At 38.3% G+C, this 115343-nt stretch carries 105 protein-coding genes and 1 pseudogene (1 of these 106 running past the window's edge); 80 read left to right on the top strand and 26 right to left on the bottom strand.

Features of this window, described 5'->3' with window-relative positions; all coding sequences use genetic code 11:
* Positions 1 to 213 precede the first annotated feature (213 nt).
* The 13 genes from upp (at position 214) to ACTWQM_RS03635 (ending at position 13065) form a co-directional block, all read left to right on the top strand.
* Positions 214 to 843 (top strand): uracil phosphoribosyltransferase, encoded by a 630-nt coding sequence (gene upp, locus ACTWQM_RS03695; protein WP_443256806.1) that lies wholly within the window; start codon positions 214 to 216, stop codon positions 841 to 843.
* An 18-nt stretch (positions 844 to 861) separates the two neighbouring features.
* Positions 862 to 1977, top strand: a complete 1116-nt coding sequence (wecB, locus tag ACTWQM_RS03690) for a non-hydrolyzing UDP-N-acetylglucosamine 2-epimerase (protein ID WP_443256805.1) — start codon at positions 862 to 864, stop codon at positions 1975 to 1977.
* A 759-nt stretch (positions 1978 to 2736) separates the two neighbouring features.
* On the top strand, positions 2737 to 4833 hold the full coding sequence (locus tag ACTWQM_RS03685; protein WP_443256804.1) for a S8 family serine peptidase: 2097 nt from the start codon (positions 2737 to 2739) through the stop codon (positions 4831 to 4833).
* A gap of 415 nt (positions 4834 to 5248) precedes the next feature.
* Positions 5249 to 5617 carry an ATP synthase subunit I gene (locus tag ACTWQM_RS03680; protein ID WP_443256803.1) on the top strand — a complete coding sequence of 123 codons (369 nt, stop codon included), beginning with the start codon at positions 5249 to 5251 and terminating at the stop codon, positions 5615 to 5617.
* Positions 5618 to 5640: 23 nt separating this feature from the next.
* Positions 5641 to 6363 (top strand): F0F1 ATP synthase subunit A, encoded by a 723-nt coding sequence (atpB, locus tag ACTWQM_RS03675; RefSeq protein ID WP_443256802.1) that lies wholly within the window; start codon positions 5641 to 5643, stop codon positions 6361 to 6363.
* Positions 6364 to 6511: 148 nt separating this feature from the next.
* On the top strand, positions 6512 to 6718 hold the full coding sequence (gene atpE / locus ACTWQM_RS03670) for a F0F1 ATP synthase subunit C (RefSeq protein WP_092491454.1): 207 nt from the start codon (positions 6512 to 6514) through the stop codon (positions 6716 to 6718).
* A gap of 126 nt (positions 6719 to 6844) precedes the next feature.
* The gene (gene atpF / locus ACTWQM_RS03665) at positions 6845 to 7369 is read left to right on the top strand and encodes a F0F1 ATP synthase subunit B (protein WP_443256801.1); all 525 of its coding nucleotides are present in this window, start codon (positions 6845 to 6847) and stop codon (positions 7367 to 7369) included.
* On the top strand, positions 7369 to 7911 hold the full coding sequence (locus ACTWQM_RS03660) for a F0F1 ATP synthase subunit delta (protein ID WP_443256800.1): 543 nt from the start codon (positions 7369 to 7371) through the stop codon (positions 7909 to 7911). The genes atpF and ACTWQM_RS03660 overlap by 1 nt, the downstream gene beginning before the upstream one ends.
* 21 nt (positions 7912 to 7932) lie before the next feature.
* The gene (gene atpA, locus ACTWQM_RS03655) at positions 7933 to 9441 is read left to right on the top strand and encodes a F0F1 ATP synthase subunit alpha (protein WP_443256799.1); all 1509 of its coding nucleotides are present in this window, start codon (positions 7933 to 7935) and stop codon (positions 9439 to 9441) included.
* 175 nt (positions 9442 to 9616) lie between these two features.
* Positions 9617 to 10480: an ATP synthase F1 subunit gamma gene (gene atpG / locus ACTWQM_RS03650; RefSeq protein ID WP_443256798.1), complete on the top strand. Its 864-nt coding sequence runs from the start codon at positions 9617 to 9619 to the stop codon at positions 10478 to 10480.
* 39 nt (positions 10481 to 10519) lie between these two features.
* Positions 10520 to 11932 (top strand): F0F1 ATP synthase subunit beta, encoded by a 1413-nt coding sequence (gene atpD / locus ACTWQM_RS03645; protein WP_443256797.1) that lies wholly within the window; start codon positions 10520 to 10522, stop codon positions 11930 to 11932.
* 149 nt (positions 11933 to 12081) lie between these two features.
* Positions 12082 to 12477 carry a F0F1 ATP synthase subunit epsilon gene (locus tag ACTWQM_RS03640; protein ID WP_443256796.1) on the top strand — a complete coding sequence of 132 codons (396 nt, stop codon included), beginning with the start codon at positions 12082 to 12084 and terminating at the stop codon, positions 12475 to 12477.
* A 267-nt stretch (positions 12478 to 12744) separates the two neighbouring features.
* Positions 12745 to 13065, top strand: coding sequence for a hypothetical protein (locus tag ACTWQM_RS03635; protein WP_443256795.1), 321 nt, complete (start codon positions 12745 to 12747; stop codon positions 13063 to 13065).
* A gap of 867 nt (positions 13066 to 13932) precedes the next feature.
* Here the strand turns inward: ACTWQM_RS03635 and ACTWQM_RS03630 are convergent.
* Entirely contained in the window at positions 13933 to 14079 is a 147-nt protein-coding gene (locus tag ACTWQM_RS03630) for a hypothetical protein (RefSeq protein WP_443257097.1), read from the bottom strand.
* Between ACTWQM_RS03630 and ACTWQM_RS03625 the strand changes: the two genes are divergently transcribed.
* The 8 genes from ACTWQM_RS03625 to ACTWQM_RS03590 all read left to right on the top strand — a co-directional run bounded on the left by ACTWQM_RS03625 (position 14024) and on the right by ACTWQM_RS03590 (position 22090).
* Positions 14024 to 14254, top strand: coding sequence for a DUF1146 family protein (locus tag ACTWQM_RS03625; protein WP_443256794.1), 231 nt, complete (start codon positions 14024 to 14026; stop codon positions 14252 to 14254). The two genes, ACTWQM_RS03630 and ACTWQM_RS03625, sit on opposite strands and share 56 nt — an antisense overlap.
* A 135-nt stretch (positions 14255 to 14389) precedes the next feature.
* Complete coding sequence (locus tag ACTWQM_RS03620; protein WP_443256793.1) at positions 14390 to 15109, top strand: YwmB family TATA-box binding protein; 720 nt, start codon at positions 14390 to 14392, stop codon at positions 15107 to 15109.
* Between the two features lie 34 nt (positions 15110 to 15143).
* Positions 15144 to 16472: a UDP-N-acetylglucosamine 1-carboxyvinyltransferase gene (gene murA, locus ACTWQM_RS03615; protein ID WP_443256792.1), complete on the top strand. Its 1329-nt coding sequence runs from the start codon at positions 15144 to 15146 to the stop codon at positions 16470 to 16472.
* Between the two features lie 203 nt (positions 16473 to 16675).
* Positions 16676 to 17500 (top strand): M55 family metallopeptidase, encoded by an 825-nt coding sequence (locus ACTWQM_RS03610; RefSeq protein ID WP_443256791.1) that lies wholly within the window; start codon positions 16676 to 16678, stop codon positions 17498 to 17500.
* A gap of 12 nt (positions 17501 to 17512) precedes the next feature.
* Positions 17513 to 18445: an ABC transporter permease gene (locus tag ACTWQM_RS03605; RefSeq protein ID WP_443256790.1), complete on the top strand. Its 933-nt coding sequence runs from the start codon at positions 17513 to 17515 to the stop codon at positions 18443 to 18445.
* Position 18446: 1 nt separating this feature from the next.
* A complete protein-coding gene (locus ACTWQM_RS03600) occupies positions 18447 to 19400 on the top strand; it encodes an ABC transporter permease (RefSeq protein WP_443256789.1) in 954 nt (317 codons plus the stop codon).
* A 9-nt stretch (positions 19401 to 19409) separates the two neighbouring features.
* Positions 19410 to 20414, top strand: coding sequence for an ABC transporter ATP-binding protein (locus ACTWQM_RS03595; RefSeq protein WP_443256788.1), 1005 nt, complete (start codon positions 19410 to 19412; stop codon positions 20412 to 20414).
* A gap of 23 nt (positions 20415 to 20437) precedes the next feature.
* Positions 20438 to 22090: a peptide ABC transporter substrate-binding protein gene (locus ACTWQM_RS03590; RefSeq protein ID WP_443256787.1), complete on the top strand. Its 1653-nt coding sequence runs from the start codon at positions 20438 to 20440 to the stop codon at positions 22088 to 22090.
* Between the two features lie 281 nt (positions 22091 to 22371).
* Here the strand turns inward: ACTWQM_RS03590 and ACTWQM_RS03585 are convergent, their stop codons facing one another.
* The gene (locus ACTWQM_RS03585) at positions 22372 to 22533 is read right to left on the bottom strand and encodes a hypothetical protein (protein WP_443256786.1); all 162 of its coding nucleotides are present in this window, start codon (positions 22531 to 22533) and stop codon (positions 22372 to 22374) included.
* A 100-nt stretch (positions 22534 to 22633) separates the two neighbouring features.
* On the opposite strand from ACTWQM_RS03585, the gene ACTWQM_RS03580 reads away from it, so the two are divergent.
* The 9 genes from ACTWQM_RS03580 (at position 22634) to spoIIID (ending at position 31311) form a co-directional block, all read left to right on the top strand.
* A complete protein-coding gene (locus ACTWQM_RS03580; protein WP_443256785.1) occupies positions 22634 to 23554 on the top strand; it encodes a S66 peptidase family protein in 921 nt (306 codons plus the stop codon).
* A gap of 21 nt (positions 23555 to 23575) precedes the next feature.
* Positions 23576 to 24670: a mandelate racemase/muconate lactonizing enzyme family protein gene (locus tag ACTWQM_RS03575; RefSeq protein ID WP_443256784.1), complete on the top strand. Its 1095-nt coding sequence runs from the start codon at positions 23576 to 23578 to the stop codon at positions 24668 to 24670.
* A 34-nt stretch (positions 24671 to 24704) separates the two neighbouring features.
* The gene (locus ACTWQM_RS03570; protein WP_443256783.1) at positions 24705 to 25646 is read left to right on the top strand and encodes a C40 family peptidase; all 942 of its coding nucleotides are present in this window, start codon (positions 24705 to 24707) and stop codon (positions 25644 to 25646) included.
* Positions 25647 to 25648: 2 nt separating this feature from the next.
* Positions 25649 to 26665 carry an ABC transporter ATP-binding protein gene (locus tag ACTWQM_RS03565; RefSeq protein WP_443256782.1) on the top strand — a complete coding sequence of 339 codons (1017 nt, stop codon included), beginning with the start codon at positions 25649 to 25651 and terminating at the stop codon, positions 26663 to 26665.
* A gap of 127 nt (positions 26666 to 26792) precedes the next feature.
* On the top strand, positions 26793 to 27923 hold the full coding sequence (gene spoIID, locus ACTWQM_RS03560) for a stage II sporulation protein D (protein ID WP_443256781.1): 1131 nt from the start codon (positions 26793 to 26795) through the stop codon (positions 27921 to 27923).
* 319 nt (positions 27924 to 28242) lie between these two features.
* On the top strand, positions 28243 to 29115 hold the full coding sequence (locus ACTWQM_RS03555; RefSeq protein WP_443256780.1) for a peptidoglycan DD-metalloendopeptidase family protein: 873 nt from the start codon (positions 28243 to 28245) through the stop codon (positions 29113 to 29115).
* A 258-nt stretch (positions 29116 to 29373) separates the two neighbouring features.
* Positions 29374 to 30411: an AimR family lysis-lysogeny pheromone receptor gene (locus ACTWQM_RS03550; protein ID WP_443256779.1), complete on the top strand. Its 1038-nt coding sequence runs from the start codon at positions 29374 to 29376 to the stop codon at positions 30409 to 30411.
* A gap of 72 nt (positions 30412 to 30483) precedes the next feature.
* Positions 30484 to 30612: a hypothetical protein gene (locus ACTWQM_RS03545; protein ID WP_443256778.1), complete on the top strand. Its 129-nt coding sequence runs from the start codon at positions 30484 to 30486 to the stop codon at positions 30610 to 30612.
* Positions 30613 to 31026: 414 nt separating this feature from the next.
* A complete protein-coding gene (gene spoIIID / locus ACTWQM_RS03540) occupies positions 31027 to 31311 on the top strand; it encodes a sporulation transcriptional regulator SpoIIID (protein ID WP_443256777.1) in 285 nt (94 codons plus the stop codon).
* A 494-nt stretch (positions 31312 to 31805) separates the two neighbouring features.
* On the opposite strand, the gene ACTWQM_RS03535 is transcribed toward spoIIID, so the two are convergent.
* Entirely contained in the window at positions 31806 to 32903 is a 1098-nt protein-coding gene (locus ACTWQM_RS03535; protein WP_443256776.1) for a nuclease-related domain-containing protein, read from the bottom strand.
* Between the two features lie 505 nt (positions 32904 to 33408).
* Here ACTWQM_RS03535 and ACTWQM_RS03530 point away from each other — a divergent pair.
* The 6 genes from ACTWQM_RS03530 (at position 33409) to ACTWQM_RS03505 (ending at position 38060) form a co-directional block, all read left to right on the top strand.
* A complete protein-coding gene (locus ACTWQM_RS03530; protein ID WP_443256775.1) occupies positions 33409 to 34410 on the top strand; it encodes a rod shape-determining protein in 1002 nt (333 codons plus the stop codon).
* Positions 34411 to 34467: 57 nt separating this feature from the next.
* The gene (locus ACTWQM_RS03525; protein ID WP_443256774.1) at positions 34468 to 35271 is read left to right on the top strand and encodes a flagellar hook-basal body protein; all 804 of its coding nucleotides are present in this window, start codon (positions 34468 to 34470) and stop codon (positions 35269 to 35271) included.
* A 10-nt stretch (positions 35272 to 35281) separates the two neighbouring features.
* A complete protein-coding gene (locus ACTWQM_RS03520) occupies positions 35282 to 36112 on the top strand; it encodes a flagellar hook-basal body protein (protein ID WP_443256773.1) in 831 nt (276 codons plus the stop codon).
* A gap of 30 nt (positions 36113 to 36142) precedes the next feature.
* Positions 36143 to 36496: a DNA-directed RNA polymerase subunit beta gene (locus ACTWQM_RS03515; RefSeq protein ID WP_443256772.1), complete on the top strand. Its 354-nt coding sequence runs from the start codon at positions 36143 to 36145 to the stop codon at positions 36494 to 36496.
* 84 nt (positions 36497 to 36580) lie between these two features.
* The gene (gene fabZ, locus ACTWQM_RS03510) at positions 36581 to 37000 is read left to right on the top strand and encodes a 3-hydroxyacyl-ACP dehydratase FabZ (RefSeq protein WP_443256771.1); all 420 of its coding nucleotides are present in this window, start codon (positions 36581 to 36583) and stop codon (positions 36998 to 37000) included.
* 736 nt (positions 37001 to 37736) lie between these two features.
* A complete protein-coding gene (locus tag ACTWQM_RS03505; RefSeq protein WP_443256770.1) occupies positions 37737 to 38060 on the top strand; it encodes a hypothetical protein in 324 nt (107 codons plus the stop codon).
* 50 nt (positions 38061 to 38110) lie between these two features.
* Here ACTWQM_RS03505 and ACTWQM_RS03500 read toward each other — a convergent pair whose 3' ends face one another.
* The 11 genes from ACTWQM_RS03500 to ACTWQM_RS03450 all read right to left on the bottom strand — a co-directional run bounded on the left by ACTWQM_RS03500 (position 38111) and on the right by ACTWQM_RS03450 (position 42913).
* The gene (locus ACTWQM_RS03500; protein WP_443256769.1) at positions 38111 to 38590 is read right to left on the bottom strand and encodes a YtxH domain-containing protein; all 480 of its coding nucleotides are present in this window, start codon (positions 38588 to 38590) and stop codon (positions 38111 to 38113) included.
* 23 nt (positions 38591 to 38613) lie between these two features.
* Positions 38614 to 38904: a gas vesicle protein gene (locus ACTWQM_RS03495; protein WP_443256768.1), complete on the bottom strand. Its 291-nt coding sequence runs from the start codon at positions 38902 to 38904 to the stop codon at positions 38614 to 38616.
* A gap of 12 nt (positions 38905 to 38916) precedes the next feature.
* Positions 38917 to 39207, bottom strand: coding sequence for a gas vesicle protein K (locus tag ACTWQM_RS03490; RefSeq protein ID WP_443256767.1), 291 nt, complete (start codon positions 39205 to 39207; stop codon positions 38917 to 38919).
* Positions 39194 to 39439: a gas vesicle protein gene (locus ACTWQM_RS03485; protein ID WP_443256766.1), complete on the bottom strand. Its 246-nt coding sequence runs from the start codon at positions 39437 to 39439 to the stop codon at positions 39194 to 39196. The genes ACTWQM_RS03490 and ACTWQM_RS03485 overlap by 14 nt, the downstream gene beginning before the upstream one ends.
* On the bottom strand, positions 39436 to 40245 hold the full coding sequence (locus tag ACTWQM_RS03480) for a GvpL/GvpF family gas vesicle protein (RefSeq protein ID WP_443256765.1): 810 nt from the start codon (positions 40243 to 40245) through the stop codon (positions 39436 to 39438). The genes ACTWQM_RS03485 and ACTWQM_RS03480 overlap by 4 nt, the downstream gene beginning before the upstream one ends.
* Complete coding sequence (locus ACTWQM_RS03475) at positions 40238 to 40477, bottom strand: gas vesicle protein GvpG (protein ID WP_443256764.1); 240 nt, start codon at positions 40475 to 40477, stop codon at positions 40238 to 40240. The genes ACTWQM_RS03480 and ACTWQM_RS03475 overlap by 8 nt, the downstream gene beginning before the upstream one ends.
* Positions 40474 to 41229 carry a GvpL/GvpF family gas vesicle protein gene (locus tag ACTWQM_RS03470; protein ID WP_443256763.1) on the bottom strand — a complete coding sequence of 252 codons (756 nt, stop codon included), beginning with the start codon at positions 41227 to 41229 and terminating at the stop codon, positions 40474 to 40476. The genes ACTWQM_RS03475 and ACTWQM_RS03470 overlap by 4 nt, the downstream gene beginning before the upstream one ends.
* Before the next feature lie 50 nt (positions 41230 to 41279).
* On the bottom strand, positions 41280 to 41549 hold the full coding sequence (gene gvpO / locus ACTWQM_RS03465) for a gas vesicle protein GvpO (protein ID WP_443256762.1): 270 nt from the start codon (positions 41547 to 41549) through the stop codon (positions 41280 to 41282).
* A gap of 67 nt (positions 41550 to 41616) precedes the next feature.
* Complete coding sequence (gene gvpJ, locus ACTWQM_RS03460; RefSeq protein ID WP_443256761.1) at positions 41617 to 41883, bottom strand: gas vesicle protein GvpJ; 267 nt, start codon at positions 41881 to 41883, stop codon at positions 41617 to 41619.
* 112 nt (positions 41884 to 41995) lie between these two features.
* A complete protein-coding gene (locus ACTWQM_RS03455) occupies positions 41996 to 42475 on the bottom strand; it encodes a hypothetical protein (protein ID WP_443256760.1) in 480 nt (159 codons plus the stop codon).
* Positions 42476 to 42724: 249 nt separating this feature from the next.
* Positions 42725 to 42913, bottom strand: a complete 189-nt coding sequence (locus tag ACTWQM_RS03450; protein WP_443256759.1) for a YjfB family protein — start codon at positions 42911 to 42913, stop codon at positions 42725 to 42727.
* Positions 42914 to 43030: 117 nt separating this feature from the next.
* Here ACTWQM_RS03450 and ACTWQM_RS03445 point away from each other — a divergent pair, with 117 nt between their 5' ends.
* From ACTWQM_RS03445 to ACTWQM_RS03425, 5 genes are all read left to right on the top strand, one after another.
* A complete protein-coding gene (locus ACTWQM_RS03445; protein WP_443256758.1) occupies positions 43031 to 43531 on the top strand; it encodes a competence protein ComK in 501 nt (166 codons plus the stop codon).
* 464 nt (positions 43532 to 43995) lie between these two features.
* Positions 43996 to 44850, top strand: a complete 855-nt coding sequence (locus ACTWQM_RS03440; protein WP_443256757.1) for a TetR/AcrR family transcriptional regulator — start codon at positions 43996 to 43998, stop codon at positions 44848 to 44850.
* Between the two features lie 24 nt (positions 44851 to 44874).
* Complete coding sequence (locus ACTWQM_RS03435) at positions 44875 to 45735, top strand: efflux RND transporter periplasmic adaptor subunit (RefSeq protein ID WP_443256756.1); 861 nt, start codon at positions 44875 to 44877, stop codon at positions 45733 to 45735.
* A gap of 3 nt (positions 45736 to 45738) precedes the next feature.
* Positions 45739 to 48798 carry an efflux RND transporter permease subunit gene (locus ACTWQM_RS03430; protein WP_443256755.1) on the top strand — a complete coding sequence of 1020 codons (3060 nt, stop codon included), beginning with the start codon at positions 45739 to 45741 and terminating at the stop codon, positions 48796 to 48798.
* A gap of 780 nt (positions 48799 to 49578) precedes the next feature.
* The gene (locus tag ACTWQM_RS03425; RefSeq protein WP_443256754.1) at positions 49579 to 49869 is read left to right on the top strand and encodes a hypothetical protein; all 291 of its coding nucleotides are present in this window, start codon (positions 49579 to 49581) and stop codon (positions 49867 to 49869) included.
* An 11-nt stretch (positions 49870 to 49880) separates the two neighbouring features.
* Here the strand turns inward: ACTWQM_RS03425 and ACTWQM_RS03420 are convergent, their stop codons facing one another.
* The 3 genes from ACTWQM_RS03420 to ACTWQM_RS03410 all read right to left on the bottom strand — a co-directional run bounded on the left by ACTWQM_RS03420 (position 49881) and on the right by ACTWQM_RS03410 (position 51927).
* Positions 49881 to 50318: a threonine/serine exporter family protein gene (locus tag ACTWQM_RS03420; protein ID WP_443257085.1), complete on the bottom strand. Its 438-nt coding sequence runs from the start codon at positions 50316 to 50318 to the stop codon at positions 49881 to 49883.
* A gap of 44 nt (positions 50319 to 50362) precedes the next feature.
* The gene (locus ACTWQM_RS03415) at positions 50363 to 51100 is read right to left on the bottom strand and encodes a threonine/serine exporter family protein (protein ID WP_443257084.1); all 738 of its coding nucleotides are present in this window, start codon (positions 51098 to 51100) and stop codon (positions 50363 to 50365) included.
* A 395-nt stretch (positions 51101 to 51495) separates the two neighbouring features.
* Entirely contained in the window at positions 51496 to 51927 is a 432-nt protein-coding gene (locus ACTWQM_RS03410; protein WP_443256753.1) for a DUF2935 domain-containing protein, read from the bottom strand.
* A 211-nt stretch (positions 51928 to 52138) separates the two neighbouring features.
* Here ACTWQM_RS03410 and ACTWQM_RS03405 point away from each other — a divergent pair, with 211 nt between their 5' ends.
* From ACTWQM_RS03405 to ACTWQM_RS03300, 22 genes are all read left to right on the top strand, one after another.
* A complete protein-coding gene (locus tag ACTWQM_RS03405; RefSeq protein WP_443256752.1) occupies positions 52139 to 52879 on the top strand; it encodes an ABC transporter ATP-binding protein in 741 nt (246 codons plus the stop codon).
* Complete coding sequence (locus ACTWQM_RS03400; RefSeq protein WP_443256751.1) at positions 52857 to 53873, top strand: ABC transporter permease; 1017 nt, start codon at positions 52857 to 52859, stop codon at positions 53871 to 53873. The genes ACTWQM_RS03405 and ACTWQM_RS03400 overlap by 23 nt, the downstream gene beginning before the upstream one ends.
* A gap of 13 nt (positions 53874 to 53886) precedes the next feature.
* Positions 53887 to 54528 carry a TetR/AcrR family transcriptional regulator gene (locus ACTWQM_RS03395; protein ID WP_443256750.1) on the top strand — a complete coding sequence of 214 codons (642 nt, stop codon included), beginning with the start codon at positions 53887 to 53889 and terminating at the stop codon, positions 54526 to 54528.
* 249 nt (positions 54529 to 54777) lie between these two features.
* Complete coding sequence (locus ACTWQM_RS03390; RefSeq protein ID WP_443256749.1) at positions 54778 to 55143, top strand: hypothetical protein; 366 nt, start codon at positions 54778 to 54780, stop codon at positions 55141 to 55143.
* Positions 55144 to 55385: 242 nt separating this feature from the next.
* The gene (locus ACTWQM_RS03385) at positions 55386 to 55712 is read left to right on the top strand and encodes an ArsR/SmtB family transcription factor (RefSeq protein WP_443256748.1); all 327 of its coding nucleotides are present in this window, start codon (positions 55386 to 55388) and stop codon (positions 55710 to 55712) included.
* 73 nt (positions 55713 to 55785) lie between these two features.
* Complete coding sequence (locus ACTWQM_RS03380; RefSeq protein ID WP_443256747.1) at positions 55786 to 56646, top strand: permease; 861 nt, start codon at positions 55786 to 55788, stop codon at positions 56644 to 56646.
* 252 nt (positions 56647 to 56898) lie between these two features.
* Positions 56899 to 57795, top strand: coding sequence for a UTP--glucose-1-phosphate uridylyltransferase GalU (gene galU, locus ACTWQM_RS03375; RefSeq protein ID WP_443256746.1), 897 nt, complete (start codon positions 56899 to 56901; stop codon positions 57793 to 57795).
* A 352-nt stretch (positions 57796 to 58147) separates the two neighbouring features.
* Positions 58148 to 59608, top strand: coding sequence for an APC family permease (locus ACTWQM_RS03370; RefSeq protein ID WP_443256745.1), 1461 nt, complete (start codon positions 58148 to 58150; stop codon positions 59606 to 59608).
* Positions 59609 to 59870: 262 nt separating this feature from the next.
* Positions 59871 to 60950, top strand: coding sequence for an MraY family glycosyltransferase (locus tag ACTWQM_RS03365; RefSeq protein WP_443256744.1), 1080 nt, complete (start codon positions 59871 to 59873; stop codon positions 60948 to 60950).
* A 107-nt stretch (positions 60951 to 61057) separates the two neighbouring features.
* Positions 61058 to 61939 carry a UTP--glucose-1-phosphate uridylyltransferase GalU gene (galU, locus tag ACTWQM_RS03360; RefSeq protein ID WP_443256743.1) on the top strand — a complete coding sequence of 294 codons (882 nt, stop codon included), beginning with the start codon at positions 61058 to 61060 and terminating at the stop codon, positions 61937 to 61939.
* A gap of 15 nt (positions 61940 to 61954) precedes the next feature.
* Positions 61955 to 63265, top strand: coding sequence for a UDP-glucose dehydrogenase family protein (locus ACTWQM_RS03355; protein WP_443256742.1), 1311 nt, complete (start codon positions 61955 to 61957; stop codon positions 63263 to 63265).
* A 119-nt stretch (positions 63266 to 63384) separates the two neighbouring features.
* Positions 63385 to 64419, top strand: a complete 1035-nt coding sequence (locus tag ACTWQM_RS03350) for a glycosyltransferase family 4 protein (RefSeq protein ID WP_443256741.1) — start codon at positions 63385 to 63387, stop codon at positions 64417 to 64419.
* Between the two features lie 535 nt (positions 64420 to 64954).
* On the top strand, positions 64955 to 67195 hold the full coding sequence (locus ACTWQM_RS03345; RefSeq protein ID WP_443256740.1) for an N-acetylmuramoyl-L-alanine amidase: 2241 nt from the start codon (positions 64955 to 64957) through the stop codon (positions 67193 to 67195).
* A 36-nt stretch (positions 67196 to 67231) separates the two neighbouring features.
* On the top strand, positions 67232 to 67990 hold the full coding sequence (locus tag ACTWQM_RS03340; protein ID WP_443256739.1) for a hypothetical protein: 759 nt from the start codon (positions 67232 to 67234) through the stop codon (positions 67988 to 67990).
* 73 nt (positions 67991 to 68063) lie between these two features.
* Positions 68064 to 70466, top strand: a complete 2403-nt coding sequence (locus ACTWQM_RS03335) for a cell wall-binding repeat-containing protein (RefSeq protein WP_443256738.1) — start codon at positions 68064 to 68066, stop codon at positions 70464 to 70466.
* Between the two features lie 137 nt (positions 70467 to 70603).
* A complete protein-coding gene (gene murJ / locus ACTWQM_RS03330) occupies positions 70604 to 72139 on the top strand; it encodes a murein biosynthesis integral membrane protein MurJ (RefSeq protein WP_443256737.1) in 1536 nt (511 codons plus the stop codon).
* A gap of 660 nt (positions 72140 to 72799) precedes the next feature.
* Positions 72800 to 74152 (top strand): O-antigen ligase family protein, encoded by a 1353-nt coding sequence (locus ACTWQM_RS03325; protein WP_443256736.1) that lies wholly within the window; start codon positions 72800 to 72802, stop codon positions 74150 to 74152.
* Between the two features lie 49 nt (positions 74153 to 74201).
* Positions 74202 to 75323, top strand: coding sequence for a glycosyltransferase (locus ACTWQM_RS03320; protein ID WP_443256735.1), 1122 nt, complete (start codon positions 74202 to 74204; stop codon positions 75321 to 75323).
* Complete coding sequence (gene pssD, locus ACTWQM_RS03315; protein ID WP_443256734.1) at positions 75320 to 75793, top strand: PssD/Cps14F family polysaccharide biosynthesis glycosyltransferase; 474 nt, start codon at positions 75320 to 75322, stop codon at positions 75791 to 75793. The genes ACTWQM_RS03320 and pssD overlap by 4 nt, the downstream gene beginning before the upstream one ends.
* Positions 75790 to 76272, top strand: coding sequence for a PssE/Cps14G family polysaccharide biosynthesis glycosyltransferase (pssE, locus tag ACTWQM_RS03310; protein WP_443256733.1), 483 nt, complete (start codon positions 75790 to 75792; stop codon positions 76270 to 76272). Before pssD ends, pssE begins: the two co-directional genes overlap by 4 nt.
* Before the next feature lie 161 nt (positions 76273 to 76433).
* Positions 76434 to 77255 carry a sulfotransferase domain-containing protein gene (locus ACTWQM_RS03305; RefSeq protein WP_443256732.1) on the top strand — a complete coding sequence of 274 codons (822 nt, stop codon included), beginning with the start codon at positions 76434 to 76436 and terminating at the stop codon, positions 77253 to 77255.
* A 27-nt stretch (positions 77256 to 77282) separates the two neighbouring features.
* A complete protein-coding gene (locus tag ACTWQM_RS03300; protein WP_443256731.1) occupies positions 77283 to 78161 on the top strand; it encodes a PIG-L deacetylase family protein in 879 nt (292 codons plus the stop codon).
* A 166-nt stretch (positions 78162 to 78327) separates the two neighbouring features.
* On the opposite strand, the gene ACTWQM_RS03295 is transcribed toward ACTWQM_RS03300, so the two are convergent.
* The 4 genes from ACTWQM_RS03295 to ACTWQM_RS03280 form a co-directional block, all read right to left on the bottom strand.
* On the bottom strand, positions 78328 to 79368 hold the full coding sequence (locus tag ACTWQM_RS03295) for an LCP family protein (protein WP_443256730.1): 1041 nt from the start codon (positions 79366 to 79368) through the stop codon (positions 78328 to 78330).
* Positions 79369 to 80072: 704 nt separating this feature from the next.
* Complete coding sequence (gene tagD / locus ACTWQM_RS03290; RefSeq protein WP_443256729.1) at positions 80073 to 80462, bottom strand: glycerol-3-phosphate cytidylyltransferase; 390 nt, start codon at positions 80460 to 80462, stop codon at positions 80073 to 80075.
* A gap of 491 nt (positions 80463 to 80953) precedes the next feature.
* Entirely contained in the window at positions 80954 to 82507 is a 1554-nt protein-coding gene (locus tag ACTWQM_RS03285) for an LTA synthase family protein (protein WP_443256728.1), read from the bottom strand.
* The gene (locus ACTWQM_RS03280) at positions 82491 to 82814 is read right to left on the bottom strand and encodes a hypothetical protein (protein ID WP_443256727.1); all 324 of its coding nucleotides are present in this window, start codon (positions 82812 to 82814) and stop codon (positions 82491 to 82493) included. Before ACTWQM_RS03280 ends, ACTWQM_RS03285 begins: the two co-directional genes overlap by 17 nt.
* Before the next feature lie 822 nt (positions 82815 to 83636).
* Here ACTWQM_RS03280 and ACTWQM_RS03275 point away from each other — a divergent pair.
* The 7 genes from ACTWQM_RS03275 (at position 83637) to cysQ (ending at position 91986) form a co-directional block, all read left to right on the top strand.
* Positions 83637 to 84575, top strand: a complete 939-nt coding sequence (locus ACTWQM_RS03275; protein ID WP_443256726.1) for a glycosyltransferase family 2 protein — start codon at positions 83637 to 83639, stop codon at positions 84573 to 84575.
* A gap of 6 nt (positions 84576 to 84581) precedes the next feature.
* Positions 84582 to 84992: a GtrA family protein gene (locus ACTWQM_RS03270; RefSeq protein WP_443256725.1), complete on the top strand. Its 411-nt coding sequence runs from the start codon at positions 84582 to 84584 to the stop codon at positions 84990 to 84992.
* 256 nt (positions 84993 to 85248) lie between these two features.
* Positions 85249 to 86808, top strand: a complete 1560-nt coding sequence (locus tag ACTWQM_RS03265; protein WP_443256724.1) for a hypothetical protein — start codon at positions 85249 to 85251, stop codon at positions 86806 to 86808.
* Between the two features lie 651 nt (positions 86809 to 87459).
* A complete protein-coding gene (sat, locus tag ACTWQM_RS03260; RefSeq protein ID WP_443256723.1) occupies positions 87460 to 88611 on the top strand; it encodes a sulfate adenylyltransferase in 1152 nt (383 codons plus the stop codon).
* Between the two features lie 178 nt (positions 88612 to 88789).
* Positions 88790 to 90568 carry an SLC13 family permease gene (locus tag ACTWQM_RS03255; protein ID WP_443256722.1) on the top strand — a complete coding sequence of 593 codons (1779 nt, stop codon included), beginning with the start codon at positions 88790 to 88792 and terminating at the stop codon, positions 90566 to 90568.
* Between the two features lie 12 nt (positions 90569 to 90580).
* Complete coding sequence (gene cysC / locus ACTWQM_RS03250) at positions 90581 to 91183, top strand: adenylyl-sulfate kinase (protein ID WP_443256721.1); 603 nt, start codon at positions 90581 to 90583, stop codon at positions 91181 to 91183.
* Entirely contained in the window at positions 91183 to 91986 is an 804-nt protein-coding gene (gene cysQ / locus ACTWQM_RS03245) for a 3'(2'),5'-bisphosphate nucleotidase CysQ (RefSeq protein WP_443256720.1), read from the top strand. The genes cysC and cysQ overlap by 1 nt, the downstream gene beginning before the upstream one ends.
* A 48-nt stretch (positions 91987 to 92034) precedes the next feature.
* Here cysQ and ACTWQM_RS03240 read toward each other — a convergent pair.
* Positions 92035 to 92397, bottom strand: a pseudogene (locus tag ACTWQM_RS03240) (adenylyltransferase/cytidyltransferase family protein).
* 285 nt (positions 92398 to 92682) lie between these two features.
* Between ACTWQM_RS03240 and ACTWQM_RS03235 the strand changes: the two are divergent.
* The 3 genes from ACTWQM_RS03235 (at position 92683) to galE (ending at position 100590) form a co-directional block, all read left to right on the top strand.
* Positions 92683 to 97311, top strand: coding sequence for a cell wall-binding repeat-containing protein (locus tag ACTWQM_RS03235; RefSeq protein ID WP_443256719.1), 4629 nt, complete (start codon positions 92683 to 92685; stop codon positions 97309 to 97311).
* A 162-nt stretch (positions 97312 to 97473) separates the two neighbouring features.
* Complete coding sequence (locus ACTWQM_RS03230) at positions 97474 to 99432, top strand: S8 family serine peptidase (RefSeq protein ID WP_443256718.1); 1959 nt, start codon at positions 97474 to 97476, stop codon at positions 99430 to 99432.
* Positions 99433 to 99603: 171 nt separating this feature from the next.
* The gene (galE, locus tag ACTWQM_RS03225; RefSeq protein WP_443256717.1) at positions 99604 to 100590 is read left to right on the top strand and encodes a UDP-glucose 4-epimerase GalE; all 987 of its coding nucleotides are present in this window, start codon (positions 99604 to 99606) and stop codon (positions 100588 to 100590) included.
* Positions 100591 to 100612: 22 nt separating this feature from the next.
* Here galE and ACTWQM_RS03220 read toward each other — a convergent pair whose 3' ends face one another.
* Positions 100613 to 100762, bottom strand: coding sequence for a hypothetical protein (locus tag ACTWQM_RS03220; protein ID WP_443256716.1), 150 nt, complete (start codon positions 100760 to 100762; stop codon positions 100613 to 100615).
* Positions 100763 to 100981: 219 nt separating this feature from the next.
* Here ACTWQM_RS03220 and ACTWQM_RS03215 point away from each other — a divergent pair, with 219 nt between their 5' ends.
* The 3 genes from ACTWQM_RS03215 to ACTWQM_RS03205 all read left to right on the top strand — a co-directional run bounded on the left by ACTWQM_RS03215 (position 100982) and on the right by ACTWQM_RS03205 (position 105482).
* Complete coding sequence (locus ACTWQM_RS03215; RefSeq protein WP_443256715.1) at positions 100982 to 101761, top strand: Cof-type HAD-IIB family hydrolase; 780 nt, start codon at positions 100982 to 100984, stop codon at positions 101759 to 101761.
* Positions 101762 to 102206: 445 nt separating this feature from the next.
* On the top strand, positions 102207 to 103892 hold the full coding sequence (locus ACTWQM_RS03210; protein ID WP_443257083.1) for an alpha-glucuronidase family glycosyl hydrolase: 1686 nt from the start codon (positions 102207 to 102209) through the stop codon (positions 103890 to 103892).
* Complete coding sequence (locus ACTWQM_RS03205) at positions 103893 to 105482, top strand: FAD-dependent oxidoreductase (RefSeq protein ID WP_443256714.1); 1590 nt, start codon at positions 103893 to 103895, stop codon at positions 105480 to 105482.
* Between the two features lie 56 nt (positions 105483 to 105538).
* Here the strand turns inward: ACTWQM_RS03205 and ACTWQM_RS03200 are convergent, their stop codons facing one another.
* The 3 genes from ACTWQM_RS03200 to ACTWQM_RS03190 form a co-directional block, all read right to left on the bottom strand.
* Positions 105539 to 108322 carry an FIMAH domain-containing protein gene (locus ACTWQM_RS03200; RefSeq protein WP_443256713.1) on the bottom strand — a complete coding sequence of 928 codons (2784 nt, stop codon included), beginning with the start codon at positions 108320 to 108322 and terminating at the stop codon, positions 105539 to 105541.
* Between the two features lie 20 nt (positions 108323 to 108342).
* Positions 108343 to 110322, bottom strand: coding sequence for a WD40 repeat domain-containing protein (locus ACTWQM_RS03195; protein WP_443256712.1), 1980 nt, complete (start codon positions 110320 to 110322; stop codon positions 108343 to 108345).
* Between the two features lie 263 nt (positions 110323 to 110585).
* Positions 110586 to 111206 carry a YesL family protein gene (locus ACTWQM_RS03190; RefSeq protein WP_443256711.1) on the bottom strand — a complete coding sequence of 207 codons (621 nt, stop codon included), beginning with the start codon at positions 111204 to 111206 and terminating at the stop codon, positions 110586 to 110588.
* Between the two features lie 385 nt (positions 111207 to 111591).
* Here ACTWQM_RS03190 and ACTWQM_RS03185 point away from each other — a divergent pair, with 385 nt between their 5' ends.
* The 4 genes from ACTWQM_RS03185 to ACTWQM_RS03170 form a co-directional block, all read left to right on the top strand.
* Positions 111592 to 112833, top strand: a complete 1242-nt coding sequence (locus ACTWQM_RS03185; protein WP_443256710.1) for a sugar ABC transporter substrate-binding protein — start codon at positions 111592 to 111594, stop codon at positions 112831 to 112833.
* Positions 112834 to 112992: 159 nt separating this feature from the next.
* A complete protein-coding gene (locus tag ACTWQM_RS03180) occupies positions 112993 to 113934 on the top strand; it encodes a carbohydrate ABC transporter permease (RefSeq protein WP_443256709.1) in 942 nt (313 codons plus the stop codon).
* 33 nt (positions 113935 to 113967) lie between these two features.
* A complete protein-coding gene (locus ACTWQM_RS03175) occupies positions 113968 to 114771 on the top strand; it encodes a carbohydrate ABC transporter permease (protein WP_443256708.1) in 804 nt (267 codons plus the stop codon).
* A 34-nt stretch (positions 114772 to 114805) separates the two neighbouring features.
* Positions 114806 to 115343 carry the 5' portion of a Gfo/Idh/MocA family protein gene (locus ACTWQM_RS03170; protein WP_443256707.1) on the top strand. 368 nt of this gene lie beyond the right edge of the window, so 538 of the gene's 906 nt are visible here — the first part of the coding sequence; the start codon lies at positions 114806 to 114808; the stop codon falls past the right edge of the window.

Below are 115343 nucleotides of genomic sequence, written 5' to 3'. Positions count from 1 at the left end.
CAATTCGCCCAAAGGCTTGCACTCCAGAGTATAAGGGGTTCTAAGAAAGCAAAATACGCTTTCAATAAGAATCCCTTTAACGGATACCAATTTTTCTAACAATATTTTAAAAGTAACTGGTTAAAAAAGTTATTTTAACGGTTCACTTGAAAGCTTGTCCGTTTTTCAGTACAATTTTAAAGATGCAACTATTAATAAGGAGTGATCAGCAAAATGGGAAATGTGCACGTACTGGATCATCCGTTAATTCAACATAAGTTAACGTACATAAGAGAGAAGACTACAGGAACAAAGGAATTTCGTGAGCTTGTTGACGAGGTTGCAATGTTAATGGCATTTGAAATCACAAGAAATTTGCCACTGCAGGAAAAAACAATCAATACACCAGTGATGGAAACACAAACAAAAGTATTAGCTGGTAAAAAAATTGGGCTTATTCCAATCCTTCGTGCCGGCCTTGGAATGGTTGATGGCGTATTGAAGCTGATTCCGGCAGCAAAAGTCGGACATGTTGGTTTATACCGCGATCCGGAAACCCTGAAACCGGTAGAGTATTACATTAAACTGCCATCAGATATTGAAGAGCGTGAATTAATCGTAATTGATCCAATGCTTGCTACCGGCGGATCGGCAAATGATGCAATTCATTCCCTGAAAAAGCGTGGAGCTAAACAAATCCGCCTAATGTGTCTGATTGCTGCACCTGAAGGCGTAGAAGTAATTAAAGAAGAGCATCCGGATGTTGATATTTACCTTGGAGCCCTTGATGAAAAATTAGATGATAAAGGCTATATACGACCGGGCCTTGGTGATGCCGGAGACAGGCTGTTTGGTACAAAATAAGTTTAAGGTGGAAATATAATGAGTAGACGCATTAAAGTCATGACAATATTTGGAACGAGGCCGGAAGCAATCAAAATGGCACCGCTTGTTCTTGAATTGAAAAAACGCCCAGATGAATTTGAGCCAATTGTAGCCGTTACTGCACAGCATCGGGAAATGCTCGACCAGGTGCTGGATATTTTCGGGATAACACCTGATTTCGATTTAAATATTATGAAACAGAAGCAGTCATTGGCACAAATCACAACACGAGCACTAGAGGGTCTGGACGAGGTTATGAAAGATACCAAGCCAGATATTGTACTTGTCCATGGTGACACGACTACAACGTTCGCTGCTTCCCTTGCTGGTTACTACAATCAAATTGCAGTTGGACATGTTGAGGCAGGCTTACGCACCTGGGATAAATATTCACCTTACCCAGAGGAAATGAATCGTCAGCTGACTGGCGTTATGGCAGATTTACATTTTGCACCAACTGATAGATCAATGCAAAACCTATTGGAGGAAAATAAACCGTATGACCGGATTTTTGTTACTGGAAATACAGCAATAGATGCGTTGAAAACAACAGTTGACGAATCCTACTCGAGCCCGATAATAGATGCACTTGGTGATAAGCGGTTAGTTCTTATGACGGCACATCGCCGGGAAAATCTCGGTAATAATATGGAGCAAATGTTCCGCGCTATAAAACGACTTGTTGAAACACATGATGACGTTCAGGTCGTTTATCCGGTCCATTTGAATCCAGTTGTTCAACAAACCGCAAATGATATCTTAGGTGATGACGGTCGTATAAAATTGATTGAGCCACTTGGTGTGGTTGATTTTCATAATTTTGCTGCCAGGTCTCATTTAATTATGACTGATTCAGGCGGGGTCCAGGAAGAAGCGCCATCGCTTGGAGTACCTGTTCTTGTTCTGCGTGATACAACTGAGCGTCCTGAAGGTATAGACGCCGGAACTTTAAAACTCGCAGGAACTGATGAAGATACTATTTTTGATTTGGCTAATGAATTATTGAGTGATGAAGAGGCTCATCTGAAAATGGCTAAGGCCTCCAACCCATATGGTGATGGAGAAGCTTCCCGAAAAATAGCCGACGCGATAGCGGGATATTTTAATAGCTAACAGATAAGAGACTGGGAAAAAGTGTCTAGTCAGAGTATAATCCGAACTATGATTCGAAATTCTTTAATAGAATTCGAATCAGTTCGGATTTTTTGTTGCAGGCATAACTTACTTTCTAACTGCAAAAGTGTAACTATGGCATTCACCAAGAGACTTGGTGAATGCCTAGTTTTATAATGATGCTGATATTCTCTAAAAACTCTCGTCCCTCCGTCCGGGGTCGCTACGGGCGGATGCGCACCTTAGGGCACGACCTCAGCCTCCTCGAGAAGACCACTCTGCGGGGTCTTCGGACACGTGCTGTTCCCGCTGGAGTCACCGCCCTCCGCTCACCCGGACTAGTGTAGCTGTTACACAATTATTCTATAGCGATTCCTATTTCAGTCAACAGCGTAGTGTATTTCCGGAGCGATATAATACCACTCAAACTTTTGAAAAGATACTTCGCAGTACATAGCAGCTCCGTATTAGACCCACCATTAAAGATGAGCGTGCGTTCCAAATATCCTATCCTCTTATTACTCGTCTTTTAAGTGGTAAATTCAAGTCATGTCTCAGCCTCATTTCCGTAAGCAGGTAAGAACCTATTTTTCCTACTGGCTTACACAAGAAAAACCTAACATCCCATGCATGAATCCTCCACTTTTTCCCCATAATAAATGGATAGCTTCCACTTACAAAAGGAGACCATCCGCCATGCGTTTTTTCCTAACTATACTCTTAATTTCCATAACCATATTGCCTGCATCCAACTACGCAATGGACGATAAAACCGCATCCGTCATCATTGAAGTTGAAGGTGATCCATCTGAACATAAAAAATACCTGGAAGTGTATCATCCCTACATAAAAGTTATTGAAACATATGAGACACTTTTCAATGGAATAGCACTTCAGGCGACTCCCAAGAGACTGGAAAAAATGGAGTCGCTTGAATTTATTAAAGCAATTCATCCCGTTACTACATATCAAACACAATACGAGCCGCTAAAAGAGAATGCGGAAAATGCAGTTATTCCTGCCTCTCTTAATGACACTAAATATACGGGAGAAGGTGTACAGGTTGCCGTAGTTGACACAGGGATTGACTATGAGCACCCTGATCTTGCGTCAAATTATGTGGCCGGTTTTGACCTGGTAGATCTTGACGATGATCCGATGGAAACAATTCAATCACAAGGAATGCCAACGCTTCATGGTACACATGTCGCAGGAATAATTGCAGCAAATGGTGAACTAAAAGGTGTTGCTCCACAAGCCGATTTATATGCGTATCGTGCTCTTGGTCCAGGTGGTCGCGGAACATCTGTACAAGTGATTGCTGCCTTGGAACAGGCGGTGGATGATGGAGCAGATATCATTAATCTCTCCCTGGGAAATACAGTGAATGGTCCTGACTTTCCAACAAGTGTCGCTGTGAACCGTGCCGTTGAACTTGGTGTCGCTGTCGTTATTGCTAATGGAAATAACGGTCCGGGCAACTGGACAGTGGGATCACCAGCGACCGCGAAAAATGCGTTGTCTGTTGGAGCGTCAGCTAATCCGCAAACAGTACCATATTTATATGAAACATTGGAAGATAAAAAAATTAAACTATCGCAAATGGCAGGGTCAATACCATGGAATTTTACAACAGACTATCAGATCGCGCCACTGACCAGTAAAGATGTCAAAGGTAAAATAGCTGTTACCCAGCGCGGTAAAATCCCTTTTTACAAAAAGGCAAAAATGGCGGAGGATGCTGGAGCAATTGCCGTGCTTATTTCCAATAATGAGACTGGAATATTTCAGGGATCGGTTCAGAATGTGGAGAAACCAGTCCAGATCCCTGTGGCAGCCATATCGAAACAAGATGGCGAATGGCTGGAAAAATACACGACGAACAAAACAGTATATATGGAGACACAGTATGAAAAGACCAAGCAGGCTATCGCTGATTTTAGCTCGCGGGGTCCTGTTACCGTTAACTGGGATTTGAAGCCAGAAGTAATTGCACCTGGCACTAATATTTTAAGCACCGTTCCTGGGGGGTACCAGGAGCTGCAGGGAACAAGTATGGCGGCACCGCACGTAACAGGTGCGATGGCGCTCCTTAAAGAAGCACATCCAGACTGGACAATTGAGCAGCTTACCGGTGCGTTGAAAACCACCGCAAGCAGAATTAATATAAATCAATCACTGCCTTTTGATCCAAACGTTCAGGGAATGGGTAAAATTCAACCGCAGAAAGCAATCCATACACCAACTATCATCCATAACCCACTGCTTTCATTCGAAAAAGTTAAGGATTACAAAGAAACAAAAACTATTGAACTCACCATCGAAAATAACTCGAAGCAGGCGCAAGCTTATGCATTTACTATACCCAAGCAGCAAAAAGGACTTAGCTGGAAGCTGCCACAGACATTTACAATTCCTAAAGGTGAAACGAAGAAGGTTCCCGTTGAGCTGAGTATTAACAGTACATTATTAAAAAAAGGACTGCATCAGGGATGGCTAACATTAACGCAGGATGATGAAAACTATCATTTACCATATTTGTTTGTTAATGGAACGGCCGATTACCCTAAAGCGATGGGATTTGATTTTTCATTAAAGCCATTTTCAGATGATCAATTTGTCTATCAGCTTTACATAACAGATCCTGCAAAAAGAGTCGATGTAAAGTTATACAATCCCGAAACCCTGATTTTTGACCGATTATTCCTGCAAAAGGATGACGTCAGTGTCGGTATGAATGAAGGCTATTTGAAGGAATCAGATTTAGGAAAGCCCGGAAAATACCTGGCAGTTATTACAGTTCATTTAGAGAATGGGGGGCTTGAAAGTTATCAAACCGTGATCTATATTCAATAATCAAATTCGACAGAAAACTGTTCACAGAATCGTCATTAAATTGAGGGGTGATTTCATTTATAATAGTGGGTAAGAAACAGTTATGGGATTCGCCTGTATTTCGTAAAAACACCGCCCTAAAATTGGCAACGGCACAGGCAGTTTTTCCCTGTCATTCTAATTGACAATGGAGTAAGGCTAATGTACACTAATCAAGTGTGGAATGATAAGGTTTACACTATGCTGAAGTAATTATGTTTTTTTATAGAATCATGCTACATAAGTGTACCAAATTTATTCTGCATCAGCAGTGATGTATCTCACTTATTTTGACTAGTAAGAATTTTTAGGTGAGGTATATTTCGACAAGCTTTTTTTAAAGGGCTTGACTACGAACAATCTATTTTACGCGAAATCACAGGAGAAGAGTCTAATCATGTCGAATTATCAAAATATGGCCACTCGACAACGTAAGTGGATGTTCTACCTTCTCGCAATATTGGTACTTGGAGCAGGGTTTACCCAATACCAGAGTATCTTCCTCGGACTTCTTTTAGGAAGCATTGTAAGTTTTTATAATTTATGGCTTTTACAAAGGAAAACAAACGACTTTGCAGAGTCTGTAGAAAAGAACCAATCCGCAAGAGGGCTCGGTACTGTGTCGCGACTGGCAGCAGTAGCATTAGCCGTTATTATCGCACTTCGCTTTGAAGAACATTTTCATATTATTGCTGTTTTAATTGGATTAATGACATCCTATCTCGTCATTATAATAGATTTTGTTATGTTCAAATCTAAAGAGTAGTGCATGGAAGAGGGGTGAAGAAAGTGGATCATGAAGCACCATTAGCATTAGATGTATTTGGAATATCATGGCTTGATTTTAATTTATCCAACGTATTGATGATGGCAATCGCCTCACTTATTGTGTTCATTCTATGTGTGCTTGGTTCCAGAAAGCTTCAAATGAAGCCAACTGGTGCACAGAACTTTATGGAATGGGTCATTGATTTTGTTAAAGGAATGATTAATGACACGATGGATTGGAAAACAGGTAAGGTATTCTTGCCTCTTGGCCTGACACTCATCACATACATCCTAGTAAGTAACTTAATGGGTGTTGTGACGATGGCTACATTTGGTCATGACTTATGGTGGAAATCACCAACATCTGACCCTGGTATCACACTGACGCTGTCAACAATGGTCATCGTTTTAACCCATTACTATGGGATTAAAGTGCGAGGGGTAAAAGAGTACGGAAAAGATTATGTACGTCCATTCCCTGTGTTCCTACCAATAAAGATCATTGAAGAATTCGCCAACACACTAACATTAGGCCTTCGTCTATTTGGTAACATTTATGCTGGGGAAGTTCTGCTTGGGTTATTAGCAGCTACGACATCAGCAGGTATTTGGGGATTCCTTGGCGGAGCAATTCCAATGTTGGCATGGCAAGGGTTTAGCTTGTTCATCGGCACAATCCAGGCATTTATTTTCACAATGCTGACAATGGTTTATATGTCGCATAAAGTGTCAAGCGACCACTAAGCAATATTAAATTAGTTAATTCCCCTGTTTTGGCAGAACATATCTGCTTGAACAGGAAATTATTAGTTACACTTGTGCAGGAAGAAAGGATTTATACTTTCTGATCTGCAAAAAAAATTTTATAACAATTTTGAGGAGGATTTATATTATGAGTGCTTTAGCAGCAGCAGTAGCAGTAGGTTTAGCGGCATTAGGTGCCGGTGTAGGTAACGGTTTGATCGTAAGTCGTACGGTTGAGGGAATTGCACGTCAGCCAGAACTTAAAAGTCAACTTCAAACAACAATGTTTATTGGTGTAGGTTTGGTTGAGGCAATGCCGATCATCGCGGTAGTAATCGCGCTAATGGTAATGTAATTTAACGATAAATTAATTTAAGGGCGAAGCGTGTTCATTTTAAGATTACCTTCGCCGTTGTTTTCAATTCAGTACTAACAAGAACTATTTTAATGCCCAATAAGTAACGTGAAAGGAGTGAATTTTGTGCAAGCATTCACTGGGTTTACTACTATTTATGCATCACTTGGTGGCCTTCAGGTTGGGGATATGCTGACACAACTGTTCTTCTTTATCGTATTGCTTATACTATTACGTAAATTTGCATGGGGCCCGTTAATGGGAGTAATGCAAGAACGTGAAGAATATGTAGCAAATGAAATAGAAGCAGCAGAAAAAAGCCGTGCTGAGGCTGAAAAGTCATCACAAGAGGCTGCAGCTCAACTGAAGCAAACAAAACAAGAAGCACAGAAAATCATTGAAGATGCAAAAAGTGCTGGTGTGAAGCAAGAGAAGGATATTGTAGAGTCTGCACGCAACGAAGCAGATCGTATCAAGAAATCAGCTCAGGAAGAAATTGAGAATGAAAAAGAAAAAGCACTTCAAGCACTTCAGGATAAGGTGGCTTCATTATCTGTTCTTATAGCAAGTAAAGTTATTGAAAAAGAAATAAGTGAACAAGATCAAGAGAAATTGATCAACGAATATATTAAAGAGGCAGGAGAAGAGTAATGAGTGAAGCAGTAGTTGCCAAACGTTATGCAGACGCTCTTTTTCAGCTCGGAAATGAACAAGGGAAAGTAGAACAGCTAGTAGAAGAATTTCATGTTCTAAAAGAAGTATTTGAAACGAATAGTAAACTTTTAACATTCCTGAAGCATCCACGTGTTAATAATGCGGAGAAGAAACAATTTATCGATGAAGTGTTTCATGATTTCTCAAATAATGTCGTTCATACCTTAAAGATTCTTGCAGAACGTCATCGCATTGAGATCGTACCAGACATTATTGGCCATTTTATCCACTTGGTAAACGATGCAAAAGGAATTGCAGAAGCTACAGTATATTCTGTTCGTGAACTAACTGATGCTGAAAAACAGGAGCTTGAGAACACATTTGCCAAACGATTTAACAAACAAGCAATCAAGCTGAATAATATTGTTGATCCATCTATTATAGGCGGCATTAAGCTACGCATTGGTAACACCATATATGATGGAACAGTCAGTGGAAAACTAAAGCGTATCGAACGGAGTATTGTAACTGCAAATTAAAGAAGATAGGGGTGAAATGGTATGAGCATCAAAGCTGAAGAAATCAGTAGTCTGATTAAACAGCAAATTGAGAGTTTTGACTCGGAAATTGAAGTAAGTGATGTCGGAACGGTTATAGAAGTCGGAGACGGTATCGCTCGTGCTCATGGTCTTGACGATGTCATGGCTGGTGAGCTTGTTGAATTTTCAAACGGTGTAATGGGTATGTCGCAAAACCTTGAAGAAAGTAATGTTGGTATCGTTATTTTAGGCCCATATACAGATATCAAAGAAGGCGATGTAGTACGCCGAACAGGCAGAATCATGCAAGTACCAGTTGGTGAGGAGTTACTTGGACGCGTAGTTAACCCTCTTGGCCAAACAATTGATGGAAAAGGTCCAGCTGAAACAACTAAATCACGTCCGATTGAATCTGCGGCACCAGGTGTTATGGATCGTAAATCAGTTGATGAACCACTGCAAACAGGTATTAAAGCAATTGACGCGCTTGTACCAATTGGCCGTGGGCAACGTGAGCTTATTATTGGGGACCGTCAAACAGGTAAAACAACTGTAGCGGTTGATACGATTATAAACCAAAAAGATCAGGATATGATCTGTATTTATGTTGCAATCGGTCAAAAAGAATCAACTGTCAGAGGTACTGTTGAAACATTCCGTCGCCACGGTGCATTGGATAACACAATTGTAGTAACTGCAGGTGCATCAGACCCTGCGCCATTACTATACTTAGCTCCATATACAGGTGTATCGATGGGCGAAGAATTTATGTATAACGGTAAGCATGTACTGGTTGTTTATGATGACTTATCAAAACAGGCAGCAGCATATCGTGAACTTTCATTATTACTACGTCGCCCGCCAGGCCGTGAAGCATTCCCAGGGGATGTTTTCTACTTACATTCACGCCTGTTGGAACGTGCTGCGAAGTTAAATGATGACAAAGGCGGCGGTTCGTTAACTGCACTGCCATTTGTTGAAACACAAGCAGGCGATATTGGTGCATATATCCCAACAAACGTAATTTCCATTACCGACGGACAGATTTTCTTACAATCTGACTTGTTCTTCTCTGGTGTTCGGCCAGCGATTAACGCAGGTTTATCTGTATCCCGTGTTGGTGGTTCCGCACAAATTAAAGCAATGAAAAAAGTAGCAGGTACGTTACGTCTTGACCTTGCATCATTCCGTGAGCTGGAAGCATTCGCACAGTTTGGCTCTGATCTTGATAAGGCAACAAAAGCTAAACTGGATCGTGGAGCACGTACAGTTGAAGTACTTAAACAGGGGTTAAATAAGCCAATAGCTGTTGAAAAACAGGTAATGATTATTTATGCACTTACAAAAGGCTTCCTGGATGATATTCCTACAGATGATATCACACGTTTTGAAAGTGAATTCCATCTATGGTTAGACGAAAATAGCAAAGAATTGCTTGCATCTATCCGTGACACTGGGAAATTACCAGAAGCAGATCAAATGAATGATGCAGTTGAGTCATTTAAAAAGACATTCTTACCTAGTGAGTAATCGATATAATGTAATTGCCCAGAATTAAAAGGAAGTTCGGCTAAAAACGTTACAACATGTGACAAAGTCGAACTAACCTGCATCCTTGAAAAAGGAAACCCCTTTTTCTGCGTGCGATGTAACGCAGGAAGTTTTACGTATCCTGCAGGCCATAATGAAAGGGTGGTGAAAAAGCTTGGCATCACTTAGAGATATTAAAAATCGTATAAGTTCCACAACAAAGATGAAGCAGATTACCAAGGCTATGGAGATGGTCTCCGCTTCCAAATTAAACAAAGCAGAACAGAATACTAAAAATTTCGTTCCGTATAGTGAAAAAATAGAGGAAGTAGTCGGCAGTATTGCAAATGGAAGCACGGATGCACAACATCCAATGCTGCAGAAACGCGATGTTAAAAAGACAGGTTATGTTGTGATTACATCTGACCGCGGTTTGGCTGGCGCCTATAACAGCAGCGTTTTGCGTAATGTGTTCCGCACTATAAAGGAACGTCATAATTCTTCGGATGAGTATACTGTAATTGCAATTGGACGTATTGGATATGAGTTTTTCAAGAAACGTAATATGCCGATTGCCAAAAGTATAATCGGTGTGGCAGATCAGCCTGATTTTGCTGATATTAAAGAACTTGCATCTGAAACAGTGCAAATGTTTACAGACGAAGAAATTGATGAATTAAACATCTATTATAACCATTATGTAAGTGTGATTTCTCAGGAAGTTACCTCGAAAAAAATACTGCCTATAACAGATATTGAAGGTAAAGCAGGTACAAGTGGCAGCCAGTATGAATATGAACCGGATCAGGAGCAGATTCTTAAGGTTCTTTTACCACAATACGCTGAAAGCTTAATTTACGGTGCATTGTTAGACGGTAAAGCAAGTGAACATGCAGCACGGAGAACTGCAATGAGCAGTGCATCTGATAATGCAGAAGATATTATTGATGACTTATCATTGTCATATAACCGTGCACGCCAGGCAGCTATCACACAAGAAATTACCGAGATTATTGGTGGAGTTGCAGCACTAGAATAGCTTCTTGACCAGTTCGAAAGTAAGATAGGAGGGAAACCGATGAACAAAGGACATGTTACACAGATCATGGGACCTGTTGTTGACGTTAAATTTGGCGACAACCAGCTTCCGGATATTTATAACGCATTAGTTGTCCGTTCTGAAGCAACAGATGAAGGTGGAGTAGATATCGACCTTACATTGGAAGTTGCACTTCATCAAGGCGATAATACTGTCCGTACCATTGCAATGGGATCGACTGACGGTGTTAAGCGTGGTATGGCAGTGGAAGACCAAGGTAGTGCTATCACAGCACCAGTTGGTGAAGTTACTTTAGGACGGGTATTTAATGTTCTAGGAGAAAAAATTGACCTTGATGAACCACTCGCAGAAGATACACGCCGTGATCCAATTCACAGGCAGGCACCTGAATTTGAAAACTTAGCTACAGAAACTGAGATTTTAGAAACAGGTATTAAAGTGGTTGACTTGTTAGCACCATATATTAAAGGTGGTAAAATCGGGTTGTTCGGTGGTGCCGGTGTGGGTAAAACCGTTCTTATTCAGGAGTTAATCAACAACATCGCTCAAGAGCACGGTGGTATTTCAGTATTCGCCGGTGTTGGTGAGCGTACACGTGAAGGTAATGACCTTTACTATGAAATGAAAGATTCAGGCGTTATTGCCAAAACAGCAATGGTATTCGGTCAGATGAACGAGCCACCTGGTGCACGTATGCGTGTTGCTTTAACAGGCTTGACAATGGCTGAATATTTCCGTGATGAAAAACAACAGGACGTGTTGTTATTTATCGATAATATTTATCGTTTTACCCAAGCAGGTTCAGAGGTGTCAGCACTTCTAGGACGCATGCCATCAGCAGTTGGTTACCAGCCAACACTTGCAACAGAGATGGGACAGCTGCAAGAGCGTATTACATCAACAGATAAAGGTTCTGTTACATCAATTCAGGCAATTTATGTACCTGCCGATGACTACACAGACCCAGCACCAGCAACAACTTTCGCTCACTTGGATGCAACAACCAACTTGGATCGTAAACTATCCGAGCAAGGTATTTACCCAGCAGTGGATCCATTAGCATCAACTTCACGCGCATTAGACCCTGAAGTTGTAGGTAATGACCACTATGAGGTAGCTCGTGAAGTACAACAAACAATCCAAAAGTATAAAGAATTGCAGGATATCATCGCAATACTTGGTATGGATGAATTATCTGACGAAGATAAGCAAACTGTAGCACGCGCACGTCGTATTCAGTTCTTCTTATCCCAAAACTTCCACGTAGCTGAGCAGTTTACTGGCCAAAAAGGTTCTTATGTACCAGTTAGCGAAACAGTTAAAGGGTTCAGAGAAATCCTTGACGGAAAATTCGACGACTATCCAGAAGATGCATTCCGCCTAGTTGGACGCATCGAAGACGTTGTTGAAAAAGCAAAAGACATGGAATAAGGAAAGCGAAGACTACTTTACAGCGAGTATGAGGACAAGTAAAGTCTTGCTATTCGCTGGAGACGTAGCTAGACAATAACGAAGACAAAATAGCGGATGGGAAGTAATAATTCGCATCCAGCTATTCACTTGTCTGAGGAGGGGTTACATTGAAAACACTAACTGTGAGTGTTGTTACTCCTGATGGTCCAGTATTGGAAGATAGTTTCGATATGGTTAGCTGTAAAGCAGAAAATGGGGAACTCGGTATATTACCAGGGCACATCCCTATGGTTGCTCCTCTAACAATTAGCGGTGTACGATTGAAGCGCGAAAGTGATACGGAGCGATTAGCTGTGAATGGTGGATTTTTGGAGGTAAGACCAGATAAGGTAACAATTCTTGCTCAATCTGCAGAAAAACCTTCTGAAATCAATGTTGATCGTGCCGAAGAAGCAAAGGCACGAGCTGAAAAACGCCTCCAGTCTAAACAAGACGATGTCGACTTCCAACGGGCAGAATTAGCACTCAAACGAGCAATGAATCGACTGGATATCGGTCGGTAATAAATGATAAAAAATCTCTTGTAACGATGTTATGAGGGATTTTTTAGTTATCTATTTAATTGGCAGCCACCACTAGCAGTTCAGTTAGATGTATATCAACCTGCGATACGATATATCAACCGGAATTGCAGGATATCAACCTGGAATATGATATATCGGCCAGAATTGCAGAATATCAACCCAGAATAAGATATATCAACCGGAATTGCAGGATATCGACCTGCGATATGATATATCAACCGGAATTGCAGGATATCAACCTGCGATATGATATATCAACCGGAATTGCAGGATATCAACCTGGAATATGATATATCGGCCAGAATTGCAGAATATCAACCCAGAATAAGATATATCAACCGGAATTGCAGGATATCAACCTGGAATACGATATATCAACCGGAATTGCAGAATATCGACCTGCGATATGATATATCAACCGGAATTGCAGGATATCGACCCGGAATAAGATATATCAACCAGAATTGCAGAATATCAACCCGGGATAAGTTATATCAACCGGAATTGCAGGATATCGACCTGCGATATGATATATCAACCGAAATTGCAGAATATCAACCTGGATAAGATATATCAACCGAAATTGCAGAATATCAACCTGGAATAAGATATATCAACCAGAATTGCAGAATATCGACCTGCGATAAGATATATCAACCGGAATTGCAGGATATCGACCCGGAATAAGATATATCAACCAGAATTGCAGAATATCAACCCGGAATAAGATATATCAACCGGAATTGCAGGATATCAACCTGGGATAAGTTATATCAACCGGAATTGCAGGATATCAACCTGGAATAAGATATATCAACCGGAATTGCAGGATATCAACCTGGAATACGATATATCAACCGGAATTGCAGAATATCAACCTGGGATAAGTTATATCAACCGAAATTGCAGAATATCAACCTGGAATACGATATATCAACCAGAATTGTAGAATATCGACCTGCGATATGATATATCAACCGAAATTGCAGGATATCAACCTGGAATAAGATATATCAACCAGAATTGCAGAATATCGACCTGCGATAAGATATATCAACCTAAAATTGCAGGATATCAACCTGGAATACGATATATCAACCAGAATTGCAGGATATCAACCCGGAATAAGATATATCAACCAGAATTGCAGAATATCAACCCAGAATAAGATATATCAACCGAAATTGCAGGATATCAACCCTGGATAAGATATATCAACCGAAATTGCAGAATATCGACCCGGAATAAGATATATCAACCGGAATTGCAGGATATCAACCCACAAACAAATTAAAACCTTGAACTCTCGGAAAGTAAACACCCGATCACAAGACTCCATTTAAAAGTTACTCATTTCCCCGTAATATTTTGTCGATATTTCCCGGGAAATGCAACAAATCTTCACAATTTGATACACGCTGCTCAGACAGTCAATTAATTGACAACAGACGCCATACATGGCAAAGTAACAAGTAGCGTAACAAGCATTAGAGCAGTAAAATCATTAAAAGCAAGGTGTGAAAATATGTCTTCAATTGGTCTAACGGCATTAATAAGTATGATATCGCATTTAATTTTCATATATATAACTTGGAGAGTCGTTACAACTGTTAATTTCGATCCATTAATTAGGAAGGGTCGTGAAACGGAAGCTAGAGTTTTGATCATGTTTATTACCATAGTAATCGGGGCCGGAGTAAGCAGGTTCTTCTTGGAATTCCTGCAATGGTCTCAGGATCTGATGTTTCTTTTTTAAAGCAGCACTAACTAATACAAATCAATAAATCTATTATAATGAAAATCATGTCGATAAAATACTAGATTTTCAAGGTATTTTAAGTAATCTCCCTGTTCATACTATTTATATAGTTTTGCAAGGGGGATTTTTTTTATGAGAAATATTGTACTTATGTCAATTATATTATTACTGATAACAACAGGTGCTGCTGCTAGTCCAAAGCAACAGGAAGAAATGACAGCACTGGCAGCCATGTTGGCTGATAGCAAGATGGAAGTTGGGGATTGGGAAGTAACCATAAAAGAACAGATGAGCAAGGATAAAGTAAAAATGATATTAGAAAAGCTTGAAGAGAAAAATAGTCATAAGGACACTGGCGAAGAGGATGAAAACAGTATAAAATATTCTTTTGGGTACATTCACAAAAACGCAAAAATTACCGAAACCTATAATATTGTCATTCCGAAAGACGATATGTATCAGGCACAGTTTATTGTAGTTATCGAAGGAAAAGCTTGGAATGAATCTATCAAAAGAGATTATTTAAATATAGTGGAAACGATACAAAATGATTTTTTTAGTGAAGATTCTACAAAATTCGCTTGTCTTACAACTACTTTTAGTGGTAAACTCGGAAGTGTTTATTTTATTAAACAAATGAAAGAGAAGTTGCATTTACAGAGTATAACGGAACAAACTGATTCAGTAGAAGATTCAATGTTAAAGAAAGTTGTCTACGGATATACACCATTATGGGATCAAAAAATTACTATAATGGATAAGCCTATGAACTTACAATTCGCGTTTAAAGAGAATGAGAATGGGAAAACAAAACTAACGATAGGAACACCTATCCTGATTACTGAATATTAATATAGTGAAAACGGAACATAAGGAGATTTGGAATATGGAAAAAATCATAGTAAGAGGCGGGAATCAACTAAATGGCACTGTTAAAGTGGAAGGTGCCAAAAATGCAGTGTTACCAGTAATTACTGCGAGTATTCTTGCAAGCGAAGGTGAAAGTGTTATCACCGACGTTCCTAACCTAGCTGATGTGTATACGATTAATGAAGTTTTACGAAATATGAATGCTAATGTACATTTTGAAAATAATTCAATTTATGTTGATGCTACAAAACCTTTAAAAACAGAAGCTCCTTTCGAATATGTACGTAAAATGCGTGCATCCGTGCTTGTTCTTGGGCCATTATTGGCTCGTTATGGTCATGCGAAGGTTGCTATGCCGGGTGGGTGTGCAATTGGATCACGTCCTATAGATTTACATTTAAAGGGCTTTGAGGCAATGGGTGCGAATGTACACGTTGGGAACGGATTTGTGGAAGTTGAAACAGAAGGACGTCTTCACGGTGCAAAGATCTATTTGGATATGCCAAGTGTTGGTGCTACAGAAAACATTATCATGGCTGCAGCGCTTGCTGATGGCAAAACCATTATAGAAAATTGTGCGAAAGAACCAGAAATTGTTGATCTAGCTAATTTCCTTAACAAAATGGGCGCAAGAGTTATCGGCGCTGGCACGGAAACAATCCGTATTGAAGGTGTTGAAAAACTTTACGGTACGGAACATGGGATTATTCCTGACCGTGTAGAAGCTGGAACGTTTATGGTCGCAGCAGCTATAACGGGAGGTAATGTGTTAATTGAAAATGCTGAGAGTGAGCATTTACGTTCTGTTATTTCCAAACTGCAGGAGATGGATGTAACGATTCTGGAAGAGGATAGTGGAATTCGTGTGATTGGACCTGACAAGTTAAAGTCTACTGACATTAAGACATTACCACATCCAGGGTTTCCGACTGATATGCAGTCCCAGATGATGTCATTAATGCTTAACGCATATGGAACAAGTGTTATTACGGAGACAGTATTTGAAAACCGTTTTATGCATGTGGAGGAATTCCGACGCATGAATGCTAAAATGAAAATTGAAGGCCGCAGTGTTATTATTGAGGGGCCATCTGATCTGCAGGGTGCAGAAGTTGCTGCATCTGATTTACGTGCGGCTGCAGCACTAATATTGGCAGGACTATGCGCAGAAGGCTTCACACGTGTAACAGAATTAAAGCATCTTGATCGTGGCTATGTTGATTTTGCTGGTAAATTAGCTGCATTAGGTGCAGATATTGAACGTGTTGATGAAAATGGCGATGTAGTTAACCCCTTTGTACAAGTAGATGAACAAAATGAATCGATTATCGCTGAGCTTTCTTAAGCAAGTGAATTAATAGAATATGAGATTTAAAGCAGATGTATCGTTAACCGGCATCTGCTTTTTTAGTTGGCGAATTAGGTATATAGACCCAGGAAGACATACTTCGCTATCGCTAAATAAATTCCTGCAAATTCATCATTGTATTTTATCCTTACTATGGTAAAATTGAAAGAAAATTACGAACTCAAAAAGGAGCATACAGCATGAAGTTATACGTTTCTGTAGATATGGAAGGAATTACAGGCCTTCCGGATTATACATATGTGGACTACAAAGAACATAACTATGAGCGCGGGCGTAAAATTATGACAGATGAGACCAATTATGTCGTTGACGCCGCGTACAAATTTGGCTGTGATGACATTTTAATAAATGATAGTCACTCAAAAATGAATAATATTTTAATAGAAGAGCTTCATCCTGATGCATCATTAATTACCGGTGAAGTGAAACCATATTCCATGATGCAGGGATTGGACGAAAGCTATGCTGGAGCAATGTTTATCGGGTACCATGCTCGTGCAGGTCAATATGGTGTGATGTCACATGCCATGGTTCACGCGGTGCGGAATTTTTATATCAATGATAAGCCAATCGGAGAGCTTGGGCTAAATGCCTATCTTGCAGGTCATTATGGCGTGCCGATTTTAATGGTTGCTGGTGATGACCAGGCAGCTAAGGAAGCGGAGGAACTGATTCCAAACATCACAACAGCAGCAGTAAAAGAGACTATCTCCAGGTCATCGGTCAAAAGCCTAACACCTAAAAAGGCTGGAGATTTATTAACAGACAAAGTAAACCAGGCGTTGGATAATCGGCACAATGTAAAGCCGCTGACACCACCTGAAAATCCTGTCTTGGAAATCGAATTTAATAACCATGGTCAGGCTGAGTGGGCAAATCTAATGCCAGGAACGGAAATAGCACCAGAAACGACAATTGTTAAATATCAGGCAAAAGATATTCTGGAAGCGTATCAAGCTATGCTGGTAATGACCGAACTCGCTATGCATACAACTTTTTCATAGGAGTGTAAACAGATGCTACGATATATTTTAAAGCGATTTGCCATAATGGCAGTGACGTTATGGATTATTGTCACGCTGACTTTTGTCCTGATGATAACCATTCCAGGCTCACCATTAAACGAAGAACGGGGAACGAATGAAGTTGTCCAGGAGAACCTGAAAGCCCACTATAATCTGGATGAACCATACTACATACAATACATGCTTTATTTAAAATCAATCGTTACCTTGGATTTTGGTCCATCAATCAAACAGCCTACTGAAACGGTAAATGATCTACTGGGTCGAGGATTCCCTGTATCATTTGAGCTTGGTATGGTGACGATTCTAGTTGCTGTTATTTCCGGGATTCTCTTAGGGATTTTGGCTGCATTACGGCATAACGGAATAATTGATTATCTGGCAATGAGTATTGCAGTTCTTGGTATATCAATTCCTAACTTTGTGCTGGCGACATTATTCATTCAATCATTTGCGGTGTTTTTAGGGATACTGCCAGCTGCGACGTGGGCAAGTCCACGCCATATGATATTGCCTGTTCTTGCATTAGCTACAGGTCCGATGGCAATTATCGCCCGTCTGACACGTTCAACGATGATTGAGGTGCTGACACAGGACTACATTAAAATGGCCCGTGCAAAAGGATTATCGCCATGGAAAATCGTTGTCAAACATGCTTTGAAAAATTCGCTCATGCCTGTTGTGACGATAATGGGGACCTTGCTTGCGGGTATTTTGACAGGAACGTTTGTTATTGAAAAAATCTATGCGATCCCTGGTATGGGAAAATATTTTATCGAAAGTATTAATCAGCGGGACTACCCGGTAATTATGGGGACAACTGTATTTTATAGTGCATTCCTCATTTTCACTCTATTTTTAGTAGATATTGCGTATGGAATACTAGACCCTAGAATCAAAATGCACAAAAAGGGGGGAGAATAATATGAAACTAGCAGATGAGCCAAAAAACTATTCTCCTGCCGACGTACCAGATGACTGGTTTAAGTGGAAGGAAAAAGATCACGGGGCAGCAGAAACTGTTTCCAGGCCATCGCTTTCCTATTGGCAGGATGCCTGGAAACGGCTTCGGAAAAATAAAATCGCGATGGCTGGGCTTATTTTTCTTGTTTTACTAGGAATCATGGCAGTAATCGGACCTATGCTCTCACCATTTTCGGTCCGGGAACAGAATTTGCCGAATCAATTCCAGCCACCAAACGGAACACATTGGTTTGGCACTGACTCACTTGGACGGGATGTATTCACACGGACATGGTATGGGGCAAGAATCTCATTATTTGTCGGGCTGATGGCAGCGCTCATTGACTTTTTTGTCGGGGTAATCTATGGCGGTGTATCTGGCTATAAAGGCGGTAGAACAGATAACATTATGATGCGTATTATCGAAGTATTATATGGCCTTCCATATCTATTAGTAGTTATCTTGCTGCTCGTAGTTTTAGGACCAAGTCTAACGACGATAATCCTTGCATTGACGATAACTGGATGGGTTGGGATGGCCCGAATTGTTCGCGGGCAGGTTTTGCAAATTAAAAACTATGAATTTGTCCTTGCATCGAAATCATTTGGGACAAAGACAAAACGAATCATTCGGAAAAATCTGCTGCCAAATACGATGGGGCCGATTATTGTGCAAATGACATTAACCGTTCCAACCGCAATTTTCGCAGAAGCGTTTCTAAGCTTTTTAGGACTAGGGATTCAAACACCATTTGCAAGCTGGGGTGTCATGGCAAACGACTCTCTAGGGGCAATATTATCCGGTAACTGGTGGACATTATTTTTCCCGGCGTTCTTTATCTCATTTACAATGTTTGCATTTAACGTATTAGGCGACGGGCTTCAGGATGCACTTGATCCGAAGCTGAGGAAGTAGGTGACACAGATGGAAAAAATACTTGAAGTAAACGATCTTCACGTAACGTTCTCTACATATGGAGGAACGGTCAAAGCTGTACGGGGGGTGAATTTTCACTTAAATAAAGGAGAAACACTAGCAATCGTTGGAGAATCAGGCTGTGGAAAAAGTGTTACATCAAATGCAATCATGCGGCTGATACCAGATCCTCCGGGGAAAATTTCGAACGGGACGATAACATTTAATGGTAAAGATTTAACAAATCTACCGGAAAAAGAAATGCGTTCGATTCGCGGCTTTGATATATCGATGATTTTTCAGGACCCTATGACAGCATTGAACCCAACGTTAACAATTGGAACCCAGCTTGTTGAAGGATTACAGCAGCATTATAAGACGTCAGGTACTGATGCCAAAGCAAAAGCAATCGAGATGATGGATTTAGTAGGGATTCCAAACCCTCAAGAACGATTAAAGCAATATCCTCACCAATTCAGCGGTGGCATGCGGCAGCGAATTGTAATTGCGATGGCACTTATTTGTGAACCGGAGCTGCTTATAGCAGACGAGCCGACAACAGCACTTGACGTAACGATCCAGGCACAAATTCTCGAGCTGTTTGATAGAATTCAAAAGAAAATGGGTGTCTCAATTATTCTGATTACCCATGATCTTGGGGTAGTGGCCAAAATTGCAGACCGGATTGCCGTTATGTATGCCGGAAAAATAATTGAAGTTGGCAGCAGGAGAGAAATTTTTTACAACCCAGAACATCCTTACACAAAAGGGCTGTTAAAATCAGTCCCACGTCTTGATTTGCAAGGCGAGAAGTTAATCCCGATTGACGGGACACCACCAGATTTATTCTCACCTCCAAAAGGATGTCCATTTACAGCAAGATGTCCATTTGCGATGGAGGTGTGTGATAAAGTTTACCCGGATCAGACAAAACTCAGCGACTCACACAAAGTGGACTGCTGGCTGCAGGATGAGCGGGCTAAACAGCTTTTAGCAAGTACAGCAACAAAATAAAAAAAAAAGGGGAGTTACAGCTTATGAAGAAGTGGTTTTTATTATTTATTTCTGTATTAACGATCATCACATTAGCGGCTTGTACAACGAGTTCCGGCGGCGATGATTCAGGAAATGAAGGAAATGAAAGTAGTGGAGAAGAAGGTACCAGCGAAGGGGCAGAAAGTGAAGAAAAAGTATTGTACATGAACAATGGAGAAGAACCAACATCATTAAATCCACCGGTCGGTTTTGACTCTGTGTCATGGAATGTCTTGAACAACCTGATGGAAGGCCTGACACGTCTTGGCAAAGATGACAAGCCACAACCAGCAATGGCTGAGGACTGGGAGAAATCCAATGGCGGAAAAACGTACACATTCCACCTGCGTGAAAACGCTAATTGGTCGAATGGAGATCCTGTAACAGCAGAAGATTTTGTTTATGCTTGGAAACAGCTTTTGAATCCTAAAACTGGTTCACCCGCTGCATTCCTGGGCTACTTTATCGAAGGTGGCGAGGCATATAACAGTGGTGAAGGGTCTGCAGAAGATGTCATGGTAAAAGCTGTAGATGAAAAAACATTTGAAGTAACGCTGACAGCACCAACGGGTTTCTTTTTACAAGTAATTTCAAACCCGGCATTCTTCCCGGTAAATGCTGAAGTGGCAAAAGAAAGCCCGGAATGGTATTCAGAAGCAGAAACATTTGTTGCCAACGGACCATTCAAACTGGAATCATGGGCACACGATAGCGAAATGGTTATGGTGAAAAATGATCAGTATTGGGATAAAGAAACAGTAAAATTAGATAAAGTACACTGGGCAATGGTTAACGATACAAATACCGAGTACCAAATGTTTGAAAGCGATGAGCTTGATATGACAAATATTCCACCAGACATGGCAGAAAAGCTGTTGGATGACGACAATGTTGTTATCGAGGATCAAGCTGGACTTTATTTCTATCGCTTTAATGTTACAAAAGAACCATTCCAGAATGCTAAGATCCGTAAAGCATTTGCATTAGCGGTCAACCAGAAGGATATTGTTGATTATGTAACGAAAAATAAAGAAAAAGCGGCAACAGGATTTGTATCACCTGGATTTATAGGACCGAGTGGCCAAGAGTTCCGTGAAGTAAATGGCGATCTAGTAAACTTTGATCCTGAAAAGGCTAAGAAACTACTGGAAGAAGGCATGGCTGAAGAAGGTTATGACAAATTACCACCTGTCACATTAACATACAATACAAGTGAGTCACACAAAGCAATTGCTGCAACATTACAAGATATGTTCACGCAGAACCTAGGTGTTGACGTAACACTTGAGAATACTGAATGGAACGTATTTCTGGAAGATCAAAAAGGATTAAAACACCAGCTTTCACGTAGTTCATTCATATTTGACTACGGCGACCCAGTAAACTTCCTGGAAAGCTTCGTAACCGATTCAACGATGAACCGTACTGGCTGGTCAAACGAGAAATACGACGAGTTGATTTCAAAAGCTAAAACGGAAACAGACGAAGAAAAACGCTGGGAATTAATGTACGAAGCAGAAAAGCTACTGGCCGAAGAAATGCCTATTTTCCCAATTCACTATTATAACCAGGTGTTTATCTATAAAGATGACGTAACTGGAGTTGTCCGTCACCCAGTAGGTTATTTAGAGCTTAAATGGGCGGATAAGAAGTAGATTGTGTCTCGGTAGGTCGATATATTGTGTTCTTGGTTGATATAACTCAATCGCGGTTGATATCCGGTCTTTTTGGTTGATATATCGTGAAATTCGAGCGACAAGCGGTGCAACTCGCGTAACGGGGGCGCAACTCAAGCGACAAGCACCCAAACTCGTGCAAGAAGCATCCCAACTCGAGGGAGAAGCAGCCCAACTCGAGGGAGAAGCAGCCCAACTCAAGCGACAAGCAACGCAACTCGCGCGACAAGCAGTGCAACTCGCGCGACGAGCAGCCCAACTCAAGCGACAAGCAGCCCAACTCGAGCGAGAAGCAGCCCAACTCGAGCGACAAGCAGTGCAACTCGCGCGACAAGCAGTGCAACTCGCGCGACAAGCACCCAAACTCGCGCAAGAAGCATCCCAACTCGAGCGAAAAGCAACGCAACTCGAGCGACAAGCACCCAAACTCGCGCAACAACCTAGTGTTAAGAAGGAACGGCTCATCTCCGGGCCACTCCTTCTTTCCACTTTAAATTTTAACCCAAAGAAAGAGGTATTCTGATGATTCTTCCAGAACGCTTATATAATGGTGATACGATTGGTGTGATTGCACCAGCAAGTCCAACTGATATGGAACGCTTAAAGCGAGCTATTCCTTTTTTTGAAAAAATGGGTCTGCACATCAAACTGGGAAAGCATATTGATGACGTTCACGGGTATTTGGCCGGAACGGATGAACAGCGGTTAGCTGACTTTCACGATATGATTGCTGACAAGAGTGTTAAGGCAATTATTTTTGCGAGAGGCGGATATGGTACAGGGAGAATTGCCAACGCTATTAATTATGAGCTAATCAAACAAAACCCGAAGATCATTTGGGGCTATAGCGACATTACTTATTTACATACAACGATTCGCCAAGCAACAGGCCTTGTGACGTTTCATGGACCAATGCTCGCATCTGATATTGCTGATCCTGATTTTGATGCATTATCTGCAAGTCTGTTCCAGCAATTATTTAAACCTGCGAAATTATTCTACACGAAAGATATCTCCCCACTGCAAGTCCTCGTCCCGGGTGAAGCTACAGGCACGCTGGTAGGGGGGAACCTTTCACTACTGGTTAGTACACTAGGGACAGCAAATGAAATTGATACTAGCGGAAAACTGCTGTTACTCGAAGATATAGGTGAGGAGCCATATCGGGTTGATGCGATGCTGAACCAGTTAAAACTGGCAGGAAAGCTAACGGATACAGCGGGAATTATTGTTGGAGATTTTGCCAAAGCCGAGCCGAAAAAAGAAAAACCCTCGCTCTCATTGGAACAGGTTTTTCATGATTATTTTGCCTACCTTAAATGTCCGGTAATGTCTGGCTTTAAAATTGGCCACTGCCTCCCGCACTTTTCCGTACCACTCGGCACAGCGGCAGTATTGTCAACAGCGAAGAGATCACTCACTGTCGAGGCAGGAGTAAAGTAAGCAACTGGAGGAGTCAAATCTATGAATATACAAAACATCGAAACATATCAAATAGCAATCCCATTGCATACACCGTTTAAGACCGCATTACGAACAGTAACGGTGGCGGAATCAATTATTGTTAAAATAACCTGTGATAACGGGGTCGTTGGCTATGGTGAAGCACCTCCGACACATGTCATAACAGGCGATAGCTTGCCAAGTATTAACTACGCGATTACCAAAATTTTCACATCGTTATTACTCGGTGTATCATTACGGAACCGGGAGCAGGTTTTTGAAAAGCTTAATAAGAGTGCTGTCGGAAACACAAGTGCTAAAGCAGCAGTTGATATGGCGATATATGATTGCATCGCACAACAGGCTCGCATGCCGCTGTCAGAATTTCTTGGTGGTTATTCCAATGCGATTGAAACCGATTATACTGTCAGTGTAAACAGTCCTGATGAAATGGCCGATGATGCACAGCAATATATCCATAATGGGTTTTCCGTACTAAAGGTTAAAGTCGGCAAGGATAAAATTGCAACAGATATTGAACGTATCAAAGCAATTCGAAAACGCATCGGATCGAATGCACTAATCCGCTTAGATGCCAATCAAGGCTGGCATGCAAAAGAAGCCGTTCGTGCGATTCGGAAAATGGAGGACCTCGGCCTTGATGTGGAACTGATAGAACAACCGGTTAAAGCCTATGATATCGAGGGTTTGAAGTACGTAACGGAAAACACAGAAACCCCAATCATGGCTGATGAGAGTATTTTTTCAATCCATGATGCAAAGCGTGTGCTGGAAAACGGAGCTGCCGATTTAATTAACATTAAGCTCATGAAAGCAGGCGGTATTCATCAAGCAGTGCGGATCGCTAAACTTGCTCATATTTATGGTGTTGAATGCATGGTTGGCAGTATGATTGAAACAAAAATCGGAATTACTGCTGCGGCTCACTTTGCTGCAAGCCAACCCAATGTGAACCGGTATGATTTTGATGCGCCATTAATGCTTGCAGAAGACTTAATAGAAGGCGGCATTACTTATAAAGAAAGTGATATTGAACTTGGGAACAGAACAGGTTTAGGAATAGAAAAAGTTAATGATAGATTTATCGTCGAGTAAAACTGTCAATAAGCAGCAAAAAGGGGAGCAAATTATGATTAATCAAACGTTTGATCAATTATGGATAACGGCGGTGCAAGTGGCTACAGTGTGGACGTCACCAATATCTGCACGTACGATAGACACCCCGGGTATCACAAACCCAACTAATATCGATAAGTGGATTGATAGTTTAACATATCAAACAAATGTAGCATTATGTGATGAAAATCGTGTGCAATCGCAATTACTGTATGGTGAGGCAGTTATGATAACCGAAACAAAGGATGACTGGGCACATATTGTTGTACCAACGCAGCCGTCTAAAAAGGATATACGCGGTTATCCGGGCTGGGTTCCGATCAGACAGCTTATCCAAGTAAACAAACAGGACTGGCAAAGCGAAACTACGGCAGCTGTTGTCGATGATAAAGTGTGGCTTGAATCTGAAAACGGCAACAACGTCTTGAAGCTCAGTTTCATGACTACCTTACCTGTAATTGATGAGGGGGCTGACCGGGTTAAGGTTAATACACCGCATGGAGCCGGTTTTTTGCCAAAAAAATCCGTAACTATTTTCTCATCAAATAATGGACTGAAAAAACAGGAAGGCCACAAGCTTGTAAAAGATGGGGAACGCTATGTAGGGCTTGATTACTTTTGGGGTGGCATGAGCTCATTTGGCTATGATTGTTCAGGTTTCGCCTATGCCATGCATAAAGCAAGCGGCTATCAGATTCCGCGCGATGCCGATGACCAGGCAGATGCGGGTGAGAAAGTCCCATATGATCAGCTGTTACCAGGCGATTTATTGTTTTTTGCATATGAAGAAGGAAAAGGCAAGTTGCACCATGTCGGATTTTATTATGGTGATGGTAAAATGCTTCATTCTCCACAAACAGGAAAGGGCATCGAAATTATCGCGCTGCATGGAACCAAATATGAAAAAGAGCTTTGTGCTGCCACACGGTACTGGCAGAAAGCAGAGGAGAAATAACGATGGATGAGAAAATTTTACAAGTAAGTGAGCTGCACAAATATTTTAATATGGGTAAAGGAAAAGTCCTTCAAGCTGTCAATAATGTTACGTTTCACGTTAACAAAGGGGAGACGTTCGGGCTTGTTGGTGAATCCGGCTGCGGGAAATCGACAACTGGACGCACGATTATGGGTCTTTATGAAAAAACGGATGGCGATGTTATTTATAACGGAGAGAATGTTCATGAAATGGATGAAAAGGAACGATTCAAATTCTATCGCAACATGCAAATGATTTTTCAGGATCCATATGCATCACTTAACCCACGCTCAACGGTTAAAGAAGTGATTGCTGAACCGATGGAAGTACATGGCATGTTTAAAAATAAGAGCGAACAGCTTGACCGTGTTTATGAGCTGCTGGAAGAGGTTGGGCTGAACCGGGACCACGCTAACCGTTATCCGCATGAATTCAGCGGCGGCCAGCGTCAGCGGATCGGAATTGCGCGTGCACTGGCACTCAATCCGGATTTCCTGATTGCCGATGAACCAATTTCAGCATTGGATGTTTCTGTTCAGGCACAAGTTGTGAACTTGTTAAAAAGACTGCAGGAAGAAAAAGGGCTGACATTCCTATTCATTGCCCACGATTTATCAATGGTTAAACAAATTTCTGATCGCATCGGGGTTATGTATTTAGGAAATATGGTGGAATTAACAGCGAGTGATGCACTCTATGATAACCCGCTGCATCCATATACACAGGCTTTACTATCGGCTATCCCGATTCCAGACCCGGATATTGAAGACAGCAGGGAGCGGGTTATCCTGGAAGGCGAATTGCCAAGCCCTATTAATCCGCCGAGCGGCTGTGTATTCCGCACACGTTGCCCAATGGCGATGGATATCTGCTCATCAAAAGTACCGCAATGGCGGGAAGTGGAACAAGATCATTATGTCGCATGCCACCTGTATGATGAATCACGCAAAGAAGACCAAAAAAATAGTAGAGTCAACGAAGAGTCTGTGCAGTCATAAATTTGCACAGGCTTTTTTTCAATATCTAGTTCTATTGTTTTCGCTAATTGTATAAATTTAATAGTAGGAATGCTAGAAATGATACCCAATAAGCACAACACTAATCATAATGGTAAGGAGGCCGTCGATGAAAAAAAATAAAAACCTTCCTAAAGCTTGGAAAAAGAAAAAGCAGCGAAAAAGTGAAACATTAAAAATGCAATTACTTCAGAAAAGAAAGAAACCAATAAGCCTCAATAAGACAGCCAAATCGTGGAAAGTTCCAAGCATCTTATTTTTCGCAAGTTTGATCACTATCATTCTAGTCATTCCAACATTAGTAGTTGTTCCGTTTGTTACAAAAGACGGCGAGAAGAATGTACCAGTCGAAAATGAGTCACCTAAGCAAGTTGAAGTCACGATGGGTAACTCACCGTTTTCTGTCGCGGTAGCACGGGCTAGCTCCGATACTGTCGAAAATGTGCCACTTGAGACATATGTTTCGCGTGTCGTAGCTTCCGAGATGCCAGCGAAGTTTGAAATTGAGGCATTAAAAGCACAAGCACTTGCTGCCAGAACGTTTATCGTCAGTCACCTTATGCAGCAAGGCAATTCAAAGGAATCGGATGTCACCGACACCATATACGATCAGGTTTATCATAATGACAAGGAGCTTAGGGAAGAATGGGGAAGTGATTATAGCTGGAAAATAAATAAGATAAAAAAGGCAGTCGCTGAAACCACAGGTGAAATTCTAACCTATAATAATACACCAATCCAAATAGCTTTCTTTTCAACAAGTAACGGGTATACCGAGAATTCTGAAGACTACTGGGAAAATGAAGTTCCCTATTTACGCAGTGTAAAAAGTCCATGGGATAAAAACTCACCAAAATTTCTCGACCAGAAAATATTTAGTATTCAGGAAGTGGAAAAACAACTTGGGCTTGAATTGCCAAATAATAATCAACTAGCAATGGAAATTACCCGGACAGAAAGTAACCGAGTAGCCAAATTTAAATTAGCAGATCAAACCTTCACAGGTCGCAAAGTTCGGGAAAAACTGAAATTAAAATCAAGTGACTTTTCCATTGAGCAAAAGAATGACCATTTAATTTTCACAACAAAAGGGTTCGGACATGGAATCGGCATGAGCCAATACGGTGCAAACGGAATGGCTAAAGAAGGAAAAAACTACAAGGAAATTGTCAAGCACTACTACAAAGGCATAGAAGTTAACCAGCTCGACGAAACAGCACCAACATTAGTAGCAAAATAAGAAGGAAGCTCTGGGATGGAGGAACATCCTGGGGCTTTTTTTGTGAGGGTTGAGATATGGGGTTGAAGATCTCGATATCGTGTTGAAGTTCCCTATATGAAGTTGAACATCACAAAATAAAGTTGAACGCCTCAAAATTACCGCACTGTTCCAAATCAATTAATATACCGAAAACAGTCTATCAATAGCCACTGTGCAGCGAATAAATGCTTAATTTACCCTGAATAACTCAAAAAATACATAAAAACAATAAATTTTTTTCATTTAATGTATATAAATTCCCTTTTCTGCTCAGAATGGTTGTTGAGGTGATGACAATATGAAAGAAGAAAACAATACTCCAAAAAACAAGTGGAGTCGAATTTTTCGCAAGAAGTGGTTTTTTCCAGCAGTGTACTTAACGATTGCTGCGCTTCTTCTGTCGGTGGTGGTTTGGTATCAGAATCTGGACAATCAGATTCAGGAAACTGAGGATGATCAAAGTTCAGAGACATATACACCAGCAGAACATGATGAGGAAGCTCAATCCGTTATGGATCAACAGGAGGTTATTAAGATGCCTGTTGTAAACCAAGATCAAGCAGAAATCGTAACTAATTTCTATGATTACAACGCAGATCAAGAGGCAAAAGAAAATGCATTGGTCATGTTTAACAATCGTTTTTACCAAAGTACGGGCATTGACATTGCATCCGCAGACGGTGAAACATTTGATGTGTTAGCATCGTTAAGCGGTACAGTTACGGAAGTTAGAGAAGATCCACTGCTAGGTAACGTTGTTGCATTATCGCATAAAAATGATGTTGTAACCTATTATGCGAGTCTGCAGGGAGTCAACGTTAAATCCGGAGACAAGGTTCAGCAAGGCGATGTTCTTGGTAATGCTGGAGAAAACATGTTTGGCCAGGAAAGTGGTACACACGTCCATTTTGAAATTAGAAAAGACGGAAAAGAAGTTAATCCAGAATCATTTTTCAATCAACCAGTAAGTGCACTGGATGAAGCTTCAACAGAAGATGAAAGTTCTGAATCAGAAGGAACCGAGGATGTCGGCACTGAATCAGAAGTAACGGAAGAAGAAAGTTCTGAATCAGAAGGAACGGAAGAAAGCACAGACGAGTCAGGCACAGGTGCAGAAGATGTATCAGGCGGCCAAAATAGCCAAAATGCTAATGTTGAAGATGGAAATTAAATGGGTGATACATCCGATTCATCTTCATCAGACGATAACGAATAATCTATTTATCACTACCCTAGTTTAATTACTAGGGTTATTTTTTTGCAATAAGAGTTCCCTGCAATAAATTGCAAAAAATGTCGAACGATTAGGGTTTTTATATAGGAAATGTGTGGTAATATAGTCGTTAGTGAAAGAATTTCTCAGTTAATAAAAAATTTTTGTGAAAATAGGTATTATTTGTCATTTAGAATATAGAAAGGAGCTCCAAGGATGCATTTTTCCAAAGAAAGTTTAATGCCTAATTCTATAATAACAATTGCCAGTGATGAACAGTATGCATTGGAGCAAGTTTTACAAGTTTTAAAGCAAGAGCATGATGAGGTTACTGCAGATAGGCTTGCACGTAATTTTTGCCTGCAAACAACATCCAATGAAATTAGTAAAAAAGGTATGGAATTTTTATATATGAATGGTCATTATGACGATTTACAGAAATTAATTAACAAAAACAAACAATCTGACTGCAAATCTAATCAAAATTGGGCGGCGGTATACCAGGTGACAATTGACCGGAAACTTAAACGGTATTTACCTGGTGAAATAATCAGACAATTAAGTGACATACGAACGGACGAGCCGGAACTACAATGCTTAATGGAATTTATCAAAATCAATATATATCACAGTATGGGTGATTACAGTCAATTTGGTAACTCCGTGGAAAAACAGCAGCATTTATTTGGAAAAATAAAGGATAGGTTCCTATTGTCATTTTTCCAAATCCGTTTAAATCAGAGTCTGTTTATCTTTTACTTAATTCGAAATGAAGTGATTATGGCGCGGAAATATGCTTTTCGGGTTTTAAATAGCACAACGAGTCCAAGTATAAAAGTAAATATACATACCAACCTTGGCTTTTCATATCTATACGACACTTATTTCCAGGGTATGTATCATATGTCAGAGGCGCTGAAAGTAGCCAAAAAAAATGATCTTCAGAGTCGTGTGGAAGCAATTGTACAAAAAAATATTCCTTTTTTATCAGCACATTTCAGGAAGACAGAAGGGGTGACTTCCACAGATAAAAGTGAACAAGCCCATATTGAAATAGCAAAGGGAAATAATGCGAAAGCAGTAGCTATCCTAAGTGAAATTCCAATAGACAGCCCATTTAAATTATACTACCTGGGACTGGCAAAACAGGATAAGAAAATTCTTCTTAAAGCATATAACAGCTTTATCGAAAATCGCAGCGACTATTTTTTTAGCAGAATGCCACTTCGTTCAATCCGTGAAATGGGTGCATAACCGGGCCCAAATTAAATAAGTTTATTCGAAAATAGGGTGTAGCTTTATGTTAGAGATAAAGGGGAGAAAAAAATGAAAAGGTTAGTAGCTATTACAGTTTTTTCTATAATTATAATCTTTAGCAGTGCATTTCATTTTGTTGAATTCGCAGCCGAACCACAGCCATTGTATCACGATCCGGACCTCGGCGACCTTGATTAATTTGTCTGGTTTGACTTTATAGAGAGAAAGCACGGTTAAAAGGCATTTTCGATTGTCAAGCACACCCTATTTTCTTTTTTTATATAGCCCTGAAAAAAATACTTCTTGTCCTTATCTCCAAAAGATGTAAATTTAATCATAATCCTCTTTGTACATTAATAAAATATTACAAACCAAGCAATCAAAAAAGTCTGAGGTGAGAGCTTGTGTAGCTTTCCATCTACCTACCACAGTAAAAACCCACTACATAGCCAAAACATCATATAATATGGGCTTTTTGCCCACGTTCCTAACAAAACCGCAGAAGCAGCTGCACATGAGTATTTGTCAGTAGATAAGTGAGCAGCATGAAAATTGTATCACCTTGTCTCGATTCCACACCTCGGAAATATCCAACTTAGGGAGGCGAACGGTGTGCACGATTACATCAAAGAGAGGACTATCAGGATAGGGAAATATGTCGTGGAGACGAGGAAAACCGTCCGAGTGATAGCAAAAGAATTTGGTGTTTCCAAAAGCACAGTCCATAAAGATCTGACAGAGCGATTACCGGAAATAAATCCAGAGCTATACAACGAAGTAAAAAATATACTCGATTACCACAAATCAATCCGCCATCTCCGCGGAGGTGAAGCAACCCGCAATAAATACAGATTAGATGAAAAAACGGAAGACTCTACGGTTAAACCAGTCGGGTGATACTTACCCCGCAAGCGAGTGAACCTGACGAACGACATCCCTATCCTAAAGGAGGTGGTGGAGCTACAGCAGCAAGAATACACAGCAACAAGTTTTCCACTTCACAAAAGGACAGATCAGAAACACAGCCGAGTTAAGATAATCGGCTGGGTTTTTGGTGTGTGGTGTGTGCGAATAGCGAGGCAGGTATGGACAGGAAGATATATCAACTTCTGTGGGTGGATATCAACTCGAATAAGGATATATCAACTGTAATTAAGGTATATCGACCTGAAGAGAAGGATATCAACCCTCATTAGGATATATCAACTGCAAAAGCAGGTTATCGACCATAACAGGTAAATATCAACTTTGATGGCGAGATATCAACTGTAATTAAGGTATATCGACCTGAAGAGAAGGATATCAATCCTCATTAGGATATATCAACTGCAAAAGCAGGTTATCGACCATAACAGGTAAATATCAACCTTGATGGCGAGATATCCGCATTTTTACAGTTTATCAAAAGTAAGGGTGCTCAATATTGCTTTTGGTAGGTAAGAAACTTGAGGGAAATTTCCCAATCCAGGGGAAATATATTTTCTTCCTTTGTTTCCCCCAGAGTGCTCTAAGTTCATTCCATTTAATATTAAATACGCCGTCCTTGGCGAACTTACCTGAAGAAGATCACGGCACTGTTTATTTGTAATAGTATCGCCATGTAATAAAAAATGGTCAAGAATAACTCGTTCATGCGCGTTGTAACTAATTGCATTACAGTTCTGGCAGGACCATTTCCCGGGTAGCCGCGTCATGGGAGAGTAGTTACACTGTTCGCAGGGTATTCCTTTAATTAATTGCTGATCATCTATATTGTAATAATCCAGTATGTTTGTACGAAGGGGTTGATCTTCCTGTAGGAGAGTTTTGCTGAGTTTTCGTATGGCCGCAGTCGTCAAAACATCTTTCGTGTGCGTTTCACGTAGCCTGTTCAAATGCTGGTGCAAACTTTCGGTGTGAATAATCTTGTGATAAACTTCTGGGTCCTGATGGATGTTTTCAATAATGGTTGAGGGATATGCGATGACAACAAGTGTCTCTATTGGCACATTATAAATCCCATGTTTCTCCAGCCATTGCTGTAGGTGTGTCTTTTGGGCCTCAGCCTGTAAAATAGGATCTTTGAAGGCATTCACTTCTCCCTTAACCTGCTGTGTCATTTGATTTTGTTTAGAATCATACTTTAAATTGCCTTTATAATTTTTAACTTCAAGAATATAAATGAGTTTTTTTGTCAGTATGAGTGTGTCGATTTGAAAATAAAAAGGGGGATTTGGTAATCGGATACCTTGAAAAATGAAGAAATCTTTTTGCGGGTAGGTGGAGAGCTTGTAGTCCACATTCTTTTCACCATCGAAGCCTGCTTTATCCTTCTTATAAGCAGAAATAATACTATTGTTTCTCGCGTATTTTTCATGAAAACGTCTGAATAATGCTTCGTAAATTAGAAGATCATATATTTTTATTCTGTATTTCATAGTAGTCAGTGAAACCACTCCCTTTCTTGTATTAATAGTAAGTATTCTACAAACTTTAACAATATCCTTCATGAAGTTGTGTCAATTTTGTGAACAATCATTTGTAGAGAGGACTATAATTGGTTATATCAACCGGGAAACCGATATATCAACCTCAGCTCCGGTATATCAACTGGAAAACGAATATATCGACCTCAATCCTGGTTTATCGACCGGGAAACCGATATATCAACCTCAGCTCCTGTATATCAACTGGAAAACGAATATATCGACTTCAATCCTGGTTTATCGACCGGGAAACCGATATATCAACCTCAGCTCCGGTATATCAACTGGAAAACGAATATATAGACCTCAATCCTGGTTTATCGACCGGAAACCGATATATCAGCCCATAAAATCCCCACACCACAAAACATATCTCTTACCCTAACCATCCTATATCAAAACAATTTTCATTACCTTTTTTTCAAAATTTGCAGTTATATGTGGAGTTTTGTGGTAAAATATAAAATTAGTAGCATTGTGTTCTCTTACAGATGTGTGAAAGTAATTGTAGCAGGGAGGATCTAAATTAATGTTTTCTAGGGACATCGGAATCGACCTTGGAACTGCCAATGTGTTGATACATGTAAAAGGTAAAGGAATTGTTTTGGACGAACCATCTGTTGTCGCGATGGATCGTAATACAGGCCGTGTGCTTGAAGTAGGTGAAGCGGCGCGCCGTATGGTTGGGCGTACACCAGGAAATATTGAGGCCATTCGTCCATTAAAAGATGGCGTTATTGCTGACTTTGATGTTACAGAAGCTATGCTAAAGCATTTTATAAATAAAATTAATGTTAGAGGTTTTCTTTCTAAGCCGAGAATGCTAATTTGCTGCCCGACAAATATTACAAAAGTGGAGCAAAAAGCAATTAAAGAAGCGGCTGAGAAATCTGGCGGTAAACGCGTTTATCTTGAGGAAGAGCCGAAAGTTGCAGCGATTGGAGCTGGCATGGAGATCTTCCAGCCGAGCGGAAATATGGTCGTTGATATTGGTGGAGGAACTACAGACGTAGCGGTACTGTCAATGGGTGATATTGTCACAGCTGAGTCAATTAAAATGGCTGGGGATAAGTTTGACACGGAAATTCTTCAATACATAAAAAAAGAATATAAACTGTTAATTGGTGAACGTACGGCAGAAGATATAAAAATTAATGTAGCTACTGTTTTCAAAGGTAGCCGCCATGAGCAGCTGGACATTCGCGGACGTGATATGGTGTCAGGTTTACCACGCACAATTACAGTCTATTCGGATGAAATTGAAGAAGCATTACGTGAGCCTGTCTCACTGATTACGCAAGGTGCTAAACTGGTACTTGAGCGCACACCTCCAGAATTATCAGCGGATATCATCGATCGCGGCGTGATTCTGACAGGTGGCGGAGCGTTAGTCCACGGCATCGATCAGCTGTTGGCCGAAGAACTGAAGGTTCCTGTTTTTATGTCGGAAGAGCCAATGAATTGTGTCGCAAAAGGTACAGGCATTATGTTAGAGAACATCGATAAAATTGAACGGAAAAAGATTGGTTAATTCAGAACGACACTATAAACTTCTTGATCGAATTACCTTTTAAGGGGGTTGAAAATCTTGCTTAGAGGATTTTATACGGCAGCCAGTGGAATGCTTTCACAGCAACGCGCACAGGAAGCCTTATCAAATAATATTGCCAATGCTAATACACCTGGTTACAAGGCGGATCAGCCGACATTACGTGCATTTCCCGAGATGCTGATGCAGCAAATGGGTGGCAAAACTATCCCGACATCGCGTGGGTTAAATTTGCCTGTCCAGGATCCAATCGGGTCCATGAATACAGGGGTATACGTACAGGAGAATGTCCCTAATTACAAGCAAGGTGCTATTCGGGAAACGGGCATTGGAACAGACTTAGCCCTTGTGAATGGACAGCTTCCAGATGAAACAGGGAGTCTGTTTTTCACGGTACAAAATGAGGCTGGCGAACAGCGTTTTACACGGAATGGTAACTTTACGGTTGATGGGGAAGGCTTTCTCACAACAAATCAAGGCTATTACGTATTAGATCAAGCTGGTAATCCGATTCAGACGAATGGGATGGAATTTGATGTGACTGAGAATGGAACACTTCAAGTTAATGGTCAAACGATTCCACTTGGTATTGCGTACACGCCGAACGCGAATGATTTAGCAAAAGAAGGAAATGGGCTTTTTAATGGTGAAGCAGGTGCAGTACCTGATGGCGCAACATTCAATGTTCAGCAAGGTGCTTTAGAACGCTCTAACGTTAATGCGTTACAGTCAATGACTCGCATGATGGAAACGTATCGGTCGTTTGAAATGAACCAGAAAGTATTGAAGGCTTATGATCAAAGTATGGGGAAAGCAGTTAGCGAAATTGGCCGTTTAGGCTAGGAGGGATAGTATGTCACGTACGATGATTCAAGCGGCAGTAACAATGAATCAGCTGCAAAATAAACTCGATTTGATTGGAAATAACATGGCAAACAGCCAGACAACCGGATATAAAACGCGCCAGGCAGACTTTTCCTCGTTGTTATTTCAGCAAATCAACAACATGACAAACCCTGCTAACGCCGAGGGTCGCTTAACCCCTGATGGAGTGCGAGTTGGCTCAGGGGCCAAGCTTGGCTCGGTCAATATTGATTTGGCTCCAGGGTCTATCACCGAGACGGAACGGGCTTTGGACACTGCATTACTCGGAAAAAATCATTTATACCAAATCCAGGTTACCGAAAATGGCAACACAGAAACGCAGTATACACGAGATGGCTCCTTTTATTTAAGCCCGGTTAATAACAATCAGTCCGTTATGCTGACAACAAAAGATGGCAACCCGGTAATAGGCGAGGATGGACCAATTGTTATTGAAGAAGGATTCGATGCGATTAATATCCAGCCTGATGGGCAAATTACTGTTAAACGAGGGAACCAGACGGAAAATACTGGTAATCTAGCAATTGCTGAAGCAGTTCGACCTAGACTGTTGGAAGCTGCAGGTGAAAATGCATTTCGACTGCCAAATCTGGATGAATTAGGATTCAATTTTAATGAAATCATTCAAGCAGTTGCTCCGAATACAGATGTATTGAAAAGTGGAGCTTTAGAACATTCGAATGTAGATATTTCCAAACAAATGACGGACATGATTTCAACACAACGTTCGTATCAGTTTAATTCCAGAACAATTTCAATGAATGATCAGATGATGGGACTTGTCAACCAACTTCGATAAGTAACAAAAGGATGTAAGGGGAAAGAAACCATGCCAACAAAACTAACGGAGAAACCTGTTGAAAAAAAGATCAGAAGTAAGAAGCAGTCTGCTGATCAGGAGAAAGAATTGACCCAGCAGCGTGAAAATGAGAAATCAACAGACAAATCCACACGTAAAGAGCAGAAGAAGAAACAAAAGATAGAGAAACGACAAAACAAGAAGCCACGTCGCCGTATTTTCCCAATATGGGCGCGGATTATTGTTGTGCTCGTCATAGGTGCAGCAGCATTAGCGGCTGGGCTGATGGTTGGTTATGGGATTATCGGAGAGGGAAATCCTAGCGACGCACTGGAAATGGAAACGTGGCAGCACATTATCGATATTGTGAGTAAAAGAGAGTAAGCATATCCACTCGTACTGGATATGCTTATTTTATTTTCGATTTTTGCTATAATGAAGGCAAAAGAATAAAGGAGCGATACAAAAATGGACATCGAACAAATTAAAGAAACAATTCCACACAGGTACCCGTTTTTACTAGTCGATAAAGTAGTCGAAATTGAAGAGGGAAAGCGTGTCACTGCATTAAAAAATGTAACCGCAAATGAACCATTCTTCCAGGGACACTTCCCAAACTATGCTGTTATGCCAGGTGTGTTAATTGTCGAAGCTCTCGCACAAGCCGGGGCAATTGCAGTACTTGGAATGGAAGAAAATAAAGGCAAAATCGGTTTTCTGGCAGGACTGGATAAATGCCGTTTTAAACGACAGGTCAAACCGGGTGACCAGTTGAAACTGGATGTTGAGATTATTCGAGTAAAAGGCCCGATTGGAAAAGGAAAAGCTGTCGCAACAGTAGACGATGAAGTTGCCTGTGAAGCAGAAATTACCTTTGCTATACAATAATTTAAGGATTCTCCACGTGAAGTATGTGGAGAATTTTTTGTTGTTATAAACTAAGTCATAATATTAGAGTGCTATGACATCGCTCCGGACTTCGCTTTCCGCGGGGCTAACGCTTCAGCCTTCTTGGAAGCAGAAACCGCTATTTGAGGTTGATAACCGGCAAATCAAGTCGATACCGCGAATCTGAAGTTGATAACCCACAATTCAGGTCGATACCGCGCAACTGAAGTTGATAACCCACAATTCAGGTCGATATCGCGCACCTGAGGTTGATACCAGCAATTCAAGTTGATATCGCGCACCTAAGGTTAATAACCCGCAATTTAAGTTGATATCGCGCACCTGAGGTTGATAACCCGCAATTCAAGTCGATATCGCACACCTGAGGTTGATAACCCGTAATTTAAGTCGATATCGCGCACCTGAGGTTGATACCCAGCAATTCAAGTTGATATCGCACACCTGAGGTTGATAACCGGCAAATCAAGTCGATATCGCACACCTGAGGTTGATACCCAACAATTCAAGTCGATATCGCTCATCTGAAGTTGATAACCCGTAATTTAAGTCGATATCGCGCATTTAAGGTTGATATCCCGCAATTTGATACTCCACTACCACGCTTAATATCCCCAATCTAATCCCCATACAACATTTTTTTCATAAAAATTGAGTATCACATTATAGTAAGTGGTTAAACTATAAGCGATATGAACAATTCAAGGAGGGAAACAACATGAAAAGGAAATTACTAATTAAATTCGGTGCACCAGTTTTGGCATTATCTCTAGTTGCTGCTTGTGGAACGGATGAGCAGCAAGATCCAGTTGAGGAAGAAGAGGCTCCATTAAACCAAGAGGAAGATAATGGTGATATGAACCAAGACGAGAATAACCAAGATGGTGGTACCAATGGCGGCACCAATGGTGGTACAGACGGCGGGACTAACGGTGGAACAAATGGTGGCGATGATGCTACCGGCGATGAAACAGATACAGATAACAACAATGGAACAAATGGCAATGAAGATACAATGAATAACGATGAAGAAAATAACTAATTGTTCATGACACCATTAAAAATCCCCTTACTTATGAGGGGATTTTAACTTTACTTAGCTGCAGTCTGTTTTTGGCTTTGAGTTGATGAGTTGCTTTTTTTGGCTGTGCCGGAACTTTTATAATTTCCAGAAGCTGTCTTTTTACTGGATGTGGGCTTTTGTTTAGTAGTTTCACTTTCCTGTTTATTATCTCCTTGGGCATCAGCCATCTTTTCAGAATGAAGTTCACCTGGGTGTTGGCTCGTATATTCATCCTTGGATGACGCAGAGTTGTCATTATTCTTATGGCTGAGTTTCTCCTTTACTTGTTTGGAATTGTTTTTAAAGTCATCAAGCTTAGCTTTGGTTTTATCATTGAATTGTCTCGTTTTTTCTTTTCCAGTTTCTACTTTGTTCGTAATGTCGGTGCGTATTTCCTTTCCTGGTTTTGGTGCAAGCAGCAGACTAGCAGTTGCCCCAACTATAGCTCCGGCAACAGTTCCTGTAACTACCTTTTTTTGTTTTACCATATTTTTAGTTTGTTCTGCCATGATAAATTCCTCCTCTGTGTTTTTTATCCTAAGCGATTTTCTAACTCTTCTAATCGCTTCTGCAACGATTCGTTTTCTTCACGCAGTTTGTCCTGTGATGCTTTGGAATTTAGGTAAGGGTCTGTCTCCCACCAGTCCATTCCAATTTCTTTGGCTTTATCGACTGATGCAACAATTAGCCTTATTTTAATTGATAAGAGTTCGATATCTGCAATGCCGACACGAATATCACCTGCAATAACGACACCTTTATCCAAGACCGTTTCGAGAACATCAACAAGGCTGTTCGATTGTGATGATTGTTCAATAGACATAGTTGCCTCCTGTTAAAGTAAGTTTCCTAATGGTCCGAGGTCTATATTTAAGTCTTCGTCATTCAGCTCAAAAGTTTCCTTTAGCTCGTCCATTTTAGTGTCCAGGTTCATAAGTGCTACACCCAGCTTCTCAATCTCTTCTTCAGTTAATGTGCCACCATCAACCCGGCGCAGTGCCTGTCTTTCTACAAGCTGACGCAGAAGTTCAATTACGGTTAGGACAAGCTGGGAAAGACCTTGTTCTGTATTTTGTAAATCAAGGTTAATTCGACTGTTTCTTTCACCTGCTTTAGTTGATGACACAGCTTAGTTCCTCCTTTTCTGCATCAAATTGTTCTGATGTTAGTCCGTCTCTAGTTGAATGCATCAGACTTTCAATAGAAGAAACAAGTACCTTCAATTCAAGATAAACTAAGTCAATTCCAGCAATTGAGATAATAAGATCACCTTTAATCGCGACACCCTTATCTAAAACAGCATCCAAAATATCAACTAGAGCAACGTCCTTATTTTCGTATTCATTTCGTGCAGTCATCGTGCCCCCTCACTTTTTGGTAACGTAACAAAGTGATACGCTGGCCATGGCCCAGTTGCTTCAAGCATCCAGCCCGATTCCTCCCATTTTCTCCGAAGTTCCTTTATATGATCTAAGAAGCTTTCCACTTTGTTCTGCTGAATAAGATAAACACTATTCCAGGCCATTTCCTCATTTCTCCCTGTTACGCTCTTACTCCAGTTTTTCTTAACTTCACTGGAAACACTAAATGCTTCAAGGCTATCGTGCACTAATGTGTAGAATGATTCTTTTTCCTTTTCAAGTTCTTGGTCAACAAGCTGGCTAAGTTTTCGTTTCTCTAAATATTGTCTCCCTGGGGATAACCCGGCAATTTCTTCCTTCTTCTGATCTACAGTTGGATTATGATCAGCTATACCTTCGCGCAGCTTCTCATTGTTACAATATATTTTAAAATTCCATTCCTCCTTGTCAGTAAGTGTCTCAAGCGATTCGATAAGCCTGTCATGATGTGTTGCAATAGTACTTTCCAGGCTATCCAGACTTTTGTAAATGGTCCCAAATTTCATGGGGATAACGGTGCAGTACTCATATAATTTCATAAGGGATTCATGGTGATGGAATGCTTTTTCATGAAGCCAATCTGCCTGTTCTACCTTTTGTTGCAGTACTTCTTGACCAAATTCCTGTTCACATACATCACATACAACAGCATTTATACTGCCCATAGGGATTGGATAAACATCACGCTCTCCGTCAATTCCTTTAAACTTGGGAGGGTTTTGTTTTGTATTTATAAACCCATATACATAGATTAAATCACTCATACCATTGCTCCATTTCACGCTTTTTTGCTATTTCATATCGGTTCATCAGTTCATTTTCCTGTTTCTTGTACGACTCATCATCAATTTCATCCAATTCATACATCATTTCCAGGTGGACGAGCTTTTTTTGAATATGCTCGAGGTCATAAAGTTCCTTATCAACTTCATCCTGTACCTTTTCTCCAACTTTGACTACAAGATTAAAAGGGGAGGTGAACAATTTATGAATCATGATGGTTCCTCAACTTTTAGTTTTATATTGATAAAATTATATGCAGGCCATGGTCCGGTATATTTAAAATCAACTTTATCGTTCCATGCTTCATACACCTCATTAACTTTCTGGTCAAAAAGTGCCTCATTTTTCCGATCAACTAGATATGCCCCATTTAGAAGCATTTTTTCTCCAATTGGTTCGTTTATTTGCTCCGCCTCGGCAATAGGGGTTAATGCATTATGAATATCATTCTCTACTTCTTTTTGCATATTTTTGAAAAAATCCTGTGCCATTTCCCCAAGCTCAATCCGGTCAAAATATCCTGCAGCTTCTGACTTTTCTCTAACGGTTTTCTGCTTTTTCTGTATGCCGGGTTTCTTGTTAATTTCTGATTCAAGCCACTGTTTCTTCCCGATTACCTTCAGTCCAACTTCGATTTTTCCTCTGATTTTGGGAAATAGAGAAATAAGCTGCGGATATAAATTTTTTAGTAAAGCTACAATATCTTCTCTTGATTTGAAAATGTTACCGAAACTGATTGGAACCACAGAATCGACCTTGCCCATAACATCTGTAATGACTTGCTGGTGCATCATCAGATTCTTCTTCTTTGGGTGGTAAATCTGCATTGGCATGTCAGCAACAACCATCACCGCATCCTGATAGGAAATCGTATAGACCTCCCGTTTCACATCCTCAAACTCAATCGGAGCAAGATCTGGCAAATCACCATTCGGTATACTGCAAAATACATAAACACCATCCATCATATAAACCTCCTCTGTCGGATGCTCTTCCTTGGTTCTTTCTTGTCGAGTTAGCCTGTTTCTTCTTCCAGATCACTGCGATAACGTAAACTAATCCGGGAAAACCCGGTAACTTCCAGGTCCGCATCTAAAAATACTTCATACAGTCCGACCATTTGGTCATTTGCATATTTTTTCATATATTGTTTTTCTTCAATCACTTCGACTAAAGCTCTCCATTCTTCTTCGCTTTCTTCCGTTTGTTTTTTGACGGAAATGATTTTATGAGGAGGAGCGATATAATTGTTAAAGAAGTCTGTAACTTTATCCAGGATCTGCACCCTTAATCACCTCGCTGAAAATGGAATAGGAGTCAGGGTTGTGGCACCCTAGCTCCATGAATTTCGATTAAGCACCTTGCTCAACACTTTCACTGCGGGCAGATAGACGATCCGATAAACCATCCTCTTCAACATCATCGCGCAGTAGTCCTACAGCTTCTGCATAGCGTAACCAAGTGTCCACACTTGCAACAACAACTCGTGCCTCGACTGTTATTAATTCAATACCTACAACGGAGACGCGAGCAAAGGCATCAATTACAATACCCTTGTCCAAAATGCGGTCAACGACATCTGCTAAACCTGAGCTTTCTGTGGATTTTTGAATTGCCATATTAAAACTCCTCTCTGTTGTTTAAGAAATATTGGCAGTTGAGAAAGTACTTTTTACTGCATAGGTAAAACTAAACTTTCGCCAATGAACCTTGCGATATAAGCCAAGTTTTCTAAGAATGATGCTTGATATGCTGTGGGCCTTTAATGTTTGTTGAACTTTTTATATTCGTTGAGCTTTTAATAGAACTTACGCCCTTTATATCATTAGCACCAGGGACCAGCTTTTTAGAGTTACTATTTTTCATATCATTCTGAAATTCTTCTCCTGCCTCTTTTATAGTTGCTAGTTTACTTCGTACTTGAAGCAGTCCTTCTTGCGCCTTTTTTTCCATGTTTTTTGCTTTTGAATGAACCATAGATTGCAGACTATCCTGAAATTTATCCTGCATTTTAGAAGTCAGTTCATCTTTCACTTCAGCTTCAGCTTCATCCTTAAGGTCACTTGGACTATCTGCTGTTTTTATAACCTTTGATAGTTGAGGCAACTCCTTTTTAGCTTTTTTTCGGACCTTAGGGATTGCGAGAGAGGAAGCTGCAACGGCCGTTAAACCTGCGGCAATAGCAGTTCCAGTTGGTTTATCTTGATCCATCAAAAACCTCCTTGTGTCCCTTTGGTGTTTAGATACCCATCTTATAAGCAGTGAAACTGAGTAATATATACTATTGGAATAATTTAACGAAGATATTAAAAAGAAATTAATTAAAAATCCGTTAATGATAGGAATTTCAAATAAAATATGACAAACATTACAAAAATATTATTTTTCATATGAAGGGGGGGATTGAATGTATTCTTGGCAAAAAAAAATCCTCCGCTTATGCAGAGGATTTTCAAAAGGCTATGCTTTTACATCGATCGAGCTTCCGAGAGACGGATGGGGTGCTGAAGCTTGAGGCGTTTGCATCATTTCAATTAATTGCTGGCCCTGTTGCTCCATAAGCCCTTTGGCATTTTTCATGACAGCTAAACTTGCATCAGCTCGTACTTGCTTATTTGACGAAACGACAGACATTGCTGCTATATCCATTACACAAGCCTCCTTACGCTTCTATTATCGACAAAAATCGTACAAATTTGAACATCCAATGGATTATCTTGATAAAACATAGTACAATATGCTTATAACTTACCAGGGGGGAAGTTAATGGGGGATGGCATTTCATCATCAGTATACATAATCACGCAGCAAACAAAAGCAATTTTAAAGCATGATTCTTCGTATTACCGGTCACGAATTTTGGAAACACAGCGCGAATCACACTCCATCCATAGACCGGAGCAAATCATAGACCATACATGTTTACTGTACGGTTCAACACTTGAAGGACGACGAGCGGCAGTCAAAGATATTCTTAAGATTAACAGTAAGGTTCCTGTACCGGTGATTCCAGGCAAAGGTGTTTTCATGCTGCCCACATCGTCAACGAAAAATCAGGATTGTGCGTGGCTCTCCTTTTATCAAATCAAAGGTTATGAACAGCGAGATGGCCAAACATATATCGTGTTTAATGATGGTACAGGCCTATATGTCAACACATCAGAAAAGTCATTTGATCTCCAATTCAAACGGACAAGTCAGGTTATTGCCCAGTTGAATCGTTCGATCTTTTTTGGCAAACGTTCTTTACCATGGAACCTTTATTAAACTTCCGCAATCAGGGAGTTTTTTTCTTGCCAAAAAAACCCTGCATCATGTAATATAGAAAAAGTGACTGACCGGTTAGTTCAGTGGCAACCAAAAGCGGAAGCGCCTGTTCAGCGCCGTATGGAGTGGACTGAGCCGCGTGAGATAAAGGATATACGAAGAGCGAAGCTGCCCCACAGGACGTGGGGTAGTTCGACGTTGCCACAGGATGTGGTGGTTTTAGTCGAACATCCTTTATTTCTTATCGTAGACGCGGAGAGGGAAGTCCACTAGGCGCTAGGCGCTGGCCGGTGAAAACGCCACGTCCTGTGGCGTCACCGGCACTAGTACGTCCTGTACGTCGGAGCTGGACGTGGCTGACTCGGAAGTTCAGTTACTTTACAGCATTTATATTTACCATATTTTAGGTAATTCAATATTGAAACCAAACAGCAACTAAAACGTATAACGAAACAGGTGTTTAAATGAATGAGAAAAAAATGAAGCTCATCGAAGCAGGCATGAAGTTATTTGCTGAGAAGGGCTACCATAACACATCAATTCAGGAAATTGCGTCAGAAGCGGGCATCTCCAAAGGTGCCTTTTACTTATATTTTCAGTCAAAACAGGACTTTGTCACAACAGCTTTTCATTTTTATCATGATGAGATTACCGAGCAAATTAAAAAGGTGAGTGAACAAAATCTCGAGCCCCGCAAAAGCCTAGCAAAACAAATCGAAGTCATCATCGCGTACATATACGAGTACAAGGATTTTCTCACGATGCAGTTTCGTGAAAATATTTCGATTGGCAAAGATACAGACACGTTTATCCGCCAAATGAAGATGCAAAATTTTCACTGGTTGAGGCAGAATATAACCAACATTTACGGCGAAAAAGCCGCTCCATATTTAGTTGATGTTGTTATTCAGCTGGATGGGCTGATGAATGGCTACTTTAAGTGGATTGTTATCGACGACATCGCTATTGACCGGGCGACGATAGGTGCATACCTTGTCAGGCGTATCGACGATATAGTGTATGGACTGCTTGACCGTGATGAGATAGCTATAATCACGGAAAAAAATATCGCCGATTTATATCAGGATGGTGAGCAGCAATTGGCTGACCTCAAAGAAAAAGTCCACAAACTGCAGTTGCCTCAGGAAAAAGGGAAGCAACTGATTGATGTAATTGAGATTATTTTAAAAGAAATAAGAAAAGATGAACCGCAATACATGATGATCCAAGGATTGCTTGTCCATTTTCAACGGATACCGGAATTGGAAAAAGAATGTGAAGCAATTGCTCGTGTTTTAGATATTGATTTGCTTGATTAAATTTATAGAAGAGGAGTTACATCAATGCGTAAAATGCTTGTAAGTATGACAGCAATTGCCTTAATTGGTGTTCTTGCTGCATGTAATCAAAATGAAGAATCAGCCGAAGATAAGAAAGAAACAGTTACGCCAGTTGAAACAGTCGAAGTGACAGCTGGTGACATGGTTATTGAAAAATCATTATACGGACGTGCAGCACCGGCAAGTACAACACCAATTATGGTGCAAAATCCTGGAGAAGTTACCGAACTGGAAGTCGAAAATGGTGAAGTGGTTGAAGAGGATGACCTGATTGCAACGATTCAAACAGCAAGAGGAAACCAGAGTATCTATGCTTCCAAGGATGGAGAAATTGCCAATTTAAACGTTGAGGAAGGATCGATGGCATCAAATTCAGAGCCACTCGCAGTAATTGCCGACTTTAACTCTATGAAATTGAACTTTACTGTAACAGCCGAAACATTGGATCTTTTTGAAAAAGAAGACACATTCACCGCATTAATTGACGAGACCGAATACGAGGCAGAAATTACGTCGATTGCCTCAATGCCTGATGATACTGGCCTATATCCAGTAGAAGCAACGATTGAAAATAAAGATGACGCTGTTTTAGCTGGAATGATCACTATCATGAAGGTTCCAGAAAACAGGGTGAAAGATACCGTTATCGTACCAACTTCAGCGATTGTCGATGAAAGTGGCGAAACGTTCGTTTATGTTATAGAAGATGAAAAAGCCACTAAAAAAGCAGTGACCATCAAAGAATCCCAATCCGATGAAACAGCGATTGAGGGTGAGGTGAACGACGGTGCTCAGGTTGTCACGAATGGACAGCTGACACTTACGGACGAAAGCAAAGTCAACGTCGTGAAAGAAGGGGAATAAATCTTGAAACTAGTAAATACATCCGTGAAACGTCCTGTTGGCGTCATTATGATTGTCCTAGCGATAATTGCGCTAGGCGTTGTTTCAGTCCGCAGCTTGACGGTTGATCTTTTTCCGAAAATCGATCTGCCAGTCGCTGTAGTGGCAACAAGTTATGGTGATGCAGCTCCACAGGAAGTAGAAAATTTAATTAGTCGACCGATTGAATCATCCGTAAGTTCTGTGGAAGGAATCCAAACGGTGCAATCACAGTCCCAATCAGGATCATCACTCGTCATAATGATGTTCAATAATGGGGTTGATCTCGATCAGGCCTTGCTCGACGTACGGGAAAAAGTAGATCAGGTCAAAGGAATGCTGCCAGATGGAGCGGGTGATCCGAGCGTCATGCGATTCAGCCCGGATCAGCTACCTGTTATGTGGGTTGGTCTGACTGGCGATGACGCTGCTACCCTAACGCAAATTGCTGAAGATGAAGTTGTGCCATTCTTTGAACGTCAAGGCGGCGTGGCATCCGTAACCGTCGAAGGGGCAAAAGAACGGGAAATTCAGCTCTTACTTGACCAGGCAAAATTACAGCAGTACGGCATATCCGTGCAAATGATCACACAGGCGCTGAATAGTTCCAATCAATCGGCATCAGTCGGCACGGTTGAAAAAGGAAATCAGGATTTGCAACTCCGTGTAACAGGGGAATTTGAGTCAGTTGAAGAAATTAAACAAACATTTGTTCAAACTCCATCTGGAGCAAAAGTCTATATCGATGACGTCGCCAATGTGAAGGACACATATAAAAAATCATCGACAGAAACACTTGTAAACGGTGAACCGTCTGTCGTGCTTTCCGTTATGAAAAAAACAGACGGCAACACGGTAGAGGTCGCAACAAACATTAAAGAAAGTATGGAAGAAATTAAAGGTGAACTCCCTTCCGATGCCAACTTGGGTGTAATTATTGATACATCCGAGTTCATCGAAATGTCGATCAGTTCCGTTGTCAAGAACATCCTGATCGGTGGCGCTATATCAATCTTTATCCTGTTATTATTCTTAAGAAGTGTTCGAGCGACAATTGTTATCGGGCTATCGATACCAATTGCGATTATCTCAACATTTACTTTAATGTATTTCACCGGTGAAACGCTGAACGTTCTAACGCTCGGAGGTCTAGCACTCGGGCTCGGTATGATGGTCGACAGCTCGATCGTTATTTTGGAAAATATCTATTCATACCGGAAAAGAGGATATTCCTTATTTGAGTCAGCAACAAAAGGTGCATCAGAGCTTGCACCAGCCGTTATTGCTTCAACGACAACAACATTAGTCGTATTTTTACCGATTATTTATGTTGAAGGTATCGCATCCGACATGTTCACGCCACTCGCATTAGCAGTATCATTCTCGCTAATCGCATCACTCGTTGTGGCAGTAACATTAGTGCCAATGCTTTCATCAAAATTACTATCGAAGGCGATGGAAGACAATGGACGCCGCTACTGGTTTGATCGCTTCCTGGACCGTGTCAACAATGGCTACCGCAGCGTACTTAGATGGGTACTGAAACACCGTAAGACAACCGTGTTCGGCACCATCATCGCGATTGCAGGAAGCCTGGCGCTGACACCATTAATCGGAGCGGAATTCATTCCATCCTCTGATCAGGGGCAAATGGAAATCCGGGTTGAGGCAGCACCAGGAAGTTCATTGGAGCATACACAAGGAATCGTCGACCAAATCAATGAACAGCTAACTGAATATGATGATGTTATTGAAACGAACTATGTCAGCGTTGGAGGCGGTGGCTTTGGTGCAATGGCTGCAAGCGGAAACCAGGCAACATTTACAATACAGCTGGTACCTTCAACCGACCGAACGAGATCAACAACAGATATCGTTCAGGAAATTGATGAAGACGTACAATCAATTCCAGGTGCCGAAATTACCGTGAACTCTACTGGAAGCGGAATGGGTACAGGAGACCCAATACAAATTCAGTTAAACGGACCTGAACATGAAGTATTACGTGAATTATCCAGTCGTGTAGTTGATGAAATTTCAACGGTCGATGGCGTATACAATCCGACATCAGCAGCCGGAGATGGCGTACCACAAATGACCATCGAAGTTGATGAGGAAAAAGCTGCAGAATATGGTTTGAACCAGCAGCAAATCATAAGCCAAATTCAGCTGCAATTCACCGGCCAAATCGCATCAAAATATCGCGAAGATGGCAATGAAATGAATGTCAAGCTGATGTTCCCAGAGGACGAACGCAGCACGATAAATGATTTGCAGGATATGAAAATACAATCACAATCAGGCACCTCGGTTCCATTGGATTCCGTCGTGGCATTTAAACAAGTGCAAGGTCCTGTAACATTACTGCGAGAAAATCAACAACCGCAAATGAATGTAACAAGCGAAATTGTTGATCGAGATCTTGGCAGCATCACAACAGATGTCAAAGCAGAATTAGAAGCAATCAATCTGCCTGAAGGTTACAGCTATGAAATCGGCGGCCAGGCACAGGATATGGCAAAATCATTCACAGACCTGTCGATAGCACTGATCTTCTCGATATTCCTAGTATACGCGGTCATGGCAGTACAATTTGAAAACTTCCTGTTCCCATTGATTATCATGTTCTCCATGCCAGCAACCGTTGTCGGGGTCATGATAGGATTATTCATAACCGGACTGCCATTAAGCATTCCAGCGTTTATCGGTATAATCATGCTCGCCGGTATCGTAGTTAACAACTCAATTGTGCTCGTTGACTACATTAATATACTGCGGCGAAAAGGAATAGACCGATACGAAGCAATCCTGCAAGCAGGACCAAGCAGATTACGCCCAATCCTGATGACAACCTTAACAACCGTACTGGCAATGGTACCATTAGCACTCGCATTAGGCGAAGGTGCAGAAATGCAGCAGCCACTAGCCGTCACAATCATATTCGGACTCGGGATCTCCAGCATCTTCACACTACTGCTGATCCCAGTCGTCTATACATTGTTCGACGATTTAACCGCAAAAATAGTACGGCGGAAAAGTAAATAAACTTTAGTGCGAGCTCCCTGCCGCGGCGGGGAGTTTTTTTGCGTGTGCGGTTGAGGGGGAGTCGCGCGCAGGGGGGTGAGGTCATGCGATGGTGGGGTGATTCGCGCGGTAGGGAGGTGAACTCGCGCGACAAGGAGGTCAACTCGCGCGATAGAGAGCCAAACTCGCGCGACAGGGAGTCAAACTTGCGCGACAGGGAGTCAAACTCGCGCGACAGGGAGCCAAACTCGCGCGACAGGGGAGCCGACTCGCGCGACAAGGAGTCAGACTCGCGCGAAAGGGGAGCAAACTCGCGCGACAGCCATCAAAACTCGCGCAATAGCATTCGACAAACACCGGAAGTGACAGATGCCCCCCCACAAAATAGGAGGATTTTCTGCTGTGGCAGAAAATCAACATCTTAAAGACCTAAATTTTTCGCACATTTTGTTCGAAAACTGAATAAACGCATGTGAATACTGAATAACAATTAACGAATACTGAATCTGCAGTCACGAAAACTGAATAAACACCAAAATGACCCAAAACAGACTGAATAATCCGCACGAATACTGAATCACCCGCATCCAGCAACCCGCACCCCGCGCAACCCAACAACCAGCCCACCCATAAATAACGAAAGCTTTTCTGCATCTGCAGAAAAGCCTCTACCTGTTAACTACGCCTACGTTGTGTAGCTTAAGATATATAACACAAATAGATAGCAATATACAAAATAAGTGTGTTTGTCCCACGCAATATGCTACTATTGAATGAGATATTTATTTAGGAGGCAACATTATGTCGTTATCTCGTATTATGAAATGGGTAACTGGGGGCTGTGAAGCATTCCTTGGAATTCCATTCATTGGCGGTGCATTTGTACTTAGCTCAGGTTGGGGTGCCTTGTTCGTCATGTTCATCCTGCACCTGGTTACCCTGCTCGTCGCACACAATGAAAAAGGTAGCAAGGCCGGGAGCATTATTGGAATGGTCACATCCGCTGTTGGTGTTATCCCGATAATTGGAATGATCATGCACATCATAACCGCAATCGTTCTATTAATTGATGCAGGTTTTAACAAGAAATAATTCGACAGGTGTTATGCACCTGCCGAATTTATTTTTTTAATCAACTGATTCGCTACTTCTGAAAACATCAATCCGATAGCAATTGCTCCTGCCAGCAGCATGACTTTAGCCGATAGCTGTACTGCGGTAAAATAATCATTTTCCACAAAATGGCGCATCGCATCATATGCAACGCCACCTGGAACAAGCGGAATGATCCCGGATACATTGAAAACAATCACCGGCTTTTTAAATATTTTTGAACTAATCTGACTCAGTACAGCGACAAGCATCGCACCAAAAACAGTTGCTGGCACAACATCCATCTCACCCAGGACAAGAACGTAATATAAAATCCAGCCGAGCATACCAATAAGACCACATTGAATAAGGTCCCTCCGCGGTGCATTAAACAACACCCCAAACCCAGCTGCAGCTATAAAACTAGTTATAAGTTGAGTAACGATCATCACGGTAAAAAACCACCTTTCACTAAACTGGGTAATGGCACCACTTAAAAAGCAAATACAACAGCTACACCAGCACCGATTGCGAATGCTGTTAACATTGCTTCAACGCCTTTGGATAAACCGGCAACCAGGTGTCCTGCTACTAAATCACGAACCGCATTTGTGATAAGCAGCCCAGGCACAAGCGGCATTACCGCCCCGACAATCACTTTATCCAAATTCACACCGAGACCGTTTGCTATAAACAGCATCGCAAAAACCCCAATCAAAAATGAGGCAATAAAATCAGCAACAAATCCGGTTTCGACCAGTCGCTTAAACCACACCATTACTGCATAGCCAACCCCACCTGCAATAAAGGAAGGGATGAAATCTGGCCAGACTCCGCCAAACATGATCGCAAAGCTTCCACTAACAAAAGCTGCAGCGACAATTTGAATCCAATATGGGAATGCGTAGCTGGCTTCATTAGCGTTATTCAGCGACTCTAACGCTTCATTAATGGTGACGTTACCGGCTGCAATATCACGGGAAATACTATTAACTTCCGCAATTTTATGTAAGTCAGTTGACCGGCTGGAAATCCGGATAAAGTTCGTAACATCAGCAAAGTCAGCAGAAAAATTTATACCCGTCGGTGTCGCATAACTCTGCACATTCGCTAAACCATATGCAGACGCAATCCGACTCATGGTATCCTCCACACGATACGTCTCCGCACCACTTTCCAGCATAATTTTCCCCGCAAGCATACACACTTTCGCAATTACCACTCGATCCATCACAGTCAACACCACCTTTATCTTTTTTCATTATAAGGTGTGTAAGGCGTTTTTAAAAGCAAATTTAGCTGAAACGCCGAAGTTCACAACGTAAACGCCGAAGTTCCCATGGAATCTACCGTAGTTCACATTAAGGTTGCTCGAAGTTCACAATCCAATCGCCGATGTTCACAAATGGACCAGTAATCTGCTTCTTTAATTTTAACAACAGAAATAATTCAGTCTTCGTTCTAGTTATTCAGTCTGTTTAGCGGTTTCTGACGATTTATTCAGTCCTGGAGCACAGTTATATCAGTTTTCATCACACTCAACTTCAGTCCCCACACACCATAATTCAGCTTTCACCCGCCAACCACAAAAATGGACACCCCACACAAGGCGCCCATCCAATAAAATTAATTCTGCTGCTCGTATAAAATTGTCTGTGCAATCCCTATAAAGTATTCCGACTCGTCGACGATGTGATCAATAACAACTTTAGCTGTCGGATTGTCCTTTACAGCAGCACTTTCATTCTTCACCTGTCTGCAAAACTGAATAAATGCCACACTCTCCTGCAAACAAAATGTGACCAGGTCCAGTACCTGTTTATATAACGCTGGCGAAATATTATAATTGCTCCGCACTACTGACTCTATGAATCGCTTAACATGCTGATGTGTTGTGTTCAATACCTCTTCCCAACGCCTCAGCGCATCAACGTATTCACTTTCCAAATTCGTGACGAGTTCCCGCATCACAACAGTATGTTCTGATTCCTGCTCCTTCCAGAATTCTGCCTCATCCAAAACCCGAAGTGGCATCTGACTCCCATAATAAAACTGCATCCTCCAGCCTCCCTGATGAAATAAATATATGTCCAATAATATCTATGCTAAAAATAGCCAGTTCATGCTCGTAAAAATTCAGGGCGTGCCTACCACATCCGGTCGATTAATCTTTCCCATCATATCCTTTACAATTGAACATAAATAGCTTATTATAAAAAGTGAGTAATCACTCACATACTAAGCTAACCCAACAAAAGGAGGCTATACCATGTCCGCCTTTATCGAAATGAACAACATCGCTCACAGCTACAACAAGGAAACCGTTTTAAAAGAAATCGACCTATCCATTCCAGAAGGGCAGCTATTTGGACTGCTTGGCCCATCAGGTTCAGGCAAAACAACACTCGTCAAAATTATGATTGGTCTGCTAACCCCTACGAATGGAACAACCCACATCGAAAGTCAGCAAATGCCGTCTCTCAAACAAATGCAGAAGATCGGTTACATGGCCCAGTCAGACGCATTATACAGTGAGCTGACAGCCCGGGAAAACCTGCATTTTTTTGCTAGTATCTATAAAATCCCGAAAAAGCAGCAGAAGGAACGTGTCACAGAAGCTGCAAAAATCGTTAACCTCCAGGATCATCTTGATAAGACACTCGAAAAATATTCAGGCGGCATGAAGCGGCGCATGTCATTAGCTGTAGCCCTCCTGCACAAGCCAAACCTGTTGATTCTGGATGAGCCGACTGTCGGTATTGATCCAGTTCTTCGCGCGTCCATCTGGGAGGAACTACGAAACATGCAAAAGCAGGGTACGACAATCATCATCACTACACACGTGATGGACGAAGCGGAAAAATGTGATAATCTCGCACTGCTACGGGACGGCTATGTTATCGCAAAGGGAAGTCCGCAGCAATTAAAAACAAACAGCAACTCCGCAACCCTGGAAGAGGCTTTCTTACAGTATGGAGGTGTCGCACATGCGCATTCAAGCAATCATTAAGCGAATCATCCACCAGTTTCTCCGCGATAAACGCAGTATCGCCATGATGATGGTTGCACCACTATTGGTCATGACATTGCTGTGGCTTGTGCTTGATATGGAGCAATATGAACCGACAATCGCAATCACAGATGTCCCGGCACAAATGCAGAATGCCCTCAAACAGCAGAATGCAACAATTCTGGAGACAGACGAGAGTCATGGAGAAACCGCACTCCAAAATGAACATGCCGATGCCTATCTGTCCTTTGAAAAAAATCAGGCAGAACTAACAATGGAAGGCAGTAACCCATCAGCAACATCTGCCGTCCAGCGTGTCATTAGTAATGCTGTAAAAGAAATAAATCCAAACGCACCCGAACTGGAAGTTAACTTTCTCCATGGCTCATCTGACCTGAATTTATTTGATCAAACAGGCTCCGTCCTAATCGGATTCTTCGTTTTCTTTTTCGTATTTATTATCGGCGGCGTCTCATTCTTGCGTGAACGGACACAGGGAACACTCGAGCGATTACTGGCAACCCCATTAAAACGCTGGGAAATTGTGATTGGCTACCTGCTCGGATTCGGTGTCTTTATTATCATTCAATCGATTATCGTTACAGCCTTTTCCATCTATGTACTTGGTATTTACATGGCAGGATCATTTATAGCAGTGCTTATCATCGCATTCCTGCTCGCAATCACAGCGTTAAGCCTCGGCACCCTGTTGTCAGCTTATGCCAAAAATGAATTCCAAATGATGCAGTTTATCCCGATCATCATCATCCCCCAGGTATTCTTTTCCGGTGTTTTCCCGACTGAATCAGTTGAATGGATTAATGCCATCGGAAAAATAATGCCATTAACGTATGGGGCAGATGCCTTAAAGGAAATCATGCTGCAAGGTGAGAATTTAGCCGCTGTATTCGGTGATATAAGCGTATTAATCGGCTTTTCAATAACGTTTATTATTCTAAATATAATCGCACTCAAACGCCATCGAACATTATAGGAGGAAACCACGCATGTCAGATATCATGGAAACATTACGTCATCAAGAAAAGATGACCCCAAAACAGATTGAAATCGTCAAAGCTGCCATCGAACTAATTTCTGAAAAAGGCTACTACAACACATCAACAAGTGAAATCGCCAAGCGGGCAGGAGTCGCTGAAGGAACAATCTTTCGCCACTATCGCACAAAAAAAGACCTGCTCGTTACGATCGTGACACCTGTTATAACGAATTTCTCAGCACCCGTTTTTGCAAAAAAATTCGTCAGCCAGGTTTTCCAAAAGGATTATGAACACTTCGAGGACCTGCTCTATGTCTTTATTAAAAATCGCTTTGAATTCGCCCAGTCTAATCTGCCATTAATAAAAATTCTATTGCAGGAACTGGCATTCCACCCGGAAATCCAAATTGCCTACAAAAAAGAATTTGGCGCCAAAGTCATCCCGGCATTTAATCAAGCACTCGATTTCTATAAAGAAAAAGGAGAGCTGCAGGACCTGCCAAATGAGATGATGATCCGTATGATGGTCACAACAATCCTGGGATTCATGATAACCAGATTCATCGTCCAGCCTGATAAAGATTGGGATGATGAAGCAGAAATCAAGCAGACGATCGCGTATATTATGGGTGGGGTGGGGAAGAGAGGATAAGATAAGGAGCATTCTATCAGGAAAAAATAATGGCCATGGAAATTACAGATAGGAATATACAATTACAACCAGATATATATACTCCCGCATAGCAGATAAAAACAGTAATATTCTAACATAAGATGAATATAATAGTTTTAAATCTACTATTTAAATTTGCTTGGAAGATAAGAAAGTATAAATCCTTTCTTACTATGTTCAACTAAGGCTTGGCGAAAAGCCAATTCTAAAGATAGGAGGATAATAAGGTTGAAAAAGAAAATTATTGTATTAACCTTAGGTGCATTGCTATTGGGGAGCGGAGTAACATATGCAGCGGCAACTAATTATTATGCGGACTTATTAGCTGGACAGCAAGGACAAATGGGAGACATCATAGAGCAGGGTTATGAAGAGCGCGTTAACGAAGTAGGAGAGCAAGTCCATCACGATATGGTCACGTATGTTTCAACAGAAAGAGACCGAATTCTAAAAGAAGCACAAGCATATCTTAAAACAAAACTGGACAAGGAACAACAAGACAAAATGAACGAACACTCACAAGCTATCCAAGCTGAATCAGAGCGAATCCTTAACGAGCTGAAATTAAAGGTTGACGAACTTATTGAGAATTAAATATTAAAATCCCTCTTTCTATACTGTGAGAGAGGGTTTTTATTGTATTGATTAATTCGAATCATTATAATACATCTCGGGTTTAAAAACACAATAAATATTGGCAGCTAGGTTCCTGTCACATCCCGACTTTTGTCGAACGCTTAATCAACTTTTTTTGATCCAATCACTTGCATTTACAAAATGATGGTATATAATAACATTAAATCAAAAATATTTGATATAAAGAGGAGCGACTCGAAATGAAAGAGTTAAATGTTCTTAACAATCCAAGCGAGGAAGCATTCACAACATATGCTGCAAAATTTAAAGCACTTTCAGATACAAAACGGCTTCAGATTATCAATCTCCTATGCCATAATGGCTCAACATGCGTTTGTGACCTTGTAGATATGGTTGGAATGCCACAATCAAAACTGTCCTACCATCTCAAGATTTTACTCGACGCAAACTTGATTAAAAAAGAAACAAAAGGTACGTGGGGCTACTATGAGCTGAACGATACCGAAGTTAAAAGCTTATTGTCAGATGAACTTTGCTGTGTATTCGTTCCATCCTGCCGCAGTTAATTTTTTTAATCTATACATCAATTTTTTTTGATTTAATTAATCAAAATTTATTGATTTAGGAGGAATTACCAATATGGAAACATTAAAAAGCTTTCTAGTGATTGCGCTCGAATTAACTGTACTATTCTTTGTCATCTCTTTTATCCTAAGCGCACTTCAGTCCTATATTCCATATAAAAAAATCGAACATTATCTATCCAAAAGCAATCAGTTAATCGGTATCTTAGCTGCATTATTGTTCGCTTTTATTACGCCATTTTGTTCATGCTCAACAATACCGGTTGTGGTAAACATGCTACGAAGAAATATGCCATTCAGGATAGTCGTGATTTTTCTTTTTGCATCACCGGTACTCGACCCAACCATCCTTACATTAATGGGTGTCATTCTCGGATGGAAAGTTGCTTTGATTTACACCGTGGTTACTGCCATTATCTCAGTAATTATCGGCCTAACGTTAAGCAAGCTGAAATTCGAACGTTATGTAAAAAATGTGATGGTGACAGGTTATGAGGAAGAAGCCAAACAATTTAACTGGAGAGGGGCATGGGACGAAACAATCGCACTCATGAAAAGCGTTTACCCATATTTAATCATTGGGGCAGCTATCGGTGCAGCCATTCACGGATTAGTCCCAACTGAATGGATAACCCAATGGCTTGGAAAAGAAACATGGTGGATCGTGCCAATCGCGGCAGTAATAGGAATTCCTTTGTACATCCGATTATCAAGCATGATCCCTATTTCCCATGTATTCATCATGAAGGGAATGGCACTTGGCCCAGTAATGGCAATGATGATCAGCTCAGCTGGTGCTAGCCTGCCGGAACTAATATTACTGAAATCCATTTTCAAAAAACAACTTGTGATCGCATTTGTTGCCTCAGTCATTTCAATGGCTACCATATCAGGATTTATCTTCTACTTGGTTTAATGAAGGGAGGTGAGCTAAAGTGAAGAAGCTTATCGAAAGAATCTTTACAAAGAATAACGATTGCTGTGACGTGAAAATCAGCGAGGTTAAAGAAGAATCTTGTTGTTCGAAGTAGAAAGGGTGGGGGACTTTCAATAAAGCAGAAAGTCCTCCTAGTTATATCATAAGCTATACTTTACTTCCAAGCTAATGCGATCTTCCTAGGTTTAAAAACACAATAAATATGGTAACCTTTACTTGAGGGGGATCTATATGAAAAGTATTAAGAAAGCAATTATACCTGCAGCAGGGTTAGGGACCAGGTTTTTGCCTGCCACAAAGGCAATGCCTAAAGAAATGCTGCCAATTGTCGATAAGCCGACGATAGAATATATAGTTGAAGAAGCAATAGATTCGGGAATTGAAGACATTATCATTGTCACAGGAAAAGGAAAACGAGCTATCGAGGACCACTTTGACAGTGCCTTCGAACTAGAAGAGAGCTTGATGAAAAAGGAAAAATTTGAGTTGCTGGAAAAGATCAGAAAATCGGCAAATGTTGATATACACTACATAAGACAAAAAGAACCAAAAGGACTGGGACATGCAATTTGGTGTGCCAGAAAGTTTATTGGAGATGATCCTTTTGCTGTTTTACTTGGGGATGACATTATCAATAACCAAAATCCTGGCTTAAACCAATTAATAAACGAATATGAGCTGAAGAAATCCTCCGTAATCGGAGTGAAAAACGTCCCAGAAGAAGACACGCATAGATACGGTATTATTGATCCACTGAAAAAGCTAGGTCAGTCCCATCAGGTAAAAAGCTTTGTTGAGAAGCCAAAGCAGGGTACAGCACCATCCAATATGGCGATTATTGGAAGGTATATATTAACTCCAGAGATATTTGATTATTTGGGAAAACAAAATATCGGTGCCGGTGGAGAAATTCAACTAACAGATGCGATACAGGAATTGAATAAAATACAACGCGTCTTTGCCTTAGAAATTGAAGGAGATCGCTATGACGTTGGTGAACAACTAGGGTTTATCCAGACAACGATAGAAATGGCGCTAGAACGCGATGACCTTCGTGAGCCATTAACAAAGTATCTAAATGAATTAAATACGAAAATGAATAAGCAAAAAGTTGAATTGAAAAAATAACTTATCGTATAAATGGAAGATGACACGTCATTTTTCATTTTTTTAGGTAATTATTAAATTCATTAAATGTTAATAAGCTTTGGTGGTATACATATCAACTTAGGAAACAGTAATACTAGCTATATAGATGAAAATCCGAAGTGTTTTGAGAAAAGTAGGGAAGTGACAGGAATCTCACCCCAAATCTCCCCATTTAACCCCAAAATTCCTTACCACAGAAAATAAGGGGAAAATAACGCCAAAATAATATCCCATACCTTGCATATGCTAGTACTAGGAATTTTGCGAAAAAGGTCGAACTTTGGTATAAAAGGGGAGTACTAAAAAAGAGGTTAACTAAAGGAGACGAAGCATGGAAGAACGACAGACGCTGAAAAAATCACTAAAGCCACACTGGGTATGGGCAATTGCCCTAGGCTCATCAATTGGTTGGGGGGCTTTCGTACAGCCGACGAACTGGATGTCCCAGGCGGGTCCATTAGGAGTAATCGCAGGATTCGGTATTGGCGCATTACTAATGATGTTGATCGCCGTGAGCTATGGATTTTTAATAAAAAGTTTCCCGGTTTCAGGTGGGGAATTTGCTTATGCATTTATAAGTTTAGGTCGTACACACGCATTTATCAGCGGGTGGTTTTTAACGCTTGGGTACATATGTATCGTTGCATTAAACGCATCAGCTTTTGCATTAATGTTTAAATTTGTTTTTCCGGAATTAATTGAAAAACTTCATCTTTATCAAATTGCTGGTTGGGATGTTTATGGAATGGAAATCATTATTGCATCCGCAGCATTAGGATTGTTTGGATTCTTAAATGTACGAGGAACCGGCTTAACAGGCCGCATGCAATTTATCTTTTGTTCTATTATGATATTGGGTGTCCTAGCCATTACATTTTTAGTTGGTGGACAGCCTGGGGCAGGATTATCCAATATAACACCAGCATTCCCAACAGGAACAACAGCATTTGCTGCAATTATTTCAATCGTAGCAATTGCACCATGGGCATATGTTGGCTTTGATAACATACCACAGGCAGCAGAAGAGTTTCGCTTTTCATCTAAAAAAGCATTCACATTAATTATCCTGGCAATTTTCTTTGCAGCTGTATTATACAGCTTAATGATCATTGCTACTGCTATGACGGCGCCATGGCAAGGACTTGTTGCTGAAGGACAGCAATGGGGAACAGGAGCAGCAATTCAAGACACAATAGGTACGATGGGACTTGTGATCCTCGTTGTTGCACTGACAATGGGTGTGTTCACAGGCCTAAATGGATTTATAATTTCATCAAGCCGGTTATTATTCGCCATGTCACGCGCAAAAATTTTACCAGAGGCATTTTCAAGACTTCATCCTAAATATAAAACACCATATGTCGGTATTATTTTCACAGTAATTTTATCGATGTTTGCACCATGGTTCGGGCGTCAAGCACTTCTTTGGGTGGTTGATATGTCATCAATCGGTGTAACAATTGCCTACTTCTATACATGTTTTACAGCATTTTCACTGTTCAAATGGTCTAAAGACAAAGACTTTAACGCTAAGAAACATGTTGTAGCACCAATGAAAAAGGTAATTGCAGGCGTGGGGATGTTAGCCAGTCTGACATTCTTGAGCTTACTGCTTATCCCGGCTTCACCAGCCTTCTTAGGAATTGAATCAAGGATAGCATTGATCTCCTGGATTATACTTGGTGCCATTTTCTACCTTGCAAAACGAAAAGAATTTGTTAAAATTCCAAAAGAAGAACTGAACTATTTAATATTGGGTAATAAGAAGATAGAAGCTAAGAATAGAGAATAAATTATAAAACGAGACCTTCACACGTGATTTGAAGGTCTCGTTTTATAATACGTAACAAAATTATTCATCTCCCTCCCCGAAAATAATCCAGTTTACCGAACAATATAGCTGGATGAGTTAAAGTGTGCTAAGCTTTAGCATTATATACCATCTAAAAAACGTGAAAAACATTGATGAAATTTGGAAAATAAATTATCCTATATAGTAATGTATGTTTTAGATGTTAGGCAATTTAAATAATAATGAATAAGTAGGGGAATTTATGTATGATGTTACAGAACTTACTATCGCCTTTATAATATCGCTTGTTTCAACACTTATTTTAGTGTACCCAACAAAATTATTAGCTAAAAAAATTGGCGTAATTGATATTCCGAATTATCGAAAAGTTCATAAGGACCCAACTCCAAGCCTTGGTGGGCTTGCTATCTTCTTGGGAGTGGTTATAGGCTTATTATATATAAGTCCAAACCATGAATACTTTCTTGAAATTAGTTTAGGCGCAATTATTATCATAATTACTGGAATTTTGGATGATAAATATACAATCAGGCCGATATTAAAGTTAACAGGGCAAGTATTGGCAGCAGGAATATTAATAAATGCTGGTTTAATAATTGAAAAAATAACGATCCCATTTTTTGGTGTAATAGAACTTGATTTCTTTAGTATTGCTATAACACTTTTATGGATAGTCGGAATAACAAATGCTATTAATTTAATTGACGGACTTGATGGATTGGCATCAGGTGTATCAACTATTGCTCTAACCAGCATTTTTATTATGGCAATTTTAGATGAACGAACGTTAGTCGTGTATTTATGTGTTGTGTTAATTGGTGGGAACTTAGGATTTTTATTTCATAATTTTCACCCTGCAAAAATCTATATGGGTGATACCGGGTCGATGTTTTTGGGTTATTCAATAGCAGTCATTTCAATACTTGGGCTATTTAAGAATGTAACGCTATTTAGTTTCATTATCCCAATTATAGTTTTAGCGGTACCGATCTTTGACACACTGTTTGCAATGGTAAGAAGAAAGCTTAACGGTCAGAAGGTTATGGCACCAGACAAAAAACACATCCATCACCAGTTGTTATCTGCTGGTTTCAGTCATAGAACAACAGTATTAATAATATATGGCTTTAGTGCAATGTTTGGAGCATTGGCTATTGTATTCTCAAATGCCTCATTAAGTCTTTTGTTATTCATTTCGTTCATAATATGGTTTATGTTGCATATTATAGCTGAATTAGTAGGGGTAGTAGGAGAGGGTAAAAAACCTGTAATAAAAATTTCTAAAAAAATTGTTAATAAATTTAGGGAAAGAAATAATTAGAAATTCATTTTATTTTTTATCAAAGAAATTGGTTATGGTATAATAACAAGGATTTTTCTAAAGAAGAAGGAACTCTATTTAAATCAATACTTGAGAGGAGTTTTCTAATGAATGTCAAGAAGGCAATAATTCCCGCTGCAGGATTAGGCACGCGTTTCTTACCAGCTACAAAAGCACAGCCGAAAGAAATGTTACCAATTGTGGACAAGCCTACAATCCAATACATTGTGGAAGAGGCTGTGCAGTCGGGTATTGAAGATATTATTATAGTATCCGGTAGAGGGAAAAGAGCCATAGAGGATCATTTTGATGTTTCATATGAATTAGAAGAAAAGTTAGCTGAAAAAGGGAAACATGAAATGTTAAATATGGTACGTTCAATTACAGAACTAGCTAACATTCATTATATAAGGCAGAAAGAACCTAAAGGTTTGGGTCATGCGATTTCTTGTGCTAGCAGATTTATTGGGAATGAGCCATTTGCCGTTTTATTAGGTGACGATATTGTTCAGGCTGAACGACCGTGCCTGTCACAGCTTATGGATGTATATAACAAGTATAATTTATCTGTAGTAGGAGTACAGGACGTACCTGATGACCTTGTTTCAAGCTATGGAATTATAGACCCTTTAAACAACGCTGATTTTGGACCAGCCGTTAAAGGCGTGAACACACTTGTAGAAAAGCCTGAAATGGATAAAGCACCATCAAATTTAGCAATAATGGGTCGTTATATTTTGACACCAGCTATATTTAATATTTTAGAAACATTACCTCCTGGTAAAGGTGGGGAAATTCAATTAACAGATGCAATAAAAATTTTGAATGAACAAGAGCAAGTATTGGCTTATAATTTCACTGGGAAGCGGTATGATATTGGTAATAAGCTAGGTTTTATTCAAGCAACTATTGACTTTGCTTTAAACCGAAATGATTTAAATGAAGATGTTCGTAAATATATGAAAGAAGTTTTACAAAGTTCAAAGTAGGTGTGGTGTAAATAAATGAATATAGCTGTAATTGGTACTGGTTATGTAGGCTTAGTTTCCGGTGTATGCTTGGCGGATATTGGAAATGAGGTAACTTGTATAGACATAGACAAAGGGAAAATCGAGGGATTGAAAAATGGTGAACCTCCTATTTATGAAAAAGGTTTGGAAGAATTACTAAACAAAAACATTTCAAATGGAAACCTTAATTTCACGTCAAAATATAATGAAGGTTTGGCAAATAAAAATATCGTTTATATAGCAGTTGGTACTCCACAAGGGGATGACGGGTCTGCTGATTTAAGGTTTGTTGAGGCAGCATGTAAGGATATTGCCAAGAATCTAAGACAAGATGTAATAATTGTTACAAAAAGTACTGTTCCTGTTGGTACAAATGACTATATAGATGCTAAGATAAAAGAATATTTAACACGAGATGTTTCAATTAGTATGGTATCAAACCCTGAATTCCTCCGACAGGGATCTGCTGTTTATGATACATTTAATGGAGATAGAATTATTATTGGTTCACAAGATCAAGGGGCTTTACAAACAATAGAAGCGCTCAATATTCCGTTTAATGTACCCATAGTAAAAACCGATCTAAGAAGTGCAGAAATGATTAAGTATGCTTCTAACGCTTTCTTAGCAACAAAAATAAGCTTTATAAACGAAATAGCCAATCTTTGTGAGAATGTAGGGGCAAATGTAGAAAATGTTTCAAAAGGTATGGGAATGGATACCCGTATTGGAGAGGCTTTTCTTGATGCTGGAATAGGGTATGGTGGATCTTGTTTTCCTAAGGATACAAAAGCAATAGTATCCATGGGCCGTGATTTTGGTACTACAATGTCTATTATAGAAAGTGCAGACCAGGCAAATGTTCATCAGCAGTCTATTATAGTGAACAAAATTAATCAAAGGTTCGATAATGTTCGTGGAAAAAAGATCGCCTTATTAGGTCTCGCATTTAAACCGAACACAGATGACATGAGGGATGCACCTTCTATAAGAGTTTCCCAAAAGTTAATCGACCAAGGTGCCCTTATACAAGCATACGACCCAATTGCCATGGATAATGCACGAAAGGTGTTGCATGAAGGTATTAGCTTTTCAAGCACTTTAGAGGAAGCATTGGATAATGCAGATCTTGCAGTGATTCTAACGGACTGGAAAGAAATTAAAGAATATAGTCTTGAAAAATTTAAACAAGTGTTGAATACTCCAATTATATTTGATGGAAGAAATATTTTTGACCTACAAGAAGTTAAGCAAAGTGGAATTGAATACCACTCAATTGGGAGACCAATTATGAATGGTGAGTAAAACAAAAAATACTATGTAATATAAATATGAAACTTTCTTTAACTTAAATTCGTCTAATAAATGTTGCTAGTTATTAAAAAAGTTAGTTGTGCTTTTAGATTAGATAAGGAGGGGCGTGTATGGAATTAACCGCCTTGGTTTTAAGTTTTATTATCTCTATTCTGTTAACACCATTGGTTGGAAAACTAGCTATTAAAGTTGGTGCAGTTGATCAGCCAAATCAGCGTAAAGTCCATACCAAAGTAATGCCGCGGTTAGGTGGTCTGTCAATATATGTCAGTTTTATGATTTTACTTCTATGGTTTTACCCTGATAGCAATTACGTATGGCCATTAATAATAGGAGGTACTATTATTATGGTGGTTGGCTTATTAGACGACTTATACGAACTTTCAGCAAAAGTAAAGTTTCTAGGTCAAATTATTGCGGCGATTGTTGTTGTAAGTGGGGGAATACAAATTGAATTTATCAATCTACCATTTGATGCACAATTAGAGTTTGGGAATTGGAGTATTCCGTTAACTATTCTTTGGATTGTGGGAATTTCTAATGCGATTAATTTGATAGATGGTCTTGATGGGCTGGCAGCTGGGGTATCTGCAATTGCTTTATTAACAATCTCAGGTTTGGCGATTTCAATGGGTGATACACTTGCTACTTTTGCTGGTCTAATATTATTTGGAAGTACACTTGGCTTTCTTTTATACAACTTTTTCCCAGCGAAGATATTTTTGGGCGATACGGGGTCTTTGTTTTTGGGCTTTATGATCAGTGTACTTGCAATACTAGGATTTAAGAACGTGACCGTATTCTCCGTTATTGCACCTATTATCATCTTGGGGGTACCGATATCTGACACGTTCTTTGCGATGGTGCGAAGGATTATACAAAACAAACCCTTGTCACAGCCAGACAAATTACACCTACATCACTGTTTACTAAATTTAGGATATAGTCACCGGATTTCTGTATTAATAATTTATGCAATGAGTGCATTGTTTGGGATCTCAGCCATTATCTTTACAATGTCAACACTTTGGGTATCTATTACTATTTTAGTGTTTTTAACTTTATTAATAGAACTAACGGTTGAGATTACTGGGATAATTGGAAAAAAGTATCGACCATTATTAAATATGTTTAAAAAAATTTGATGAATAAAAATCGAGTGGTTAATCCTTGGTCTATAGACTGAGGGTTTTTATTTAGTGTTATTTTTCCTTCTCTAACCTTTTATATAAAGACATAATTCTCTCCTTTCCTAATGCTTATTTTGTGTTTATTATTTGAGACCCGTGAGAAATATCAGAGGTATTCCGTATTGTGGGAATATTGCCTGGAGTATCGATCATATTATGGGCCCTGAAATGTAAAAAGGTTGAATTTTAGCATTTGTCGATTGGAAAAGGATTATAGATAGTACGTTTTATGATTTGAATAAAGCTGATTTTTCTATAGAAGTAATCAGAATTAAAATAACTTGCACAAAAACAACAACATGGACAAATTTGGATATTGAAATTAGATATTTATTCTCATAAAGATTCCATAGTTATTAAGTCTTATATTAAAAAGATTGTTGAAACTCTATTGAATCAGAGGTTATATTGTTATATATTAAACTAATATATAGTGGTTTATTCTCCATACAATGATTAAAATTATATTACATAATAAGGGGGAGTATTAGTGAAGAAAGGTTTATTTTTTAGTATTTTTGTAATACTTTTTTCTCTGACAATAAATGTGTCAGTTGAGGCTTCGAATGGAAAAACAGTGGTGATTGATCCAGGGCATGGTGGTAAATTCTCTGGAACAGCAGGATATTCAGGAAATAGTACTGGATACCTTGAAAAACATGCTAATTTAGAAGTTTCATTTAAACTTAGAGATGTTTTAATCCAAAAGGGATTTAAAGTATATATGACACGTGAAAGTGATCGGGACTTTGGGGATTCACAACAAGAGGACTTAGCCAAGAGAATGGAGATTGCAAATGAATACACAGCTGGGAATAGAGATAATTCGGTGTTTATTTCAGTGCACCATAATGCTACCCCAAACGGGCCATATGCAAGTGGATACGAGACCTATTACTTTGATATAGATAAAGGAATTGATTCTAGATGGCCTCCTGACCCTATCCAAAAACAATACTCTCCTGAAAGTAAACGACTGGCTTATACGATCCATAATACAGTTTTGAATAATATGCCTGTCAAGGAAGGGCCAAGAGGGATTGTAGCAAACAATTTATTTGTTACCAGAAATGCTCAAATGGCCTCCACATTAGTTGAATTAGGCTATATGTCAAATCCTGAAGATGAAAGGAGAATTAAAACTGACGCATATCAACAAAAAGGGGCAAATGCTATAGCAAAGGCTGTAGTAGATTACTTTGATGTGTACGAGGTATACGATCATAATGACAATAGATTAAAAGTATATAAATCAAAAGATGAAGCATTAAATTTTGCGAAATCGAGGGAAAATGTTTACGTTTTTGATAAAACTAGGCAGAAGAGAATTTTTGATAACTTCCAATACAGGTTTGGCGTTTATCACACAAGTGTTGATAGTATTAGTAAACTATTTATCACAAAAGATGCAGCTCTTAACTATTCGAAAGATTGGAAGCATACTAGAGTAGTAGATAATGAAAGCGGAGAAATACTATGGTCAAACTATTTAAATAAGAGTTATATAGTAGAGCATCCAGCAAATGGAGTTTTATCAAAGCATTATCAGGTAGCATCTGCCATAGAATATGCTAAAGATTGGAAGCATACTGTAGTTAGAAACGTTAATAATGAGAAAATACTTTGGACTAATTATCGTACGAAAAAATATAAGATTGTTCATACGGACAAAAAGATTGTAAAGGAATTTTATAATAAACAGCCTGCAGTAAATTATGCAAAGACTTGGAAGAATACTAAGGTTATAAATAAAAAAACTGATCAAATGGTATGGGATAATATAGATAGTAACTATAATTATAATTTTAAAGAAAATGTAGTTGCATCTAATCATAGAATTACTACAGCAGTAGAAGTTTCAAAAGAACTCTATCCAGACGGGTTTCCAAACAACCATACCGAAAAAACAGTTATTCTGTCCACCGCCTATAAATATGCAGATGCTTTATCGGCTGCACCTTTAGCGGCCCAACTCGGTAATGCACCAATTCTATTATCTAAAACTGGTCAGATGCGAGATGAGGTCCTTAACGAATTAGAGCGTTTAAATGCAAATAAGGTAATGGTATTAGGCGGTCCGAATGCGATATCAACTGATGTCGAAACTAAGCTGCAGAATAAAGGATACGAAGTAGAAAGAATTGCTGGTACAACTAGGATTGAAACAAACCAGAAAATCAATGAAAGACTTAAAAATGTCAATGGTGTGCTTCTTGCTTCAAGTCGGAGCTTTCCAGATGCACTAGGAGCTGCTCCAATAGCTACAATCAAAAACTGGGCTATTGTCTTGACCAGGTCCAATGCGATGGATAAAAAGAGTTTCCGGTATTTAAATTTTGAAAATGTTGCAATTGTAGGGGGACCAGGTGCTATTTCCAGGGAAGTAGAAGCTAAACTAATTGACCAAAATGGTAAAGATAAGGTGGTTAGACTTGCCGGGACCAATCGCTATGAAACACTTGCAAGTTTACTTAATTATTTTGAGGATGATATTCATTCAAATAAAGTTCTGGTAGCAACCGGTCAGCGTTTTCCTGATGCATTAACTGCATCATCACTATCAGTTAAGTCTGATGCTCCTCTTATTCTAGTAAAAAACAATAAAATAGATCCTAAAATTGCTACGTTTTTAGAAAAGTACGGCAAGGAAAATGTAGTAGAAAACTTCAAGACTATAGGTGGCGTATTAAGTGAAGAAACAATAAATGATCTTTCGGAAAAAGTGAAGTAACCTGTTATCTATAAACGTTATAAAGGGGGGTATTTAATGAGGAGACTACTTTTTTTACTTATAATAATACTAGTTACATCTGCCTGTTCTGATGATGATGGTATAAAAACATCTACAGAGCAGGAAGGTGTGGTTGAGGGTGAGGATGAGAGTCAGGCAGATAGTCAGAATGAGGAGGATTCACAGAAAAAAAGTAACCAAGGGAAGACAACTGAGAACCCCGATTCTAAGAACGATAATAAAGAGAATACAAAAAAAGATAGTACAATAATTCAGGAGGATTTTAGAAATTATCGTCCTGGAGTAGGTGACAAAAAAACGTTTATTCAAAATGATGAATATGAAATAACGCATAATATTATAGCGGGGAATGATAGACTTCTTCAAAGGGTAATAGAATTTGGAGATGTTGTGACTTTACAGATATTAGAATGGTCATCGGAGCATATGTCGGTAGTATTTCAAGAAGAAAACCCAAAAAGTATTTCAGATCAACTAGATACTTTTGAGGCTTATGAATCTCCTAAGACCCTCATTAATATTAACAAATCAGGAAATGGTGAAGGAGAGAGTTGGGAAGTAATTGCGGACAAAGAAACAGTCGAAGTCCCGTATGGAAACTTTGAAAATGTCTTTGTAGTTAAACGAACTAAAGTTTCCGAAAGCTCTAGTAATAAGAACGTTTATAAAGCCTTTTATGCTCCTAATGTTGGTTTGATAAAAGAAACGTATGAAGTTATAGGTGATAATGGATATAAGGTTGTAACTAATTTAGAAAGTATGACCACTAACTAGTTACCAAATAAAGATAAGCAAATTGGAAGAGTACTATCTAAATTATCAAAAAGTAATACCAGGAGGCACTTACATGAAGTATAATAATAGAATTGGATTTTGTGCTGTGTTATTAGGAATATTTGCATTTCTTTCTTTTATTCCTATTCAGAGTGAAGCAGAAGAATCAACATCTTTTTCCTTTAATAACGGTGAAAAACAAATACAATTAACAGATACCAAGAAGGTTAAAGTAAATAATGATACCATTTCTACCATTTCCATAATGGAAAATGGGAAAGAGATCTATAATAAGAAATTAACTTTAATAAAAATATCAAGTATTGAAAAGTTAACAATAAATAGTCAGGAATATGCACTTGTAAACTATCGCTATGCAGGTTCTTCTAATGCTCTCTTTTTTCAAGTACTTAAAATGAATGATAAAGGACTTGAGAAAATCTTTGAGTCCGAGGTTTTTGAACGAGCAAGAATAGATGTTGTAGAGAATGATATTGAAATAAAATATCCAGAATATGATAAGGAGGATGTAAAAACGAACCCATCTAAACTTATTACACAAGTGTACTCTATTAAAAATGATGGAGTTAATATAAGCGATAAGCATATAAAAGAACTGGATAACACAAACACGTCAAATACAAGTAAACAGATGAAAGAATTCTCTACATTTAGTACAGCTAGTACAACATATACGAATCCTTCCAATGCTAAAATTAATAAAATGTTAACGGAAGAAGCTATAGACGCTGGTGTTTCTCCGGAAATAGTTAAAGCAATTGCGTATCAAGAAAGTGGCTGGCAACAATTTTGGAATGACGTCCCAGAATCTATTAAAAAATGTCCTAACTATGATGGTACAAACGTTAAGCTTGGTTATGATTGTAATGGTATAGGAATAATGCAGATTTCAAATAATGGCCACCGTTCAGAAGAAGATTTAAATAATTTGAAAACAGATATAAGATATAACATTCAAGTCGGTATTGAAATTTTAAAAAATAAGTGGAACTATCATAATCATGATTTAATACCAACAATTAATAATAATGATCCAATGGTAATAGAAAATTGGTATTTTGCTATTATGGCTTATAACGGTTTGTTGTCGAGAAATAATCCGTTAGAAAGACCATTCCCGCCGTACGCAGCATATCAGGAAGAGGTCTTACAAAGAATTGGAGATTTAAGTTTAGTAAATATTAATCCATTTCCAACACATAAACTAGATCCTTATGAAGAGGATGGGTTATTAAAATTTAAGACCTCTAATTTTACTGTTGAAGGACCACAGCATTATTCGAGTCAGTCTCTAACTAGTGGTGACACTTCATATGTAACAACCAATAACTTGAATTTAAGACAAACCCCAGGCGGAGATGTGATAGGTGAGCTGAACAAAGGTACACAGGTCACAATTACTGGTTCGTATGTAGGAACTAATTCAAAGGTAAACCAATTTGTGTGGTTCCCGATTAAAACTAGTGCCGGGAAGACTGGCTATGTGGCTTCGAGTTATTTAAGTCCTTCAAATGAGTATATAGACAAATACAGTCTCAGGGGTGAACGGCGTTATGAGACTGGTGTGAGTATATCCAACTATGGATGGCATTGGGAACAGCCGACCTCCGTAGTAATAGGTCGTGGAGATGTTCCAATAGACGCTTTAACTGGAAGTGTACTTGCATCATCCCTAGATTCGCCTTTATTATTAACACAAAGTCATAGATTGACAGAATCCGTAGAACAAGAACTTAATAGAATACAGCCTAGTAAAGTATATATATTAGGCGGAGATAACTCGGCTATCTTACCATCTGTAGAAGAAAAACTTAAAGAAAAATTCGGCGATAACAATGTTATAAGATTAGCCGGGACAGATCGCTATAGAACTGCATTTGAAGTTGCTGAACAAGTTAGTAAGTTAAATGGAAGTAGCGATGAAATTTTTGTAACTACTGGAGATGAGAAATCTTCAGATGCTTTAGCAATAGCCCCTTACGCTGGAGCAAACGATATTCCGATTTTACTCACCAAGACTAATGAGTTAAATCAAAATATAATAAACTATATAAAGGACTATGGTATTAAGAAGGCCACTTTAATAGGAGGACCAGGAGCTATATCATCTTCTGTAAAAAAACATCTGGAAAAACTTGTGGGGACAGTTGAACGTGTCTCTGGTGATTCAAGATTTAAGACAAACGCCGCTATTATAGATAAATTCTATAAGGAAGCACCTATAGATAAATTATTTGTCACTCAAGGTTACGAACTAGCAGATGCTTTATCAGTTTCACCTCTAGCTGCGAAATATAACGAGCCAATAATCTTGACACGTACTGAAAAAATCCCGGCTGAAACAGAAAATTGGATGAAAAACTCAATTACATCAAAACCTGATCTCTATTTCCTAGGTGGACCAAATGCAGTTTCCAATACTGTAAGATCTCATTTTGTAAATTTAGTAAGATAGAAAAATAACCCACATTCTAATACAAGAATGTGGGTTACTTTTTTAAAAAAATACTCGAACATTACTTTAAATAAATGGTATAATACCTAAGTATGTGTTTCTGAAATATATTACTTGGTTTTGAAAGAGGTATAAGATTGAAGTATAATATCGGTTTAGCAAGTATACTGTTTTTAATAGCAACACTATTCTTGAAAATTTCTGGCTTAATACGTGACATGGTAATAGCGTATTATTTTGGGGATAGTTATGTTGCTGACGCTTATTTAGCAGCGTATATTATTCCTAATATGATAATACTGTTTTTTACAACCGGTATGAAGAACGCATTTGTACCCAGTTATATTCAATCAATAGAAGATAATAGGGGCATACATCATTTAAGTCAAGTATTTAAGGGTACAATTTTAATAAGTATTACCCTGTCGCTAGTGGGAATAGTTTTATCTAAATATTATATACCAATATTGTTCCCTGAATTTAATGACCATGGACAGCAAATTGCAGTATGGACTACAATAATTCTTTTTTCGTCAATGCTTTTTGTCGGAATGAATTCAGTTTTGGAAGCCCTATTTGACTCGCGGAATGAATTCTCTCTATCTGTAGTATCACAAATAACTGTTGTTGGTTCAACAATACTGAGTGCTATACTTTTTGAAGAAGAAATTGGAGCATATTCACTAGCAGTTGGTTATTTAGCAGGAACAATTATATCCTTTCTGTTTAAGTTATTCATAGTAATGCCTCGGAAGATAATTAATTTTAAAGAAAAAATTAACTGGGCGGAAATTAAAGGATTTTATATTATTTTCATCCCAGTAGCCTTGACGGTAGCTGTAGGACAAATTAATCTAGCTGTTGATAATATCTTTGCCAGTTATTTTGAAGCGGGCGCAGTAACATATATAAATTATGCAAAAAATCTTGTGCATTTTCCTCAAGCAATATTTGGTGTGACGATAGGAACAATTATTTTTCCATTGTTATCAAAGGCTAATGCCAAGAATGACCAGGTATTGTTTAAACGTGGAATTGAACAGGGCCTAACAACAATGTTCTTTATACTATTACCATCGATTATTGGTATGATGGTTTTAATGCCTAATATCATTGAGCTGCTATATCAACGTGGAGCGTTTGGTTCTGATGCTACATTGGCGACAAGCAGAGTGGCATATTACTATTTTGGCTCGGTATTATTTTTCAGCCTCCACAATGTGATAAATAAGGGGTTCTATATTTTAAAAAAAGGACATCTTATTTTAATGATAGGTGGAATGGCTATTCTTTTAAATATAATTCTCAACTATATCTTTACAACATGGATAGGGTATACCGGTATTCCCTTAGCTTCATCCATAATGGCGTTTTTTTATGTAGGGACTTGTTTTATTATTTTCTTAAGACTTGTAAAAGACTTCAAATTGAAAAATATTGGATTGGAATATTTGAAGATTATTATAGCTGTATTAGTAATGAGTGTTGTTGTATTAGGGTTAAATCCTTTAGTCAAGGGTTGGAGTAATATAGTCCACATCTTAACTATATCTATCATTGGGGCGGCTGTATATCTGTTATGTGTTATCTTGTTAAGAAGTAAAACATTAGCCATATTTGTAGATAGGTTTATTAGGAAAACAAAAGAAAAGGATTCTTCGTCTGGAATGTAACAAGTCCAGTAAGTGCAACCAATTGTAGACCCAACAGCAAAATATTGATGAGTCATTAGAAATCAAAAAATTAATTTCAGTAGGTAGTTAATTAATTTAGTATTAGTACACCATCCTGATGAGGGTTCAATTAGATTATGTGGAACTAGAAGGATGTATGGCCAATGCGGGGTAAAAGTTGATTGTTAGTATATTACTGATGGATCAAATAGCTATAGTGCGCACTTGGTACTGAAAAAGAGTAACCGGCATAAGTGGGGTATACTGATGTATTGGTATAAAAAGCCTTCTCTTGAAAGAGAAGTAAGAGATGGCGGGCAAATTTTTCTGTTTTATAAATTACTATAGACCCAATTTGATCTACTGTCCTCCTATTGTTGAAGCACATTCAGATTCAAATCAGCATTAGGTTTCTAAAAAAGTCAATAATAAATGTAAGAAATAGAATTTAATTGCTTTTTTGAAACAAATAGGCTAAAGCAAATTTAATTTGATAAGAAGTATCGAATTACATTAACTAATAACTATGATTACTCCTGGTCTATTTAAATAAGCCCTCCTTTGGGCAATGTTATAAAACAAAAATTGCAATTTATAGTAGGCTTAATTACAAAGTTTGCTTTAAAAATAAAACTCTTTTCACCTAGGAGGGATATACAGATGGTTTTACAAGAGAACCAATCACAAAAATTACTAAAATTTATTGAGTACTTTTTTATAATATTTATTGCATTCCAACCTATCTTAGATATTACAGCTTTTTTTGGTTCTTCCTTATCAATAGTTATTAGAGTACTGGCAATGTTGGTAGGGTTTGTTTATTTGTTTCTTTATCCGAATAAAAAGGTAAGACTATTAACAACCATATATTTGATATTGTTAGGGATATTCATGATCTCGAATATTGCTAACAATTATTTTGTGAAAAGCCCCTTCTTCCTGACTGAAGAGCTAACTTTTAACATCAAATCTGCATACGTTGTTGAAATGATCATTGTATTTGCTTTTGTTTTTCTTTCATTAAGCAAGCGTATAAGTTGGGAAAAGATAGTCCAGCGTACTGTTTTTATAAGTATGTCGATAGTTGGGATTGTAATGGTTTTGGCCACGATTTTTGATTCTGGTAAAAGAAGTTACGGGGCTTTAGCCAAAGAGGGACATTCTGGATGGTTCTTTTCAGCCAATGAGTTAAGTGCAATTTTATCATTAGGCTTTGGGTTGATGATTCTTTATATGTTGAATAAAGAAAGTATCAGAATAAAACTTATGCTATTACCCGGTATCTTGGTCGTAGCATGGTCTATGTTGATGGTGGGTACTAAAGTAGGATTAGGTGCAGCCCTTTTACTATTAGGTACTGGAATTATCATGACATTAATTGGTAGTTTTCTGAATAAAAATCAGTTACCGAATCTGATTATTCTAGCATCTATATTAATTTTGTCGGTCATATATATACCTTATTCACCTGTAGGAAACAATATTAACTTTACTCTCCTTACTCAGAATGGAGAAAATGGTATAATGAATGATAATAAAAATCCATCCGAAGATGAAGAAAGTAAAAGGGCTAAGGATGATGAACTTGCGAAAATGGCTTTGAGTGGACGCGGGGATTTTTTGAAGCGTACATTTGAACAATACAAAGATGCGCCAGTTTCTCAAAAATTATTAGGTATGGGTCCTGGAGGAAATTATAAACAAGAGCCAAAGTTAGTTGAAATGGATTTTTTTGATTGGTTCTTTGGATATGGAATAATTGGCTCGATACTGCTATTTGCTCCATTCGTTTATTTTGGTTCACTCATATTAAAAAGACTTTTTAAGTATAAGTTTAAACATTTAAACTTTACATTTCTAATCGTTGGGATAGAGGTTATAATAGGATTAGGAATAGCCTTCCTAGCTGGACATGTGCTTTTAGCACCTGCATCAGGCATTTACCTCTCTATTCTCCTAGGTTACTCATATGTCTTGGTTATGAAACAAGATTCAAATGATCATAAAAACTAAGTGAATTACGAAAAGTATTTATGGGCGGTTAAAAGGAGATCTAAATAGAATGAGCAAAAGTAAACAAAAACGGGTTTTTGTTATTACAAATATGTATCCGAGTCGTAAAAATAAGCAATTTGGAATATTTATAAGAAATCAGGTAGAAGCATTGAAAAATAGAGGACTTACTGTTGAAGTAGCTGCTATTAGAGAACAGCGTGCAGGTAAGTTTTTCGTTATAAAGAAATATTTCATTTGGGTAATGCATATCATTTATTCATTATTGTTTAAAGGTAAAAGTTACGATGTAATACATGCGCACTATATTTTTCCTTGTGGCTTGTGGGGAGTATGGTTCAAAAAATTATTTGGTACAAGATTGGTTGTAACTGCACACGGCGGTGATATAGATAAGATGGCTAAGAAAGGCACTCTTTTCTTTAAACAAACAAAGAAAATTTTACAACAGGCGGATCAAGTGATAGCAGTAGGGGATCACTTGAAAACTGAGATTGTTACTGACTTTGGTATACATGAAGAGAAGATTACCATTATTAATATGGGGGTGAATCGAAACGTATTTGCTCCGGTAAATAAAAATAAGGCTAAAAAGCAATTGAATCTCCCAGAGGAGCGAGTTCAGCTTTTATTTGTAGGGAATTTGATTAAGGCTAAAGGTTTATACGAGTTAATTGAAGCGTATAGTCAGCTTAAAAAAGCCTCTTATTCTATCGAGCTTCACTTAATTGGCACAGTCAAGGACCCTACCTTTATAAATCAACTAAAACAAAAAATATCGGATGAGAAAATTGAAGATGTCTTTTTTCACTCACCTAAGAATCAGCAAGATATTTCACTTTGGATGTCTGCCTCAGATGTTTTTGTTCTACCGTCTCATATGGAAGGTTTTGGACTAGTCGCCTTAGAGGCAATGTCTTGTCATACTCCTGTTGTCGGCAGTGATGTTGGTGGGTTATCTTACCTACTTAGTGATGGAACAGGAGTGCTGATTGAACCACACAACATTAACTCCTTACAAAATGGAATCGAGATGATACTTAACAGTAGTGATTTTAGAAATAGCTTAATTAGGCTGGGAGAAAAGAAGGCCAGAGAGTATGAGGAAGAAAAACAATTGGACAAACTATTGGGGATTTATGAAATGATTGGAGCGAGACAAAAGTCATGAAAAGACATAAAAGGCTTCTTTTAATCTCATCAATTGGTGGACATTTAACTCAGCTATTACAGCTAGAACCCTTATTTAAAGAATATCAATATCATTTAGTAACAGAGAAGTCGGATATAACAGCGGAATTAAAACAAAAACATCCGACTTCATATCTAGCGTATGGAGCAAGGAATTATCCTTTAAGGTATATTTTTAAGTTTACTTATAATATCATTAAATCCATATTCATTTTTCTACGTGAAAGACCTGATATTGTCATAACAACTGGCGTGCATACCGCTGTACCTATGTGTTATATAGCTAAACTCTTTAGAAAAAAAGTGATATTTATTGAAAGTTTTGCAAAGTCGTCAAGTCCTACTCTTTCAGGAAAAATGGTTTACCCAATTGCAGATTTATTTGTTGTTCAGTGGGAATCCATGAAAAAAATTTATCCAAAGGCAGTCTATGGAGGGTCGATATATTGATATTTGTAATATTAGGCACACATGAGCTTCCTTTCACAAGATTGATAAGTGAGGTAGAACGGTTAAAGAAAGAGGGGTTAATTCAAGAGAAAGTTGTCGTTCAAAGTGGTAACACTAAGTATTCAAGTCCACTTTTAACTATTAAACCCTTCATGAACTATGAAGAGATGGAAAATATATATGATGAAGCAAGATTAATAATAACACATGCCGGTACAGGTTCTGTTATTACGGGATTAAAGAAAAATAAAAAAGTCATTGCTGTTGCTCGTTTACGAAAATATGGAGAACATAATGATGACCATCAATTAGAACTTGTCAAGGTCTTTAAAGAAAAAGGTCATATCTTAGAATGGAACGAAGATGTTTTATTGGAAGAGGTTATTAGGTTAACTGATGAATTTGAACCTACGCCTTTCATATCGGGTAAAGAGAATATGATCAATATAATTGAAGAATTTATAGAAAAGAAGTGTTGATGAGTATTTTTTATAAATCAATTAAGACAGGTTCATGTAAATTTGGAACAAGTTTATAAGATCGTTATTAATCCAGTGATTAACACCTTGTTAGAACTCGCGGTTATTTTATAAGTCACTTTAAAATAATATATATTTAAGATTATTTGGAGGAAAGAAATTTGAGAAATTTTATGCGGAAAGTTTACCATCTGCCACGAAATATAAACAGGTATAAATTAAATCAAAAAAGTAGTGTTAACCTGAGTCCTATTTTTGTATTGGGTAATCAGAAAAGCGGAACTTCTGCAATTGCCTCATTATTAGCTGATTTAACAGATAAACCTGCTACTATCGACTTGGTAGGTATCTATGAACCAATTCAAACCAAACTACATCAGGGCCAACTATCGTTTAATGAGTTTGTTGAAAAAAATAAATATGATTTTTCAAAGGATATAATTAAAGAACCATCATTAACTTTTTTATACAATGAAATTAAGTCCTACTTTAATTCTCCCAAAAATGTATTCATAGTACGTAATCCATATGATAATATTAGGAGCGTCTTAAACAGAGTAGATATCCCAGGTAATGAAAATAATATTGAAGTAAATTATAAGGAGAAATGGAATTCCGCAAATGAAAACTGGAAGAAAGTAATAGATAGTCGCTGGTTAGGTGTTGAGGGTGTGAATTTCATTGAGTGGATGGCCCATAGATGGTTAAAATGCATAGAGATCTATGAACAAAATAAAGATGACTTCATTTTAATTAGATATGAGGATTTTAAAAAGGATAAAGTAAAATCAATCGAGGAATTAGCAAAACAGTTAAACCTGCCACTAGTAAATGATATCTCTGATAAGGTAGATATACAATATCAGCCAGCAGGTAATCAGAGTGTTGATAAAATTGATTTTTTTGGGGATTACAATTTAAAGAAAATTGAACAAATATGTGGCGACAAAATGCAAAAATATAACTATGAAAAATTATCTTAAAGCGAATCCCTGGATTGGAGAAAGTGTATGATAAAGAAAATAGTGATAAATGTGTTGAAGCCCATATTATACCCAATAACTTCAATTGTGTTAAACAATCATTATAAGAGTAATATTAAATTGTCTGAGGTCAGTGACGACAAAAGTGTGATAATATTAGCTCCCCATATGGACGATGAAACAATCGGGCTAGGGGGCACAATAAAAAAACATAGTAAGTCCGGGGCAAGGGTACATTGTGTATTTATTACTGATGGGTCTTCAAGTGTTAGTGAAATGGACAAGTCAAACCTTTCCAATATACGTAAACAGGAAATGGAACAAGTTAAATCAATTTTAGGTATCAACCAAATTCATTACATGGATCTTCAAGATGGACATGCAAAGAGTGATGAATATTCTCAGCAGCTACTAAAGGATATTATATTAGAGGTAAGACCTGATGTAATTTATTCCACTCCATTTGTGGACGCTCATAAAGACCATATGGCAACAGGTAAAATTTTGTCGGATACTTTGAAGACTCTGGATATGGATTTTACAATTCGATTGTACGAGGTTAATTGCCCTGTTCCCAAGGAGAATATAAATTTTGCCGTTGATATAACAGACGAGTATGATGATAAAATTCGTGCGATTCAAGCGTTTAAATCACAGGTTATTGCTTTTGATGGTTTTATATATTTAAATAAAGTAAAGAAAAACTTAGTACAAAATAATCAAGTCGAAGCAGTAGAGAATTTTCTTGAGATAGATTCTTCAAGATATGTTGAAAAGTATGATGCTATTTGGCCATTACAGAACAATTTTCACACGTCATTCAAACAAGTTAACCGAAAAGTTACTTTACTATGGGCGATATTTAAAAATATTAAGTTTAAAAAGAAAATTTATAATGATTTTTAAAGTTAGTTCCTAAAGTAAAGGTTGGAAAAAAGGCAATAGATGTTGAATTTGTTATTTGTGAATCATCTAGAACCTGCTTACCCGTTGAATAGAATGTCTGATGAGTAGCTTTTTCTCAATAATAAGAGCTTTCCCCTAATGAGGGGAAAGCTCTTATTTAATATTATCAAGAATTAGATTGGTATCCGGAAGTAGTTGTTGTCTCACCTGTGTCAGAAGCAGTTGTTGTGCTATCAATTTCAAGATGGTGTTTGAACATTTCTTTTGTTTCATTAAGTGCAATATCATCCAGTTTCCAGTAGTACGTATCATCTGGCTGATAGTCACTACCTTCTAACGTATATGTCTCAAAACTGAGACTTCCGCTACCTGTTCCGTATGAAATGAAGCTTTTCATATCATCGAATTTCATGTTTGTAGCCATGTTCTTTCCGACAGCTTCAATAATGTTATCGTACTTCAAAATAGAATCTATTGAGATTGCCTTTTTAATTACGGATTTAATAATTTTCTGTTGACGTTTACCACGTTCAATGTCATTATCGTATTTTCTAGTTCGTGCTAGAGCAAGTGCTTCTTCACCGTTTAGATCCTGCTCACCCGGCATTAAGTGTACTGCGCCCTTAACGTCATTTGAATTCTGTTCATATAATTCATAAGGGACATCAACTGTTATTCCATTAACCGCATTTACTACATCAATAAATGCTTCAAAATTAAGTTTAACATAATAATCGACTGGAATATCCATTAGATTTTCAACTGTTTTCACTGTTGCATCTATACCGCCATAAGCATGTGCATGGTTAATTTTTGTTTCATAGCCAACTTCAGGTATATACACATAAGAATCACGTGGAATGCTTAGCATTTTGACGCTTTTCTCTTCCTTGTTCAATGTAGCAAGCATTAGCGTGTCGGTTCTAGAATGATCTTCATTGTTTCGGACATCACTAGCATCAACACCAGCAATCAGAATGGAAACATTGTCCTTGCTTGGATCCACTTTTTCTTCACGCAGATCAGATTTTTCTCTGCCATCATCCTGGTAGGAATCAGATAATACAGTATCTGCTTTCACGTATAAATATGCTGCATAAGACAAACCGATAAATGCGATAACAGCTGGAACTAATATAAAAATTGCTCTTTTCCGAAGTTTACGTTTTTTGCTTTTTCTTAATTTTTTTCTTGTGTTTTCAGACATAAAAGAATCTCCTCTAGTTTAGTATCTATTTAAAAGTATATGCTTATTAGGAAAAAAATTTAATATTACATAATCAAAGTTTTAGTATATTTAAATAAACGTAATCAAAAACTAATCTTCATTTTACTATGAAATAAGTGTTTGGTAAACTAATTTTTTATTACAATCCTGTAATAAATATTGCATATTTTTAAATGGCTACATAATTAGACGAAATAGAAGACCAAAATGATTCACTTCTTACTTAACAAAGCAAAAAAGTTTAATATATGCCGGTCTCATACGTAAGCTGAGACCGAAAAGTTCGAGGTGTTTTACGCAAAAATCACAAGGGAGAAGTGATATCTGCTGGAAGTTCACTTAAGTTCAACCAAGTGGGAGGAGGAAAGTAAGTCGTTATAAACGGTTCTTCTATAATGTAATTACCTTAGAGATGTATGGTTTATTGTAAGGAAATATCCTTTTTTGCAAAATACAATTTCCATTTACTTTAAATTGATGTTCATTCACATCAGCTAGTGAACTGCAGTAAGGTCCACTCAAGCACCTCAATAGTTAGCTCAGAAGGATAAGTGCGAGAAAGTGTAAGTGGTAGAATATGGAAATTGGTCCATTCAAAAAAAGAAAAGGTCAATATGTTTTAAATGAGATCATTTAAAAGAGGGTTCACAAACGACAAAAGTAGGAATAACGAAAGTGATTTATCATGTTTTTGATATTCTCTTTTTTACACATGAAGTGGATATACCGGTAGTTCTAGGTAAATAAACAACTTCACAAGTTTCCTTTAGAAAGTCAAAGCTACCTTTCCAGTCATCTCCCATTACAAATAGATCTACATCATATGTTCTAATATCACGCGTTTTTTGTTTCCAATTGCTTTCTGCGATTACCAAATCTACATACTGGATTGATTCTAATATTATTTTGCGGTCTTCAAAAGTATAATAAGCTGTTTTGTTTTTATTTTTATTAAAATTATCTGTGGATAAACCAACGATTAAATAATCTCCTAATTCTTTTGCACGGCGCAACAAGTTAACATGTCCTACGTGGATTAAGTCAAATGTTCCATAGGTGATTACTTTTTTCATGATACAATCCTCCTATTTACGCTGTTATTTTACACTTATTCTAACACTGTCCATGTTAGGGGTAAATTATAGGAAAGTTATACGATAACATCCCTTATCGTATGTAATACATCCATATGAAATAAAGTTTGATACTTTTAGCAACAACGAATCAGCTTCAAAATGCCACTTTTACTGGAACTGGGTTTGACATATGAATCCTCATACTGAACGTATGTCTAGATGCGTTTGTTATAGGGGCTGAATTGTTATAACTGGTGATAGCTGTTATATATATAAATAGAGGTGTTAATCATAATGTGATTCACACCTCTACTTTGTGTTATTTAAGTCTTAACTTTACCACATATTTACGTTATGGAAAATACGGCATAAACATCAAAAAATATAATTGAACTAAAAAGGCGCAACGAAAGGAGCAAAGTTCTAACTAATTTTATATGAGTATCTATTTGGCGACATCTTCTTTGGATGACAAGTAATTAAAATCTTTATTTATCCTCGTTTGCTTCTTTCAATAGTTCTATATAATCACCTTGTAAAATTTCTGTATTATAAAAGTTGGAATTTTTCTCTAATTCGTTGGATACATACTTTAAACCAAATTTCTCTTCCAGTGTTTTTCTATCTGAGAAGAGGTTTGTTCCTAATCCTAAGCGATTTCCTTCAATATCAGCACCAATGCTTGCTAGAATTGTCGGGTAAAAGTCTAAAGGTGAGAATGTGCGATTTTTTGTATTGACTGGCTCTGCTGCAGAATTTATAAAAGCGTTATAAATAGTACGTTCATAACCGTCATATGTGTGTGAAGGGAAAAAACCTCCACCTTGCATGCTAAGATGATCGCCAATGATAACAAGAGTTGTACTCTTATAAAAATCCTGTTGCTTTAACCATTTTACAAATTCAGCTACTTGTTTAGATGAATAGGCATATACATTTTCATACTGGCTATCAAATTTTTGTTTCGCTTCTTTCTCGAGATATCCATCAACAAAATGTGTATTAGCTGTTAAAAAGGTGAAGCTGAAGGGCTCTTCTTTACCAGCTAAAGAAGTAATTTCCTCTTTTGCCCACTTAAATAAATGTGAATCATCAAACCCCCACCAAACTTTATCCTCTTTTCTCATTTTCCCCTCTTTAATAGCGGTATTGACATCAAATATTTTATAATCTCCATGTCTTTTATAAAAATTTTTACGACCTCCAAAATCCGCATCTGAACCGAACATGGCTGATAAATTATAGTCTTCCTCACGTAATACATCACCTAACGAATAAGCACCTGCCATGAAGTCTTCAGATGAGGTGTATTGATTACCGCTAACCGGAACCTTTAATGGCAAACCTGATGTAGTTGAAACAAGACCTGCAGCAGTCCAATCTGTACCTGGAACAGGGAAGGCGCCACCTATATTGTTAGTATTAGAAAAATTGATATTATTTTTTGCCAAACTTGTTAATTCCGGGATAACATTATAATCCCAGCCGCCTCCGCTTTCCTTATTTATCAATGAGTTTTCCATTGATTCTAAATATAAAACAATCAAATTCCTTTTTTCTTTTGGAAAATCGATTGAAACATTCGTACCACTTACATAATTATCTTCTATAAAAGGAGAGTAATTCGTTAACCGATCAATATAACTATCTACTCCAAGCATTTTATAACTGAAAAATAAAGATAGAATTAAAATTACAAAAGCGTAAATTAACTTTAATCTTTTTAAAGGGAAAATATTAAATTTGAATTTTTTCTTTCTTATATTTGCTTCGAGTATATGTTCCCTTTTGCTAAGACGGACAATTGGGATTAGTATAATGATTAAGGTGATCAAGAATGGAAGTAGACCTTGTTTAATAGCAGTAATAATTACATCGCCTGAAGTACCGCCTACCCCATTGGTCAGATAGAATAGCATTTCATCTATGTTTTGATCAGGGAAGTCATCACGAATATACTTTGAGATATTAAATATAAGTGCAGACAAAATTAATAGTAAAACGGTTATAAAAGTTACCAATACATTAATCATTTTTTTCATTTGCTGACTCAACTTTCAAATTAATATTGATATTTAGTTCTATAAATCTGTATATGATTGCGACTAATACCGCAATAACAATAGCCAAAATACTGTATTTTATCGTAAATGTGATCGTGAATAATAGAGACGTAGTGTTTAGTATAATAGTTAGTATTCCATAACATATAACATTTGTAATAAACATAAATAAAGCGAAGGTGCTAATCGCTTCGAACCATGTTATTTTTCTTTTTATCATTTTTGAATAAAAAAATAACGCAACAATGGAAGGCATAACTAACGCCATAACTTCATTAAATGTCATTATATCACCTCATAAAAATTTCCCGAAAAACTAATGATATGACTTTTTAGTTTTTCAATCCATATATTATCACATATTATTAGCCAAAAAGAAAGATAAGATTTTCAGGGATAAACATAACAAAGGGGGGTTAATAAAACGGTAGTAGTAGGTCTTTTAGAAATGGCAAATTCGATTTATATTAAGGAATGAATTCCCCATTAAATAGTGAGTTTGGAAAATACCTCCTAAGTATTTTACTTCCGTGAGGGATAGCTGAATAAGTCCTTTTTCTACCTTTTATATAGTAATTATCGGGACATACTATTTATCAGTTAATCTAAACTACACCTAATCATCTATTAACAAATGAAATCCATAAGGATAGCCTCTGTGGTTAAAGGGATTTAAAATGTAAAAAAGGAAGTACTCCCAAGGCCTTTTATAAAAGAATATCCGGCAAATAACCTAAAAGACTGGAGGAGTATTCCATATACCCTTTATAAGATATGGAACCATTTTCTGAGAGAGGAAAGGGTGTCTTTAGGTTTGAGTATAATGAAGAATGGCCACAAATTAATCTATTCTAAAGTCTCTCTTTTCATCAGTCAGACTATATGACGACAAGTTAAGTGCTTTTTTATCAAAGGGAACTGATGAACGTTTTCCACCCTTTGTATTTTTAAAGAGAGTAATTGTGAAAATAGAATTCACTATCAAGAGAATAGGAAATATGTTATAATTTTTTGATGGATTTAGCAATTTTAATAGTTACTTACTATAGTTTATCTTCACTTTTTGAAAAAAATAGAACATTAATCAATGTTACTGAGGAGGCCAAAAATGCGAAAGTTAATTACCATTATGGTACCAGCCTATAACGAAGAGAAAGTTATAGAAGAATTCTACAGTAGAATAAAAGATGTAACAAAAAATATTACTAGCTATAATTTTGAAATTTTATTTGTTAATGATGGAAGTAGTGATCAGACTCTAACAATCATTAAAAAATTACGGGATATTGACCAAAGGATTTCTTATGTGGACTTATCAAGAAATTTTGGTAAAGAAGTTGCCATGTTAGCAGGATTTGATTATTCTAAAGGTGATGCAGTTGTAATCATAGATGCTGATTTACAAGATCCACCTGAATTAATTTCCGAAATGATTTATTACTGGGAACAAGGGTACAATGATGTATATGCTAAACGGAGTGATCGACAAGGGGAAACATGGCTGAAAAAGTGGAGCTCTAAAACATTTTATAAAGTTCTGAAGAAGACAACATCCATTCCTATTCAAGAGGACACTGGAGATTTTCGTTTGCTTGACCGACGTTGCGTCAATGCACTACGACAATTAAGGGAAACACAAAGATATACTAAGGGACTATTTAGTTGGTTAGGGTTTAAGAAAAAAGAAATATCATTTAGCAGGGATCCTCGTGCTGCAGGAGAAACAAAATGGAACTATACCAAATTAATTAATTTAGCGATAGAGGGAGTTACTTCCTTCACCACATATCCCCTAAAGATTTCCTCATATTTTGGGGTTTTAATTTCCATGGGGGCTTTTATCTATATGTTTATTGTTATTTTCAAGACATTAGTGTTTGGTGAATCAGTCTCTGGTTATCCTTCTTTAATGAGTGTTATTCTATTCTTGGGCGGAATTCAACTGCTCTCTCTTGGGGTTATAGGAGAGTACCTAGGGCGTATTTTCAATGAATCCAAAAAGAGACCGGTGTATCTGGTTCAAGAATATAATGAAAAAAGGATTTAGTTATACATGAAAATGAGTAAAGAAATAACTAATTATATTATCTTTGGAGTATTGACTACTTTGATAAATATACTAGTTTATGTTTTTTTGACCAAGTTTTTTTCATTTAGTTACCAGACCGCAACAGTCATTGCTTGGATTGTAGCAGTCTTATTTGCATATTACACCAACAAAAAGTATGTTTTCAATACTATCTATGCTTCTCTTTTTCAAACTATCAAAAGTTTTTGCCTATTTGTATATTACCGAATTCTTTCCCTTTTAGTTGATCTACTGGTTATGTATATAATAATTGAATTTTTATATTTAGATGACTTGGTAACAAAAGTAATAGCTAATGTAGTTGTTGTTATATTCAACTATATAACAAGTAAATTATTTATATTTTCGAAAACAGAATTGGATAAGGATACTTAATTTAATTCAGATATCAACTTTATACAATTTCATTAAGATCTAGTTAATACTATTTAAAATAGACGCTGTTGAGACGTTTGGGGATTGAAGATGGACAATCATAATATTTTAAAATAGTGAAAAATAAAAAGGAATAGCTGCATTACAGACTAATTCCTATTGTCATAGATATTTTGAATGTAAGCATCGTATAAGACGAAGCATATTTATGGATTGCAAAATTTATCCTACAGAAAAGAAACGGAGTTTTATTAAAATGGGAAATAGTACTAAATTTATTAAAGGCAATATTTTGATTATTTCTATTGTCCTACTTTCAACGATACTTATCTTATTTTTTTCCACTCAAAAAGTAAACTACCATATCGATGAACTTTTAACCTACAGTCTTTCCAACAGTACAAGTTATATAGACCTTAGTCCAGGTGAGAAGTATGAATCCTATGGGCAATTTCAGGAAAGGTTTCTAACCACAACAGATAAAACTAATTTTGATTATAAAAATGTATGGAGAAATCAGGCTAATGATGTACATCCTCCTTTTTATTATGTAATAATTCATACTATAAGTTCCTTTATTCCGGATGTATTCAGTAAATATATTGGAATAGCCGTAAATATTTTTTTTAATGCTCTCATAATCTTTCTGTTATATAAATTCTCACTTCTAATAACGAATAATAAAAATATTGCATATATAACCAGTTTGTTTTGGGCAATTAACCCAGGGGTTATATCGGACATGATGTTTATTAGAATGTATGTAATGACGATGTTCTTCTGCTTATTGATATCTTACATTCACATAAAGCATATTAATAAAGTAACCACTGTAAACTACACGTTTTATTTATCTTTGTTTTTAGTCTCTGTAGCTGGTGCTTTAACGCACTATTACTTTTTAGTTTTTACTTTTTTCATTTGTGCTTTATTTGTTTTTCTTTTAGCGTATCGGAAGAGATTTAAAGAATTATTTATATATATAGGGACCTATATATTAACAATTACTTCGGTCGTGGTTATTTTCCCAAGTGTTTATAATCATATATTTGATGGAGGAAGTCGTGGAGAAGAATCAATAGAAAACTTCACGAATGCAGATGGTTACCTTCAATCCGCTAAAGGGTTTTGGAAAATAATAAGTAACAATTTGTTTGGAGGCTATTTATTATTTTTCGTTACTGTTATTACTATCACTTGTATAACCTTATGGCTTCGTAGAAAGAGAAATTCTAAGGCTATTTTAGAACATCAATCTATATTTGAAATTTTATTTATGTTGATAGCTTGTACTTTATATTTCTTACTTATTTCCAATATTGCTGTTTACCAATCAGAAAGATATTTACAGCCAATTTTTCCTGTATTAATACTTGCTTTTGTGCCATTATTATTTCAGGTAGTTAAACTTTTTTTCTCTAAGAATATATCTATGTTGATTGTTTGCACGTTGCTAATTATAATATGTATAAATGGATATACCAAGACAACCTCATTTGAATATTTGAAATTGGACAGTGAGGAATCAATAAAAATTGCCGAGCAATATAGTGATAAAAACAGTATTTTTATATATGATAAAGTATGGAAAATACCTACTAATTATGTTGAATTATCTCATTATAATAGTGTAACTTTTTATAATATAAAAGATCTTGATTCTATATACCAAAATACCAATTATGAAGAATTTGTTGTATATATTCACTCTAATGATGAATCAATCATAAAGTCTATTGTTGAGAAGTTACCCAAAATAGAACAATATAAAAAGCTGAATAATTATGGATACAGCCATGTCTATTATTTAGAGTGAATGATTTTATTAGTATTTGTCCTCCTTTAAGTGAACAGCACATTTATGTTCTTAATAATTTACTTAAAGAATATTACCAACGAAAATATTCACCAGGTAATTAATTTAGTTGCTTGTTGATACTTTCTCAAATCGCATATCGATAATAATTACACTCAATTATAATCAGTACTTAGGTGCTGCTGAATAACCAAAAATATCAATTGTCACAAGGAATTAGGAAAAACGGTAGAAGTACACAAAAACCTTGCATCTGGAGTACGAAAATCATGTACAATCATTCGGAACCTCAATTTCTATTACCCTTTATGAAGGGGTGTGTATTAGATCTCATAAGTCAATGTTCCGTAAAGATTTACTTGTTCCATAGTTCCTCCGTTAAAAATTGTATAATTTTTTGTATTCTAACACTCAACATTTAACTACATCACTTCTCTAAGACTTTATTGCCAAGTCTTTAATTTCTGTATTTTTGATGCTATAGAGGTGGATAAACATCGGTATAAGTTAATCTATAGTATCGATAAGACTTATTCATCAAAGTTTTTCAAAGCTACAAGTTTTTATGTTAAAATATATAAGTGCGTTTTATTATATTTACATTTGCTAAAAGACATTATCTAAACAATAAATACATATGGAGGTCAGAAAATGTCGAATCAACCACACGGCGGTTCTTTGGTAAACCGTGAACTATCGGAACAAGAAAAAGCAGAAGCATTATCAAAAGCTGAATCACTTAAGGCAATTCATGCTAACCCTTGGGTCGTTTCAGATATTGAATTGATCGGTATCGGCGGTTTCAGTCCTTTAACTGGTTTTATGGGACAAGCTGATTACGAAGGTGTTATTAATAACAACCATTTAGCTGATGGTACTGTATGGACAGTACCCATTACACTGTCTGTTACAGAGGATGAAGCTGAACAGTATAAAATCGGTGAGGAAATCGCACTTAAAGGTGAAGACGGAATCATTTATGGAACGATCAAGCTGGAAGAGAAATATACTTATGATCAGAAGCTTGAGGCACAGAATGTTTATGGGACTACAGAAGAGGCACATCCAGGTGTTAAAAAACTTTATGAGCGTGGAGATGTATACTTAGGTGGACCAATTACATTATTGAACCGTCCTGATCATGGCGTTTTTAACGAATTCTATATGGATCCAAATCAGACACGTCAAATGTTTGCTGATTTAGGCTGGAAAACGATCGTTGGATTCCAAACACGGAACCCAGTTCACCGTGCACATGAGTACATTCAAAAGTGTGCATTGGAAGCTGTTGATGGATTACTTTTAAATCCATTAGTAGGGGAAACAAAGTCAGATGACATTCCTGCAGATATCCGTATGGAAAGTTATCAGGCGATTCTTAAACACTATTACCCTGCGGAGCGTACGCGTCTAGCAATTTATCCTGCAGCAATGCGTTATGCTGGTCCGAAAGAATCTGTATTGCATGCGATTGTCCGTAAAAACTTTGGCTGCACACACTTCATTGTCGGTCGTGACCATGCCGGTGTCGGTGATTATTATGGAACGTATGAAGCACAGGAATTTATTTCCCAGTTTGAAGAAGAGCTTGGAATTCAAGTGTTTAAATTTGAACATGCATTTTACTGCACCGAATGTGGCAACATGGGAACTGCTAAGACATGTCCGCATGGTAAAGAGCATCATGTACATTTAAGTGGAACAAAAGTACGCGAAAAATTACGTAATGGAGAACGTCCTCCAAAGGAATTTTCACGTCCGGAAGTTGCTGACATTTTGATTAAAGGGATGCAACAAAACTAAAAAGGGGTTGTTCAAAAAGTCCGGTAAAAATGACACGTCGAATTTCGTTGTTAGCTTGCTTTTCCGTTGCTCATGTATTAAAAACATACATTCCGCTACTCAAAGCTACGCTGCCTAGAACTTCTCGGTCATTTTCACCCTCCTTTTTGAACACGCACTAAAAAGGGGACTTGCTCCCATGTCTTTTGAAATGACATTTGTTTTGATTATGATAATAGCCATGCTGGCCGGGTTACTTCTTGAAGTAGCTCGGCCTGACATGGTTGTTTTTTCAATACTGGTTATACTGTTAATTAGTGGAATACTTACCCCGGATCAAGCATTAAGTGGCTTTTCCAATGAAGGGATGCTAACCATAGCACTCTTATTTATTGTTGCCGGTGCTGTTCAAAAAAGTGGATTAATTGATCGGATGATGGAAGGCTGGCTAAAGAACAGCAAGACCCAGACAGGTTCTATGCTGCGATTCTTCCTTCCGACATCATTCTTTTCAGCCTTTTTGAACAATACACCGATTGTCGTTACATTTACGCCAATCATTAAAAAGTGGTGTGAGGATCGCGGGATTGCTCCATCCAAGTTTCTGATTCCGTTATCGTATGTCACTATTTTAGGTGGAACGATTACATTAATCGGAACCTCTACTAATCTAGTAGTTCATGGAATGCTGGTTGATTACGGCTTTAATGGATTTTCGTTATTCAGTCTAGCAGTAGTCGGTATTCCAATTTCGATTGTTGGCCTTATTTATTTATTTACAGTTGGTCATCGATTACTCCCGGATAATAAAGGATTCAGCCAGCAGGTAAAGGAAGATTCCAAAGAATATATCGCTGAAATGCATGTAACGGAAACCTTCCAACATGTAGGCAAAAGCGTTAAGGATGCGGGACTCCGTGACTTGAAAGGTCTTTACTTGGTGGAGATAATTCGCCAAAAGGAGCATATTTCACCGGTTAAGTCGACTACCATCATTAAGGAAGGCGACCGGCTAATTTTTACTGGCCTGATAACGACAATTGCTGAGCTGGAGAAAATTAAAGGCCTGACACTTGAAACTGGGACAAACATTGGATTAAATGACCTGAAAAATGGTACGTCCAATTTGATTGAGGTTGTTGTATCACACCAATCCTCTTTAACATCAAGATCTATAAAAGAAGCCCAGTTCCGTTCGAAATATGATGCTGGTGTTATAGCGGTCCATCGTAATAATGAACGGATTAAAAGTAAGGTTGGGGAAATTGTCTTGCGTCCTGGTGACACACTGTTGCTGCTTGCTGGTACTGATTTTCTAGAAAAACATTACCAATCCAATGATTTTTATGTCGTATCGTCACTCGATACACCCAATACGTTGAAGCAAAACCCGGCAAAAGGCTGGTTTTCCATCGCATTATTAGTTGTGATGATTGGATTAGTCACTGCTGGTGTATTTACGATGTTTAAAGCAATGGCATTAGCTGTGCTTATACTTTTGGGTACAAAGATTCTTACTCCAGGAGAGGCGAAACAATATGTTCAGTTTGACGTACTGTTATTAATAGCAAGTGCACTTGGAATTGGAGCCGCAATGACAGAAACGGGACTTGCTGAGTGGCTGGCGGATGGACTTGTCAGCTTCGGGGAACCATTAGGGCTGTTAGCTATTTTATTTATGGTATACTTTTTGACAAACCTGTTTACGGAGTTAATTACGAATACCGCAGCAGCTGTATTGATGATTCCGATTGTGATTGAACTTGCCCCACAGCTAAATGTGGAGCCAATGGGATTCGCAGTAACGGTTGCAATCGCTGCCTCAGCAAGTTTTATTACGCCAATCGGTTATCAGACCAATCTTATTGTGTTTGGTCCCGGTGGATATACGTTTAAGGATTATATGAAAGTTGGAACACCTCTCAGTATTTTAGTAATGATCACATCTGTCACAATAATATATAATGTATGGTTTTAGGAGGAAAAAAACATGGCAAAATCTGAAAACATCGTATGGCATGATTCGAAGGTAACAAAGTCCGCTAGACGGGAATTGAACAATCACAAAAGCGCAGTAATCTGGTTTACTGGTCTTTCAGGTTCAGGTAAATCAACCGTATCTGTTGAAGTGGAAAAAGAACTTTATTCTCAAGGGGTGCGTACCTATCGCTTAGATGGTGACAACGTTCGTCATGGCCTAAATAAAAACTTAGGATTTAGTCCAGAAGACCGCAAAGAAAATATTCGCCGTATAGGGGAAGTTTCTAAATTGATGGTCGATGCTGGATTATTTACCTTATCAGCGTTTATTTCACCATATCGAGAAGATCGCGATGAAGTGCGTGAGCTTGTGGAAGATGGCGAATTTATTGAAGTATTTGTAGATGCTAGTGTCGAAACATGTGAATCGCGTGATCCAAAAGGCTTGTACAAAAAAGCACGTGCTGGAGAGATTAAAGGATTCACTGGAATTGATGCTCCGTATGAAGAGCCTAAGAATCCAGAAGTAACAATTGATACGGACAAATTAACTCTTGAGGAATCTGTACAAAAAATTGTAGCTTATTTGAAAGAGAAAGGATACTTGGAATAATGGCAGATGTTAGTTTAACAAAGTTGCTTGAAATTTCCTTGGTAGCAGGTCGCGAGATTTTAGATGTTTATGAAAAAGATATAGAAGTTGAAACGAAGGAAGACGACTCACCATTAACACAAGCTGATCAACGTTCACATCAGGCGATTATGAATGGCCTGCGAGCTGCATATTCGGATATTCCTGTGCTAAGTGAAGAAGGTACAGATATTCCCTATGAGGAACGAAAAGATTGGACTCAGTTTTTCCTAGTGGATCCCCTTGATGGAACAAAAGAGTTCATTAAGAAAAATGGCGAATTCACGGTGAATATTGCACTGATCGAGGGAAAATACCCGACTATGGGAGCAATTTATGCACCTGTCCTGGATACATTTTACTATGGTCAGAAAGGTGTGGGTGCTTTTAAATTGGAAGGTGCATCCCAAAAGGATATAACAGATGATGAAGCATTAGTTTTTGAAAGTATTAGTCTTCCGGAAGTTGATGATGCTGATGTAGTTAATGTAGTGGCAAGCCGCTCCCATATGTCTGCAGAAACGGAAGAATTTATTGAAGGGTTACGCGACAATCGTGAAGTGGATGTAGTCTCGGCTGGAAGTTCGCTTAAATTCTGCTTAGTGGCAGAAGGTAAAGCAGATTACTACCCACGCTATGCACCGACAATGGAATGGGATACAGGAGCTGGACAAGCTATTGTTGAAGCATCTGGTGGTAAAGTGACTAGACACGAGGATAATGAACGTTTTTACTACAATCGTGAGAATCTGAAAAACGGATGGTTTTTGGTGAAAGGTAAATAAGGATCGTTTTTTTGGCATCTATAAAAAGGGGTATCTGAACTAGATAAATCACTTATCTTCAGATATTCCTTTTTTAATTTCAGAGGTAGAAATTCCTTCTGTGCGCGGTAAATATATAACTTTACATAATTTCTTTAAAAAATCAAATTCACCTTTCTAGTCATCCCCCATGTAAAAATATCAGCATCATATTTTTTTATATCGACAACTTTTTGTTCCCATGTAATTTCTGGGATTACAATGTCAACATAACAGATAGACTCTAGTATTATTTTGCGGTCTTTAAGAGAGTGATATACCTTTCTAATTAATGTCATTAAAGTCATCTGTTGAGATCCCAACAATTAAGTGATCGCCCATTTCTTTTGCACGTTTTAACAAATTAATATGACCAGTGTGAATCAAGTCCATTAGACTTTCCTCCGTTTAAATAAATGTATAATTCTCCTTATTCTAACATACAACACACTTTTAACTACATAAATAATCTAAAGACCTTATTATCAATTCCTTAATTTCTGTATTCTTAATTCTATGGAGGTTGAACTGGACATGATGTAATTATATAGAAATTATTTTGAAAAAATTGACATTATTTTAGGAATATTGTAACATAATTATTGAATTTTAAATTAATTTGAAAGGAGGTACTATTAGTATTTTTCAGATAAATGAAAAAAAGGGGGAAAACGATTTATGCACAGGTTCCAAAAAATGTTATCAGTAGTTCTAATTTTATTTTTAGTTCTATCAAACGGGACATTTGCTTTTGCTAATTCCAGCGGAAGCCCAAGTCCAGTGGATACATCTAAATTAAACGAAACTAGCCAACTAGATCAAATTAATAAGTTAAAAGAGCCTACTTTAGATGCTCAATTTAAAGAAAGTGAAAAGGTACGAGTTATTGTCGAATTAGACGGTGAGGCACCTCTTGAATACGCAAATAAAAAAGGTGTAATGTATAAAAAACTTGATCAGTCAACAAAAAACTCGTTAACTAATGAAGTGGAGAAACAACAGAAAGCAGCGAAGCAAGCCATTTCATCAAAGAGTGTCAACATATCATACAATTACGATTACTCAGTTTCCTTCAATGGTTTCAGTGGTGAAGTTGAATTTGGAGACATTGAAAAGATTGAGTCTGTATCAAACGTAAAAAACGTGTACTTAGCAAATGAATATAAACGTCCTAAAGTTGAGCCCAATATGGATACTAGTCATGACTATATACAATCACGTACAACATGGGCTGATGCACAGTTGAAAGGTGAAGGAATGGTAGTAGCAGTAATCGACACTGGAGTAGACCCTTCACATAAGGACTTTGTATTAAGTGATAGCACAGAGGAAGAATTGACGGAAGAAGAAGTGAATACTTTGGTTGATAGTGCAGAATTAGAGGGTGGAAAATTCTACTCTGAAAAAGTACCATTCGGTTACAACTATTATGATACAAATGATATCATCCTTGACGAAGGCCCTGGAGCATCTGAACACGGCATGCACGTAGCAGGTACTGTTGCGGCAAACGGTGACGAAACAAATGGTGGAATTAAGGGTGTTGCACCTGAAGCGCAAGTTTTAGGTATGAAAGTATTTAGTAACGACCCGAATTTCCCATCAACATGGTCTGACGTATATTTAGCTGCAATTGATGATGCGATTGCACTTGGTGCAGACGTATTGAACATGAGCCTTGGATCAACTGCGTCATTCTACGAGGCTAATAGTCCAGAAGATTTAGCAATCACTAGAGCTACTGAAAATGGTATCGTATCTGCTATTTCAGCTGGTAACTCTGGACATATAGGATATGGATGGGACAAGCCATTCTATCAAAATCCTGATATTGGTGTGGTAGGAGCCCCTGGTTTAAATCCAGATTCAATCCAAGTGGCAGCATCAGGTAACACTGCATATCTATACGAACATCAAATTAACATTGGCGCATTTTCAGGTGTTGGTTATGGTGCTGATGATTGGACAGAACTAGCATCTCAAGATCTTGAAGTTGTGAGCTTATCTGCATTAAACGGTGTTGATGAAGTACCTGGCGAAGCATGTGAGGTATGCGGAACACCAGGAGAATTTGATAGTGTTGATGTAGAAGGTAAAGTAGTTCTTGTAAAACGTGGAGCCCTTGCGTTTATTGATAAGACAAATAATGCGGCAGCAGCAGGCGCTGCAGGTATTATTGTTTATGACCATGGAAATTCGCAATTTTATAAGGACCAAGGTGGCTGGGCAATTCCATTTACAATGCTCCATGCAGATGATGGAGCAGCATTAGAAGCGGAATTGGCTGCAAATGGCGGTACATTACCATTAGGTATTGAAAAGCTTAATGAAAATGAATCACCTGAAATGGGTAGAATGACTGAATTCTCTTCTTGGGGAACAACTCCAAGCTTAGAATTAAAGCCTGAAATCACAGCACCAGGCGGAAATATCTATTCTACTTTAGAACATGATCAATATGGATTGATGAGTGGTACTTCCATGTCATCTCCGCACGTTGCTGGTGGATCTGCTTTAGTACAGCAATACTTGCAGAAAGATGATAGATTTGCAGATTTAACTATTGAAGAACGTACACGCTTAGCTAAGGTGTTATTGATGAATTCAGCTAATGTTATTAAAGACCTTAATGACCAGCCGTTTTCACCAAGACGCCAAGGTGCAGGTATGATGCAGCTATTAAATGCAGTGCGTACACCTGTAACAGTTGTTGATTCTTCAACAAACAAAGCAAAAGTAGAATTGAAAGATTTCCAAACGAAAACATTTGATATGACATATACAGCAGAAAATATTTCAGATGAAGATGTAAAGTATAACGTTGATACAAGTGTATTGGCAGATACGTTACAAAAAACTGATTCTGATGTAGAATATAATGCTCTAATTGCAGGAAGTATGAAAGGTGTTAATATTGATTCACCAGAAACAATCACAGTTCCCGCTGGAGATTCAGTAGAATTCACTGTAACAGTTGACTTAACTAATGCAGAAATTCCTGGTCTAACAGTAGATGGAACTGAAACTACTTTCGATTTAAGAGAAAATATTTTCGTTGAAGGTTTTGTGAAATTAGTACCTGAAGATGCTACAAAATCAGAGCTTTCTGTACCATATGTTGGTTTCTACGGTGATTGGGATGAGCCTAAAGTAGTAGATGGCAACAAAGACTTTGGTGAGGAAAAATATTATGATGTAGGCCTTCCAGAAATGGTATTCGCTGATGTAGGGTATAGTGTTAACCCAGTTGAGGTAGACGGTGAGCTTTATTATCCTGTTTCACCAAATGGCGATGGATTATATGATACTATCTACCCATTACCAGCATTCATGCGTAATGCAGCTGAAGTACAGTTTAATATTCTAAATGAAGAAGATAAACAAATACGTCGCATGTTAGTTGAACATAATGTAAGGAAAAATTATTTTAACGGTGGAAGCGCTGGTATGTCTTACTACAGCTTCAACCCAGCAAGACAGTGGGATGGAACTGGATTAGACGGATTAGTAGATGATGGAGCTTATGCATACGAAGTTAAATCATTAATTGACTATGAAGGTGCTGATTGGCAGTCTAAAGAGTATCCAGTTTACGTTGATACGACTGGGCCAGAAGTTAACTCAACTTATAATGCTGATACTGATATATTAAGTGTTAATGCAACAGATAGTGGAGTTGGTGTACTAGAAATAGGTATATTTGTTGATGGTGAGTTAGAAGGATGGTATTCAGGAGATACTACTAAATATAATTTACCAGGTTTATCGCAAGGTACTAACATTACAGTAGTTGCACATGATAAGGCAGCGAACAAATCTTCTGATGTAGTATCATTTGGTGATAGCAAAGAACCTTTTATCTTTGTAAGTGAGACCCAACCTGAACCATATGGGACTTATAGCTCCTTTGAAGTTCCAATTTCTGGTTATGTACAAGAAGATGTTGCGTTAGATTCATTTACAATAAATGGAAAAGAAGTTGAAGTTACCAAAGATGGTGAAAAGTACAATTTCTCCACAGTCATCTCGTTTGAAGAAGATGGGGCTAAAGATATTATTTTTAAAGCAGTTGACAACTCAGGTAAGGAATTCTCTATCAAGCGCCCAGTATTCATTGATACAACAAATCCTGGAGTAACATTTGATGTTCCTGCGGTTGTTGATCAAGATGTAGACAGCGTTGATGTTGATTTTAACCTAACGGACAACTTTAGTACACTATCATTTAAGATTAACGGTAATCACGTATATGAAAAGCCATTCAAAGGCCCAACAACATATGTTGATTCCGCGAATGAAACTGTTAAACAAACGTTAAATCTTGAATCAGGTGACAACGTATTCAGTATAGCTCTTGAAGACTTTGCTGGAAATGTTACCGAAAAGGAATTCACGATTTATCGTAACGAAAGTGATTCTCGTGTTGATAGATTAGCAGGAACAACACGCTATGAAACTGCAGTCGAAGTAAGTAAGGAAGGTTGGGAACAATCTAATGTAGCAGTGCTAGCGCGTGGAGATAATTATGCAGATGCTTTAGCTGGCGTACCTTTAGCGAAAAAGTATAACGCACCGTTATTACTAACTAGAACAAAATCTTTTTCAGCTGTAACAAAAGCCGAAATAACTCGTCTGGGTGCTGAAACTGTATACATCCTTGGTGGCGAAAATGCTGTAAGTAAATCTGTTGAAGCCGATCTTAATGAACTAGGTATAACAGTTAAGCGTATAGCAGGTGATAACCGTAGTGAAACAGCGGTTAAGATTGCAAATGAAGTAGTTGAAAATAGTTCTAGTAATGAAGTTGTTCTAGTAAACGGACGCAACTTCCCTGATGCATTGTCTGTAGCTTCATATGCAGCAGCAGAAGGGTTACCAATTTTACTAACTAAGGGTAATAGTGTTCCAAAAGCTACTGAGAAAGCTATGTACGATCTTGACGTAACAAAGACATTGGTTATAGGTGGTCCTGGAGCAGTATCAGAGGAAATATTTGAAGACATGCCTAAAGCATTCCGAATCTCAGGTGATGACCGTTATGAAACAGCGGTTGAAGTTTCTAAGTATTTTAATTCTGGTGCAAATGAATATTTTGTAGCAACAGGAAAACATTACGCTGATGCACTATCAAGTGCTGCATTAGCTGCAAAAGGTAACACTGGCATACTACTAGTTAAGAACGGTGTTTCTGAAGCGGTTCAATCATACGTAACTGATTCCAAAGTAGATTTATTGAAAGTTATAGGTGGTCCTGGTGCAGTTAGTACTGATATTTCAGAAAAACTTAATAAATTACTAGATCACTAATTTTAAAAAGGATTCTCCGAATGGAGAATCCTTTTTTAATGTGTACCGGGTATTTTTATAGAAACTTTATTTCAGCATATCTGTCAAAAAACTTACAGACAAATTTTAAACTAGCTGATAAAATCTAGTTAATGGATAAATAGATTAAAGGAGATTTATAATTTGCTTAAATTACATCAAAACTTTCTTCTTGCTTTTTCTATACTATTTTTTACTATTACCTATCTTCCAACTGACTCGTTTGGAATGGATGAGACTGAAAGAGAAGTAATTATTAGTTATAAAAGTAATATCGGAAAGCAGTTAATCATCGAGAAAAGTAATGAAATAAATTACAAGTTTACTCGTACATCTGCAATTGCTGTATCAATTGACCAGATTGTGCTGGATGAACTAAAACAAAATTCCAATATAAAGTATATAGAAAAAAACGTGCCTATTGTATTGTCTAATAGAAGTCAAAACATAGAAGAAATCCCTAAAGTCAAACAAAAAAATGAATCAGATCGATGGAACATTCAATCAATTAATGGATATTCTGCTTGGGAAGACGGTTTCACTGGCAAGGGTGTAAACATAGCAGTGATTGATACTGGAATTTCCCCACATTCAGATTTAATTGTCTCAGGGGGAATATCTACAGTCAATTCCAAGATGGAATATACGGATGATAATGGGCATGGAACGCATGTTGCTGGTATCATCGGTGGGGAACGTAACAATATAGGAATTGACGGTGTTGCCCCAGACGCAAATATTTTTGCTGTTAAGGCGCTGAATAGTAATGGCGAAGGAACCCTGACTGATTTACTGGAAGCAATTGAATGGTCTATTCAACATGATATGGATATCATCAATCTTTCACTCGGTACAGACTATAATAGTCGCTCAATGCAGGAAATAATAGGGAAGGCATATAAAGCGGGCATTTTAATCGTTAGCTCGAGCGGAAATGGCGGAGAGGGCAGTAATGTATTGTACCCGGCTAAATATAAAAACGTTATTGGAGTTTCTGCTATAGATAAACAATTGAATATTACCCCATTTTCTTCCAGAGGGCCAGAGATAGAATATTCTGCACCTGGAAAAGGTATTGTCAGCACTTATTTTAATGATAAATACGGTATAGCTAGTGGCACTTCACAGGCATCGCCTCATGTGGCTGGAATGCTTGCATTACTTAAACAAAAGTATCCAGAGATGACACCGATTGACCTTAGAAAAGAGTTAGTTAAAAATACACGGGATTTAGGTGAAAGAGGAAGAGACCCAATGTATGGTCACGGACTAATTAATTATCAGCCAGACGTAATCGCTCCCGAGGAAGTCGCAAATATTCAAGTTAGAGGTAAAACGGCTCGAACGTTTTCTATTAGTTGGAAGAACCCTCAAAATGAGGACTTTGTTAAGACTAATATATATATTAATGATAATTTTTTGAAATCTGTTAGCAGGAAAGAAGAGTCAACATATACTTTTACAGGACTTAATCCCGGCACAGAGTATAAATATTCTATCTATACAGAGGATCATTTTGGCAATGTATCAGAAGGGATTGCTCAGACAGTAGAAACAAATATAGCTGAATCAGCTGACGAAGAGCATATCTCAAACTCAAATATAGTTGATAACAAGCAAATGGGTGTAGAGGAAGATAAAGACTTTAATTCTGATGAACAGACAATTGAAGACAAGGAACCAGAAGAGAGCAATACCTCTGAAAAACAATTAGATGCAAGGAACGAAGAGGAGGAAGTAACTGTATCTTTACCTAGCTCTATCAATGAAACCAACAAAAAAGAGAAAAATAATTCTAAAGATATTGACGGAACAGGCAAAAAATCTCCTGAAATTACTATTGAAAAGTCTGAGGAAACAGTAAATTCATCAAAAAAAGATAAACAAACTGAAAGAGGTGTTAGTAAAGGGATAACGGAATCCTCAGTAGCAGATGGGATTAAAAGAATGACCAAAGAATCTAGTAGCACTTCAACAGATGATAAATCAAAAGAAGATAATAATACGGAAGAGAGCAGAGATAAAAATATGGTTGCAAGATTATTTGGAGCTATAGCAAAGATTTTTATAACGATAACAGATTGGATAGCCATATTATTTTAGTACCTTTTCTCACTGTTATGGAATAGTCTTGTTGTTTATTCTGTTAGAAACAAAGGAGCTACTACAATACTTATAATAGCAGGGTGAACATGGTATTATGAATACGGTGACCATTGTGTTGTTAGATAGAAAATATTTTAAATAAATACTTTCTCTAAGGGGGATAATCAAATGGCAATTCTCGTAACAGGTGGAGCAGGGTATATAGGCAGTCATACAGTGCTTTATTTAAAGGAACAGGGTGAGGATGTTATCGTTTTGGATAATCTGTCAAAGGGATATTCTGGTGCATTGCTCGGGACGTTGTCTTACAAAGGTGATATTCATGACGAATCTATATTAGACGAAATTTTTAATACACATAAGATTAATTCTGTTATTCATTTTGCAGCTAGTTCGCTTGTGGGGGAAAGTGTTAGTTATCCATTAAGCTATTATGAGAACAATGTAATCGGGACACATCGTTTGGTGAAGAAAATGGTCGAGCATGATGTGAAGCATATTGTCTTTTCGTCAACTGCCGCGACATATGGAGAACCGAATTCCATACCAATAGAAGAAACGGACCCAACTATCCCGACAAACCCATATGGTGAAACAAAATTAGCTATTGAAAAACTATTGAAGTGGAGTGATCAGGCATATGGTCTCAAATCGGTATGTCTGCGTTACTTTAACGCGGCAGGCGCAGATCCAGCAGGCAGAATTGGTGAGGATCACGATCCGGAAACACATTTGATTCCTATCGTTCTGCAAGCTGCTTTAGGCAAAAGAGAATCGATCAAAATATTCGGCGATGATTACGATACAGATGATGGCACCTGTGTCCGTGATTACATACATGTCATGGACCTAGCACAAGCACATTATCTGGCAGTGAAGAAACTTCAGGAAGGTGCAGCTAGTGATGTATATAATCTTGGAAATGGTAAAGGGTTTTCGGTGAATCAAGTAGTGGAAACATGTAAAAAAGTAACCGGAAAAACGATCAATGCTGAGCTAGCGCCTCGTCGCATGGGTGACCCAGCAGTATTAATCGCTTCATCAGAAAAGGCGAAGCGTGAATTGGGCTGGACGCCACAATACCAGGGATTAGAAGTAATGGTCTCCCACGCATGGGAATGGCATCAGAATAATGAAGATGGCTTTGAGAAATAACTATGGTGGAGTAGGATTATTGTTAGTTGATCAAACGTTTGAACAAGGCAGGCTCGCTTAGGAGGGTCTGTTTTTTATTCTCGCGCGGTGATGCGACAGGCTCGCGCAACAACGCGGTGAACTCGCGCGGCAACTCAGGAAACTTGCGCGACAGCACAGCAAACTCGCGCAACAGCCCTTTTCAATGATGTTGATTTTCGGCATCCTCCGAAAATCTTCTACTAAGGTTCGAACTAGTTCGATCACTACTATGTTGATTCTAGCTAACAATAAAAGTCTCTCTTTGAATCAACCTGGACCGCATAGCTTGAAAAAGGAATACATTTTAATTAATCTTATAATGGCTATCATTCATTTCTGATGGTCAATTTACTATGAAATGGTGAAAAAAATGGATAAAAAACTAATTTTGTTTGATATTGACGGGACACTTCTCGATCACAATAAGGAACTGCCGGAATCGACTAAAGAAGCAATTGCTGAATTGAAACGTAACGGACATGTGGTAGCGGCTGCAACCGGCCGTTCGCCATTTACATTCAAAACAATATTGGAAGAATTGGATATCCATACATTTGTGAGTTTGAATGGTCAATACGCCATGCATCATGACGAAGTGATTCACAAAAACCCGATACCCTCAACTGTTTTAGAAGAACTGAACAACTTTGCTTTGGCCAGAAATCACCCGATTATTTATTTGAATCATGAGGATTGGTATTCCAATACCGAGTACCATCCACGGGTGAAACCAGCAATTGATTCACTTAAAATTGATAAGGAGCTAACCTATAATCCCGAATTTCACCGGGATGGCACCGTGTATCAAGTGCTGTTGTTCTGTCCGGAAGAGGGTGAGGCAGACTATTCGGAAGCATTTGACCAGCTCGAATTTATCCGCTGGCACGAATATTCCATGGATGTCCTGCCGACCGGCGGCTCCAAAGCAGCAGGTATCGAGAAATTGATCAACCACCTGCAATTTTCTGAAGACGATGTGTATGCATTCGGTGATGGACTGAATGATATTAAGATGCTCCAATCAGTCAAAAATAGTATCGCGATGGGCAATGCAGCCGATGTGGTAAAAGAATCAGCTAAATTTGTGACAAAAGATGTACAAGATGATGGCATCCTGCATGGACTAAGGATGGTCGGATTAATTAATTGATCCAACGTTTAATCAAGGGAGGCTCGCTTAAGCGGGTCTGCCTTTTTTGGTGTGTGCGGATATTGGTATAGAATGGTCTAGCAATCAAACCGAGCGGCTCTCAAACTCGAGCGAGCCGAACCCAAACTCGAGCGAACCACACCGCAACTCGTGCAATAGACCTCACCAAGGATAGCTTGCGACGAAAATCCTCATCTCAATCGGTCATTTTCTGCTAAAGCAGAAAATACCTTTCTCATAAGTACTATCGTTTTTCAAGTATGAAAAGTGGCGTCTGCATCGAAATATAATTCCAATGCCACTTTATTCACGTGAGTCTCGATTATATTAGTAATAGAAGGGTGGGTACACGCAGCATATGGTTCCCCGCAATGTTTAAAGACCTATTAAGGACTTAATGTTAATACTATAATTGTAACCAATGTACTAGTTTTTAAGGGAGTGAATTTTTCTGAGATCAATTATATATAACTCCAGTCATGCAACAATTAAATTTGCAGCAGATGAACTACAAAGGTTAATCGCAAATAAAGGTTTAGATGTAGAAGTTCAGCAATCTTTATTACCAGCCTCCATCAATTACGATAAAATTTTTATTATGTTAGAAGCGGAGTATAATAAATCTGCTTACTGCGTAAAGCCACTTCAGGTTAAAAAAGATGGCTTTGCGCTAATCGAGGATAAGGGAAATGTCTGGATTGTAGGGAAGGAAGAGCGGTCGACCCTTTATGGGGTTTATAATTATTGTGAGAAAAAATATCGCTATCAGTGGATCGGTATAAACGAAGAGATAAGCCACAAAGTTAGTCCAACCTCAGCTAATATTTATGGCATCCAGGAGCCTTTATTTTCTAGAAGAGGGAATGTTATTGAAACGATTAATGATTATGATTATATTCGGGATCTGATTGATTGGGGGATAAAAAGTGGTTTAAACGAATTCTTTTTTACTTTCTTTTTGTGGGACGAAATTAAACAATACATACGCGAAGATCTAGTAAAACGAAGTGTAAATGTCACGCTGGGTGGGCATAGTTTAAATTATCTATTGAATGAAATTAAAAATGATTATTCCTATTCTTCATTTAAAGAGGCAGATGGATTTAGCTTTTTTACAAGTATTGAAATTCAGGACCTGGTTATAAATAAAATAACCGATATTTGTACCGCAGATCCAATTATCTCCCGTATCTCTCTTTGGCCGGAAGATGTTGGTATAGACGAGAAACGCTTTTCTAATTTTATGTCTTCGTATATTGCATTTATTGAGAGATTGAAATTCAGCTTAAAAGAGGAACAATTAAACGTAGAAGTTGAACATATTGTTTACAATGCTGGTCTGGTATGGAATATGTTAGAGCGTAACGCTGAGACAAAGGCATCTGAGCACGTTGATGTACTTTATGCATATTGGGGGCGGGATTATTCACAATCTATTCATGCCTCTTCCCCTGAGCAGGAGCGAGCATATTCCAGTTTAATAGATTGGCGGGATCAAACAAGTCAAAAGGGACAGGGCTTCACCGTACTGGAATATTACAGTGATCATTTTATGTTGAGTGAACTTTTCCCCCCGTTGTTATCCCGTATCAAGTCTGACTTTACAGATTATAAAGAGCATCATATTGATGGGGTATTGAATTTGGTTGTTCCACTTCATGAGAAAAATCCTTCATCGGAAAGGGCAAGTAAATATCCTTGGAAATGGATTCATCAGCTGAATAATTATTTATACGCCGGCTTAAGTTGGGGGAAGGATTTTGATTCACTGTTAGACAGTTATTTCTCAGTGTTTGGAAAAGATAAAGAGAAATATCGCTTACTGCTGCTAGATTTAGAGAAAATCTTATCAAGGCACACGAAATGGAATGTACCATTATTTCCTGCCAGGGTAGTTGATCCCGAAAAAGTAATAAGTGACCGTAATGATAAGGAAATAATAGACTTCTTACAAAAGATAATTGATTTTTTTACAGATAAGAGTGTAACCAGTGAAACCATATTTGCTGGTCAAAGTTACAAGTCGCTTTCGACAAAAGACATGACTCTCGTTTATTTTAGCTGTTTAAAGAAGATAGCGACTGACTGTCAACAAGCATGGCTAGCGAAAGCACAGAACGGGGAGAAATAAATGGATTTTAGTAACCTGAAATACTATGTGCCATCACCAGTTTCGAATAACCCGCAAACAATTATAAAGGATTTAATTGTATATGGTGCAACACCGGCAGGGATAACGGCTGCTGTTCAGGCAAAAAGGATGGGGCTGACGGTTGCAATTGCTGAATTTGGAAGTCATATCGGTGGGATTACAGCTAGTGGACTTGGAGCTACTGATCTAGGCGCTAAAGCTGCGATTGGTGGTCTTTCAAGAGAATTCTATAAAAAAATAGGCAAGTATTATGGGAAAGAAGAGCAGTGGACATTTGAGCCAAAAGCTGCCAAGCATGTGTTCATTAGTTGGATAGAGGAGCATAACATACCAGTCTATTATGGCCAGCATCTTAAAGAAGTTGAGGTGAAAGATAAAGAGATCAACGAAATCGTGATGGAAAACGGCAATACATTCAAGGGAGCGTATTTTGTGGATGCTAGTTATGAAGGTGATTTGATGGCTAAGGCGAACATCTCCTACACGGTGGGGCGTGAATCTAATGCGATATATGACGAGACGTATAATGGTGTTCGTCTTGGTGAGCCGCATCATAAGTTCGAAACGCCAGTTGATCCATATGTCATAGAAGGCGATAAGGAAAGCGGGCTATTGCCTGGAGTAACCGAGGACGCAACGATCCAATCATCCCAGGGAGAAGGGGATCACCGTATCCAATCCTATAATTTTCGTATTTGCTTAACAAATGATCTTGAAAACCGCGTTCCGTTTCCAGAACCTCCAAAGTATGATTCAAATAGATATTTGATTTTGTTGCGTTATATCAATGCAGGTGTTTGGGATGCTATGAATCTTCATATAATGCTTCCTAATGGGAAGTCTGATTTGAATAACTATGGGGCTGTATCTACTGATAATATTGGAATGAACTATCAATGGCCAGAAGGGAGTTATCAGACTCGCGAAGAGATTTTTCAGGATCATGTGAATTATAATTTAGGAATGTTATATTTTTTGTCGAATGACATGCGCGTTCCTTTGCATATTCGTGAGGAGGTTTCACAGTGGGGTTTACCGAAAGATGAATTTGAAAGTACCGGGCACTGGCCACCACAATTGTACATTCGAGAAAGCAGAAGAATGAGATCTGATTATGTAATGACAGATAATAATTGTCTGGGAGAAACCAGTGTTGATGATTCGATTGGACTTGCTTCCTATCAAATGGATTCACATCATGTTAGAAGAGTTGTGCTGGATGGAAAATGTGTTAATGAGGGAGATGTGGAAGTTCCTATTTCGCCGTATCCGATTTCCTATCGTTCCATTCGCCCTCGTGCTGATGAATGTACGAATTTATTAGTTCCGGTCTGTTTATCAAGTTCTCATATAGCCTACGGGTCAATCCGTATGGAACCAGTGTTTATGATCATTGGCCAATCAGCAGGAGCAGCCGCTGGTCTTGCTTTTAAAAATAAAACAAGTGTGCAGAACATAGATTATAATGAACTTAAAAAAGAACTAAACAGTGCTGACCAGGTTTTACAGTGGGATCCTGCAATTGGAGATGATCCGCTCGAACGAATGAAAAATACGTTTGGAAAATAAGAAAAAGGTCAATGTATTGAATACACAATACATTGACCTTTTTAATTAGTTCTTATCTACTCCTGGTTTGTCCATAGATTGATATCATCAAAATAAACGGTTCCTATTTGATAGCTTGTTGTATATGCATAGATTCGTACATATGCAGCATTATCAGGAGCGACACCCTGCGTGTTGATTTTTTCCCATTGTCCAAGCATGGTCTCGAAATGATTAGCATAATTAGCGACTTGGTTACCATCTTTATCGTAAAAGCGTAACAGGAAGCTTCCTGAGCCATCTTCAGTAAAGGCTTGGGTTGATGCTATATACTCAACACCAGGTTCAACATCTATTTTATCACTGTATAGTGCAACAGATGCAGATCTTACAGTGTCTTCAATCTTTAAACTGTTGTTACCACTAAAACTGCGTTCATCCGTAACTTCGTAATAATGTTCTCCACCTACTTGAAACGCAGATGTCCAGCCGGGTATAACCTCATCTGTCAAAGGTTCCTCAAAGTCTGGATTTATTAGTTGTATGGAATTCACTGGCGGTTTCTCATTTTCAGATGACAAGGTTGTTATAAGGTTTTCAACTTTAGAATTCAATATATCCTTTGCCTCATCTGAAATAAATTCTTTCATAGAATCGTTGTTCAGATGTTTAAGCAGGTCATTCAGGTGCTTAATCGCCTGTTTCTTATTATCCTTATTTAAATGGTGTTTCGCTTGTTCCAATTTATTAGTCAGTTGAGCATAGACAGGTTGCTTGATATCTTCTTGCGTGTGATAACGGTCAATAATCTCCTGTACAAGCCCTGCACTGGTTACTTCAACCTTGTAAAGAAGTGTTCGGTTAGACGGAAGAGAATAGTATATGTTTCCATCAACTCCGATAGTAAAAGATTTAGCCTGAGTAATCTTATGACTGACAAGTGTTTCTGGATCGATGGCAGTTAGATTATTATCAAATTTTGCATATAATATATCGTTTGACCATTCCAAATCAATTGTTTGCCAGTCAGCGTAATAAAGAGCTCCATCCGGATAGATCTTCTTGCTTTTTACTACGTTTAACGTGTCGGGATCCAATGCAAAAATAATGTTATTTGCAGCACCCCATAATAAACCATTTTTACCAAAGGATAAGTCGCCAATCGTCTCAGGGTTATCTAGACCTTCGATTGATAGCGATATTTCTTCTAATTTCTGTTCGTTTTCAACATCCCATTTGAAAATTTTGGCCTGTTCAGCAACTGGATCTATCCCCAGACCACCGTTAATGGTCGTTGAACCATAAACAATACCATCTTTATAGGCTAAGCTGGCAATGCTTTGATTTTCTACTATATTACGGTAAACAGTTGGATTGGTTTGTTCTCCAGTCTGGTCATATACCGTTAAAGCACCACCTAGCTTACCATAATCGGGAATGCTTCCGATAAACGTCTTTCCATCTGCGCTTGTTATATCACTGATTCTATCTTGCTCTTTCCCGATTTGAAAGAGCTGCTTAGGATTGTTTTCTGTTGGTTCTTTTGTTGTGTCATATTCAAAAATTCTTGCCCCAGGATACACTCCAAAAAGCATTTTATCCTCATAAGAACTCATACTGTCGCCCTGTCCTAATGCGAAAGAGGTAGTAGAGTTATCAACTGGATTAAAGATAGCTCCCTCTGTAGCTTGAGTACCACTAATATAAATATTTCCATCGGGACCATTCTTTACTTTATTCATAATCGCTGGTGCCCCTTCTACTAATGAAGGACGTTCGATAACCTGGTTTGTCTCGATATTAAATATGGTTACACTGCCAGTCCAGTTAATGGTAACAAGACTTTTGCCAGGTAGATCCGGGTCGCTTAGTTCAACCCAATCCGCACCTCGCAGGCCACTGCCATATCTCATACCAGTGTCATTAATCTCCAGTGTGTTTAAATCGATCGACATAAACTTATCATCTGGTGTCATGTAATACACTAATCCATTGTGTGATTCTTGTTCTACATGCAAACCTCTTACGTTTGGAACGACAACATCAAGCCACTCTTGGGTTTGTGTATCGTAAATGTAGCCATTGTTTGTGTCGTTATATCTGATAAACAAATAGCGATTATCCACTCGATCCATGTCGTATACGGTGCCTGTCTCATCTAAAGAAGCAGCAATATTAGTCTTCTCTCCGGAAGAAATATTGTATTTGATTATTTTATCTTTAGCAGTTCCGGCATAAATATTTCCTTTAATATAAGCGATTGATCGAATATATTGCCTTGAAGACTCATCAATCATTTTCCCATAATCTGTAACTTCTTCGTTTTCCGGATTAAATTTATAAACTTTTCCGCCCGGATAGGTTCCAACATATACATTTCCTTCAGGGTCTGATGTTATCGAATAAGGGAATGATTGACCTGGGAAGGATGCTACAACTTTTGCATCCTTCGTTTCAGGAGAATACTTCCAAAGCTTTGCACCTCCGCCAATAGTTGCTATATACAAGTCACCATCGACTGTCACTTCATGTGCCCATGTACTTTCGGCACCTTCAAGCGTAATCGTCCTTAGCAATTCATAATTATCCAAATCTACCACATTAAGCTTTGCGGGTATGCCTTTTGCAGTAGTGTACATAACGTCATGGCCATCTTCTTTTCCAACTGCACCATCGAAAATACTAACTGTTCCGGTAAGCGGTGCTAATACCTTTTCGGCTTCCCCGTAAGTGGTGTTAGCAAGTTCAGTTGATTCCTGACCCGAGTTTGCTTGTGTGAGCGATGGGAGTCCTGCTAAAACAAGTACCAATAAGCCTGCTAATAAATAGGGCCACTTTTTTAATATAGGTTGTCCTTTCATTTAATATCTCTCCTTATTTATTATCGTTGATATTGATAAAGTTTATGGTCTCTGGCGAAGTAGAAGTTTCCAGCAGCATCTTGTGCGAATAAAGATGCATCTTCAACTAACGTTTCTTTTTCCCAGGTTTCTGGATTTACTTTGAAAAGTTCATTATGTGTCTGACCGTAAAGATTACCATCGTCATCAAATGTTAATGCGCCTCCGCGCCATAGGTGACCAACTCTATCCCAATTCAATGAATATAATTCTTCATGGCGAACGATTTGGTTGGATTGGATGTCATATTTAAACAGAACTCCTGATGTTAATCCCCATAGGTTTCCATCATCATCAAGGGTTAGTGCTGAAATTGCCTTTTCACCAGGTACTGGAACGGTCTCTAATACTTTCTGTTCATTTTCCATATCCCAGATAAATAATTTTGCTTCGTTTTCAGTTGGTTGGATTCCCAGTCCTCCCCAAACCGAAGTTCCTCCATATACTAATCCGTCTTTATAAGCAAGTGAGATTACACTTTGGTTTTCCACGACGTTTCGATGGAAGGAGTATTCATTTGTTGCGGGATCAAAGATAGTTAATGCTCCGCCTAATTTTCCGTAATCAGGCACAGTACCGACTGCCAGTTTATCGCCAGCAGAAACTAGTGCAAAAGGTCGATCTTGTTCTTTATCCTTCAAGCTGAAGTGCTCTACTGGATTTTTACCTAGCTCATATGGGTTATCAGGATTGTAGGAAAAAAGCTCTGCTCCTGTATAAATGCCCATATACAATCTGTCATTATGCGTTACCATACCTTCAATTTGCCCAAGGCCTTTATACTCTGTCAGTTGATCGGTCTGATAATCGAACTCTGCAAGCCCGCCGGAAAAATAACCACCAACAAATATATTTCCATTAGGTCCTTGAGTGAGGGTTTGGATATCGACCGGTTCTCCTTTTATCTGTCCAGGCGTGATTTCAGTGTTCCCGGTTATTGGATTATATTTTCGGATTTCTCCGTTCCACGATATGGTTGCTAGTGTTTTACCTGGAAATTCCTTCGTGCCGAGATTAATCCAGCCAAATCCTCGTGCCGAATAGAGATCGTCAAATCCTGTTGCTTTTAACTCAAGCGTATTTAAATTATAAGAATAGAGTTGTTCATTTCTGATTAAATAAATGTTGTACTTTGGCCCCGCTTGGGAGACATCTATTCCATTCGCATCTTCAATCTCGTCAATAACTTCCATTGTTTTCAAATCGTATACAAGAATAGTGCTAACACCACCTGTAACTCTTGCAAACATCTTGTTGCGAACAATGTTAATATCGTAAACTAGTGACGCGTCTGAATATTTGTCAGGTAATGGTATATTCTTAGTTTCTCCTGTCTCTGTATCTAACTCGACAAGATTTGCCCCATTAGTCCCAACCCCGGCATATGCCTTGTCTTTATAGATATCTATACTTCTAACGTATTGCTGTCCTTCAACCATTTGGCCATAATCACGGAACTCGTCCGTTTCGGGATTATATTGAAATACTTTACCGCTTGGATATGTCCCGCCATAAATGTTACCGTCTTCATCGGAACTAATGCGCCAGATAAATGATTCACCTGGAAGAGGCTTGCCAAGGTTTTCAATATGATCGCTTCCTGGTACATAACGGTATAGTGTGCCGTTTGAGTAGGTCCCCATATAAACATTGCCATCAGGATCTACTGTAAGTGCCCAGCTGTTACTAGCCCCTTCCAATGAAAAGCTATTAACTAGTTTACCAGATTCAGCATTTACAACATTAAAAACAGCAGGCGCCCCTCCGGAGACTGCATAGATCCAATCTTCTTCACCATCTGGACTTTTACCATAGACAGCTCCAGGAATGGAAACAGCATTTAAAGCAGTTCCAATTTCTCGTACGTTACTTTCTGCGGCTTCTGCATTTTTGTTTTCAACAACACCTAAATAAATAGTGAATAGTAATGGTAGTGCCAATAGAAATGTTACTTTACGCATCTTAATTACTCATCCTTTCCTCTGTGAATTGTTAAGAATTAAACTCTAAACCGGATTCACCTCCTATTTTTATTACATATGATTGCCTTCCTCAGAGAGCGTTTTCAATTTTCTCTATAGTTAATATTTTTAGACAAGTATCGACCTATAACAAGTCTTTTAAGAGTCCTTATGTTAATTAGGACAAATGTACTATGTGAATTTTCCAACACTAAAAAAGGTCTAACCCATGAGGTTAAACCTTTCCTTAAATATCATGCTATTTAAGCTAATCCTTTCCTGCGTTCAATTTTCCTGAAAGCTCTAAAACTAGTCCAGGTTATCGCAATTGCCAATATACTGCCACTGAATAACGGAATTACTCCTGGAAGAAGTGTGATTGCAAAATATATTAGTACAATCGATACAGCACTTAATATTGTTTCGATTGGGGAGGTTATGGCAACTAAAAATGATTGTTTAATATATTGAAAGAATTTTAGATCAAAATGCACGAACACTGGAAAGAAAAATAACAAGGTCACTGCATATGAAGCTAAAATAAAAATAAATACAGGCAGTAAATAAGCCAATTTACCGTCGTTTACCTGAAGAAAAGTAAAGTCGTAATAAAGGATGTAACCGACAATAATAAACAATAGACCTAAGCCATTAGCCTTTATAAAATCGGTGCGAAAAACTGTCCAAAATACAGGGAAGATTTTAAAGTTACTTTCTTTGCGCATCCATTTACGGACAATAGTAAACATTGCCACGGTAGCCGGAAACAGTCCGAAAATCACTAGACCTGCTATGGTAAATAAAATCCAAAGTAAATTTATGTAAGCTAATTTGAGCATCCAAAAAGCAGCGGTATTAAATTTTTCCCATCCACCGAATGTCATGTTGTTCCCCCTTCACTAAGATTGAAGCATATCATTATTATCTTTCCACAAAATTGCTAATATTTTCATTCATTATATGGGTGTCTCAAAATCATGTCAACAAGATTATGACGTACAACCGGTTCTTGCTTGGAAAATTTATTTTATTAAAGACACTTTAGAGACTTGTCTCTAGACGGAAAAGAACATAGAATAATAGCAAGGAAATGAATATTTCGATAATTTTAGTTGCTATTCAAAAAAATTCCTGAAAAGTTGTACATATATGATAACGCTTTCTGATAATGGCGGTAAATATTTATGCAGGAATTCTAAGGGGGTGTCTGTCGACTCTGACTTATTATGTAACAAATCTTATTAAAAAGAAGAGAGGGGTTTAATTAAAATGAAGAAAATTAGCATTCTGGTACTACTTATTATCTTGGGAGCTGTTTTAGCAGCGTGTAATTCGGATGAAGATGCCGCTGCAACGGATGGAGAAGTATCCGGTGAAATAACGGTATGGGTTCATCCATTTACGGGAGATGCAAATGCTGAAGAAGCTATGTGGGATGAAATCGTAGCATCTTATGAAGAAAAATTCGATGCGACAGTAACAATCGAAACAATCCCGTGGGGAAATCGGGACCAAAAAATACTTACTGCTCTAGCAGCTAATAATGGGCCGGACGTATTTTATGCAATTCCGGATCAAATGCCACAATATGCTGATGAGGGTATGTTATTAGAGCTTGATCCATATTTGGAAGACAATAATATGGATGACTTCGTTGATAGTGCACTTGTGTCAACAAAATGGCAGGATAAAACTTATGGTCTTCCAATTCTCCAGGAAGCATATACGCTTTTCTACAATGTTGATGTAATTGAAGCAATTGGTAAAGATCCTGAAAATTTACCTTCTACATGGAGTGAATTTGAAGAGTGGGCAAAAGCAGCTAAAGAAGAAGGGTATTATGCCTATAGCTATCAAGGCGGAGGATCAATGAATGGAACGTTATATCCTTTCCTTTGGCAAGCGGGTGGAAAAGTTGTAACACAGGATGATGAAGTGATGATCAATAATGCTGAAGGTGTAGAAGCTTTTAAGTTTATCAATAAAATGTATGAAAAAGGATGGGTTCCTGAAGATTCCATTACGGCTATGAATCATGACGCAATCTGGAATGCTGGAGAAATGCTAGCCGTACAAGGTTCAGGGATTTCCTTAACAAATTTACAGGAAAGTGGTCTGAATTTCGTTATTGCACCACCTCTTAAAAATAAAGAGCAAAAGACATACGGTACAACAGGAATGTTCGTTGTTCCAACAAATAGTGATAATCCAAAAGCAGCAGCTGAATTTGTAAAAACAGTTACAAGTGCAGAGAACCAAAGAAGATTTAATACAGTAACTCAATATATCCCAACAAGAGAATCTGCAAAAGATATCTTTGATGATCAGAAGTATTTGAAGCAGCTTTCACAATACACACAATATGCATTACCTGGAGTAATCCATCCAAAAGGTCGTAATATTATGCCAATGATTCAGGCAGAAGTTCAAACAATGATGGAAGGCAAGAAAACTCCACAAGAGGCTGCAGATGCAGCAGCAGAAGCAATAGAGGCTGAAATTGCCAAATAATAAGGTCTAGATAGAACAGGGAGTTTGGCTGATGTTTATTAGTCAAATTCTCTGTTACTAACTTACATATGAAATAAGGTGATTACACTGAATAATGCAGACAAGATCAACAAAGAAATGGAATCCCATAATAAAGGGAAAGTCCCTTTAAAAGATCGGATGAAGAGAAATAATGGTAAGTATTCTAATTCCAACAAACCAAAGCTGCCATTTAAAGAAAGAGTGAAAAAGCAATGGGATAGAAATGCAATTGTGTATATTTTTCTTATACCTACATTAATTCACTTTGCAATTTTTCAGGTATTCCCATTTGCATTCAGCTTTGTCCTGACATTTTTGGATTGGAAGGTAATTGGCGACCCAGAGTTTGTGGGACTTAAACATTGGATAGCGTTTATAAATGATGAATTAGCTTGGAGAGCAATCTGGAATACAGTTCTATTTTCCATTTATTATATCGTACCTACTATGGCACTTGGGCTGATCTTAGCTCTAATCATTAACTCAGGTGTTAAAGCATCAGGAGTGTACAAAGGAATCTTTTTCCTGCCAGTAGTTACATCTTTTGTAATCATAGCTGGTATCTGGGGATGGTTATTCCGAGGTACAGAATCAGGTATGGTAAACTATCTGTTAAGTTTCATTGGAATAGATACACAATTATTTTTAGCAGACTCTGATCAGGCATTAATGGTGCTGGCTGGGTTAAGTATATTTAAGGTTGCCGGAAGTACGATGATTTATTATTTTGCAGGGCTGCAATCAGTTGATAGACAACTGTATGAAGCAGCACGGATTGATGGGGCATCTCCTTTACGGATATTTTGGACAATAACCTTTCCGCTGCTAAAGCCGATCCATTTTTACGTAGCAATTATTACAACGATAGGTTCGTTCCAAATTTTCGACTCCACATTTTTACTTACAGGTGGGGGACCAAACTATTCAACAACGACAATTGTATTTTACTTGTACCAACAAGGCTTTGCAGGGCTTAACTTAAGCTATGCTGCTGTTCTGTCCTATGTATTGTTCTTCATAATTTTGGTTATTTCACTTATCCAAAGAAAGTATTTGGGACAAGACACGAATCACTATTAATCAACAGGTCTTTCTGGAAGGGAGATTAGAAAATTGAAAAAAACGATCACATATACAGCATTGATTCTATTAGCCTTTAGTTTTCTCCTGCCGTTTATCATTATGGCTCTGGGATCGTTTAAAGATATGAAATATGCTTTGCTGGATCCGCTTTTTTGGATACCAGAAGATCCTACCCTTAGTAACTATATCTATCTGTTTAATGACGGAATTTTTCTGAGGTGGATTTTTAACTCTTTGGTTATTACCATCATTCCTGTCTTCAGTCAGATGTTATTTTGTGCAATACTGGGGTATATTTTTGCCAAGAAAAAATTCCCAGGCAGAGAAATAATATTTTGGGTATTTATGGGCGTCATAATGATCCCGCAGCAACTGTTAATTATTCCAAAATATATTATGTTTGCAGATTTCGGCTGGATCAATACGTACTGGGCTTTAATTATTCCGGAACTATGGGGGATTATGGGAGTATTTTTAGTACGGCAATTCCTGCAAAATATCCCGAATGATCTGGAAGAGGCCGCACGTATTGATGGGGCTAATGATATTAAAGTTTTCTTTAAGGTTATTTTGCCACTATCGATACCAGTAGTTGCAACAGTAGGAACTTTCTCGTTTATAACAAACTGGAATGATCTATTTCAGCCATTGATTTATATGACGAAGGAAGAAATGTTTCCTGTTACAGTTGGTTTAGCATCGCTACTCGGTAAAGAAGGTGATTTCGGTATTGAAATGGCCGGGTCGACACTTTCATTTGTTCCGACCTTCATTATATTCCTGTTCTTCCAGCGTTATTTCACAGAAGGAATTCAGATGTCGGGGCTGAAATAAAAGAGTTTATCGTTAATCTGAAAGGCGGCAAAACATGTCAGACAAATTGAAGGTAGGCATTATTGGGTTAGATACTTCGCATGCAGTAGCCTTTACAGAATTACTTAATGACCCATCAGAAAAACATCATGTCCCCGGTGGGAAAGTTGTAATAGCTTTTCCTGGAGGTTCCCCTGACTTTGACCTAAGTATCTCACGCGTTGAGGGTTTTACAAATGAGCTTAGAAGTAAATATGATGTCAAAATCACTGACTCTATTGAACAAGTCGCAGAAGAAAGTGATGCAATTTTATTAGAGTCAGTAGATGGTAGAGTTCATTTAGAACAGTTGCGGAGAATTATTTCCTATAGGAAACCAATTTTTGTTGATAAACCGTTTAGCCTGCAGTCAGAAAAGGCTGCTGAAATGGTTAAACTTGCTTCAGTTTACCAGACTCCAGTTATGAGTACGTCAGCACTTCGCTATGCGGATGCCTTAATAGACGTACTATCAATGTCTGGTAAAGGAGAAATAATAGGTGCTGATTGCTTTGGCCCGATGGAACTGCAGGAGAAACAGCCGGGCTTTTTTT

The organism is Virgibacillus sp. L01 (assembly GCF_052246775.1).
Classification (GTDB): domain Bacteria; phylum Bacillota; class Bacilli; order Bacillales; family Amphibacillaceae; genus Lentibacillus.
This window is presented reverse-complemented; position numbering and strand designations above follow the sequence as displayed.

What these genes read in the sequence shown, in the direction of transcription:
- upp (WP_443256806.1), top strand. Translation starts at nt 214, where the DNA reads ATGGGAAATGTGCACGTACTGGATCATCCGTTAATTCAACATAAGTTA.
- wecB (WP_443256805.1), top strand. Translation starts at nt 862, where the DNA reads ATGAGTAGACGCATTAAAGTCATGACAATATTTGGAACGAGGCCGGAA.
- ACTWQM_RS03685 (WP_443256804.1), top strand. Translation starts at nt 2,737, where the DNA reads ATGGACGATAAAACCGCATCCGTCATCATTGAAGTTGAAGGTGATCCA.
- ACTWQM_RS03680 (WP_443256803.1), top strand. Translation starts at nt 5,249, where the DNA reads ATGTCGAATTATCAAAATATGGCCACTCGACAACGTAAGTGGATGTTC.
- atpE (WP_092491454.1), top strand. Translation starts at nt 6,512, where the DNA reads ATGAGTGCTTTAGCAGCAGCAGTAGCAGTAGGTTTAGCGGCATTAGGT.
- ACTWQM_RS03660 (WP_443256800.1), top strand. Translation starts at nt 7,369, where the DNA reads ATGAGTGAAGCAGTAGTTGCCAAACGTTATGCAGACGCTCTTTTTCAG.
- atpA (WP_443256799.1), top strand. Translation starts at nt 7,933, where the DNA reads ATGAGCATCAAAGCTGAAGAAATCAGTAGTCTGATTAAACAGCAAATT.
- atpD (WP_443256797.1), top strand. Translation starts at nt 10,520, where the DNA reads ATGAACAAAGGACATGTTACACAGATCATGGGACCTGTTGTTGACGTT.
- ACTWQM_RS03635 (WP_443256795.1), top strand. Translation starts at nt 12,745, where the DNA reads ATGATATATCAACCGGAATTGCAGGATATCAACCTGGAATATGATATA.
- ACTWQM_RS03625 (WP_443256794.1), top strand. Translation starts at nt 14,024, where the DNA reads ATGTCTTCAATTGGTCTAACGGCATTAATAAGTATGATATCGCATTTA.
- ACTWQM_RS03630 (WP_443257097.1), bottom strand. Translation starts at nt 14,079, where the DNA reads ATGAAAATTAAATGCGATATCATACTTATTAATGCCGTTAGACCAATT.
- ACTWQM_RS03620 (WP_443256793.1), top strand. Translation starts at nt 14,390, where the DNA reads ATGAGAAATATTGTACTTATGTCAATTATATTATTACTGATAACAACA.
- murA (WP_443256792.1), top strand. Translation starts at nt 15,144, where the DNA reads ATGGAAAAAATCATAGTAAGAGGCGGGAATCAACTAAATGGCACTGTT.
- ACTWQM_RS03610 (WP_443256791.1), top strand. Translation starts at nt 16,676, where the DNA reads ATGAAGTTATACGTTTCTGTAGATATGGAAGGAATTACAGGCCTTCCG.
- ACTWQM_RS03605 (WP_443256790.1), top strand. Translation starts at nt 17,513, where the DNA reads ATGCTACGATATATTTTAAAGCGATTTGCCATAATGGCAGTGACGTTA.
- ACTWQM_RS03600 (WP_443256789.1), top strand. Translation starts at nt 18,447, where the DNA reads ATGAAACTAGCAGATGAGCCAAAAAACTATTCTCCTGCCGACGTACCA.
- ACTWQM_RS03595 (WP_443256788.1), top strand. Translation starts at nt 19,410, where the DNA reads ATGGAAAAAATACTTGAAGTAAACGATCTTCACGTAACGTTCTCTACA.
- ACTWQM_RS03590 (WP_443256787.1), top strand. Translation starts at nt 20,438, where the DNA reads ATGAAGAAGTGGTTTTTATTATTTATTTCTGTATTAACGATCATCACA.
- ACTWQM_RS03580 (WP_443256785.1), top strand. Translation starts at nt 22,634, where the DNA reads ATGATTCTTCCAGAACGCTTATATAATGGTGATACGATTGGTGTGATT.
- ACTWQM_RS03575 (WP_443256784.1), top strand. Translation starts at nt 23,576, where the DNA reads ATGAATATACAAAACATCGAAACATATCAAATAGCAATCCCATTGCAT.
- ACTWQM_RS03570 (WP_443256783.1), top strand. Translation starts at nt 24,705, where the DNA reads ATGATTAATCAAACGTTTGATCAATTATGGATAACGGCGGTGCAAGTG.
- ACTWQM_RS03565 (WP_443256782.1), top strand. Translation starts at nt 25,649, where the DNA reads ATGGATGAGAAAATTTTACAAGTAAGTGAGCTGCACAAATATTTTAAT.
- spoIID (WP_443256781.1), top strand. Translation starts at nt 26,793, where the DNA reads ATGAAAAAAAATAAAAACCTTCCTAAAGCTTGGAAAAAGAAAAAGCAG.
- ACTWQM_RS03555 (WP_443256780.1), top strand. Translation starts at nt 28,243, where the DNA reads ATGAAAGAAGAAAACAATACTCCAAAAAACAAGTGGAGTCGAATTTTT.
- ACTWQM_RS03550 (WP_443256779.1), top strand. Translation starts at nt 29,374, where the DNA reads ATGCATTTTTCCAAAGAAAGTTTAATGCCTAATTCTATAATAACAATT.
- ACTWQM_RS03545 (WP_443256778.1), top strand. Translation starts at nt 30,484, where the DNA reads ATGAAAAGGTTAGTAGCTATTACAGTTTTTTCTATAATTATAATCTTT.
- ACTWQM_RS03535 (WP_443256776.1), bottom strand. Translation starts at nt 32,903, where the DNA reads ATGAAGGATATTGTTAAAGTTTGTAGAATACTTACTATTAATACAAGA.
- ACTWQM_RS03530 (WP_443256775.1), top strand. Translation starts at nt 33,409, where the DNA reads ATGTTTTCTAGGGACATCGGAATCGACCTTGGAACTGCCAATGTGTTG.
- ACTWQM_RS03520 (WP_443256773.1), top strand. Translation starts at nt 35,282, where the DNA reads ATGTCACGTACGATGATTCAAGCGGCAGTAACAATGAATCAGCTGCAA.
- ACTWQM_RS03515 (WP_443256772.1), top strand. Translation starts at nt 36,143, where the DNA reads ATGCCAACAAAACTAACGGAGAAACCTGTTGAAAAAAAGATCAGAAGT.
- fabZ (WP_443256771.1), top strand. Translation starts at nt 36,581, where the DNA reads ATGGACATCGAACAAATTAAAGAAACAATTCCACACAGGTACCCGTTT.
- ACTWQM_RS03505 (WP_443256770.1), top strand. Translation starts at nt 37,737, where the DNA reads ATGAAAAGGAAATTACTAATTAAATTCGGTGCACCAGTTTTGGCATTA.
- ACTWQM_RS03500 (WP_443256769.1), bottom strand. Translation starts at nt 38,590, where the DNA reads ATGGCAGAACAAACTAAAAATATGGTAAAACAAAAAAAGGTAGTTACA.
- ACTWQM_RS03495 (WP_443256768.1), bottom strand. Translation starts at nt 38,904, where the DNA reads ATGTCTATTGAACAATCATCACAATCGAACAGCCTTGTTGATGTTCTC.
- ACTWQM_RS03485 (WP_443256766.1), bottom strand. Translation starts at nt 39,439, where the DNA reads ATGACTGCACGAAATGAATACGAAAATAAGGACGTTGCTCTAGTTGAT.
- ACTWQM_RS03480 (WP_443256765.1), bottom strand. Translation starts at nt 40,245, where the DNA reads ATGAGTGATTTAATCTATGTATATGGGTTTATAAATACAAAACAAAAC.
- ACTWQM_RS03475 (WP_443256764.1), bottom strand. Translation starts at nt 40,477, where the DNA reads ATGATTCATAAATTGTTCACCTCCCCTTTTAATCTTGTAGTCAAAGTT.
- ACTWQM_RS03470 (WP_443256763.1), bottom strand. Translation starts at nt 41,229, where the DNA reads ATGGATGGTGTTTATGTATTTTGCAGTATACCGAATGGTGATTTGCCA.
- gvpJ (WP_443256761.1), bottom strand. Translation starts at nt 41,883, where the DNA reads ATGGCAATTCAAAAATCCACAGAAAGCTCAGGTTTAGCAGATGTCGTT.
- ACTWQM_RS03455 (WP_443256760.1), bottom strand. Translation starts at nt 42,475, where the DNA reads ATGGATCAAGATAAACCAACTGGAACTGCTATTGCCGCAGGTTTAACG.
- ACTWQM_RS03450 (WP_443256759.1), bottom strand. Translation starts at nt 42,913, where the DNA reads ATGGATATAGCAGCAATGTCTGTCGTTTCGTCAAATAAGCAAGTACGA.
- ACTWQM_RS03445 (WP_443256758.1), top strand. Translation starts at nt 43,031, where the DNA reads ATGGGGGATGGCATTTCATCATCAGTATACATAATCACGCAGCAAACA.
- ACTWQM_RS03440 (WP_443256757.1), top strand. Translation starts at nt 43,996, where the DNA reads ATGAATGAGAAAAAAATGAAGCTCATCGAAGCAGGCATGAAGTTATTT.
- ACTWQM_RS03435 (WP_443256756.1), top strand. Translation starts at nt 44,875, where the DNA reads ATGCGTAAAATGCTTGTAAGTATGACAGCAATTGCCTTAATTGGTGTT.
- ACTWQM_RS03425 (WP_443256754.1), top strand. Translation starts at nt 49,579, where the DNA reads ATGTCGTTATCTCGTATTATGAAATGGGTAACTGGGGGCTGTGAAGCA.
- ACTWQM_RS03420 (WP_443257085.1), bottom strand. Translation starts at nt 50,318, where the DNA reads ATGATCGTTACTCAACTTATAACTAGTTTTATAGCTGCAGCTGGGTTT.
- ACTWQM_RS03415 (WP_443257084.1), bottom strand. Translation starts at nt 51,100, where the DNA reads ATGGATCGAGTGGTAATTGCGAAAGTGTGTATGCTTGCGGGGAAAATT.
- ACTWQM_RS03410 (WP_443256753.1), bottom strand. Translation starts at nt 51,927, where the DNA reads ATGCAGTTTTATTATGGGAGTCAGATGCCACTTCGGGTTTTGGATGAG.
- ACTWQM_RS03405 (WP_443256752.1), top strand. Translation starts at nt 52,139, where the DNA reads ATGTCCGCCTTTATCGAAATGAACAACATCGCTCACAGCTACAACAAG.
- ACTWQM_RS03400 (WP_443256751.1), top strand. Translation starts at nt 52,857, where the DNA reads ATGCGCATTCAAGCAATCATTAAGCGAATCATCCACCAGTTTCTCCGC.
- ACTWQM_RS03395 (WP_443256750.1), top strand. Translation starts at nt 53,887, where the DNA reads ATGTCAGATATCATGGAAACATTACGTCATCAAGAAAAGATGACCCCA.
- ACTWQM_RS03385 (WP_443256748.1), top strand. Translation starts at nt 55,386, where the DNA reads ATGAAAGAGTTAAATGTTCTTAACAATCCAAGCGAGGAAGCATTCACA.
- ACTWQM_RS03380 (WP_443256747.1), top strand. Translation starts at nt 55,786, where the DNA reads ATGGAAACATTAAAAAGCTTTCTAGTGATTGCGCTCGAATTAACTGTA.
- galU (WP_443256746.1), top strand. Translation starts at nt 56,899, where the DNA reads ATGAAAAGTATTAAGAAAGCAATTATACCTGCAGCAGGGTTAGGGACC.
- ACTWQM_RS03370 (WP_443256745.1), top strand. Translation starts at nt 58,148, where the DNA reads ATGGAAGAACGACAGACGCTGAAAAAATCACTAAAGCCACACTGGGTA.
- ACTWQM_RS03365 (WP_443256744.1), top strand. Translation starts at nt 59,871, where the DNA reads ATGTATGATGTTACAGAACTTACTATCGCCTTTATAATATCGCTTGTT.
- galU (WP_443256743.1), top strand. Translation starts at nt 61,058, where the DNA reads ATGAATGTCAAGAAGGCAATAATTCCCGCTGCAGGATTAGGCACGCGT.
- ACTWQM_RS03355 (WP_443256742.1), top strand. Translation starts at nt 61,955, where the DNA reads ATGAATATAGCTGTAATTGGTACTGGTTATGTAGGCTTAGTTTCCGGT.
- ACTWQM_RS03350 (WP_443256741.1), top strand. Translation starts at nt 63,385, where the DNA reads ATGGAATTAACCGCCTTGGTTTTAAGTTTTATTATCTCTATTCTGTTA.
- ACTWQM_RS03340 (WP_443256739.1), top strand. Translation starts at nt 67,232, where the DNA reads ATGAGGAGACTACTTTTTTTACTTATAATAATACTAGTTACATCTGCC.
- ACTWQM_RS03335 (WP_443256738.1), top strand. Translation starts at nt 68,064, where the DNA reads ATGAAGTATAATAATAGAATTGGATTTTGTGCTGTGTTATTAGGAATA.
- ACTWQM_RS03325 (WP_443256736.1), top strand. Translation starts at nt 72,800, where the DNA reads ATGGTTTTACAAGAGAACCAATCACAAAAATTACTAAAATTTATTGAG.
- ACTWQM_RS03320 (WP_443256735.1), top strand. Translation starts at nt 74,202, where the DNA reads ATGAGCAAAAGTAAACAAAAACGGGTTTTTGTTATTACAAATATGTAT.
- pssD (WP_443256734.1), top strand. Translation starts at nt 75,320, where the DNA reads ATGAAAAGACATAAAAGGCTTCTTTTAATCTCATCAATTGGTGGACAT.
- ACTWQM_RS03300 (WP_443256731.1), top strand. Translation starts at nt 77,283, where the DNA reads ATGATAAAGAAAATAGTGATAAATGTGTTGAAGCCCATATTATACCCA.
- ACTWQM_RS03295 (WP_443256730.1), bottom strand. Translation starts at nt 79,368, where the DNA reads ATGTCTGAAAACACAAGAAAAAAATTAAGAAAAAGCAAAAAACGTAAA.
- tagD (WP_443256729.1), bottom strand. Translation starts at nt 80,462, where the DNA reads ATGAAAAAAGTAATCACCTATGGAACATTTGACTTAATCCACGTAGGA.
- ACTWQM_RS03285 (WP_443256728.1), bottom strand. Translation starts at nt 82,507, where the DNA reads ATGAAAAAAATGATTAATGTATTGGTAACTTTTATAACCGTTTTACTA.
- ACTWQM_RS03280 (WP_443256727.1), bottom strand. Translation starts at nt 82,814, where the DNA reads ATGACATTTAATGAAGTTATGGCGTTAGTTATGCCTTCCATTGTTGCG.
- ACTWQM_RS03275 (WP_443256726.1), top strand. Translation starts at nt 83,637, where the DNA reads ATGCGAAAGTTAATTACCATTATGGTACCAGCCTATAACGAAGAGAAA.
- ACTWQM_RS03270 (WP_443256725.1), top strand. Translation starts at nt 84,582, where the DNA reads ATGAAAATGAGTAAAGAAATAACTAATTATATTATCTTTGGAGTATTG.
- ACTWQM_RS03265 (WP_443256724.1), top strand. Translation starts at nt 85,249, where the DNA reads ATGGGAAATAGTACTAAATTTATTAAAGGCAATATTTTGATTATTTCT.
- sat (WP_443256723.1), top strand. Translation starts at nt 87,460, where the DNA reads ATGTCGAATCAACCACACGGCGGTTCTTTGGTAAACCGTGAACTATCG.
- ACTWQM_RS03255 (WP_443256722.1), top strand. Translation starts at nt 88,790, where the DNA reads ATGTCTTTTGAAATGACATTTGTTTTGATTATGATAATAGCCATGCTG.
- cysC (WP_443256721.1), top strand. Translation starts at nt 90,581, where the DNA reads ATGGCAAAATCTGAAAACATCGTATGGCATGATTCGAAGGTAACAAAG.
- cysQ (WP_443256720.1), top strand. Translation starts at nt 91,183, where the DNA reads ATGGCAGATGTTAGTTTAACAAAGTTGCTTGAAATTTCCTTGGTAGCA.
- ACTWQM_RS03235 (WP_443256719.1), top strand. Translation starts at nt 92,683, where the DNA reads ATGCACAGGTTCCAAAAAATGTTATCAGTAGTTCTAATTTTATTTTTA.
- galE (WP_443256717.1), top strand. Translation starts at nt 99,604, where the DNA reads ATGGCAATTCTCGTAACAGGTGGAGCAGGGTATATAGGCAGTCATACA.
- ACTWQM_RS03215 (WP_443256715.1), top strand. Translation starts at nt 100,982, where the DNA reads ATGGATAAAAAACTAATTTTGTTTGATATTGACGGGACACTTCTCGAT.
- ACTWQM_RS03205 (WP_443256714.1), top strand. Translation starts at nt 103,893, where the DNA reads ATGGATTTTAGTAACCTGAAATACTATGTGCCATCACCAGTTTCGAAT.
- ACTWQM_RS03200 (WP_443256713.1), bottom strand. Translation starts at nt 108,322, where the DNA reads ATGAAAGGACAACCTATATTAAAAAAGTGGCCCTATTTATTAGCAGGC.
- ACTWQM_RS03195 (WP_443256712.1), bottom strand. Translation starts at nt 110,322, where the DNA reads ATGCGTAAAGTAACATTTCTATTGGCACTACCATTACTATTCACTATT.
- ACTWQM_RS03190 (WP_443256711.1), bottom strand. Translation starts at nt 111,206, where the DNA reads ATGACATTCGGTGGATGGGAAAAATTTAATACCGCTGCTTTTTGGATG.
- ACTWQM_RS03185 (WP_443256710.1), top strand. Translation starts at nt 111,592, where the DNA reads ATGAAGAAAATTAGCATTCTGGTACTACTTATTATCTTGGGAGCTGTT.
- ACTWQM_RS03180 (WP_443256709.1), top strand. Translation starts at nt 112,993, where the DNA reads ATGAAGAGAAATAATGGTAAGTATTCTAATTCCAACAAACCAAAGCTG.